The sequence below is a fragment of the Paraburkholderia steynii genome, assembly GCF_900100565.1.
GTDB classification, from domain to species: domain Bacteria; phylum Pseudomonadota; class Gammaproteobacteria; order Burkholderiales; family Burkholderiaceae; genus Paraburkholderia; species Paraburkholderia terrae.
In genome coordinates this window covers 1-115343 of record NZ_FNDI01000006.1, presented here as the reverse complement: position 1 = coordinate 115343, position 115343 = coordinate 1, and the positions used below count along the sequence as shown (strand labels likewise).

The following is a 115343-nucleotide window of genomic DNA, read 5'->3' as shown; positions in this document are numbered from 1 at the left end:
CGATCCGCCCGCGGCGGGCTGGGGCAGCATCGTCGGCAACACGCTCGAACGCGGCTTCGGCACGACGGCCTACGGCGATCACGCGGCGGCGCAGTGCGGGATGGAAGTGGTGCTCGCGAATGGCGATCTCGTGCGCACGGGCATGGGCGGGATCGAGATCGGCACGTCGTGGCAGGCGTTCAGGTATGGCTACGGGCCGTCGTTCGATCCGATGTTCATGCAGTCGAACTACGGCATCGTCACGAAGATGGGCGTCTGGCTGATGCCTGCGCCGAGCGCGTATCTGCTGGGCGAGATCCAGTTTCAGCGCGACGACGATCTGGATGCGGTCGTCGAGACGTTGCGGCCGTTGCGGCTAAACGGCACGATCGGCAACCAGGCGGTGATCGAAGGCGCGCTGCGGCGCGCGGCGGGCATCGGGCCGCGCTCGCAGTGGTATCAGGGCAAGGGCGTGATGCCGGAGAGCGCGATCGCGTCGATGACCGAGGCGCTGAAAATCGGCCGCTGGAATCTGCATTACGCGCTCTACGGCGAGCGCGAAGTGATCGACGCGCAAGAAGCGATCGTGCGGCGCGCGTTTGGCCGCATTCCGGGTGCGCGGATGCTGTCGAAGACCTATGACGGCAGCGCCGAGCCGGAAGGGGGCGGCGATCGCAACCTCGCCGGCATTCCGGGCATGACGGCGTTCCGCATGCTCGACTGGCGTGGCGGCAGCGGCGCGCATGTCGACTTTTCGCCCGTCTGTCCGGCGACGGGCCGCGACGCGATGCGCCAGTATTCGATGGCCAAAGCGCGCGCCAACGAATACGGCTTCGACTACTACGGCGGCTTCACATCGGGCGAGCGGCATCTGCATCACATCGCCGCGGCGATCTTCGATAAAAGCGATGCGCGGCAGAGCGAACAGGCCGCCGATCTGCTGCGCGCGTGGATGAGCGACGCGCACGGCGCGGGTTACGGCGAGTACCGCTCGCATCTCGTCTACATGGACTTCGCGGCGGCGCGCTACAACTTCAACGACGGCGCCATGCTGCGGCTGTCGGAGGCAATCAAGGACGCGCTCGATCCGGCGGGGATTCTGTCGCCGGGCAAGCAGGGCATCTGGCCAAAGGCGTTTCGCAACTGGCGCGGATATACGTGAACCATGAGCGTGAGGGCATGACATGCGGCGGCGCACATTCATCGCAACGGGCGCATGGCTGTCGGCGGCACCGGCTTTCAGCGTGCCGTGGCTGCATCTGGACGGGATGCGCGCCGACCTCGCGCTGATCGACACGGCGCTGCCCGAATCCACGGCGCTGAGCGATCACGCCGCGCGCATGCGTCTGCCCGTTTTCGACGTGAGCGCCACGCCGCACGCCGATATCGCCGCCCTCTGGTACGACACGCTCGCGCCGCGCGTAATGCGCTCGGGCGGACGGCTGACGCTCGTCGGTGTCACGCGCGCCGCTGATTTCTTCGTACTCGCGCGGCTCGCGCTGCCACCCGCCGCGCCGATCACGCACGCGCGCAGCGTGCCGCAGCGCGCGTCGGTCGCGTTCGCGCTGACGACCTGATCAGAACCGGTACTCGGGGTTTTTTGGATCGAACGCCATGTCGTCGAAGGTTTTCGGCGTGATCGTCAGGAACACGATGCGTTCGAAAATCTGTCCATCGTTGCCGTACGATTCGGCCATCCGGAAATACGGGTGCCGCAGATCGAGGCCGAGCACTTCCTTTTTCGCGTAGTACTCCGGCTGGCCCGTGGGCGTTTCGTACGTGAAGGCAATAACGCGCACGCCGTCGATGGTTCGCACGTCGATCTCCGCAGGCCGTGTGATGCCCACATTTGCGAATTTTTTGCCTTCGTCGAGAAACTGCTGCGCGATGAATTCGGTGCCGAGATCGCGCACCTGATGGTTCGATTGCGAGCGCGCCAGCGTGCCGTTGATCGATGTCCACAGCGGGATGATGTTGAAGATGCCGCCGAGATGGCCGTACATCTCGTCGGCGCGCTTCGACGCGTCGTAGATGATTTCCTGGCCCGCATGGGGGCCGTCGGGCAGCCACCGGCCGTAGATGCGCAGCGGCTCGCGCGTGAGCCGCACGAGCATGTGATCGGGCCGGCGCGGCCAGATGCCGCGAATGCGCTCCTGGCGCAGCATCGTGAACTCGTACGACGGGTAGCCGTTCGGTCCTTCCTCGATATAGCGCGGCAGCGTGAGTGGATCGAACGATTCGAACAGCGCGACGAGCTGCGCGTCGTCCATCTGTTCGAGCGCGCCGCTTTGCGCGGCGTTGCGCAGCCATTTGACCTGCTGCTCGAGCGGCAGCTTCGCGGCATTCGCGACGGCCTCACTGGCGCCCAGCGTGACCTGCGGGGCGACATGCGCGGCGAGCGCGGACGCATCGTTCTGCGCGGCGGCTGCCCCCGCGATCAACACGCAAACCATCTGCGCGACGATTAGCGATATCCAGCGCGAGCCAGCACGCCAGCGACGACTGAACCGGTAGCGCGAACGCTTTCCCACAAACTCCGGGTGACGCATCAATCGCTCCCAAAAGCGCGGAAGGCTTCGCCATTGCTACGCGGTCAGGCGCGCGAAACCGTCACGAGGTTGTCTGCTTTGCCAGCTCCTGATCGCGCAGCTCGCGCCGCAGGATCTTGCCGACATTCGTTTGCGGAAGCTCGTCGCGGAACTCGACGACCTTCGGCACCTTGTAGCCTGTGAGATTCTTGCGGCAATGCGCGATCACCTGTTCCTCGGTGAGCGAAGGGTTGCGTCGCACGACGAAGACTTTCACGCGCTCGCCCTGTGCGACGTCGGGAATACCGATCGCGGCCACTTCGCGCACGTCGGGGTGCATCGCGATCACGTCCTCGATCTCGTTCGGATACACATTAAAACCCGACACAAGAATCATGTCTTTCTTGCGGTCGATCAGCCGGATATAGCCGCGCGAATCCATCACGCCGATATCGCCTGTCGCGAGCCAGCCGTCGTCGTCGAGCACCTTCGCGGTTTCGTCGGGACGGTTCCAGTAGCCTTTCATCACCTGCGGACCTTGCACGCACAGCTCGCCCGGCTCGCCGATATTCGCCCAGCTGCCGTCGTCCTTGCGAAAGCGCACCTGAGTGGACGGCGCGGGCAGGCCGATCGAGCCGTCGAACTCGCGCATGTGCTTGAGATCCACCGGGTTCATCGACACGATCGGCGAACATTCCGTCAGCCCATAGCCCTCGATGATCGGCTTGCCCGTCACCTCGCGGAAACGGTCGGCCACGGCCTTTTGCATCGCCATGCCGCCCGCCATCGCGAGCTTGAGCTTCGAGAAGTCGCGCTGGCGGAAATCTTCGTTGTCGAGGAACGCGTTGTAGAGCGTGTTGACGGCCGTGATGCCCGTGAAGGTTTCGTTACGCAGGATCTTCATCACCATCTTGATGTCGCGCGGATTCGCGATCAGGATGTTGCGCCCGCCCAGTCCCATGAAAATCATCGCGTTCACGGTCAGCGAGTAGATGTGATAGAGCGGCAACGGCGTGAGCACCGTTTCGATATCGTCGGTCAGTTGGCCTTCCGCCCAGACTTTCGCCTGCAACAGATTCGCGACCATGTTCCGGTGGGTGAGCATCGCGCCTTTCGCGACGCCCGTCGTGCCGCCCGTGTATTGCAGGAACGCGAGGTCATTGGGGGAAATCTGCACGGGCGCCAGCGTGCGCTTGTAGCCCGTTGCGAGCGCATCCAGCAGCGGCACGGCTTGCGGCAGGTTGTACGCGGGCACGAGCTTCTTCACGTGGCGCAGCATGAAGTTGATCAGCTTGCCTTTCAGGTTCAGACCGTCCTTGAGCAGATCGCCGAGACCCGTGACGATCACGTTCTGCACACGCGTGCCCGGCAGCGAGTCTTCGACGGTCTTCGCGAAGTTCTCGAACACGATGATGGTCTGCGCGGCGCTGTCCTTCAGCTGATGCGACAGTTCGCGCACCGTATAGAGCGGATTCACGTTGACGACGATCGCGCCGGCCTTCAGCGCGCCGAACAGCGCGATCGGATACTGGAACGTGTTCGGCAGCATGATCGCAACGCGGTCGCCGGGCTTCACGCCGATGCTCTGCAGATACGCGGCAAACGCCGTCGCCTTGCGCGCGAGTTCGGCGTACGTGAGACTTTCGCCAACACTCACATAGGCGACGCGCTCGCGAAAGCGCGTCGTGCATTCGTCGAAGAACTCGACCAGCGACGCATACTGCGACACGTCGATCTCGCGCGGCACATCGGGCGCGTACGATGCATACCAGATGCCGTCCGTGTTCGGCGCGCGCTGCGCTTGTGTCTGTGCCTGCGTCTGGGTTTGCATCTGCGTCTGCGTCGATTGTGATGTGGTCGGCTCGGTCATAGCGGTGTCTCCCGGTGTACTAGCTTTGTCGTTGTATGTGTCGTGTGCATGAATCGTGCGGGTACGGATGGCGCGCGATTCTACCGTTCCAGAATCGCGACCACACCCTGGCCGCCCGCCGCGCAGATCGAAATCAGCCCGCGCGCGGTGCCCGCTGGCTTGTCGAGCTGCGCGAGCATCTTCGCGAGCCCCGCGACGATCCGTCCGCCCGTGGCGGCGAACGGATGTCCCGTCGCGAGCGATCCGCCGTGTACGTTCATTTTCGCGCGATCGATGGTTCCCAGCGCGCCTTCGAGTCCCAGTTGCGTGCGGCAGTACTCATCGTCCTGCCAGGCGGCGAGCGTGCAGAGCACCTGCGCCGCGAACGCCTCGTGAATTTCGTAGAAGTCGAAATCCTGCAACGTCAGGCCCGCGCGTTTCAGCATGCGCGGCACCGCGTACGCCGGCGCCATCAGCAAACCCTCCTTTTTGTCGAAAAAATCGACGGCCGCCGTCTCGTGCCAGGTGAGCCATGCGAGCACGGGAAGGCCGCGCGCCGCTGCCCATTCCTCGCTGGCGAGCAGCACGGCCGATGCGCCGTCCGTCAACGGCGTCGAGTTGCCCGCCGTCATCGTGCCCGCGTCGCGGTCGAACACGGGTTTCAGCGTGGCCAGCTTGTCCAGCGTCAGATCGCTGCGCAGGTTGTTGTCGCGCGCGAGACCGCGAAAGGGCGTCATCAGGTCGTTCAGAAAGCCGCGCGCATACGCTTCCGTCAGCTTGCGGTGGCTATCGTAGGCGAGCACATCTTGTGCCTCGCGCGAGATGCCCCAGCGCTTGGCCATCAGCTCGCAGTGCTCGCCCATCGACAGCCCCGTGCGCGGCTCGCTGTTACGCGGCAAAAGCGGCTTGGAGAACATGCCGGGGCGCAGCTTCGCGAGCGCGCCGACGCGCTGTCCCGCCGACCTGCCGCGGTTCGCTTCGAGCAGGATCTTGCGCATCCGTTCGTTGACGCCGATGGGCGCGTCCGACGTCGTATCGGCGCCGCCCGCAATGCCCGCGTCGATCTGGCCGAGCGCGATCTTGTTGGCCACCAGAATCGCCGCTTCGAGGCCCGTGCCGCACGCCTGCTGCACGTCGTAGGCGGGCGTTTCCTTCGCCAGCGTGGTCGACAGCACGGCTTCGCGCGTCAGGTTGTAGTCGCGCGAATGCTTGATGACGGCGCCCGCCGCGACTTCGCCGAGGCGCTCGCCATGCAGGTTGTAGCGGTCGATCAGACCTTGCAGCGTGAAGGTCAGCATGTCCTGGTTCGAGGCCGTCGCGTAGGCGGTGTTCGAGCGGGCGAACGGGATGCGGTTGCCGCCGAGGATCGCGACGCGGCGCGCGGTGGGAAGCGCTTGTAAGAATGGGTGTGACGAGTCAGGCATCAATGGGCTCCCGGGTCGTGTCCGCCTGTTGGACGGATCGGATCGTGCATGCAGCGCCCGGCACCTGCTTGAAACGAATCAGGCCGGGCATTGATTCCAACGTCGGATGCATGTCGTGCAGCGCGGTGCGCGCGGCACGGCGTCATTGCAGATTCCACTGGAAGCGGCCGCGCAGATGCGGTTTGCCGCCTTCGGGATCGCGTACTTCGAATTCGCGCGCAGTGGGCGAGGGCGATGCCGTCCACAGCGACGCTTCGCCCGGCAGCAGCATCGGCAGCTTGAATTCGCCTGCGAGTGTCGCGTCAGCGAGTCGCTTGGGCGGCTGGAGTGCCGCCGCCGTGCGTGCGAGCGTCCACATGCCGTGGGCGATCGCGCGCGGAAAGCCGAACGCTTTCGCCGAGAGCATCGACAGATGGATCGGATTGAAGTCGCCCGATGCCTTCGCGTAGTCGCGGCCCAGTTGCGACGGCAGTTGCCAGCGCGCCGCGCGCACGAGCGCGTCGCTCGCCGTCTCCAGCGGCGCGAGCGGATCGCCGCTCGCCGCGACGCCGCGCTTCAGATACACGCTGTCGCCGTCCCAGACCGCCTCGCCGCGGCGATAGACGCGCGTCTGCACCACGAACGCCTGGCCCTTGTCGTGGCGCAGGCGCGCGCCGAATTCGACTTCGACGCGCAAGGTGTCGTCGAACGAAAGCGGGCGGCGCATGTGTACGCTGTTCGCCAGATGGACGAGGCCGAGGGCGGACCACGGAAACGCGGGGTCCGTCAGCAACAGCAGATGCAGCGGAAACGCCAGCAGATGCGGGAACGTGAATGGAATGCCCTGCTCGGGGAAAAAGCCGCACACGCGCGCATAGCGCTCGATCGCGACGGAGTCGAGCGACACGGCGGGGCGCACGAGCCGAAGCGCGGGCAGATCGGTCGAACGGTTGCGCTGGAAGCCCTTGACGACGCCCGTCAGCGCCCGCGCATACAGCTTCGCGGGTTTGGGCAGCTCCGGCAGCACGACCGTTTTCAGGCGCGGCGCGCCGAACATCGAGCTGGAGTCGTAGAACGCCATGAGGGTCACGCTCCTATCAGGCTTTGCCCGCACACACGCACGACCTGGCCTGTCACGCCCGCCGAGCCGGGATGCGCAAGCCAGGTGATGGTCTGCGCGACGTCGGCGGGCTGGCCGCCCTGGCTCATCGAATTCATCCGCCGGCCGGCTTCGCGCAGCGCGAGTGGCATCTTTGCGGTCATCTGCGTTTCGATGAAGCCGGGCGCGACCGCGTTGATCGTGATGCGACGTGCGGCCAGATACGGCGCCATGCCCTGCACGCGGCCGATCACGCCCGCTTTCGATGCCGCGTAGTTGGTCTGTCCCATGTTTCCCGCGATGCCGCTGATCGACGATACACAGACAATGCGCCCGCCGTCGCGCAGCGTGCCCGCTTCGAGCAGCGCGTCGTCGATGCGCTCCTGCGCCGACAGATTGATGTCGATCACGCTGCGCCACGCCGCTTCCGTCATCTTCGCGATGGTTTTGTCTTTCGTGATGCCCGCGTTGTGTACGAACACGTCGACGCCGAGTTCGTCGAGCGCTGCGGCGATCTGCGCGGGCGTCTCAGGCGCGGCGATGTCCAGCGCGAGCGCCGTGCCGCCGAGCGGGCGCAGGGTGGCGTCGAGCGCGTCGGTGGCGCTGGGAATGTCGATGCCGATCACATGTGCGCCTTGCGCTGCGAGCACGTTCGCAATCGCCGCGCCGATGCCGCGCGCGGCACCCGTCACGACGGCGCGCTGGCCGGCGAGCGGCTGGGTCCAGTCGAAGTCGGGGCCGAAGTGCTGCGCGATTCCGCCGGGCGCCGCGCCGATCCGCACGACCTGGCCCGACACGTACGCTGAACGCGGCGACAGAAAGAAGCGCAACGTCGATTCGATGCCGCTTTCGGCGCCTTGTGACACATAGATCAGATTGGCCGCGATGCCGCGCCGCGCTTCCTTGCCGAGCGAGCGCGTCACGCCTTCGAGCGCGCGCTGTGCCGTCCACTGGCGCGGGCTGACGCACGCTTCGGGCGGGCGGCCGAGCACGACGATCCGGCCGCATTTGTCGAGCGAGCGCAGCGCGTCGTGAAAGAACGCGTAGAGCGACTCTAGTTGCGCGCTGCTTTCGATGCCGCTCGCATCGAACACGAGCGCCCGCACGCGCGCCTGCGAGCCGGTTGCGGGATCGGCGGGTTCGAAGCGGCCCGTCATCAGCCCGTGGCGGTTCGCGAGCGGCACCCACAGGCCCGCGCTGGCATGCGCGACGCTCGTCATGCCGATATGCGCGACGACATCGGCGAGCGCGTCGAGCAATTGCGGCGCCGGCCCCGCACCGACGGCGACGATGCCGTCGAATTCCGGCGCATCGGCGCGGTAGCGGCGCAGTACCTCGGGCTTCGGCAAACCGAGCGAACGCGCGACCCGCGCGCCCAGCGGCGAATTGACGAAGTTCAGGTAGGAATCGTTCACGTTATTGGCTCCTGGCTCCCGGACCGGCGGATGAACGACAGTGTGCATGGAGCGCGTGACTTGCCGCAAGTTGGGGGACGGATTTGCGAGGGCGGGGTGTCTGCATGGGCATGTTGCGGTGCGTTGCGCGGAGCCGATTCTGTCACGTGCCAGCCGCGCCGCTGTCGTGGCAGCCGCGCCGCAGCCGGAAGCTTCAGCCCTGGCCGGTCAGGTTTCGATCGCGCGCACGGGAAGACGCATCGCGGCGATCTTGCCGTAGGCGTCCGCGCTGGCCCGCAAGCCCCATTTTTCGAAGAACGGACGCAGGTCGTTGCCGGATACCATGCACATCGCCATCACGAACTGGTCTACCTTTTCCGCCTCGGATACGTCGTAAGGCAGAGGATGCTCGCGGTAATACCGGAACAGCCGGGTGAAGAGATCCCAGCCGTAGGCGTGCTTCAGCTGATCGAACATCACGAGCCGCACGAATGTCAGCTCCTCGTATTTGCCGCCCGGGTCCGATACGTAGTTGCGCGCCGCGCGGGCCAGATAATCGCGCGCCCGCTCGCGGGGCGTGATGCCGTCATATTCGGGCTCGTCCAGCCGGTTGGGCTCGCCCAGCTTCTCCTGCACATACAGCGAGAACAGGTTGACGGAGACTTCGGCCAGCGTTTCCCATGTCCAGGAGTCCTGCTGGTGCGTATGTCCGACCTCATGCCAGATAGCCCATTCACTGCGCAGACGCGCCGGGTCGGTCAGATCGGCCGTGTTGCCTGCGAACATGCCGATGAATTGATCGGTGGCGTACATGTACACGCCTGTTCTTTCCTTGGGCGAGGTGCGGAAGTCGACCACGAAGTGCTCGCGCAGCGGCGTGCGCGCGTCGGCCGGTTTTGTGTCGTCGAATCCTGCCAGCGCATCCTGCATCGCCAGCACCTGCCCGATGGCCGCCAGAGTGGCCGATGGGTCGGCGATGGGCGCGTGCCGGTACACGCCGCGTGGCAACGTGATCATGCTGTGCTGGCCGACGAGCTGAACGAACGGCGCGTCCGCGTAGTTGTCCAGTTGCGCCCGCCAGTCGGCCATGCTCGTGCGGCCTTGCACGAAGAGGGGCAAGGGCTTGCCATCCGCGACCGATACATCGACTTCAGTCGACATGGCGGGCTTGCCGCCCGGCGAGGTGATCCTGATGAATAGCGGACCGTTCTGCCTGGCGACGAAGCGGTTGTTACCGTTGCTCAGCGGCGCCGCCTGCTGACCCGTCGACTTTCCGTACATAGGGCGGAAGCCGACCATTGCGCTCGCACGATACGCATTTGGCATGCCGCTGATGTTCACGCGCACAGTCTCGCCCTTGCGCACGTAGCGACCCGTGGGTTGCTGATCCGACAGTTTCATGATGGTGTTCATGCGTTTCATCTCGGCTTCGGCCGAGGGTAGCGGCGTGAATGAATAGCGTCCCGACCGGTTGTCGAAATTGGCAGCGGACGCTGCCGAGGCGATAAAGACAAGGCCGACAAGTGTTGGAATCCTTAGCATCTGTATGTCCCTTATTCGAGTTGTTTTTGGAATGCTAATGGATTGGCGATGAAAGCAGGGTGTTTGCGGGTCGCCGCCCTGCAGTAACCATCAAAACGATGCGCGGCGAATCGAGCTGATGGGTCACGCGGCCAGTTCCATCGCCTTGTCGAGCGCTTCCTTGCGCCGTTGCAGATCGGCGAGCAGGCCGAAGTCCGCGGGAAAATCGTCGACCTTTACGACTTCTGCGCCATAACGCGCGTAGTCGTCGAGCACCTTGCGCTCGTCCTCGTCGATCAGCCCGCGCTGCTGCGCCGCTTCCGTCCATTCGGCGAGGTCGGCGAGGCTTTGCGGAATCGGCTCGATGCGGCCACGTTTGATCGCTTCGCGCAAGCGCTGCTCGAGATGTGCGACCTGCGGCGTCAGCGCAAAGGCCAGCTCGCCGTAGCCGATCGCGTCGACACTGGCGTGCGGCACGTACGAATCGGCGAGCAGCCGGTCGCGCGTGTCGCCCGGCGTCTGCATCAGCTCGGCGATCGCGCTGCCGAGCGCATCGGACGGCGCGCGATGCGGCAGGCCGAACGGAAACGCGAGCACCCGCACGAGCCCTGCGGCGAAGCGGTTCGGATAGTTTTGCAGCACGCCGTCCAGCGCAATTTGCGCGCGATACAGTGCATCTTCGACGCCCCATTGCACGAGCGCCAGATCGCTGCCTTGACGGCCTTCGTCTTCGAAGCGCTTGAGCGTCGCGGAGATCAGATAAAGCTGCGACAGCACGTCGCCCAGGCGCGCCGAGATACGCTCGCGCCGCTTCAGTTCGCCGCCGAGCACGAGCATCGACACGTCGGCGAGCAGTGCAAAGATGGTAGAAAGCCGCGTCGCCGCGCGGTAGTAGCGCGCGAGCGGCGCGTGCGCGCGCTGCGGCTTCGCGATCAGCGCGCCGCCCGTCACGCCATGCACGAAACTGCGCACCGCATTCGACAGCGTGAAACTCATATGCCCGAAGAACGCGTCGTCGAAATCGCGCAGCGCTTTTGCGCGATCGGGCTCGCGCGTCGCGGCCATTTCCTTGAGCACATACGGATGGCAGCGGATCGCGCCCTGACCGAAGATGATCAGGCAGCGCGTGAGGATATTCGCGCCTTCGACGGTGATGGAAATGGGCACCTGCTGGTACGCGCGCGCGAGAAAGTTCGACGGCCCCATGCAGATGCCTTTGCCCGCGACGACATCCATGCCGTCGTCGATTACCTCGCGGTTGCGTTCGGTGATGTGGTACTTCGAGATCGCCGAAATCACCGACGGCTTTTCGCCGAGATCGACGGCCTGAGCGGACAGGCGGCGCGCGGCGTCCATCACGTAGAGGTTGCCGCCCATGCGGCCGAGCGCTTCCTGCACGCCCTCGAACTTGCCGATCGCCGTGCGGAACTGCCGCCGCACGGCCGCATACGCGCCGACGCCGCGCACCGCGAGCTTCGACATCCCAACGTTCGACGACGGCAGCGAAATCGCGCGGCCAGCCGCGAGGCATTCCATCAGCATGCGCCAGCCATTGCCGACCTGCGCGCGTCCGCCGATCACCCAGTCGAGCGGGATGAACACGTCGTTGCCCCAGTTCGGGCCATTCTGGAACACGGCATTGAGCGGCCAGTGACGGCGGCCGATGTGTACGCCCGGATGGCGGGTCGGAATCAGCGCGCAGGTGATGCCCGGTTCGTCATCGCTGCCGAGCAGATGGTCGGGATCGAGCGCGCGAAACGCGAGGCCGAGCACCGTCGCGATCGGCCCGAGCGTGATGTAACGCTTGTTCCACGTGACGCGAAAGCCGAGCGTCTCGCGCCCCTCGAACGTGCTCTTGCAGACGATGCCGACATCGGGAATCGCGGCCGCGTCGGAGCCTGCGTACGGGCTCGTCAGCGCGAAGCAGGGGATCTCGTCTCCGCGCGCGAGACGCGGCAGATAGTGGTTCTTCTGCGCGTCGGTGCCGTAGTGCAGCAGCAGTTCGGCTGGGCCTAGCGAGTTGGGCACCATCACGGAGACGGCGGCCGCCGAGCAGCGCGTCGAAAGCTTCATGATGACCTGCGAATGCGCGTAGGCGCCGAAACCTTTGCCGCCGTACTGCTTCGGGATGATCATCCCGAGAAAGCCTTTGTCCTTCACGAACTGCCACGCTTGCGGCGACAGGTCCTGCCAGATGGCCGTGGTTTCCCAGTCGTTCGCGAGGTCGCAGAGTTGCTCGCACTCGTTGTCGAGGAAAGCCTGTTCCTCGACCGACAGCCTGGCAGGGCCGTAGCCGAGCAGCGTGTCCCAATTCGGGCGTCCGGAGAAGAGCGAGGCGTCCCACCAGACGGTGCCCGCTTCGATAGCGTCGCGCTCGGTCGGCGACATGTCGGGCAGGATCTTGCGGAACAGGTCGAGCACCCGCGCGCTGAGCCACGTGCGGCGCAGCGGTTTGAGCGTCAGCACCAGCGTGGGAAGGACGAACACGATCGAGAGCAGGATCGTCGCCGTCACACCGGCTGCGCCCGTCACGAAGGCGGCGGCGACCCACACGACGAGGAACGCGAGCCACCACGAGGCCCGCGCCTGCACATAGACGAGCGCCGCAGCGGCGACGATCAGCGCAACGATGAACCACGTCATGGCGATCCCTCCTTTTCGATTTTTAAGGGCGAGCGCAGCTTGCGATGTATTCGAGTTGTCTGGTGCGGGGCGAGCGCCCGCTCTTATCCATTGCAGCCAGTGTGCCCGCCGCCCCGAGCGGCGCGTCTAATGCGGTTCAGGACAGGCGTGGTGTCGTTTGATTTGAAGCGCAGGCACCTGTGATAGTGCCTGCGCGTTTGCCGCAGCGGGCGTCAGCTATGCGTCGCGTAGTATGTGCCGCAATTGCGCGTTTCGGACTGCCGGTCCGCTTGCGCCGGTTGCGCTGGTTGCGCGAATGACCCTAGGCCGGTGCGATGGACCGCGTCTGTCGATGGTTGCTGCTGCGGTGCTTGCGGCGTCGATTGGGTCTGCGGCTCCGAGGCCGTCTGCGATCCGTCCTGTGCCGCCTGCCGAACCGCATCGCACGCGATGTCGGCGCTGCCCGCATCGCCGAGCACGGAGGCGAACACGGCGAGCTGGCTCGCGTCGGGCAGCGGCGCTTTCAGCGCGGACACGATCAGCGACGCGAGCCGCGCGATCAGCTGCAGGTCGTTCATCGACTTGCCTTGCGAGAACTCGTTGAGCAGGCTGTCGGTATCGGCGCCTGCCAGCACGCCGGAGAGCGCGCCGATCGCGAAGTGCAGCCGCCAGCCGAGTTCCTCGCGCGGCAGATGCGGCAGCGCGCGCTGGAACGCCTCGAAAAAGCGCACGGCGACGGACGCGTAGTGAGCATTCAGGAAATCTCGGATGAACGGCGACGGATCGGTGTAGGCGCGGCCCAGCAGCCGCAGGAACGCCTTGCCGCCGATCCGCGTGTCGCGCGAGACGCGCAGCGCCGGAATGAACATCGCGCCCAGCACGTGCTCGCAGGTCAGACGCGCGCCGAGCATCGTGTCGAAACGGTCGAGCAGCTTGAGGCGCTCCTGATTCAGCAGATCGAGGCGGCGCGACAGCATCGCGTGCATCAGCGCTTCCTTGCTGCCGAAGTGGTAGTTGACGGCGGCCAGATTGACCTCCGCCTTCGACGTGATCTGCCGCAGCGACATCGCTTCATAACCGCATTCGATGAAGAGCGTCTCGGCGGCATCGAGGATGCGCGATTTCGTGTCGCCGGCCTGGCGGCTCGTTGTCCGTGTCGTCATTTATGTCTCCCTTTGTCGGCTCTCACCGGCCTAAACAATCGATTCAAATCGAAATTTGAAACGTGCGTTCTTTTTCAGGATAAGAATGCAGTCGGTGATCGGGCAAGAGGTGAGTGTCGATAAATCCCTCTAAAAGTGCCCGACCGCGCGTGCCCTCGAAGACGACGTGGACAAAAAAGGCCGCTCCGAAACGAATCGGAGCGGCCTCGTATCTGCTGCATTGGCCCGGGCGCCGCGGCGCCCTTATGTTGGGTGTGCGGTGCGTGTGCTCAATGCACCGTCGCCGCGACCTGTTCGGCAGATTGGGTCATATCTATGCCGCGCCGTTCGCGGCTGAACAGGATAAAGACGGCGATTACGACGGCGACGATGCCGATCACCGTCGCCATCACGGTCGCGTAGTCGTTGCCGTGCGCTTCGGCGATGCCCGCCTGGAGCGGCCCGTTCACCGACGCGATCAGGTTGCCCAGCTGGTACACGAGGCCAGGAAAGGTCGCGCGAATTTCATCCGGCGAGATTTCGTTCAGATGCACGGGAATCACGCCCCACGCGCCTTGCACCGAAATCTGCATCAGGAATGCGCCCGCCGCGAGCAGCACGGGCGTCGACGAGAACGCCCACAGCGGCAGCACGGGCAGCGCGATCAGCGCGGCGAAGCAGATCGCGCGTTTGCGGCCGATCTTCTCGGACAGCGCACCGAAAAACAGGCCGCCGCAGATCGCGCCGATATTCAGCACGATCGTGATCCATTGGACGGTATGGGCGTCGTGGTTGTGCTGCACGCGCAGGAAGGTCGGATACAGATCCTGTGAGCCGTGCGAGAAGAAGTTGAACGCCGTCATCAGGATGATTGCGTAGACGGACAGTTTCCAGTTCTGCTTGAGCGTGGCCACGAGGCCGGGGCGGGTCTTCTTTTCGAGCGTCTTGAACGCGGGCGACTCGGGCACGTGCGCGCGGATGTACAGCACGAGCAACGCGGGCAGCACGCCGACGAAGAACATGCCGCGCCAGCCGATGTACTGGTACAGCTGCCCGAACACGAGCCCCGCGAGCAGATAGCCGCTCGGATAGCCCGCCTGCAGCAGGCCGGAAACGAAGCCGCGTGCTTTGGGCGGCACGGTTTCCATCGTCAGCGCGCCGCCGACGCCCCATTCGCCGCCCATCGCGATGCCGAACAGGGCGCGCAGCACGAGCAGTGTAGTGAGATTCGGCGAGAGGCCGGACAACAACTCCAGCAGCGAAAAGCACGCGATGTTGACCATCAGCGTGGGGCGGCGACCGAACTTGTCGGCGAGGTAGCCGAAGATGAGCGCGCCGACGGGCCGCATCATCAGGGTCAACATGATGGCGAACGAAACCGATTTGATATCGGTGCCGAATTCGCTTGCGATATCTTTCAGAACGAAAACCATCAGAAAGAAATCGAATGCGTCCAGAGTCCAGCCTAAATATGCCGCGATCGTGACGTTTCTCTGTTCCCGAGTCCAGCTCATTTCAATTGTTCTCCTGTCGATCGGAGTTGGCGCTTTAGCGCTTACTCTGATTTCATGCAACCTGGTTGCGGTCTCCAATGGTTCGTGCCATTCAATAAGCGGTGAAAGGCCTGGGATGGCACGGCGTGCCCCGTAGCTGAAGGCTTCGACGAGTGTACGCCGACCATTAAGCGGTTGCATGAAACAAGCCTGCTTTGTCAGTGCTAATCCCTAGATAATCGTTTTCGGAATGCGCAATAATGTTTGGCGAATGTAATTAATGTATTGATTCCGATTGAATATGGTTTGTGATTCGTAATTTACGGGAATAACAATTGCTGCCTTCTTTCGCTTCGCAGAGGCTGGCTTTAAAGCCGCGCACGCTAGCCGATCTCGACGATTGCATCGCGATGGATCGTGATCCTGACGTCACGCGGCATGTCGAAGGTCCGTGGCATGAGCCGGATGCGCATCGACGGTTTGTTTTGGATCGCATCACCCGCGCGTATCCGGATGGACTCGGCTACTGGTCGATTCTCGAACGCGACGCGCCCGCGCGATTTGTCGGCTGGGTGCTGCTGATTCCAGAAGACGCGCATGGGCCGGAGGTCGAGATCGGCTGGCGGCTCGTGCGCGAAGCGTGGGGCAGGGGGATTGCCAGCGAGGCGGCGCGTATCGTTGTCGCGCATGCGTTTGGCACGGTTGGGCTGGAGTCGGTGGTTGCGGGTATCGCCGAGGGCAATGTCGCTTCGCAGCGCGTCGCGCAGAAGCTGGGGATGGAGCGCGAGGGAAATGTGGACGGATATGTCCGGTTCAGGCTGGCGCGCGCTGACTTGAGCAGTTGTTGTGCAAGCTGATGCGATGTCCGTGCAGTATGCAGTATGAACACGCGGGTCGTTCTGTTGCGGATCGAGCCCGCATGAGACTGACCAGAAACAAAAAACCCCGCAGGCTTATCGCTTTGCGGGGTGATTTGTTTAGCTTAAGAGAGTGGTGCCCAGGAGAGGACTCGAACCTCCACGGTGTTGCCACCGCTAGGACCTGAACCTAGTGCGTCTACCAATTCCGCCACCTGGGCACGTCTCAAGCTAGACCGCTATTTTAACGAGAAGATTCTGCGTGTCAATCGGTATTTTGAAAGCGCTTCATCTTTTCGTCAGGTTGTTCGCGCATCAAATGACTCGACGATCAACCGTTACTGCAACTTCCTGCGTTGCTTCCTCGCGACCGTAAAGCCGCCGCGAAGCGCAATGCACTCACAACAATGAAAAACCGCCCGAAGGCGGCTTTTCATTTGAATCTTGGTGCCCAAGAGAGGACTCGAACCTCCACGGTGTTGCCACCGCTAGGACCTGAACCTAGTGCGTCTACCAATTTCGCCACCTGGGCAAGGTGCGTTTGAAGCAGAGACCGAGATTATAGCGGGTCGAAGAAGCGTGTCAAGCATTTCGCGAAAACATTCGCACGACGGCCGCGACGCACGCTCACGAGCACCGTGTGCGTCGCGCAATCGCCCGCCGGGCGGCGCGTAGCGGGCGAGACGGGTGTTAGAATCGCCGCAGTAGCAGGCTGGCGCGGGGCATCCGTCTGTGGTCCGCGTGACGGGTCGGCGGGGTCTCAGTCGAGGCCTCGCTTAGGGCCGCATTTGCGGCCGCACGGTTGTCGACGGTCAGAGAGCAGTCGCAGTCAACGAAGTCACAAGAGCAGCAGTTGCAGTTCAAGTTCAGTTAGAGCAGCGTCACCATCCGCCGACGTCCACGCAACGAGAACAATCATCGACAAGCCCTTGAGCAAATATCCGTATCCGATTCCAAGCCGCGAAGAAATCCTCGGCGTGCTGCGCACGAGTGAAACGCCGCTTGCAGCGAACGACATCGCCGAAGCGCTGTCGATCAAGCGCCAGGAGCGCGAAGGGTTTTTCAAGCGCCTTGCCGCAATGGAGCGTGATGGCCAGATCAGACTCGATCAGCGCGGCCATTATCAGCTGACTCATCCGTCGAACTTCGTCGCGGGCCGCGTGCAGGGCCATCGCGACGGGTATGGCTTTCTGATTCGCGACGACGGCCAGGACGACCTGTTCCTGCCGACGGGCGAAATGCAGAAAGTCATGCACAACGATCGCGTGCTGGCGCGCATCGTCGGCTATGACCGGCGCGGGCGCCCCGAAGGCCATATCGTCGAGGTGACGGACCGCGCGAACAAGCGCGTGATCGGCCGGCTGTTGAACGAGAACGGCGCGCTGATCGTCGCGCCCGAAGAGAAGCGCATCGGCCACGACATCCTGATCACGCAGAACACGAAGAAGGCGAAGGTCGGGCAAGTGGTGGTCGTCGAGCTGACGGACTTTCCGAGCCGCCATTCGCAGCCGCTGGGGCGCGTGGTCGAGGTGCTCGGCGATATCGACGATCCCGGCATGGAAATCGAAATCGCGGTGCGCAAGTACGGCGTGCCGCACGAGTTCAGCCAGGCCGCCCTCGACGCTGCCGCGAAGCTGCCCGACGAAGTGCGGCCGGTCGACATGAAGCACCGCGTCGACCTGCGCGACGTGCCGCTCGTCACGATCGACGGCGAAGATGCGCGCGACTTCGACGACGCCGTTTACTGCGAGCCGGTGAAGGTCGGGCGCGGCGACGGTTTCCGGCTGATCGTCGCGATCGCCGACGTGTCGCATTACGTGCTGCCCGACGGCGGCCTCGATGTCGATGCGATCGAGCGCAGCACGTCGGTGTATTTCCCGCGCCGCGTGATTCCCATGCTGCCGGAGAAGCTGTCGAACGGTCTCTGTTCGCTCAATCCGAACGTGGACCGCTGCGTGCTCGTGTGCGACATGGTCATCACCGCGCGCGGCGAGATCAAGGCGTATCAGTTCTATCCGGGCGTCATGCATTCGGCCGCGCGTCTCACGTACACGGAAGTCGCGGCCGTGCTGACCAACACGAAGGGTCCGGAAGCAACGCGCCGTGCCGCTTTGCTGCCGCAACTGCAGAATCTGTATGGCGTCTACAAGTCGCTCTTCGCCGCGCGCCAGAAGCGCGGTGCGATCGACTTCGATACGACGGAGACGTACATCGTCTGCAACGCGCAAGGCAAGATCGAGCAGATCGTGCCGCGTCATCGCAACGAAGCGCACAAGCTGATCGAGGAATGCATGCTGGCCGCGAACGTGTGCGCGGCCGACTTCATGAAGCGCAACAAGCATCCGGGTCTATACCGCGTACACGCGGGACCGACGGCGGAGCGCCTCGAAAACCTGCGCACGTTCCTGCGCGGCATGGGCCTGACGCTCGGCGGCGGCGACACGCCGCATGCAAGCGACTACGCCGCGCTGATGGCGCACATCCGCGATCGTCCCGACGCGCAGATGCTGCAGACCATGTTGCTTCGCTCGATGCAGCAGGCCGTCTACAGCCCGGACAATATCGGCCACTTCGGTCTTGCGTATGAAGCGTATGCGCACTTCACGAGCCCGATTCGCCGCTATCCCGACCTGCTGACGCACCGCGCGATCTACGCGATCCTGCAGGGCCGCAAGTACGAGCCGCAGGCACCGCACGGCGTCGAGCTGAATACGGCGCTGTCGCCGCGTGCCCGCGCGTTGCAGGCGGAAGACGAGAAGCGCGGCAATCGCCCCGAGCGCGGCCGTCCGAACACGGCGATCTGGGAAGAACTCGGCCTGCATTGCTCGGCGAACGAGCGTCGCGCGGACGAAGCATCGCGCGACGTCGAGGCGTGGCTCAAGTGCTACTTCATGCGCGACAAGCTCGGCGAAGAGTATGGCGGCATGGTGAGCGGCGTGACGTCGTTCGGCATCTTCGTGCAACTCGACGCGCTGTTTATCGAAGGGCTCGTACACGTAACGGAGCTCGGCTCGGACTACTTCCAGTACGACGAGATCAAGAACGAGCTGCGCGGCGAGCGCACGGGCATCCGTTATCGTTTGTCGGATCGCGTGCGGGTGCAGGTGAGCCGCGTCGATCTCGACGCGCGCAAGATCGATTTCCGTCTGGTGCGCGACACGCCCGTGAAGTCGCAGTCGCATCGCGCGGCTTCTTTGGACAAGGCGAGCGATGTCGGCGGCCCGCGCGTGCGTTCCATCGACCGCGCGACGCAGGTCGACGGCGCGCGGCGCAAGAAGGCTGCGCCCGCGCAGACGGCTGCCGTGAAGGAAGCGCGCACGGCGCGCAAGGCGGCGGCGTCGAAGAAGCGCGCGGCGTCGAAGTCGACTGCGAAGCCGGTCCACAAGAAGCGTTGATTCTGTATTAACGCCGCGCGCGCTTCATGCGTGTACGGCGCTCATTCTCATCGGGCGCGCGCTGACTGGTTCGATTGGTTCAGTCAGGCGCGCTCATTCAAAGGTTGTTCTAGTCATGTCACGTCTCAAGGTTCTCTACGGTTTTCATGCGGTGACGGCACGCTTGCGTCACGATTCATCGACGGTCGAAGAAATCTATTACGACCAGAGCCGCCGCGATCGCCGGATGAACGAGTTTCTGGCCGTGGCGAAAGAGGCGGGAGTCCGCCTGATTGCCGCCGACGAGACGCGGCTGTGGGGGCTTGCGCATACGGAGCGGCACCAGGGCGTAGTGGCGCGTGCGGGCGATCTGCCTTTGGCGCAGAACCTTGCCGAACTGCTCGATGGTGTTCAGGGGCCGGCATTGTTGCTGGTGCTTGATGGGATTACGGATCCGCACAATCTCGGCGCGTGTTTGCGGGTTGCCGATGCGGCGGGCGCGCATGCTGTGATTGCGCCGCGTGACCGGGCGGTGGGTTTGAATGCCACGGCGGCGAAGGTGGCCAGCGGTGCGGCTGATACTGTGCCGTATATCACTGTGACTAATCTCGCTCGCGCGTTGCGGGAGTTGAAGGATGCAGGGGTTTGGGTCGTTGGCACGGCCGGGGAGGCGACGGCGTCGCTGTATGAGACGAAGCTCGATGGGCCTGTTGCGATTGTTGTGGGTGCCGAAGGGGAAGGGATGCGGAGGCTTACCCGCGATACGTGTGATGAGGTGATGAATATTCCTATGGCTGGGTCTGTTGAAAGCCTCAACGTTTCTGTTGCCTCAGGCGTTTGTCTTTTTGAAGCCGTGCGGCAGAGGGGTGTTAAGAAGTAGGTTTTTTTGTCTGCGACGGTGGGTGGTCCGCTTTGCTTTGCTTTGCTTTGCTTTGCGTTGCGCTGGCATCCGCGCTTTGTTAGCGTGCTTCAAGCGTCGCCCCTGTGCGGGGCGGCACCTACTTTTCTTTGCCGCCGCAAAGAAAAGTAGGCAAAAGAAAGCGGCTAACACCGCCAGTTCTTGTGTTTGCCTGAGGGCCCCCAACGGGTCTTACGCTTCACACGGCGGCGTCTCCGTTCAGCGTATGTTGCCAACGCTCCGAATGAGCGCCTCACCCGCTTCAAATACCCGTACACGTGCTAGCGGCAGCGAATGGTATGTGCCGCCCAGGTGGCAAACTGTGTGTAGGTTGTCGCGTCGTATAGCTTGGCGCTCTTACATGGAGGCACGCGCTATCGGTCCGAAGTGAGGCGCGCGAGGCACTACGGCCTACACACAGTTTGCCACCTGGGCGGCCCTGGAATATCTGGCAAGGCATGCTGAAACGCGGGGGCGTGAAGCGGGTGAGGCGCACTTCAAGAGCGCTGGCAACGAACTTGAATCGAGAAGATGCCGCGTGAAGTAAGGGACCGGTTGGGGTCCCTCAGGTAGGAAGAAAAGTTGGCGGTGTTAGCCGCTTTCTTTTGCCTACTTTTCTTTGCGGCGGCAAAGAAAAGTAGGTGCCGCCCCGCACAGGGGCAACGCATGCGAACCAGAGACGCAACGCGGATGCCAGCGCAAAGGCAAAAAGACCAAACGGTGCAACCCGCGCCGCGAAGGCAAAACCCGCAAAGAGCCAGGAACCGAACGAGCCCCAACAGCGATGAAACCCACCTCAATCCTCCTGGCACCGCTAGCGCTAGCAGCAACACTACTAACAGCCTGCACCCCGACCATCATCCACCACACCACCTACTACACAGACACATCTCACACAGCGCAATACCAGGACACCCGCATCCGCTTCCTCGTGATGCACTACACCGAGATCGACGAAAAACAGTCGCTAGACGTTCTAACGCATGAACAGGTCAGCGCCCACTACGTCATCCCCGATCATCCAAAAGAAAAAAACGGCGAACCGATCATCTGGCAACTGGTGCCCGAATCACAACGCGCCTGGCACGCAGGCCTCAGTTCCTGGCAAGGCACAACAGAACTGAACGCTGCCTCGATCGGCATCGAAAACGTGAACCTCGGCCCCATCGACACACCGCAGGGCCGCACCTGGCAACCCTATCCGCCGGAGCAGGTGAACGCGATGATCCGCCTCGCAAAAGACATCGTCACGCGATACAACATTCCGCCGACGCGCATCGTCGGCCATAGCGACATCGCGCCGCAGCGCAAGATCGACCCGGGCCCGCTCTTCCCGTGGAAGCAACTCTACGATGCAGGCGTCGGCGCCTGGCCCGACGATGCAACCATCGCAAAAGAACTCGCAGGCCGCGATCCGCATGCGCCCACCGACGTCCGCGCGCTCCAGCAAAAGCTCGCACGCTACGGCTATGAAGTCGCGACGGACGGCGTGCTCAACGACAGCACGCGCCGCGTGTTCGCCGCGTTCCAGATGCATTTCCGTCCCGCCGATTACTCGGGTAATCCCGATGCGCAAACCGATGCGATCGCTCAGGCGCTGCTCGACAAGTACACGCAGGCTGCCCCGCCAGAACCGGCACGGCCCGCGCCATGAACGGCAAGCGCACGCGCAACATGCGCAATAAATCCGGCCCCGCGCCTCGACTCCGGTAAACTTGCATTTTTCCGCTTGCCCTGGCATTTCTCATCATGACTCAAGACGAACTCAAGCAACTGGTCGGCCAAGCCGCCGCCGACTACGTGATCGCAAACGTGCCCGAAGGCGCCATCATCGGCGTCGGCACCGGCTCGACGGCGAACTGCTTCATCGACGCGCTCGCCGCCCACAAGTCGCGCTATCGCGGCGCGGTGTCCAGCTCGGTCGCAACGACGGCGCGCCTGCAATCGCACGGCATCCAGGTGTTCGATCTGAACGACATCGAATCGCTGCCCGTCTATGTCGACGGCGCCGATGAAATCGATCACGGCGGCGCAATGATCAAGGGCGGCGGCGGCGCGCTGACGCGCGAGAAAATCGTCGCGTCGGTGTCGGAGAAGTTCGTGTGCATCGCGGACGCGAGCAAGGTCGTCGACGTGCTCGGCCAGTTTCCGCTCCCCATCGAAGTCGTACCGATGGCGCGCACGGCAATCGGCCGCCGCGTGACGGCGATGGGCGGCGTGCCCGTCGTGCGCGTGACGAAGGACGGCTCGCCGTTCATCACCGACAACGGCAACGAGATCCTCGACGTCAAGGGCCTGCGCATCAGCGATCCGCGTACGGTCGAAACGCACATCAACGCGTGGCCGGGTGTCGTGACGGTGGGCCTGTTCGCAACGCGCGGCGCGGATCTCTGCCTGCTCGGCACGGCGAACGGCGTCGAGACGATCGACTACGCGAAACGCTGACGACTTCAGCCGCCGGTGCGCGTGAGCGCAGCGCTACCGCGCCGGCGGCCCTCGCGTCGTGCCATCGTACTGACGACGCGACGCGATATCAGGACGGCCCGCAAGGCTGCTCCGATGTTCTTCCTTCCAATGAAAGCGGTCCACGTCGGACAGTCGGACTGCATCCATTCCGTCAGACTTGCGTTGTCCTGAATCGCCAGCGGTATCCCGAGTATGCGGGTTGGCGAGCGACGACAACACGGCGCGAAAACGTCTCTCACCTCATTTCGCATCCGGGTATACGCGCGCCTTCTTCGACGTGCGTCGATTCTTCCGCAAGTAGTTAAGATTACGAATCGAAAGTACGGCAGATGCGCCGACCAAAGAGCGCGCGCGCGTTCGCGAGCGCTGCCCGAATGGATCGTAGTGAGCTTGAACCTAAGCATATGTGCGCTCGCGCACACTACGCGCACACGCTCCGCAGACAGAAGATCAATAGACGTGCTCGTGCCATCACGCGCGGATCGCTGTGACGTTTCGCATGCATACGACTCTCTACAAGCGCTACGGTTCGAGCACGACAGAGAGACGTTGCTGCGTGAACCGTCTGACAACACGACGAAGCCCAGACACACGACTAACGCTCGTCGCAGATCTCTTCGAATCGCAGAGTCGCAGAACATTTCTCGCTCTTGATAATCATCTCGCAGCGATTTCAACCCTTCAAACACGCGTTGCGTGCGCTCGCGCACGCAACGCGCAAAGTTGTTGCCGCATCTAATCGGGTTGCACCGAAGGCGCATCCGACGATCGCGAATCGTTGGTGGGATTGCGCACGGAATCGCTGCTGCCATCCCCGTACCTTATCGATGTGATTTGCGCATTACCTGCCCGCATCGATGGCAGACGGCGACATCACAGGGGACCGCGCAAAGTGGGCGGCCCGCAAAGCGAAAGCGGGAACGTGCAGCAGCAAACGGGCACAGCAGGGTGGCTGCCGGACACGATGGCTTTCGCGATGCGAGCGACGACTATGCGAACAGCGGCGGCTAAACATCGACCATTGAACACGCGACGCAGTGGGGTAGGGACATGTCCGAGCTGGTGCATCGTGCGATCGATATCGCGCTAATCGTGCTGGGCGCTTTTGGCGCACTGCACTTGAACCTGAACCTCAACGTGGCCGCAGTGGGTCCGGCACATCAGCTCGACCCAACGCTCGTCGCGTTCGTCGCGGCGCTAGCGTTATCGGTGTTTCCAGCGTGTGGAACCTATCCGCCGCGAGGGCGGCATCCCGTCGTGAGCGTCGCCGGCCGGACGGCATTTGCATGGCTCGCCGTGCAGCTCTGCGGGCTTGCCTTGCTCTACGCGATTCATCGCGACAACCTGATTTCCATGCCGTGGTTCATCTACTGGACACTGACCACGGGCATTTCGCTGCTCGCCTCGCATACGCTTTTCTTCGCGGAATTCAGCGTCGCCCGCCAGGCCACCGCATGGCTCAGGCGCGAGGACACGGACCTCGATCTGGTCGAAACCGAACCGCATACGGGCTCGGTCAGGCATGCCGTCAAGCGGGTCTTCGACGTCACGGTCGGCCTGACGATGATCCTGGCGCTGCTGCCCTTGCTCGCGCTGATTGCGCTGGTCGTGAAGTTGGACGGCGGTCCGTCGATCTACGGCCATACACGCGTGGGCCGCAATGGCGAAAAGTTTCGCTGCCTCAAGTTCCGCTCGATGGTGGTCAATTCGCAGCAGGTACTCGAAGAGTTGCTCGCGAGCGATCCCGTGGCGCGCGCCGAGTGGGACCGCGAGTTCAAGCTCAAGAATGATGTGCGGGTGACGCGCATCGGCCACTTCCTGCGCCGCACGAGCCTCGACGAACTGCCGCAGCTATGGAACGTCGTGCGCGGCGAGATGAGCCTGGTCGGCCCGCGTCCGATCGTTGCCCAGGAACTGGAGCGCTATGGCGCCAACAGCAAGTACTACCTGATGGCGACGCCCGGCATCACCGGTCTCTGGCAGGTGAGCGGGCGCTGCGAAACCGATTACGCCACGCGGGTGTCGCTCGACGTCACTTACGTGAAGAACTGGTCGTTGCACAGCGACATCGGCATTCTCTTCAAGACGATCCTTGTTGTGATCAAGGGGAACGGCGCTTACTGACTTTGCGGAGATTGAGGTCTGAACGTCGCTCGTGGCACGAGGCGACACGGGCATGGGCATGTACGAGAGGGCATCACCAGGCATCGTGGAATGAGTAGCACCCGGCCCGTATTCGCTGCGCACGGTACGCAGCGGGACAGCCAACACGCAACAGGGGGTTTGACCATGCAACTCAACCGAGTTTGCGAGAAATGGAAGACACAGGCGCGCACCGCGCGCCTGTGTTCGTGGTGGCGAACGGTTCGCTCGCGTGTGAGGCTCGACCTTGCACGCGCAATCCGTTTGGTCGCATCTGGATGGGCGGCGCCCGCAGCCGCGGCTGTGCTGCTGTCGGGATGCGCGCTGTCGCCGGGGATGACATTCAGGGGTATGCCTTCGGGCAACACCGTTGGGGCGGCGGGTGCCGCGCAGACCGCGGCAGGCCGCGCAGGTTCGCAGGATGCGACGGGCGGCGATCGCGCACCCACGGGTTCGCTCGTCGAAATCACCGATGACCTGGTCGCGAAGCAGCAAGAGGAACGGCCAACAGGCGTGTCGGCCAATGTGCGTAATCTGTTCGCAAAGGCGGAGCCCTATGTGATCGGGCCGGGTGACGTCCTCAGCATCGTCGTGTGGGATCACCCGGAACTCAGCATGCCGGCGGCAACGACGGGAGGCGGACCGAGCACGTCGGGCGCCCCTGCCGTCGCGCCGGGCTATACAGTGGATACGAATGGCTTCATCCAGTACGCCTATATCGGGCCCATCAAGGTTCAGGGGCTCTCGGAAATGGGCGTGCGGGACATGCTCACCGCCAGGCTGGCCCGCTACGTCAGGCAGCCGCAGATGACGGTGCGCGTCGAGACTTACCGTAGCAAGCGCGTCTATCTCGACGGCGAAGTGAAAACGCCGGGCGTGCAGGTGCTCAACGACGTGGCGATGACGCTTCCCGAAGCGATCAACCGGGCAGGCGGTTTTACCGACAAGTCGGATCGATCGAAAGTATCTTTGACGCGCGGCGACGAGACGGTGCTTGTCGATATGCCGGACATGATCCGCAACAACGTGAACCCGGACCGGATCATCCTGCGCGATGGCGACCTGGTCCGTGTTTACGCGGCGAACGACAGCAAGGTCTTTGTGATTGGTGAAGTCCAGCGTCCCGGCGGGCTCCCGTTCAACAACGGGCGCATGACGTTGAACCAGGCGCTGGGCGACGCGGGCGGCATCAGCCAGACTTCCGGCGACGCGTCGCAGGTATACGTCGTGCGTGGCCGCGAGGTGAGCAACCGCGTGGTCTACCACCTCGACGCGACCTCGGCATCCGCGATGGCAACGGCCGACTCGTTCGAACTCAAGCCGAACGATGTCGTGTTCGTCGACGCTTCCGCGCTCGTCAAGTGGAGCCGCGTCATTGGTCTGATCCTGCCGGCCACTCAGGCGGCGTCGGCGACCCGGGCACTCGGCTACTGATAGTTGTATATCCATGCACGTGCCCGGCGCGCTCGCGGGCACCGACGGAGAGATAGATTGAAACAGCGTGAATATCTGCTAGAGGGGTCGGTCGACGACGGCGTATTGCCGCCGGAGGGCGGGTACGTCGGCAAGCTTCTCGATACCCTTTATGAAGGCCGCAAGACCATCGTCATCATTGCGGCGCTCTTTACACTCGTGGGCCTCGTCTACGCGATGCTCGCGCGCCCCGTCTATCAGGCGGACATGCTCATCCACGTGGAGGATAGCGATGGCGCCGCGAAAAACGCACTAGCCGATGTGTCGTCGATGTTCGCGGTGAAGACGGCGGCCTCGGCGGAGATCGAAGTGCTGCGCTCGCGGATGGTCGTCTCGCGTGCGGTCGAAGCCACGCAGCTTTATATCAACGCGTCGCCGCGCTATTTCCCGGTGGTGGGCCGGTGGATCGCGACGCACCTGAACGTGTCGAGCTGGTCAGGCCGTGGCGGCTACGCGTGGGGCGACGAGGCGATCACCGTGGCGCACTTCGACGTACCCGACCGGCTGCACGGGGCGAAATTCATCGTCACGCTGAAAGGCAATGGCGCGTACACGCTCGTACACAATGGCATGGACCTGCCCGGCCGGGTCGGCGAGACGCTGCATGTCGAGGTGCCGGGCGGCGCGATCGACCTGCTGGTGAGCGCAATCGACGGACACCCCGGCGTCACCTTCGAGCTGTCACGCTCGTCCGCGCTTGCGGCGACCCTCGATCTGCAAAGCAGGCTGATGATCTCCGAGAAGGGCAAGGAGTCGTCGGTGATCGGCGCGGCACTGGAAGGCGGCGACCCGGTGAAGACGAGCGTGATCCTGAATGCGATCGGCAACGAGTACATGCGCCAGAAAGTGCAGCGCACGCAGGAGGAAGCCGAGAAGTCGATTGCGTTCCTCAACCAGCAATTGCCGGAGTTGAAGGCGACGCTCGAAAGGGCCGAAGAGGAATACAACCAGTTCCGTTCGGAGCACGGTGCGGTCGATCTGGGCGCGGAAGCCTCGGCCTTGCTGCAGAGCTCGGCGCAGGCGCAAAACCGCATTGCCGAGTTGCGGCAGCAGCGCGCCCAGCTCGACGCGCGCTACATGCCCGACAATCCCGCGCTGATTGCGATGAACGGGCAGCTGGAGGAGGCCGAGAAGGCGATGGCCGAACTGGCCGTGCAGACCAAGCGGCTGCCGCCCCTCGAGCAGAGCGTGCTGCGGCTGCAACGCGAAGTCCAGGTCGACACGAACATCTACACGAACCTGTTGAACACCAAGGAGCAGTTGCGTCTGGCCAAGGCGGGCAAAGTCTCGAATGCACGTCTGATCGACAGCGCTGCCGTGCCGGAGGGCCCGATCCGGCCCAAGCGCGCGCTGATCGTGGTGGCGGGTTCGCTCACGGGTCTGTTCGTCGGCGCGGGGCTCGTGCTGTTCAAGCGCAGGATGAATAGCGGTATCGCGATGGTCGACGAAATCGAGGCGGGCGCGGGTCTGCACGTCTATGCCTCCGTGCCGCGCAGCCGCGTGCAGCAAATGCTCACACGGCGTCTGCCGGAGGGCCTGCCAGGTACGTGCAGCGTGCTGGCGCGCACGGCGTCGTTCGATTCGGCTGTCGAGAGTCTGCGCAGCTTCCGGGGTGCGCTCGAGTTCGCGTTGCGCGATGCGCCCAACCACGTCGTCTTGCTCGCCGGCCCGACGCCGATGGTGGGCAAGTCGTTTGTGTCGGTGAATCTGGCGGCGCTGCTGGGTTCGTCGGGCCACCGTGTGCTGCTCATCGACACGGACCTGCGGCGCGGCACGCTGAACGCCCACGTAGGCGTGCGTGCGAGCCCGGGTATCACGGACATCATGCAGGGCGCACACTACGATGCCGTGGTGCATCGGAGCATCATGCCGGGTGTCGACTTCGTCGCGAACGGCGGCTATGTGACCAATGCGGCCGAGCTGCTTCGGCATCGCAACTTCGCGCGCTTTGTTGAATGGGCCGACAGCGAATACGACGTCGTTCTGATGGACGCGCCGCCTATTCTGCCAGTTGCCGATCCAGGCATCGTCGCCCATCTGGCGGGCATGGTGTTCCTGGTTGCGCGCCAGGGTGTGACGAGCGTATCGGAGCTGCGCGAATCGGTGCGCCGTTTTGAACAGATCGGTGTGCCGATCCGCGGTGTCGTCTTCAACGACATGACGTCGCGGCCCGGCAAGTACGGCAGCGAATATGCCGCCTATGGCTACGCGAGCTACAGCAATACGGGCGGCGACGCAGCGGGCGGAACCTGAACGCAGAAGCCCGGTGGTGTCATGGGCAACTCGCAACTCGCACTACGCTCGCTGGGTGCTGCACCGGGGGCAATCGGGTCGGCGCTCGCGCGCGAGGCCACACGGGCGATGGCGATCGATGACCGATCGAAGTACCGCTCGCGGAAGTTCATCTTGAGCATCTGCGATTGGGTATCGTAGGTGCTAAAGGAAAGTCACCCCAGCCATCTGTTTGCGTCATCGACCAGTGCCAGTCGAGATGGTGCAAACGCTGCTTCCCGATTCCGACGACGTGTCGCATCCCCGGGCGGTCCGGGAGGTGCCGGCGCCGCCGTTCACCAGAGGCGCAGCCCGCACACCGGGATACGCCGATCCTCTCGAACCTGGGCAGATCGCTCGCCGGCGTGGAGTTCAGCACGCCTCGCGCTCACGACGTCATGCCTGTAACTGGGGTAATCGACATTGCATTGCTTGCCGCGGGCGACGGTGCGCTCTCGTTCCTTGAAGGCCGCACAATCCTGTCTCAGCTGAGCCCGCTGGGGATTTCGCGCGAAACGCATGTCCGGGCAGGAGGATAACGGCGTGCGCTATCTTAGGTTTCTTCCCAACGTGCTCTGAAAAGATGAGATGCGATGTGTTCAACCCGCCAAATGGGTGAGCGGCAAACATCTTCCGACTGCGCACTGATCCTGCACTGATTGTGCGCGCTTCGCGGGTCAGCGTGTGTCCTGGTTGACAGGCACATTGCGCGCCGTCGGGTCATCGGCGGTCATGAGGGTGTGGTTGAAGCCTGCCAGGCTGGCTCCGCGCAACCGTATGGCCGGTACGCTCTGCAAGAGCCGGCGTGCGCTCCTGTGCAGCGGCCTGTCGACGAACCAGTAGAGTGCTCCGCCCACGGCTGTCGCCACGATGATGATCCCCGTCACCGCGACGGGCCCGGTGGCGTCAACGCCATCGATCGCCGACGTCAGTAGCTTGCGCGCGGCTTCGACGCAGTACGGATGGCTAAGGTAGATGGCGTAACTGGCGTCGCCGACGAATATCGCCCCTTTGGTGAGCGGGCCTGAGCCCATCGTCGATTCGAGACTCAGGCTGCAAGCGACCAGCAGGAAAGCCGGAACGCCGAAATACAGCAGGTGTGAGTCCGACAGGGCGTTCCAGCTCACGTATGCCATCCACGTGTAGGCCGCGACTGCTATGCCCCCGGCAAGCGCTGGCTTGATCCGCAGCCCGCGGTTCCACAGCCGGTAAACCACGAAGCCCAGCGGAAATTCGAAGATGCGCTGTAACGAATAGAATTCTGCAATCGCACCATGTGAACGGGATGCATTCGCCGCGACAAATATCACGAGGATCAGCGCCGACGCGAACAGCAGCCGGTAGCGGCGCATCAGCATCAGCGAAATGGCCGCGACCACGTAGAACATCATCTCGTAGTTCAGCGTCCAGCCGACAAACAACATCGGGAAGATAAAGCCACTCTCCTTGCGATAGGGAATGAAAAGCAGCGACTTCAGCAGGTTTCCGAAGGAAGCTGTGGTCGAGTTGAACAGGGAAGGCGCGATGAGCGTGCCGGCGAGCACCACAAGCGTGAGCACCCAGTAGAGCGGCACGATTCGGGCGATGCGGTCAGAGAGGAAGCGCTGTGCGGTGATGTGGGGGCTGTCCAGCACGAGCGCGATGACGAAACCGCTCAGCACGAAAAATATGTCGACACCGAATTCTCCGAGCGCGTGCCCCGTCGGCACCATGATGTGATAGAAGATGACGTTTGTGGCGGCAACGCCTCGCAACACGGTAAGAGACTGTAGCTTGTTCATGTGTGGGGCGCGATTTGCGCGTTTGCCAATGCCAGCCGGAGCGGATGCTCTGCGATTCCGCGATTATTCTGACATTGCAAGGGCGCACGTGAGTGGCAGTTTCGTGTGTGACCGTACGCAATCCGGTAATTTTTTGAAAGGTACCGAGCACTGCCAGCAAGAGATCTCAGACAGAAAACGCATTTGCACCCGCGAGCAGGTGCCGCTCGACGTGCTCAGGTTCCCGGTGTGTCCGCGAGTGTGACTTCGAGCAGAATCACGTGGTCGGGTACGTCAATAGGGAGTTGGCGCACGTCGCGCTGACTTGCGATCGGCGCCGCCGAAACGAGCGGATCGTACACGTCGACACGGCGTGCTGTCGCGCCGAAATCGACGTTGACGCGGGCTGGCGGCATGGTGACGGGCGTTCCCTTCGCCCGGTCCCAGATCTTCGTTTCGTTCCATAGCGCAAGCACGAAGCGACCGTCCTTTTTCTGCAGCAGCAGACTGTTTGCCGATGGAGGCATATCCGACAGGGTGTACGAAAGCGTGCTGCGCGCCGCATCTTTTGCACGGGGCGTCGTGCTGGCTTTGAGGATCGTCGTGAGATTGCGAACTGCGTGGGCCACGGGCTTCGGGCTGTTATCGAAGCGAAACATCCCGAAGTGCATTTCGCCGCTCTTGTTCTGCGGATCGGACTTTTCGTCGAGCAGTTCGTAGATATAGATCCGCTTCACGCCCGCCGCAGCCGAGTCCATATAACCGTTGAGAATGCCTTTGGCCTGGGTCGCCTCGTCGACACCGATCATGTACCAGCCCGACTGAGGCATCGAGAAGTAGCCGAATTCGGTGATGACGACCGGCAGAGTGTATTTCTTGATGCTATCGATGGCCGAAGGGATCCAGCTGCCGCCGTGCGGTGCGTTATAGCTGGGTTGATCGCCGTTTTGCGGATAAGCATGCTGGTTTGCGTAATCGGCGGAACCCGCGCGCGTTTCGACTGACTTGAGGTCGTAGCCAGTGAGGTCGTAGACGGGTACACCGGCAAGCGCCGGCGTGCTCCGCACGCGTGCGTAGATATCGCGCTGCGCGGCGAGGCCGGCAGGGGTGCCGTTGAGGCCGCGATACGGGACCGGAAAGTTGTCGATCTCGTTGAAGCCTTCGATCGCCGCAACGCTGCCGGGCACGGCGGTGTTCAACTGCGCGGCCAGATCGACCGACTCCGCGATGTTCGAGCGCACCAGGAAGTTGAACCTGACGCCGCGTTGCGCGAGAAACACATAGCTCTCGAATGGCGCGCTGGGGCCGGGCGTGTAGTCGCGAACGTGGCGCAGGCCGAGCCAGTTCATATCGTCGGCGACGTTACGCACATTGGCGTAGGCACCGTCCGTATAGTTGACGTGGGTGACGACACCGAGCGTATCGATGAAGGCGTCGACAGGCATGGCCCGCACGGGATCGGCCGCGTATGCGGCCGATGCCCACGCGAGCACGCAGAGGCTCGTAGCGAGACTTTCGACGGCGCGCGCGCCAAACCACCTGTGAGGCTTCGCCCGGCTTGCGTAGCGTGAACCGTGAGAGGCCGACTGGCAGGCAGGCAGGGCAGGGATGCTTGCTACGGGATGCTTCACGGCGTATTCCTCGCGTGCGACGGCTGCCGGCTCCGGGCGCTTTGCCCCATGCCGGCATCGTCGATGGGTTTGCCTCGGTCGGAGGCGAATGCAGCGGTCATTCTGATGCGTTGCGGCATTCGTGGTGTGTGCGACGGCGAACGGATACCTGTTTCGCGGAACATCAGATTTCACTTGCGATGCAAACGGCGCCGTCCGTAGACAACTATCAGGCGTTCAGCACCGGCATTGCGCGCGCGAATTGGCGTGCCATGAGCGACGGCGAACATTCGCCGCAGGGGACATCGGACACACTTCAAGCCATATAACTAGTAAGGCGTGGCTTGTCGAATCCGGTCGTGTGTCGCGGTGACTTCGCGCACGGATGACGTCCGGTCATGAGCGACACCTCGGACCCTGTCGATGACACACGTGCATACCCCCAACCTGTTGATCAATGGCCGCTTCCTTGGCCGACGTGCGACGGGTGTCGATCGTTTCGCATTCGAGACCATCCGCGCGCTCGATCAACTGATCGAACTGCGCGATCCGCTTGTCGCCGGATTGCAGGTCGAGATCATCGTGCCCGAAGCACTGACCGCCATGCCGAATCCCTTTCGGCACGTCGGGCTGCGAGCCAGTGGGAAAGGCGACGGTGTGCGTTGGGAGCAACTTGCGCTCCCGCAGGCTGCGCGCGGCCGCTTGCTGCTCAACCTGTGCAACTCGGGACCGCTGATGTACCGCCGTCAGGTGACGGTCCTGCACGACGCAGCGCCCACGCGCGTGCCCGACAGCTACAGCCGGTCGTTTGTCGCCTGGTATCGCCTGATGGCGCCGCGCCTTGGCCATGTATCGCGCCGTGTCATTACCGTTTCGGAATTCTCGCGGCGCGAACTGTGTGACGCTTACCGGATTCCAGTCGGCAAGATCGGCGTCGTGTCGGAGAGCGGCGAGCACATGTTGCGCGTGCAAGAGGACGAAGGGACCGTGGCACCCACGCTGAATGGGCGTCCGTTCGTGCTTGCCGTCGGCAGCCTCAACCGGCACAAGAATTTTCAGCTCGTGGCCGAGGCCGCGCGCCTTATCGACGATGCGCAGTTCGACATCGTGGTGGTCGGCGGCGGCGATCCGCGAGTGTACGGGGCAGGCAAGGACGCGTTGCCCGCCTTCGTGAAGCACCTCGGCTACGTGAGCGATGGTGAACTGGCCGCGCTTTACCGGCGTGCAGCGTGCTTTGTCTATCCATCGCGCTACGAGGGCTTCGGGCTGCCGCCCGTCGAAGCGCTGGCACTGGGCTGTCCCGTGATCGCTTCGAGACTGCCCGCCGTACAGGAAGCGTGCGGCGATGCCGTGCTCTACACGTCGCCTGACGATCCCGCAGAACTGGCGCGCCTGCTCGAACGGATCACCGCCGACCCCACATTGCGTGCAAGCCTGCGCGAGCGTGGCCGCGCACGGACGGAAGAACTGACCTGGCGCGCGACGGCTGCCAGGTTGATCGAGGAGATTTCGCCGTGGCTAATGTAACGCTTGCCCCAACCCCTGCTAACGACTTACGTCGCTTTGGCCGCGTAGCGCTCGTACATGACTGGCTCGCTGCGTATGCGGGTTCGGAGAAGGTGGTCGAGCAGATTCTTCAACTGTTCCCACACGCCGATCTGTACAGCGTCGTCGATTTTTTCCCTGAGGCGCAGCGTGATGTGCTGGGCGGAAAACGCGCGCATACCTCCTTCATTCAGCATCTGCCGCGTGCGCGCAAATCGTTTCGGCACTATCTTCCGCTGATGCCGCTGGCGATCGAGCAGTTCGATCTGTCCGGCTACGATCTCGTGATTTCGTCGAACCATGCGGTGGCCAAGGGCGTGCTGACGGGCCCGCATCAGGTCCACGTGAGCTATGTGCATTCGCCGATTCGCTACGCGTGGGATCTGCAGCATCAATATCTGGCCGAGGCGGGCATGCAGCGCGGCGTGAAGAGCTGGATCGTGCGTCTGCTGCTTCATTACATGCGTATCTGGGATCACCGCACCGCGCATGGCGTGGATGCTTTCATCGCCAATTCAGCCTTCGTGGGCCGGCGTATTCGCAAGGCCTACGGCAGCGACGCCACGGTGGTCTATCCGCCCGTCGATGTCGAGCGTTTCGAACTCAGCACGGAGCGCGAGGACTTTTATCTGATCGCTTCGCGCATGGTCCCGTATAAACGCATTCCGCTGATCGTCGAGGCCTTTGCGGCGATGCCTTCGCGGCGCCTCGTGGTGATCGGCGATGGGACGGATTTCGCGCGCGCCAAGGCATGCGCGACGCCCAACGTGACGCTGCTCGGCTATCAGCCGGATGCCGCACTGGTCGACTACATGCAGCGCGCGCGCGCATTCGTCTTTGCCGCGGAAGAAGACTTCGGTATTTCGGTAGTCGAAGCGCAGGCCTGCGGTACGCCCGTCATTGCGTTGGGCCGTGGCGGCGTGCGGGAAATCGTCATCGAATCACAGGATCCCGAACGGGCGACGGGGCTCTTTTTCAACGAACAGAGCGTGGCTTCCATCGTCGATGCGGTGGAGCGCTTCGAACAGTCGCCGCCGTTCCACGCGGAAGTGTGCCGCCGCAATGCACTGCGCTTTACGAAGGAACGGTTCAAGCGCGAGTTCCTGGGTGTGGTGGAGCGCGCCGTCGAAGCCAGCAGAGTACCCGCCGATCCGGCGCCGGAGATTCGCCGCTGGCGCTCTGCCTGAGCCGTGCAACACAGCAAGTCCGCTCGCGCATGCGTGCGGTGAATGGAGGGGGTGAAGCAGTGCTGTCAATATACGGAGTCTTGGTAATCGTCATCGGACTACTGGTGCTCTATTCGTCATTTCGCGGTGCTATTTACGCGATGGCGGCATTTTCGCTGTTCGCAATGACGCTTGCGCTGAATCTGGGCGGCGTCGGCATCATGCCGGCGCAGCTCTTTCTCATTTTCTTTGCCCTAAGGGCGTTCAATCTGGTCGGTGGAAAGGGGATCGGCGACACGCTCTCGATGGAAAAGCCGGGTTTCTGGCTACTCTGCACCTGCGTGTGGGGTGTCGCAGGCGCCGTGATCCTGCCGCGTCTGCTGCAGGGCTCGACGCTCGTGTTCCCGGTCGACCGCAGTATCCCGGGTGTTGCCATGCTGCAGCCGCTCGGCCCCGTTTCCGGCAATCTGTCGCAGGCGATCTATCTGATCGGCGATCTCGTGGTGTTCGCCTGCATGTATGCGTTTCTCAAATATCGCGGTGCATACCGGGTATTGGCGAACGGCATTTTCCTGCTCACCATTCTCGATGTGTCGGCGGGCGTGATCGATTTCGTCACTCATGCTGCCGGTCTGGATGTGATGTCGGTCATCAAGACGGCTCAGTACGCCGATCTGAGCGGGGAAGAGTTGGGCGGACTGGTGCGCATCACGGGCACGTTCGCCGAGACTTCTGCGTTTTCGAGTTTCACGCTGCCGCTGTTCGTTTTTTGCCTCAATCTCTGGCTGCTCGGTTATCGCGCGAAGCTGTCGGGGGCGCTCGCGTTAGCGACGGGGACACTGTTGCTGATGTCCACTTCCGGCACGGCGTATGTCGGGCTGGCCATATACATGTGTGTCCAGGTGTTCAGCCGGCCCGGCCGTGTTGCGCCCGGTGCCGTCGAGCGCCAGCAGCGCATGTGGATCATCGCGGCTTGCGCGGGCGTGCTTGGCACCCTCTACGTGATCCTGTTCATGCCGAGCGTGGCGAAAGCGCTGACCGATTTCGTCGACGCCACCGTCATGAGCAAGGCGGGTAGCTCGTCGGGCATCGAACGGATGAGCTGGAACACGCAAGGCGTGACGAACTTCCTGGAGACTTACGGGATAGGCGTGGGCCTGGGCAGCATTCGCGCATCGAGCTTCCTCGTGGTGGTGCTGGCAAACCTGGGCGCCGTCGGCGTGATCTGCTACGGGATGTTTATTGGCAAGGCGCTGCTGTCGCCTGTCTCGGCGCATTACCCGCTGACGGAACGCGCCGTCTGCCACGCGGCACGGCACGGCATGCTCGCGACCTTGATCGTCGCTTCGCTTGCGGCTGGGGTGTTCGAACTGGGCGCGCCCTTCTACCTGTTTGCGGCCGCAGCGAGCGCACTGTCGCAGCGTGCGCCGAGACGCGCGCCCAGGCGTCAGGAATGGGCCGCGCGGCGCATTCAGGGAAGCGTGTCGGGTGTTGTTTCTCGCATCCGTGAGCCGTAGCGCATGCACTACACGCTTCGGCTTTCAGGAAGCGCGCGTTTGCGTGGGGTAGGCAGCAGTGCTGCGTTTGCGGCATCGATAGGATGATCCTCGAGATGCTGGCGGGAATGGCTTGCTCCCATGGCACGGTCGGGACGATTGAGTCCGGTGCGAGACGGGCTGCCGCTTTCCGGTTTTCAGAAAAACATGCATTGGCCGACGAGGTGAATGTTGAATTCGACTGTCTGTTCGCAAGTAGCCGTGTCCGGGGAAATGAGCCTGCCATCGTCCGTCCGGCAAACAAAGGTCTGTCTGATCTTCGCCACGCGCGGGCGCGCCGAAGTGCTTGAACGTGTCGTCGCCTTCGTCGATGCGCAGACTGTGCAGCCCGATCTGATCATCATCTCCTGTGTATCGGACGAGGATGCCGGCAAGCTCGCAAGCCGACCCGGATTGCTCGTGATCAAGGGCCAGCCCGGTCTGACCGTACAGCGTAACCATGCCTTGAAGCACGTGCCGGATGACACCGACGTCGTGGTCCTGCTGGACGATGATTTCCTGATGCACAGCCGATGGATCGCGGAAGTGCTCAAGGCCCTGGATAGCGATCCCTCTATTTCCTGCGTCACGGGAGCGGTACTCGCCGATGGTATCCATGGGCCGGGTTATTCCGTCGAAGAAGGGCAAGCGATCCTGGCAAGGGCGACAAACGTGCCGGAAAGCTTGCGCGTCGTTTCGACGCGCTGCCCCTACGGCTGCAACATGGCCTTTCGAGCTAGCAGCATTGCCGGACTCCGCTTCGACGAGCGTCTTGTTCTCTATGGCTGGCAGGAAGATCGCGACTTTGGCGGCCAGATCTTGAGTCGCGGCGGTCGCCTGGTGCGCATCAATACTGCACTCGGCGTGCATCTGGGCGTCAAGCGGGGCAGGGTGTCCGGCCGCAAGCTCGGCTATTCGCAGGTCATCAATCCGCTTTATCTGGTGAGCAAGAAGACCATGCCTTTGCGCGATGCAATCGATCATGTTCTGCGCAATGTCGGTAGCAACGTGGTGCGAAGTTTTGCGCCGGAGCCGTGGATCGACCGGCGAGGGCGGCTGGGCGGCAATCTGATCGGTCTGTGGGATTTCGTGCGAGGCAGGCTGACGCCCGAGCGGGCAGCAAAACTTTGAGAACCGGTGCTGCATGTACAAGACGATAGCGTTCAACGGCAAGTTCTTTGGGGCAGCGCCAACGGGCGTGCACAGGGTTGCCGAGCAGCTCATTGCCGCGATGGATGCCCTGATTGCAGAGCAGTCCGCCAATGGCGCGGACTATGCGCTCGTAGTCAGAAATAGCGCGGGCGTTCCGTCTTACCGCAATATTCTGTGCGTCAAGGAGAATCCGATTGCTCGCCGGATGCACAGAATAGCGTGGGAGCAATGCTATCTCCCGCTGGCTCGCCGGAAAGACTTCATTCTCAATCTCTGCAATCTCGGGCCGTTGTGTCATCGCGATTCAGCGACACTGATACACGATGCCCAGGTGTACTCCGCGCCCGAGTCGTATTCGTTGTCTTTCCGGCTGTGGTACAAATTTCTGTTCTTCTTTATCGGCAGACGGCACAAGCTGATCCTCACCGTTTCGGAGTTCTCAAGGCAAGAACTCGTGTACTACGGCGTTGCCAGTGCTGACAAGATCGTGGTCGTCTACAACGGCTGCGATCATGTCCTGGAGGTGCGGCCGGATGACGGGCAGCTTATGACGTTGAACCTCACACGGAAGCGCTATGTTCTCGCGCTCGCCAATACGCAGAAGCACAAGAACATCGCCGTTCTTCTCAAGGCGTTCGCGAAGTCCGAATTGAAGAACGTGACGCTTGTGCTGTTCGGCGGAGCGACGAAAGCCGATTTCGAAAACCTTGGGCATGTCGTGCCGCCCAACGTGCGATTTTCTGGCCGCATTACCGATTCCGAACTCGTAGGCTTGATGGCCAACGCCGGCGCGCTTGCTTTCCCATCGCTGACGGAAGGGTTCGGTCTGCCGCCGCTGGAGGCGATGGCGCTTGGCTGTCCGGTTGTGGCTGCGCCGTTTGGCGCGCTTCCTGAGGTCTGCGGCAAGGCCGCGCTGTATGCGGACCCTTTCGATGCCGACGCGTGGAGCGAGAAGATTCGAACCGTGCTCGACGATGAAACGGTGCGTCAATCTCTGGTGTCGGCGGGGCGCCGGCAGGCTGGCACCTTCACATGGAAACGGGCGGCACGAAGCCTGTTCGAGGCCGTGAAAGCAGTGACTCCCGCATAGCTGGAGTAAGGCTGCCGTCTGCATGAAAATGCGATGTGTTGTTGCGATGAAGAGCCACGAGCTGGAACGTGTCGTCTGATTCGTCTGTCGGATAGTAAGGATTGCGCATATATGTCAATGCTTTAAAACGAACGGCCGGTTGCGTGTCACGCGAACCGCGTTCGTCTGGAATCCATGCGCTTGCGTGCGTTAGCCAGCACAGTGTGTGCCGGTCGAGCCGATACCATCGACGTTCAAGCTGAGCCGATCAGCCATCGGCGAGGCTCGCGGTCACACGGACGTACGAGGTAAATCAACGGTGAGCGCTACATCTCGCAAGCCCGCACAGGGTTACCGGCCGGACATCGACGGTTTGCGCGCGATCGCGGTCGTTTCCGTGGTCATTTTTCATGCGTTCCCAGCGACGCTGGCGGGCGGCTTCGCCGGCGTGGACATCTTCTTCGCGATCTCCGGCTACCTGATCTCGCAGCACATCATCGAGACGCTCGATCACGGACGCTTCAGCATCGTCGACTTCTACGCGCGACGTATCAAGCGCATCTATCCGGCTCTGATGATCGTGCTGGTCGCCACCCTCGCGGCGGGCTTCGTGTTGATGACGTCGGGCGAACTGGAACGGCTCGCGCGGGAAGCGCTCGCGAGCGTTGCATTCGTCGCAAACGTCTATTTCTACTTGACGCGCGACTACTTCACGCAGGACGCGTCGGCAAGCGCGTTGCTGCATTTGTGGTCTCTCGGCGTGGAGGAGCAGTACTACATCATCTGGCCGGTCGCGCTGTTTCTGCTGTGGCGTTACACGAGCCGCCGTATGGCGACCTTTGTCATTGTCGCGGCGATCCTGCTGTCGCTCGCGAGCAGCGTGTACCTGAGCAGCTCACATGCGATCGCGGCGTTTTATCTGCCCGTCGCGCGTTTCTGGGAATTGCTGTTCGGTTCGGTGCTCGCATGGGCCGAGTTTCACGCGCGCAAACGCAGTGCCTCGCAGTCGGGCAGCGAAGTGTCGACGCTGCGCGATCTCGTCGCTTTCGCTGGCCTTGCGCTGATCGTCGCGAGTTTCGTGCTGCTGGATCCGAAGAGCGTGTTTCCGGGCTGGCGCGCGGCACTGCCGGCGGGCGGCGCGACGCTCGTGATGGCCGCTGGACCGGGCGCGTGGCTCAACCGACGTGTGCTGTCGCTCAGGCCTTTCGTCTATCTCGGACTCGTCAGCTATCCGCTCTATCTCTGGCACTGGCCGGTGCTGGTCTTCGTGCGCCTTCTGAGCGGCGGCACACCGTCGATCACGATGCTGTTCGCCGCGCTCGTGGTCGCCGTCGCGCTATCGTCGATCACATTCAGCTTTATCGAAGCGCCTGCGCGCTTCAGCTTCTACGCACGCCAATACCCGGTGCGCGTTGCGAGCGTGCTATTCGCGATGATGATGGGTGTGGGCCTGTCCAGCTACGCGATCTCTCGCCACGATGGCTTGCCCGAGCGCTTCCCCGATGCGAGCTTCGGCGCGCAGCAGGAACGCTGGGTCTTCACTGACACCTGCAAGAAGGACTTTCCGGGTTCCGAATTCTGCGTGATGCCGGCGCCCAACGGACGCCCCCAGGTGGCGCTGCTCGGCGACAGTCACGCCAATCACTATTACGAAGGGCTCAAACCGGCCTTGAGCGCTCGCGGGACGGGGCTGTTTGCAGTCGGCAGCGGTAACTGTCCGCCGTTCTACGGTGTCGACATTTCGCTGGGTGGGCACGTCAAGCATTGCTCCGCGCTGTTCGACGGCGTGCTCGATTACATCGTGAAGTCGCACGACATCCAGTGGGTAGTCCTTTCGAGCTACGCCATTTCGTCGATTGCAGGCGGCCTCGATTACGACAACGGCGACTTTATCCGCCTCATGGCCGTGGACGGCAAGCGGGTGAACCCAACGACGAACCAGTGGAAGGGCGGGAACAATCTCGACGTCTATCTCGCTGGTCTCGAACTGACTTTGGACAGGCTTACGGCAGCCGGCAAGTACGTGGTCTTCGTGCTCGACACGCCGGAGCTGGATTTCGATCCGAACGCCTGCGTGCGCCGCCCAGTGCAAATTTCGCTGCGCTCGCCGTGCGCGGTCCCGCGTGCCAAGGTAGAGCAGCGGTTGACGGGCACGCAGACACGCATCGTCGCGTTGCTGGACAAGTATCCCGACGTGAAGGTGTTCAATCCGCTGCCGTTGCTGTGCGACGCGAAGAACTGCTACGCGCGTCGCAGCGGCGAGTTCCTGTATGCGGACCGGGACCATCTGTCGCCGGACGGTTCCCGATATCTCAGCCGGAGGATCATTCAGGACATTGAGTCACGGGGCGCGAACTGAGCGATCTTGCCGTTGCGCGGATCTGCACATGATTGATGTGTGGCTTTTCGAACGGTCTCCCAGACGGCATGCCCGGTACATTGTGCAATACGTGTACAAAATCGTGCTTTCTTCGCTATCCACAAGCCGCTGCGCGCCTTGCGATGGCGACTGAAAGCGAAAGCCGCTCAGGCGACACATTGCGAACCGAACGGATGAATGGCTATTTTCAGACGTCCACGCCGGCACGCTGGCTCGCGCATCGGTTTTGGGGGGCAATGCAATGAAGAAGTTGGATTCGATTCAGGTGCTTCGCGCAGTCGCGGCCTTGCTGGTGGTGTTCTGCCACGGAGCGGCCGAGGTGGGCCACCATGGCGCCGCCGCAGAGCAACTGTGGCCGCTCGTGAATACGAAGGGGTTGTTCGGCGTCGATATTTTCTTCGTCGTCAGCGGCTTCGTGATGATGTATATCGTGTCAGGGCAACGCTCCGGGAGCGCGAGCGCCAGCTGGTTCATCTGCGACCGCATCGTGCGCGTCGTGCCGCTCTACTGGATGGCGACGCTGCTCTCGGTTGGCATCGGTCTCGTGCTCCCCGCACTGAAGCACAAGAACGCGTATGGCGTGGAGTACGTGCTGCGCTCGCTGTTCTTCGTGCCGTCCGCAAACCCGATGACGGGTGCATCGGAACCGGTGCTTGGGCTGGGCTGGACGCTCAACTACGAGATGTTCTTCTATGTCGTGATTTCGCTGGTGCTGCTGCTTGGTATCCGGCGCGTTTATCTCGCGGTGGCGGCGATATTCGTGAGCTTCGTCGCGCTTGGCCTCTTGCTGAAACCCGAATACCTGATCCTCAAAAGCTGGACTCATACGATCATTCTCGAGTTCGTGTTCGGCGTGCTGTTTGCGCAGTTGCGCCTGTCGGGATTCCGGATCGGCGTACCTGCTCAGATCGCCCTGGTCGTGGCGGGTGTGGCAACCTGGCTGGCAATAGGACCGCCCGCGGACGGCGCATTCGATATGCGCGGCCTCGTGTGGGGACCGGCTGCCGCGGCGATATTCGCGGGCGTCGTCATGGGCCGCCGCGATGTCGCGTATCCGAAGCTGCTTCTTTTGATTGGCGATGCGTCGTATAGCCTGTATCTCACGCATCTGTTCATCATGCGCGGCACGTCGCTGGTGGTGGATCATCTGCCTGTCGGGGATGTGTTGCGTATCGTGCTGTTTTTCGTCATCTTCATACCTTGCGCGCTGGCGTTTGCGATTTTGTCCTATCGCAAGTTCGAAGTGCCAACGATGCGCCTTGGCCGGCGCCTGCTGCGGGCGCGGCTCAGCAAGCCGGGTCTTGCCGAAGGTGTGTCGACGGGGACGCAGGGTGCGGGAACCTGAGCAGGGCTGGCGCATGAGGTGATGCGTGAGCCAGGTCTCGTGCGCCGGGTTCGGGCCGCGATTTCGGCGGCTATCGGGAACTGTGGTTGGGTTCGTCGGCAGCCGTTGTCCGTATTACCGATCGTCATTGCATGGCTCGCTCAAACCGTGCGCGATCTCCACTCCGTTGAACACCACTCGTTATCACCGGGATCGACTATGGCGATCGCGGCTGCTCGTGTTCTCACAGCGCGCGAGTTTGCCCGGTTGATGTTCGTATCGTAGGAGTGGTGCAGACGTGGTCGGTCTTGCATGTTGCCGGCCGCAACATGGGGAGAGCAGGGCGACGAAGCTATTGATCGAAGGAAGCAGCTCACTGCCGCCACACAATCTGTTTCGCGGCATTCATTTGCGATATGTCCACGCCGAATTCACCAAACGTGTGCCCGGTGGGCGCAAGGATGTGAAACAAGACAACCGTTGTGACCGCAATCGCGCGCAGCACGGTGAGAGAGTGAAGCTTCTTCTTGTCTTTGGGGCGCAGTCTGATGTGTTAGACGATGCTGACGGACGCGGTACGCTCTGCATCATCGCGGCTATTCTGACGCCGCTGGGGGAGGGATTGCGCAGTCTGATCCGTGACCGTGCCAAACATGCTAATCATGGAACGAGTCGCTCGCGAGATCCTGTCGAAGTCCAGCATTTCCGGTCTGTGAGTCGTTGAGATGGCGATTGGCGGCGACGCCATTAGAGCAAAGGTACGGGGTATTGCGCGTTGCCATCCTCGTGATCATTGGCTTTGCGCCCAACGTCGCGTGTAGTTGCGCATCGACGCGACGATGTCGAGCACACGTCCCCATGCCTGTGGTTCGGTGCGCGCGCTCCACACGAGCGAGACGACGGTCATCCCGAGCCACACCGCGATGGATGGCCATGTGAGCGGTTCGAAAACGAGTGTGCCGACATACGCTGCCACGATGATCAGCGCAGGCAGGACCAGCTTGCGTGCCGGCCGCGCATCCAGGCGCGCGGCATGGAACAGAAGTACGCCGTCGAGCAGACACCGCGCGCTCCAGGCGAGCGCCGCGCCCAGCACGCCGAAGTAATTCAGCATCCACCACAGCAGCGCAAAGAACGGCAACATTTCGTAGGCCTGGAAACGCGCGACGATGCCTGGTTTCCCAGTCGCCTGCAGGTGGCAGGCCGCGATCGATGCGAGTGAGTTGATCCAGATGCCAACGAGTATGGCTTCCCCGACCGACGTGGCGCGCGATGCGAATTCCTGACCCACCCACAGTGTGAGAAAGGGATGCATGAGGAATATGCCGAATACCGTCATCGGCGTGAGTGCGGCGGCGAGGCCGCGTATTGCGCCGGAGGAGAGTGCCGCGGCGCCTGCGGCATCGAGCGACGACAGGCGCGGAAATAGCGTCCGGACGATGGCGTTTGGAAAGAGTCGTACGCGCGCTGCGAGATTGAAGGGCACCTGATAGTAGGTGACTGCCTGCGGCCCGAGCGCATGGCCGATCATGAGACGGTCGGCCGTCTCCAGCAGCGGCTGCGCCAGGCTCGTCACGCTGATCCACGCGCCGTAGGAAAACAGTTGGCCGACCAGGTCGCGGCGCGGGCCGCCGGCGAGGCGCAACGGAAAGACGCACCAGACCGCGATCGCGGTCACCGCCAGCGCCGCTACCCCGGCCACTAGCGTGCCGAACACCAGATAGCGCAGATTCGGCCCGAAGACGAGCGCCGCCCCGAGAGGCACGAGCTGATACATCAGCGTGACCGGGAGTGTTACCGCGTTGAGCGTGCCAAAGCGCTCGCGCCCCACGAGTGCGCCGTTGAACACGAAAATGAGATTCGAGAGCGGCACGAGACAGGCTACGTACGGCAATGCGGGCAACAACTCGACGCGCAGGGCCTCGCCCATGTCGAAGTACGCGAGCAGCACGTGCATGAGCGCATACAGTGCTATGCCGCCCACGAGACCCAGTGCTGCGTTGAGGAGCATCGCTGTCCACAGGACTGCTTCGCGCTCGCGGTGTGGCGCATCGTCGAGTTGCGCGATGCGGTTGGACGTCGCCGAAGACAGCCCCAGATCGAGAAAGCCGAAATAACCCTGCACCATCCAGACGATGGCGAGCACACCGTAGCGCCCCGCACCGATGTGGTGGAGATAAATCGGCGTCGTCACAAGCGCAACGAACATAGGCAGAATTCCGCCCACGAAGTTGAGCGTGGCGCTGCGTTTGAGACTGGGTTTTTCGGTCATGGGGCACTCCAGTGCGCGACTTGCACATTCTGGCCGAGGCAGGCGAGAGCGTTTGTGTGTCCGCGTACGGAGAGATGGGATTTAAAGGTTAAATCTATCGAGGCATGGTTTGCGTGCGGTATCCAGCAGTGCTGCGTCTGCTACACCGATACCATGCCCTTTTATGTGCTGCCTGGAATGGCTTGCGGCTAGCAAGCGCTGACCAGACAAGCCTTGGACATCGGTTCCTGCCGCGCTTGCGACGTTGTCTAACCCAGTTTGGATTTACAACAATGATACCGTCTGCCGATTCTCTACTGACCGTTGATCAAGCCGTCTACAAGACCGCGTTCAACAATACGCCGTTCGGTTTCAAGCACTGTCTGCATCAGCTGTCGATGTTCCAGCCGGAGGCATTAGCGGAGTTGGCGAAGAAGTATGGTGCGAACCCTGCGGATTATTATGTCTCCAATTCGGCTCCCACGCCGGGGACCCGATTCTTTGATGTCAAAGCAAAGACGTTGAAGCCGGATGAGGCGCTTGCTCAGCTTGCCACGGGGCCGACGCGCGTGCTTTTGAAGCGGCCCGAGAATTATGACGCCGGCTTTCGGGAACTGTTGGACAAGCTGTTCGAAAAAGTGGTCGAACTACGCGGCGGTCTCAATGGTGAAAAGGTCGAGCGGCTCGAATCTGGCATCTTCGTTAGCTCTGCCTCCTCGACCACGCCGTTCCATTTCGATCCAGAAATCAATCACTTCTTCCAGATCGAGGGCGACAAGCACTACCATGTCTATCGTCCCAGTGCCGTTCGGGAAGACGAGCTCGAGGATTTCTACGTGCAGGGCATAGTCGAGATCGGCCAGGTGGATCTGGCCACGCGAGACAAGAGCCTCGAACATGTCTTCGACCTGGTGCCCGGAAGTGGCTTTCACCAGCCGCAGGACGCGCCCCATTGGGTTCAAACCGGCGCGGAACGCAGCGTGTCGTATGCAGTCGTCTACGAGACCGACGCAACCCGGGCCCGTGGCCGTATCTTTGCCGCCAATCACTACTTGCGCAAACTCGGTGTAAATCCGCAGCCGCCCGGTACGGACCCCGGTACCGACAATGCGAAGTCATCGGTGATGAAAGTTGTTGTTCCCGTCCGCAGGCGTATCGTTCGCAATCTGAGTCGGGGTCGTTGATCTGTAAGCGCTAGATTGACCGCACGACCCAGGCAATGCTGGTCAAGTGCCGGTCCACCGCTGATCGTCGCCATACATGTCAGGCCTGATTGGATAAGCTGATTGGTCTATGTCCCGTTTGCGTATTGTGTTACTGGTCGCGTTTTGCGGCGCACTGACGGTAGCCGGCCTGATTGTTGTGAGACTGGCCGTGCCCGACCTGTTCCGCCCAACCGCCGTCGTTACTGCCGGGCCGGTGCAATCTGGCAGGATACGGGTTGCAGTGCTCGGGGATTCCGACAGCCAGTCCTACCATGATACGTTGATGTTGACGGATCCGCGCATGCGAGGAGGCTCCCGGCGCGCCACCACCTGGCAGTGGGCCGAGGTCCTGGCCCGGCTGCGGGGCAATGAGATCGACCTCGGCCAATGGGGGGCCTGGGGAACCAACAAGTATCGCGCCTATTTCGACGAAGCTGTCGGTCATCTCGCCCGGACGCCGCCTAAAGACGACTACCGTTATAACTTTGCCGTCAGTGGCGCTAACTGTAGCCAATTGATGAGACATCCGTCGCGTCAGGCGATCCGTCTCGTGGATTTGATGGACACAGAGCCACAAGCGTGGAGAGGCGGAATCGTGCTGATCCGGATCGGCATCAACGATGTCGGCGCGCGCGACGTCCTTGACGCGTTGTCCCGTGATCGGGCTGCAGCGCGTCCCACGGCGGTAATCAACGCCTGTATTGACGCGATCGGCCAGGCGGTCACGCTGATCCGGAGGCATCACCCGGATACCTATGTCGTACTGGTGGGGGTGCTGAGCAATGCGGATTCGTCGGATAAGTTCGACAATTGGCAATCGGCCAGGGAGATGGCCAATATCGACGCCGGCCTCGATCTCTTTGACAATGGCTTGCGCAAACTGGCCGCGGCGGATCGCCATGTCTACTTTCTCGACGATCGCGCCTTGTTCAGGAGCCTGTGGGGCGAGCGTGACGGCCAAGGTCGTCCGCTTTACAAGACATTGCATCTGTCGCCTGGCTGGGCCGTCACCAATACAACCGGCGACGATCCGCACAACGCTCTCGTTGCCGACGGTCACTGCGGCGTGGTCTGGAATACCCTTTGGGCACAGCACCTTGTCACTTCCCTGAATGCCGCATTCGGATTGCATCTCAAACCAATCACGGATGCCGAGGTCATCGGCTTTCTGCAACCCAGCTTCGCTGCAAGCGCGCGATCGGCCCTGGCAATGCCGGCATCCTTATCGAAGTAGCGTGGCATGAGCGACGCCGAACATTCGCCAGGGCGAAGATCGGCAACACTTTTATCGCGGGAAATCCCCCAGCTCTGCTGGGGGACTAACACGGTTTGACGTTTCCAGGAGTCGGCTTTTTCCCATGTTTTGTGCCGCTTCTCACCCGGGCCACCGTCGGTCGATATTGGAGCCTTTTACCGATGGCGAACAGACCCCTCTGAGGGGCCAGCCATCGAAAGCCACCGGCTCTGCCGGTGGATCGTTACTTTTGAGGACCGCGAACTGACGCACTCTCAAGTAAATCTTGGAGCGATCAGATCGTAAGTTATCCATCAGTGGGGGCATCGTTGCAAATCGCTATCGTCATTCCTTGCTACAACGCCTCTGCGTATATCGACACTACGTTGAAAACTGTAACGTCACAGACGCATGACGAGGTCGAAATCCTGATCGTCGACGACGGCTCATCGGACGATACCGTCTCGAAGGCTCGGGAACACCTCAAGGGTTGCCGCCATCGGTGGACGATTCTCACGCAGCCCAACAAGGGGGTTAGTGCTGCCCGAAACCTGGGATGGCAATCGACGACAGCAGATTGGATTCAGTTTCTGGATGCCGACGATTTCCTGGCTCCTACAAAACTGCAGCTTCAGTCGATCGCCTGCCGGACTGCTGATCCGAGTGTCGCCTATGTGATGTCGCGATGGGAAGAGGTCGTCGTCGAACCCGATGCTGCGCGAAGGGTCCGCCTCGCCGAGTGCTCAGCGTTTTCTTCACAGCCGGGCGAATTGGAAATTCTCGCCAAGGGACCTCTAATACATTTAGGTCAGAGCGTATTCAGAAGACGATGGATCGCGGATGTGGCCGGCTTCGACGAGAATATCAAGGTAGATGAGGACCAGGACTTTCTACTAAAGCTCGCGAGAAAAGGCGCAAAGGTTTTGACGGTCGAGAGCGCAGACCCGCTCTTCGCGTGGAGACAGCAACGACACCGCCGTCTTGGGCTCCGAGGAGCGCGCTACAACGCCATACACCTCACAGAACAATACATGGAGAACTTCTTCAGGATCACCGAAGGACATCGGCATTCTTTAGACGCGCTTTCGGCGGACGATCAGGAAATGCTCAAGCAACGCCTCTCGTCATACATGCGGCTGTTGTATCGATACGATGTCATGGCGTTCCGGACCCGCCTCGCACAACTCGACCAGATGTTCGGACGCTTCCTGCCCGTAAGTCCATCATATCTCAAGGCATTGTCGCGTTTCGTTGGTTTCGAACGAGCAGAGGATGTCGCCTCAATATATCGGCGTGGCAAAGCCGTGGCCGGAGTCGGCGTCGAATAGATCAACTCTAGTCGACCAGACGCGCAGAAATGCGTCGTGATCTAAGGACAGCGGGATTGTGTGGAACCAGTGGCCGATGCCGGGTCTTGTGGAGGCGCCTGGTTCTCCATGAAGGGCCGTATTTCCGCGAACGGAGCTGGCTCCGTCAACAAAGGCTGATCCTCGCCTAGCAAAAAGCGGGTGAAGAATGCAACGACGTAGCGATTGATCTCGGACCAGGTCTTCGCCCTGTTGATTGCAGATTTGCCGAATGCAGCCTTCCATGGGGGCTTCGCGAGCTTGTCTGCGAAATCATCATGTACCGTACCCTTTACCGTGAAGGTCCAGTTGTTCGGGAGCGTGGCCTGGCGAATCTGGTGCGCAACTGACTCGACCGTCAGCACCGAGTTGATCCGCGTGGGGAAGTCACTATGCATGAGTTCCTCGCAAGTCGGATAGGACCAACCACTAAAGAACACCATGTAAGGCACCTCGACATTGCCGCGTTCAGGGCGGCCATACAAGGAGCCGTCAAAATTCACGACGGCCCTGATGCGTCGATCGTCGCTACTCATCTGCGCTGCCGTCGCGCCTCCGAACGAGAATCCGACGGCGCCGACCTTCGCCATATCCACACGTTGTCCAAACACCGGAATATTCTGAAATGCGTCGATGATGGCAGAGCCCGATTTCGCCGCTAGTTCAGCCCGGAGGGCTGCGACGGGGCGATAAGCCTCGAAGCTTTCCATCGAATCGCCGGGGATCTCCGATGCCTGAGCTTGGCCCTCTCGTCCGGGAAGGCGAGGGGCATGCACGATGTCGTCCACCGTAGCGACGACGAAACCATGGCTCGCCAGGTTTGCGGGCGTAAATGTGCTCTGTTGGCGAACACTGAACCATGATGGAAAGTAAATGATGAGGGGATATTTAGCACGGGCCTCGGACAGCTTTCCATTTGGCGTGAACGGCGGGGAGGTAGGATGTCCGATTGCTGCGATCCACTGCAGAATCGAGCGCCCAATGCCATCGCCGGGCGCCTGCGCGGGGTACCAGATATCGACCGGAAGCGAAGGGCCATCGCTTCCCGTTTTTACATCAATACTGGCGAAGCCGACGGCATAGGGCCCCTCCAACCGAGGCCTGTCTGTGTCGAGGAATAGGGCGGCACGGATCATTTCCTTCGGGTCGGCAAGCCCTGCATACCAGCTGACGCCAATCACCGCCGCGACCACGAGCGCGACAAGACTTGAAGCGGCAAGAGCCCAAGAACAAGGCGCTCCAGAGATCATGCGGATGCCTCGTCGCTGTTAGGAACCCAGGGAAAGGGACGTGTCCGATTCGATTTCAGGGGAAGCTTCCTCCGCGATGGCCGTATTGATCCAGGCTTCGCCGATCGATTCTATCAACTGTTTGCCCTTGGCCGTTGCCGCTTCGGCGGTTCGGTCCGGAATGCTCCATCGTGACAGAAGCCTGTATCCAAGGGCGTCTCGTGCCCGATCCAGATCTGCAATTGTCGTCACATGGTAGGGAATGCGGGCGCGCCCTAAGGATTCAAGCGTGTAGAAGGCGCTGCCCTTGGAAATGGCAACCTTGTTCAACAATATGAGGCGGGGGCGAGACGGCAAGCGGGCGACAGCTTCTGCCAGCGTATAGTCGAGATATTGCAAGACGCCGGAACAAAGCAACACGTCGCACGGAGCTGTCTTTTCTGAATCCTCGAAATACTGCAGAGACGTTTCCCCGGATCTTTGGCGCCTTCTTCCCTCCTTGCACACAGCCGGGACGTCGACGACTTGCCATGATGTGTCTTTGGGGAGGTCCAGGAACTTTCGGAAGGCATGGTATTTGACACCCAGATGACCTCCGAGATCCGTGACGGTGGTAAGCCGCCCCCGGCGTTTGAGGTCCATCATGAAGAACATTACCGGCCAATCGAAGGAATGGACCGTCGAGAACGCCTCGACATTCATCACGGCCATGTCTTCGTTGTCCGCAGTTGCGCGTCGAGAGGGTCGAAGAAACCGTACCGCATCTTCCCGACAAGGGAATGCGCCCCAATAAGCACCAAATCCGAGCCGAAGCTTGTGATTGAGCCACCCCGATCGACGCATTTGCTTCAAACCGGGAATTCGCCAAACTATGCTCCTCATTTTTGCCTCCTTTAGGCAACACGGCCGAATTTTGGCGCCTGAATTCGCGGCCAAATTTTTCCCCCGGCCCCGACTTTAATAGGTTTAACTAACTACCGTTCCGGCTACTCCAAGGCCGTGCATTGGCCTCGATTTCGGCCAAGCGCTCACGCAATGATTGCCTATGGCCGCCGGGCCCGCACTGTGGAATAACTGGTCACGCATGCCGGGAACCTCAGTCACGACCAGGTTGCCCGTTACCTCCGAGCGCGATCACAAATCCGCTTGGCACGAGGAAAATGTCTACACCGAATTCGCCGAATGCGCTGCGTTTGAGACTGGGTTAGCGGTCATGGGGTGCTCCAATGCGCGACTTGCACATTGTGGCCGAGGCGGGTGAGAGCGTTTGTGTGTCGGCGCACGGAGAGGTGGGGTTTAAATTATTCAATCTAGCGATCTGGCGCCGCCAGTGGATAAGCGCCTTGGTACCGCGCGTGGCCGGGAAGAGCCCGTGTCAGGCGCTTGAAAGTGGATGTTCGTCAACGCACATCTGCCCGTGAGAGGGGATAGTAGGCTTCAAGCAATGTTCTCTGTCAGCATCAACTACTGCATGAAGTCGCTTGAGAAGTGTACTTGGGTTTATCAAGCCATTCGGAAATCGTTCGCACGCCGGTCAACAGGTTGACATGGCCGCCGAATGCGATTCAGCGGCTAGTCAGGCGCTGACCAGACAAGCAATGGACATCGGTTCCTGCCGCGCTTGCGACGCTGTCTAACCCAGTTTGGATTTACAACAATGATACCGTCTGCCGATTCTCTACTGACCGTTGATCAAGCCGTCTACAAGACCGCGTTCAACAATACGCCGTTCGGTTTCAAGCACTGTCTGCATCAGCTGTCGATGTTCCAGCCGGAGGCATTAGCGGAGTTGGCGAAGAAGTATGGTGCGAACCCTGCGGATTATTACGTCTCCAATTCGGCTCCCACGCCGGGGACCCGATTCTTTGATGTCAAAGCAAAGACGTTGAAGCCGGATGAGGCGCTTGCTCAGCTTGCCACGGGGCCGACGCGCGTGCTTCTGAAGCGGCCCGAGAATTATGACGCCGGCTTTCGGGAACTGTTGGACAAGCTGTTCGAAAAAGTGGTTGAACTACGCGGCGGTCTCAATGGTGAAAAGGTCGAGCGGCTCGAATCTGCCATCTTCGTTAGCTCTGCCTCCTCGACCACGCCGTTCCATTTCGATCCAGAAATCAATCACTTCTTCCAGATCGAGGGCGACAAGCACTACCATGTCTATCCTCCCAGTGCCGTTCGGGAAGACGAGCTCGAGGATTTCTACGTGCAGGGCATAGTCGAGATCGGCCAGGTGGATCTGGCGGCACGCGACAAGAGCCTCGAACATGTCTTCGACCTGGTGCCCGGTAGTGGCTTTCACCAGCCGCAGGACGCGCCCCATTGGGTTCAAACCGGCGCGGAACGCAGCGTGTCGTATGCGGTCGTCTACGAGACTGACGCAACCCGGGCCCGTGGCCGTATCTTTGCCGCCAATCACTACTTGCGCAAACTCGGTGTAAATCCGCAGCCGCCCGGTGCGGACCCCGGTACCGACAATGCGAAGTCATCGGTGATGAAGGTTGTTGTTCCCGTCCGCAGGCGCATCGTTCGCCATCTGGACGGGAGCCGCTGATCTGGCATCACAGTCGTCATTTCCTTATAAGGTTACAAGGAGCGATCGCATGGACATGTCCACGGATTTCCCGGTCCCTGAAGCGACATTGCCGGACAAGTGGATCGACGTAGATCCCTCAGTGTTTCGAGAACGTTTCGAGCGGAAGAGCTTCGATGTCTCCCACCACCTTGCATCTCATCCGCGCTTTCAACTCCCTCAATTGATGGAGTTGACGGAGCGAACCCTGAGAACGCGCCCATCTGATCTCTACTACGACATGGGTGACGTCGCGCCTGGTCAAAAATGGAAAGATACGAATCATGCATTCTCACCGCTGGATGCATTAGGGCAACTGGAAGATTCAAATGCCTGGTTCATCCTGAGAGACGCGCAAAAAGATCCGGCCTACACCGAGCTATACCGGCATGCGATCGCAGAGGTCAAGGATATGATTGGCGGCGGCATCGAATCCAAGATCAGAAATGAGGAGATCATCATTTTCATAACGTCGCCGAAGCGGGTGACGGCATACCACATCGATCGTGAATGCAATTTCATTCTTCAAATCCACGGGGAAAAGGATTTGTACGTCTTTGATCGGGAAGATCGGCAGATTCTTCCGGAGGAGGAAATCGAGCAGTTCTGGACGATCGACAACAACGCGCCAAACTATAGACCCGAACTGCAGGACCGATCGCGCTTGTACAGATTGGCCCCGGGAAATGGCGTTCACGTTCCTGTCAACTGCCCGCACTGGTTAAAGAACGACGACAATATCTCGGTGACTTTGAGCGTAAATTTCCAGTTTGTTGACTCTATTCGAGCGGATATCTATCGGGCCAACTATTACCTCAGGAGGCTTGGAATCAATCCCAATCCGCCTGGGCAGAGCGCGGTGCGTGATCGGGCCAAGGCAATGGCGTATTCGACGGCGAGTGCCGCCCGGCAAGCTATCAAGTCGGCTTTGAAAAGAGGCGGCTAGTCCCGCCATGTAAGACCTGCTGGTCGACGCCACGATCATCACGGCCTGCCAGAAGCAGGCTGTGAAATACAACTGTGGCGCTACGCCTTGCTATCCCCTTCGCGGCTGACGCCGCGATTTTTTTTTCTCTCTGGGTGCTGCATCGGTTCACGAATTCTTCGTGAACCGATGTGCAATCCTTATGAAGTGAGTTCTAAGCCTTGGCGCGACTCAGATATGCTGCGGGAGCGTCCTCTTCGCCAGCATTGGCTTCAGCGCTGTTCTCCCCGATCCGCGCCAGACGCTCACGCAGTTGCTTGCCGATGACAGCCGCGCCGGCCGAGCGGAAGATCTGATCGTGCATGCCCGGAACCTCGGTGACCACCAGGTTACCCGGTTTGCCTGTCACTACCGACCCCCATCCCAAGTCCCGCGCGAACAGGCGTCCATTGAGCACCTGGCCACTGCGGAAGATCTGCACGTCGCCGTCATAGGGGGCAGGGCAATACCGCGCCTGCTGCGCCAGCAGATATTCGATGTACCAGCGATTCTCCGAAACCATATGCTCCGATGCATTGCCCTGAATCAGGCCGAGCTTGAGAGCAAGCTTGGCAATGCCGAGCCAGCGAACGATCCGATACTGATTGAGGAAGGCGACCATCGAGGTCTCGCCCCGCATGGCCTTGCGGAAGTCGCGCGGAATGTTGTCCGCACGCACCTGCATCTTGCGCAACTGCCGGTCGTACCAGGGCATCGACTCGCGATAACCCGGGCACCACGAGTCGTTGAGAATGACGAGTTCCACCGTTTCGCCTTCGCGCCTGAGCTGATGGGCCGCCTCCAGCGACAGCGCACCGAGCACGCAATGCCCCATCAGGATGTACGGGCCGTTGGGCCGGGCCAGCCTGATCAGCCGCACGGCGTCCGCGGCGACGTCCTGAAAAGCACGCTGCGGGAACTCGCGCGGGGCGCCTTCCGGCACCATCGGAATATCGATGATGGGACGGTCGGTGCCGATCTGCCGGGCCAGTTCATAGAACACGGCCATGTTGTTGAGCGCAATGATGGGCGTTCCCGGCGCATTCTCGTTGAAGCGCACGATATTGCGCGCTTTCGCCTCCAGTTCGGCCTGACTCATGAAACCGCTGTTGCCGACGCCTGACACGAATGTCGCCGTTGCTTTCGCGGCAGCGGGCGCCACCGGCAGCTTCGCGTCGATCTCGACGGTTTCCAGCATCGCGCGCCACTTCGCCAGATGCCCGTCGATGGTCGCCACGTCGTAGAGATCCGTGTCGCCTTCACACGAGATGCGCCAGCCATCCGGGCGCCGCACCATGAAGAAGTTGAGGTCGTAGAGCGCGCCCGCGTTGAAGGAGGGCGAGGTCGTTGCAGCGAAAACGCCCCGGCGAACTTCATCGCCGCCGCCGACGAAGCTTTGCTGCAGGGCGAAATTGACCGAGCACAGCGGCGGGCGATCCCCATCGGATACCTCGCCCGCCATCTCCGTCATCTCTTCGAACGGCAGGTGCAGATGTTCGATGGCGTCGCTGAGCTTGGCGCCGCACTGCGCTGTCACGGCGGCCACGGTGCTGCCTTGAGGCATGTCGAGGCGCAGGATCACCGTGTTGATCAGCGGCCCGACCACGCCCTCGAGTTCCTGCTGATCCCGCACTGACATCTGGGTGCCCATGGCAACCTTCGTCTGCCCGGCCGACTTTTGCAGCGCCATCGCGAGGCCGGCAGCCGCAACGCTGAACAGCGTGACGCCTTGCGCCTTGGCAGCCGCAATCAGCCGGTCGCTGAGCGCGCCGGGCAAGAGGATCGAGCGGATGATGCCCTGGAAGCGTCGCGCCTGCGGCCGGGGACGATCGCCGGGAACATCGAAGCGGCTGAAATCCCGAAGCTCCTGGCGCCAGTGGGCGCGGGCGCGATCGAGCGCACCGCTGGCAAGGAACTCTTCCTTCCACAGCGCATAGTCGCCGTGGTGAAGATCGACATCGGGGTAAGCGGGTTCGAGGCCGGCATGGACGGCGGCAAGTCCTTCCACGAGCTCGCGCACGAGGATGGCGAACGACCAGCCATCCATCACGAGCGAATGGAATGTCAGCTGCAGTTCACCCTGCGTGGCCGACCGGGGCAACCACACGGCCCGGAAGAAGGAGGGCGACGACAATGCGAAAGGCGTGCGGGCCTGATGTCCGCCTACGCGCTCCGCTTCCGCAAGGCCATCCTTTTCCTCAAAGCCTGTGAGGTCGACCACTTCGAGCAGGAAGGGCGCGTGGCTCCAGACCTGCTGTCGCAGCCCCGCACCCGTCATCAGGAAGCCGGTACGCAATACCTCGTGCCGTGCTACCAGTTCGCGCAGCACCCGCTCGATACTCGCGGCATCGAGCGGTCCCGACAACTGCAGCCGGAACGCGATGTTGAGCGCGGAGGCCTTCGGCGACGCCTTTTGCTCATGCCAGAACCTGACCTGGCAGGCGGTCGCCGGGAACACGGCGTAGCTGGCTTCGACCTCGTCGGTCGGGGCGATCTTAAAGGCCAGTCCGTTCATTGCTCAGACTCCCTCCGCAACTCTGCGCTTGAAATTGAGGATCGACGGCCGGGCTACGGCAGGCGCCGCCATCGGCTCGTCCGCCGGCGGGCCGTCGAGGCTCGCCGCCAGTTCGGCGATCGTCAGATTCTTCATGAGCTGACGCGCATCGACACCCAGTCCGCGTTCGTTCATTCGCGCGACGATGCGGAACAGCTGGAGGCTGTCTGCGCCGAGGCTGAAGAACTGCTGATCGATGCCGACATGCTGGAGACCGAGCACGTCACCCCAGATCGCCGCGATGGTGGATTGCGTCTGCGTCATGGCCACGGGTTCAGCCGCCACAGGTTCGATCGCAATGGCTTCAGCCGCCGCGGGTTCGATCGGCATCGGGGCGGGCGGAACCACCTTGAGCGCCGCATGCGGATGGCGCACGGGTGCGGCCACCATGTCCGCGGTCGGCACGGGCAGGGCTTTGCGATCGAGCTTGCCGTTGCTGGTCTGCGGCAGGGCGTCGAGCGTCATCCACAGGGTCGGCACCATGTAGGCCGGCAATTGCCCGGCAACATGCGCGGCGACGGCTGCCTGGTCAGTCTTGTCAGAAGCAGTCTCGACGATGTAGCCCACCAGACGCGGACTGTCGCTGACGGTATGCAGCGCGACGGCCGCGGCGGCCACGCCGGGCGCCTTGCGCAACGCAGCCTCGATATCCTCGATCTCGATGCGGAAGCCGCGCAGTTTGATCTGCTGGTCGCGACGGCCGAGGTGTTGCAGCGAGCCATCGGCGAGGCGTTTCGCAAGATCACCCGTGCGGTACAGGCGGCACGGCGCAGCGCCTTCGATGGCAACCGACCTGAACGCTGCATCGGTGAGATCGGGGCGGTTGAAATAGCCCTTTGCAAGGCCATCACCGCCAATCCACAGTTCACCGCTCACGCCTTGCGGCGCGAGATGCAGGTCTTCGGTGAGCACATGCAGTTGCGTATTCGCGAGGGGTGCGCCGATCACCACAGCGCCATTCGCCACGACACGCGAGGCGGACGACCAGATCGTCGTTTCCGTCGGACCGTAGAGGTTCCACACTTCAGCCCCAGTCTCCAGTAGCGCGTCGGCGAGATCGCGCGGCAGCGGCTCACCGCCACACAGGATCTTGAAGCCCTGCGGGACCTTGAAGCCGGCTTCCAGCAGCATGCGCCAGAGCGACGGCGTCGCCTGGAGAACGGTGGCAGCCTGCTCGTTCAGCCGGCTCACCAACTCGTAGCCGGTGCGAACCTCTGCATGGCCTGCGATGAAGGTCTGTCCGCCGGCGATCAGCGGCAGGAACAGCTCGAGACCGGAGATGTCGAAGGAGAACGTCGTGACGGCCACGATGCGGTCTTTGGTCGTAAATCCCGGCGCTTCCGCCATCGACAGCAGGAAGTTGCTCAGCGCGCGATGTCCGATTTCCACGCCCTTGGGCTGGCCCGTCGAGCCCGACGTGAAGATCACGTAGGCCGAGTCGGCATCCGATACGTTGGGCAGCGTCACGGCTGTGTCGTCGCGTTGCGCAAGGAGCGTCTCCAGGTCCAGTACGCGGTGTGCGCCCGGTTCCAGCACGGCCTGGCTTGCGCCATCGGTGAGGATGGCAGCGATGTCGGCACCGTCGAGAATCTGGCGCAGGCGCGCAGGCGGCATCGTCATGTCGAGCGGCACGTAGGCGCAACCGGCCCGCCACACGCCGATCATCGCGGCCACCGTCATCACGCTCCGGTCCATCGCGATGGCGACGCGTCCGCGCGGCGCGATACCCGCCGCCACGAGACTGCGGGCGATCCGGCTGGCGCTTGCATCGAGCTCGCCGTAGCTCAGGCGCAGGACCTCATCCGAGACGGCCGGTGCATTGGGCGTCTGGCGAGCCTGCGCGGCGATCAGCGCCGGAGTCGTCTGCGACAGATCGTAGGCGCGCTGGGAGTCATTCAGTTCGTCGCGCAGGTGATGGATCTCGACATCGTTGAGTAGCGACAGTGCTGCGACCGTCGTTTCGGCATCGCGGGCAATCGCCGTCAGCACGTTCTCGTAGTAGCCGAGCCAGCGCTGGATCGTCGCTTCGTCATAGACGTCGGTGTTGAAGTCGCAATCCAGACGAAGACCCTTTGCCGATTCGATGACGTTCAGGAACAGATCGAAGTTGCTGTAGGCCTTCGCATTCGGCGTGAAGCGCGTGGTCACGCCCGCCATGTCGAGCTCACCGTCGACCTTCTCCAGATTGAACTGCAGATCGGTCAGCGGCAGCCGGTTGAGATCGCGCTTGACACCGAGGTCGCGCACCAGCGCGCCATAGGTGTAGTTTTGCCGGTCACCGGCGTCGTACAGATGATCGCGCACCGCCTTCATGTGCGTGGCGAAAGGCTGGTTGCGGTCGAACTTCACGCGCAGCGGCAGGAAGTTGACGCAGTGCCCGACCAGCAGCGCTTCGCCCGCTTGCGACTGGCCAGCCATCGGCGCGGCGATCACGACATCGTCATTGTTCGACAGGCGGCCAAACAGCACCTGGGCAGCGCCGAACAGCGTGGCGAACAGCGAGCAGCCTTGCTTCGACGAAGCGGTCTTCACCTGCTTGAGAAGATCGGCTCCCAGATGGCGTGTCGTCGAAGCGCCGCTGAAGCTCTTGAGTTCCGGGCGCGGACGGTCGCCGGGCAAATCGGGCTGCGGCGCGGGGTTGCGATGGAGATTCATCCAGAAGTCGCGCGTCTCCGCGTCAACACCGGCTTCATCCTGCGCCTTGGCGAAGGCGAGAAAACTTTGCACCTCGTCGAGTTCAGCTTGTGCGCCCGACACTTCAGCCGCGTAGAGGGCGGACAGATCGCGCAGGATGATGTTGATCGACCATCCGTCGCAGATGATGTGATGGGCGGTAAACACGAAGGCCGACTTCTGGCTTTCCAGTCGCACGAGCCCGGCACGAGCCAGCGGAGCGCGGGTCAGATCGAACACTTCACGGGCTTCCGCATCGATGATGGACGCGAGTTGTCCGGCCGGATCGGCGTGGCCGGACAGGTCGATCTTTTCCAGCGGAACAGTCGTCGCCGGGTCCGCGAACATCATGTCGCCGACGCGTGAGAAGTGAACACGCAGCGCATCGTGGCGGGCAACCGTGGCCGCGAAGGCGCGTTCGAAAGCGGCTTCGTTCAGGTTGCCGTTCAGTTCGAGCGTGAAGGACTCGTTGAACGCGAGCGAGGCTTCGTTACCCACCTGAGCCGACAGCCAGATTTCTTTCTGCGGTTCGGTGAGGGCCGCTTGCGTGAGTTGCAGCGGTTCGGCCTGCGGCACGGAAGCCGGCGCTTCCTGCGTGCTGCCGAGAATGCCGACGCGCTGGAGCGCCGCGATGCTTTCAACGAAGGCATCGCCGATCTTGCGGATGTCCTCGTCCGAATGGCTGGTCGTCAGGAAGCAGGGGAAGCCTTCCATGATGTGAACGCCGAGGTAGCGCATATACGGATAGAACAGGCTGCCCAGACGGTCTTCGCCTGCAAAGCTGACATAGAACCAGCTTGAGAAGGATTCGGCGCGCGCCGCGATGCCGACTTTCTCCAGATGACCGTTGATACGCTGCACGAGCCCGTCCATGCGCGCGGCGAGTGTTTCCTGCAGCGCCGGGCCGGCTTCCTTCAGGTGCAGAAGCACGGCTTTCATCGCTGCCAGCACCACGGGGTGACGCACGAACGTACCCGCGAAGAAGGTCGGCGGCACTTCGGGCACCGACGCGTCGCCGAATTGCCACTGGCCGCCGTCGAGCGCATCCATGAACTGGGCTGTGCCGGCGAGCACGCCGACGGGCAGACCGCCGCCGACCACCTTGCCGTAGGTCGCCATGTCGCCCTGGATGCCCCAGTAGCCTTGCATGCCGGCCTGATGGACGCGGAAGCCCGTCACGACTTCGTCGAAGATCAGCGCGGACTCATTGGCTGCCGTGATCTCACGCAGTTGCTGCACGAATTCCTTCGGCCGCAGATTGGGGTGACGCGACTGCACCGGCTCGAACAGCACACCGGCGATATCGTCGATGTTGGCCTTGATCCATTCGAGGCTTTCGGACCTGGCGTAGGGCAGCACGACCATGTTGCCCACCGAGTTCTGCGGGATGCCGGGGGCGAGCGGGAAAGCACGCGGGACACCGGCTTCGCTGCCCGGCTTGACGAGGACTTCGTCGAACTGACCGTGGTAGTCGCCGTCGAAGCAGACGATCTTGTCCTTGCCCGTCACGGTGCGCGCGAGGCGCATCGCTGCCATCACGGCTTCGGAACCGGTATTGCAGAACGTGACGCGCTGATGCCCGGTCATGTCGGCGAACATCTGCGCGACTTCACCCGCGAGCGGGGACTGCGGTCCGATCGCGAAGCCTTCCGCCATCTGCGCGTTGACGGCGTCCACCACGAAATCGGGCGTATGGCCGAACGCGGTCTGGCCGTAGCCATTGACTATGTCGATATATTCATTGCCGTCGACGTCCCAGATCTTCGAACCCTTGGAGCGCTGGGCGACGATGGGATAGACCAGCTCTTTCCATTCCTCGCGGAAGCCGCTGGCCGTACGCGGATCGGCAAGCACGGCACGGTAGGACTGCGTACGAGCTTTGGACGTGGGTGTTTTCGCCGAGTAACGGGTCGTCAGATCCGTGATGAACGCCGTCTGCGCATCGGTCATCTGTGCCGAGTTCGTGGCGCCCGGCTTGTATGCGGTGAAGCGCGTCGGGCGATTTTCTTCGAACTTGATCTCGGGGCCGGCGGATTGCTTGGGCGCTGCGGCTGCGACGACGGGCGCGGGCGCAATGACTTGCACCGGCGCTGCGGCGACCTGGATCACGGCGGCGGGCTGCTGGACGGCCAGCGGTGCGCCTTGCAGCACGTCGAGCTGACGCGCCATCAGGGACTGCATCGCAGCGATCTGGTCGCGGATCACCGACTGGACATCGCCCGAGGCCGGGGCCGTGGCCATCATGGGCGCGGCGAAGCCAGGCGCAGCCGCGACGGCGACGGGTGCCGCAACGGCAACAGGCGCGGCTTCGACGACGGGCGCTGCCTCAACGACGGCCGGCTGTTCCGGATCAGGCGGCATGGCGCCGTCGAGGAACTGGGCCAGCGCAGGCAGCGTCGGATAGTCGCTCATGATCTGCCGGAAGCTGATCGTGACGTCGTAGCGGCGGCGAAGCTGCCGGGAGACCTGTCCCATCAACAGCGAGTCGTAACCGAGGTCCCAGAAGGTCATGTTCGGGTCGGACGTATCCGGCGCCTCGCCGGAGATCTCGGCGAGAAGCGAGGCCAGTTCGGCGATGAGGCGCGGTTTGCGGTCGATTTGGACGGTTTTGGTCATGGCGGTCGGAGAGGTGGTGGTTATGGCGTCGGACGAGGCCGGAGCGGCAAGCGCGGCGGCTTCCGTCGTGGGGTTGCGTGAAGAGGCAGTTGCAGGCGCTTCGATCCAATGCCGTTCCGGTTCGAACGGATAGGTCGGTAGTGAAACGCGGCGGGCAGCTTCTGGCTGAACGGTTTTCCAGTTCGGCGTGACGCCGTTCAGCCACAGGCGTCCGGTCGCTTCGGCGAGCAAGGGAAGCTCGCGGTCGCGCATCGCGAAATCGGGCAGGGAGGCAATCGCGCCCAGATACCGGTCCTTGGGCAATCCTTGCATCGCGAAGGTCGTCAGCGTCCGGCCGGGGCCGATTTCGAGCAGAAGCGGCTTGCCTTCCGCCGTCACCATGGTCAGCGCGTCGCTGAAGCGCACGACGTCACGGCAATGCCCGGCCCAGTAACGTCCGTGTACGGGCTGATCCATCGACGCCCATTGGCCTGTCACCGAGGACACATACGGAATCTTCGGTCGTGCGAAAGAAAGGGTGTCCGCGAGCCTGGCCAGATCTTCAACGACGCCGGACATCATGCGCGAGTGGAACGCATGAGACGTGTGCAGCCGCCGATGCTCGATATCGCTTGCCTTCAGCGTGGCCTCGAACGCCTCGACGGCGGCGAAGGGGCCTGCCACCACGCTGAGCGTCGGTGCATTGATCGCGGCCAGGTCGACGTCGGCGGGCAGGATGGGCCTGAGATCGGCCTCCGACAGACGCACCACCAGCATCGCGCCCGGTTCGGCCGATTGCATGAGCGCGCCGCGCTTCGCGATGAGGTATAGCGCATCCTCGAAGGCAATCGCCTCGGCCACGCACGCTGCGACCAGTTCGCCGACGCTATGGCCGATCATCGCCGTCGGCTTGACGCCGCGCGATATCCACAGCTGCGCCAGTGCGTATTCGACGAGGAACAGCGCCGGCTGCGCGTAGATCGTCGAACGGATGGGGTGCGGGGTATCGTCGCCTTCCGGGGTATCGCTGAACATCAGCGTGCGGATATCCAGCCCGACGTGCGGAGCCAGCGCCTCGGCGCCCTTGTCGATCCATTCGCGATAGACCGGCTCGGTGCGATAGAGCGCTTCGCCCATGCCCGGATACTGCGAGCCCTGGCCGGGGAACATGAAGACGACGGGCGGCGTGGCTTGAGGAGCCTGTGCTTCGATGGCGCCTTTTTGCAGCTTCGCTTGCGCCTGATCGAGGCTGTCGGCGATCACCACGGCGCGATGCGTGAAGGCACGGCGACCCGTTTGCAGCGTTGCGGCCACGTCGGCGAGCGAGACGCCGGGATTGACCGCGAGATGGCTGGCGAGATTGGCCTTCGCGCGTTCGAGCGCTGCCGCGCTCTTTGCCGAAAGCGGCAGTATCTGCAGCCCGTCTTGCTGCTCAGAAGCGTCGACACGGCAAGGCGCTTCTTCCAGCACCACATGGACATTCGTGCCGCCGACGCCGAATGAACTCACACCGGCGCGGCGCGGCGTCGAGCCATCAGCCCAGGGACGCGCAGCCTCGTTGAAGAAGAACGGGCTGTTCGTCACGTCGATAGCCGGGTTCGGCGCATGGAAATGCGTGAGCGGCGGCAACGTGCGGTTGCGCAGCGCGAGCGCCGCCGCCATGAAACCTGTCACGCCGGCTGCCGCGTCGAGGTGTCCGACATTGGCCTTCGCCGAGCCGAGCGCGCAGAACTGGCCGCCCTCGACGCCGCCCAGGCGGAATGCCTGCACGAGGCCCGCGAATTCGATCGGATCGCCGAGCGGCGTCGCCGTGCCGTGGGCTTCGATATAGCCAACGGAGGCGGGATCGATGCCTGCCTCGGCGTGCGCGATGGCAATCGCGCGGGCCTGCGCATCGACGCTAGGCGCAGTGAAGCCGACCTTGTCGGAGCCGTCATTGTTCATGCCGACGCCACGGATCACCGCATAGATGGAATCCTCGTCAGCGATGGCGTCTTCGAGACGTTTCAGCAGAACCACGCCCGCGCCGCTGCCGAACACCGTGCCCTTCGCGTTGGCATCGAACGGGCGGCAGACGCCATCGGGCGCGCCCATCCCGCCTTCTTCATAGAAGTAGCCGCGCTTCTGCGGGAAGGTGACCGACACGCCGCCTGCCAGCGCCATGTCACAGCGTCCCGCCCGAAGGTTCTCTACGGCAAGGCCAATCGCCGTCAGCGACGTCGAGCATGCCGTCTGCACCGAGATGGCAGGCCCCCTGAGGCCGAGCTTGTAGGCCGTGCGGGTGGCGACGAAATCGCCGGCACCGACCAGCTTTTGATACTCGCCGATCTGGAACTGGCTCGTGAACTCATCGATCACGCCACGATCGGTCAGAACGTGCTTGAGGAAGTAGGTGTTCATCGACGTGCCGGCGAACACCCCGACGGCACCGGCGATCGTCGCCGGATCGTAGCCGGCATCTTCGAACGCCTCCCAGGCGATCTCGAGGAACAGGCGCTGTTGCGGGTCGGTCAGTGCTGCCTCGCGCGCCAGCACCCCAAAAAAGCCGGCATCGAAGCGATCGACGTCCTGAAGGATCGGCCGTGCCTTCACATACCGATCTTCGCGGCGAGAGCCATCGTCGAAACTGTCTTCCAGTTCCGCCACGTCGAAATGCGTGATGCAGTCGCGCCCCGCGAGGATGTTGGCCCAGAACTCGCGGACATTGCGCGCGCCAGGAAAGCGTCCGGACATGCCGACGACAGCGATAGCGCCGTCTTGCACGTCGCGGCGGCGCCGGATGGCCCCTTGCTGTGCCATGCCGAGGGCGTCGCGCAGATGCGCGGCCAGCGCCTCGACATTGGGATGGCGGAACAGATCCACCAGCGCGACCTTGGCCGACACGTCGCGCGCGATGATCGCGTGAGCCCGCATCAGATCGAGCGAGCGCAGTCCGAGATCAAAGAAGTTCGAGCGGCGATCGACGGGGTTGCCGAGCAGCCCCTCGAACACAGCCGCCAGCTTTCCGGCGATGTCGTCGTCGATCGGCTCGGGTTCGGCGGGCGCCGCGACAGGCGTATCGAGTCCCGCAAGCAGGGCCTTGCGGTCGATCTTGCCATTCGGCGTTAGCGGGAAGTCCGGCAGGACACGCAGCTCCGTCGGCACCATGTAGTCGGGCAATGCGGCCTTCAGATGCGCGCGCAACCCGTCGACGAAGGCGGCGGCAGCCGCTGCATCGGCGACATCGGCCTTCACGAAGCCGGCGATGGACTTGCCCCTGCGGCCCTCGAATGCCGCCACGGCCGCATCGGCTACGCCGGGCGCGACACGCAGCGCATGTTCGATTTCATCGAGTTCGATGCGTTTGCCCGCGATCTTGATCTGCCGGTCGTTGCGGCCCAGGAAATCAATCGCGCCGTCCGCGCGGCGGCGCACGAGGTCACCCGTGCGGTAGAGCTTGCCGCCGGGCGTGAAGACGTCGTCGATGAATTTTTCTGCCGTCAGCTCGGGGCGATTGAGGTAGCCGAGCGCTACGCCGTCACCGCCCGTGACGAGTTCGCCGACTTCGCCATCGCCGACAGGAACCAGCTTGTCGTCGACGATGTAGACCCGCGTGCCCGCAATCGCGTCGCCGATAGGAATCGCGTCGCCATGTGTTGATGCCTCGCTGTGGCGCGGAATGCGGTAGCAGCAGGTGAAAGTCGTGTTCTCGGTCGGCCCGTAGCCATTGATGATCTGCAGCTCGGGGTGGGCCTCCATGACCTTGCGGATATGCACGGGCGACAGCACGTCGCCGCCCGTCAGCACTTCCTTGAGCGGCAAAAAGGCTTCCAGCCGATAGTCGGCGAGCGCATTGAAGAGGCCAGCCGTGAACCACGCACTCGTGACGCCGAGCCGTGCCATTTCGGAGGCAATCGTGTCGAGCGAAGGCTGGACCTCGTTGATGATCGCGGCGCTGCCGCCGTTCAGCAGCGGACCCCAGATTTCCAGCGTGCTGGCATCGAAGGCGAGGGGCGCGAGATTGAGGAAGCGCGTTTCCGACGACAGGGCAGTGAAGGTCTGACCCTGCACCAGGCGCAGAATCGCGCGATGCGGGACGATCACGCCCTTGGGCTTGCCCGTCGAGCCGGACGTATACATGATGTACGCCGGGTCGTCAGGGTCCGTCGGATGCAGCGGAGCGGGATCGACAGCCGCCGACGATGCCACGATATCGGCCAGATCGATCAACACGCCATTCAGGTCGCCCACGCTGGCAAGCGCCGCGCCTTCCGCGACGATCAGTTTGGGCAGACAGTCAGCAACGATGAAATCGAGTTGCGCCTTGGGGTAAGCGGGATCCAGCGGCACATAGACGGCGCCCACACGCAGGATCGCCAGCATCAGGGCCAGCGTGTCCCGGCTGCGCGGAACCATGATCGCGCAACGATCGCCTTGCCCCAGTCCCATGCTGGCAAGGACGCTCGCGAGGCGGGCCGAACGCTCGCCGAGGGCGGCATACGACTCTTCACCCGTCTGGTCGATCACCGCAAGATGATCGCCAAACTCGCCACATACGGCATCGAAGCGCGCCGCTACGCCAGGTCCATGACCTGCGCCGCCCGGCAAGTCGCTCAAATATCCATCTCTATGTGACATCTGCCGGTCTCCAGAAGTTTGATGAAGGTATTGAACTGAGCCACGCGTGGCGCTTGGCGCTCATATCGGCGGGGCCGGTCACGGGAAGCGCAGGCAGCACGTGGCTATCCACGCCTGTCCCACGCCTCAAACCCGAAATTTGCGGTAAGTGAAAGTTAAACTTCTGCGGGATGCCTATCCGTACGCCGTCGCACACACGAGCGACGCAACAACACTTTGAGCAGAGGAGTTCGTGCGGAATGGCGCCAAGCCGCTCCCGATGCCGCAAACAGGTGCATCGCGGCGATGCTCCCGACCTACTTTGTGTGGCGGGAGCGGGTCTGCCAGTAAGCGTAATGTCGGCCGGACGAGGGTTGCTTCGACGCGATCGTCAACGGTTGGCAGTCGTGTTGCGCGTGGCGAAACCGCTTCGGGGCATGATGGCAAGAGAGGATTGGCGCTTGCCCGAAACAATGGCAGGCCCGTGTTTTGGCATGGTCGTGCGGGCCGACGTGCTTTGACGACACCGCCAGTCGATGGGATAGCCGTATCCTTCGTTTGTCTATTTGGTTGGTACTGCGATGTATATCGAGGGGCAAAGTCGGGGGCGTAGGAGTGCGAGATGCTATATGTAGAGCAATGTCCGCGCTGCACGCCCGCAGACGCCGGCCGTCAGTTCATTTTGACGATCGACCAGTCTGTGTGTCGTGCTGCCACCGCTCCCGCACAGGTCGGACTGGATGGCAGGGCACAAATGCGCCAATGCGCCGCTTCTTCCGCCTCGCCGCTGACGAAGCGGGGTGTCGTGTCGCCGCGAATGGAAAGATCGAACTCGAAATGAGTCGGTGGCAGGATGAAGCCAGTGCCGAGCGCCTTCAGGCAGGCCTCTTTGCGCGCCCAGCTTTCAAAAAAGACGTTCTGCCGTTCGGCGTCCGGTAAGGCGGTGAATTGCGCGCGCTCCCGCGTGGAGAATACTTCGAGCGGCAAACTTTCTTCGATCGGTCGGAACTGTTCTACGTCGATGCCGACCTCGAAACCGTTCGAGATGGCGAGAGCCGCCTCATTCTCGCTGTGACTGAGGTTGAAGCAGATACGCCACTCAGGAGGCTGGGTCGCGCAGAACGGTTTGCCATCCGAGCCATAGCGCAGGGCGATCTCCGACGGTGCTAACCCGAGGTAACGACTCAGGAGCCGCCTGAGTTCGCCTCGGCCTGCCACATAGCGACGGCGATGCCGTTCGAAGCGGAATTTGTTGGCGCGCTCGCGCTCTTCCTCCGATAGCGTTTCCCAGTGCCGATCAAATTCACCGGCACAGACATCGAGGTCCCACTCCCAGACATGCACTTCTTGCGGAGAGGGCGGCGTAAGGAGAGAAGAGGACATTGAAAGTCTGGACTCGACTGGCGGTGGGGCTGGTCGATTCTACAGGATCAACATCAGCGTGTTGACATGCGTCCCTTGCGATCAGCCGTGACACGATCTACGTGTTCGTTCATCCGCATTCACCGGCAACTCGCCATTGCGATCCAGGCGGGATTGTTGGGCAACCCACGGAATCGTGTCGGGAACCGTCCTACGATCCGTCCCTGAAGATACGATGGCGCTGCACGGCATGCGTGGTCCGAACAGGCGCAAGTACATTGCGATGGGGAAAATGCCCCGACTGAAAGCCCGTGGGACTTTCTGAAAATAGCAAGACTGCATGCTCGGCACTTCACGACACGAAGGACCCAATCCGTTATGGCCTGGTTTTTACTATGTACGCCAATCAGATCCGCGTCGAACTGAAAGCACGCCCATAGCATTGATTATGTGATTAGTAAGTTATTGGAAGGATCGGTGTAATAAATGGCTGTATCGATAATGTAATCAGTAAAGTGATGGCAAGGTCTGTGTAATTAGATGCGGCAGGTGAAATCGGATAATTTCGCTCTATGTAAAGGATTTTCAAAGATAAAATTCGGGGTGTAGCATGGGGCGCGATTTTGACGATGTCCATACTGTAAGTGTGATAATTCCACACTACAATAGCCTTGATTTGCTTTGGGTGGCGATAGAATCAATATCCCTTCAGACAGTTGTTCCGCGGGAAATTATTGTTATAGATGATGCGTCCGGGTTGCAATTCGAATTGCCGAGTCATTGCGGAAATCAGATCCCATTGCGGCTGATCCGCGAGACCGTGAATCGCGGGGCGGCGTGGTGCCGGAATCGGGGCATCGAAGAAGCGACCGGCGACCTGATTGCCTTTCTGGATGCTGACGACCGGTGGCTCCCGCACAAACTCGAACGATGCATCGCTGCCTTCGGCCCCAAGCCTCCCGTGAACGAAGTGAAAGTGTTGTTCAGCAACGTGATGCTAACCGACGGGATCCGATGCTTACCGGGCAACCGGACTCCCTATGACGGTCAATCGATGCTCGACTTCATTTTATTGGATGGCGGATATATTCAAACCTCATCCATCATGATGTGGCGTCATCACTATCCCTTAATTGGTTTTGACGGATCTTTGCGGCGCCATCAGGATTGGGATTTTGCCATTAGTGCTGAAATGACCGGCTGCTCGTTCATTTATTTGCACGACGCACTGGTGGAGTATTCTCTGAACGGGGGTGTGAATAAAATATCGAGGGCGGTCAGCTGTGAGCCGAGTCTGGCGTTTTTTGAGAAATATAACGGGTTTATGTCACGAGGGCATGTCTCTTCATTTATTTTTAATGTCCTGATTTACAAAAACCTGAGCATTGTATTAAGATTTCATATCGTCGGAAGTATTATGTTGAAAGATATTTTCATTCCGGGTAAGTGGTCGATGTTGTTGTTTGCGCGACTGGTTATCGGAAGCGGTGGTGTGAATCTGATCAAACAGCTGCGGCGGAAGCTTCAGATTCCGAGGCTGTGACGCGCGTCAAGCGACGCCATCACCCGAGCGCGGCCTCCGGATCGACGACTTCCTGAGATGGTATGGATTGCTAACGGAGTGGCGATGTGAAGTTGCCTCGGGCATACGGCGAATGAAAGGCGGGACGAGATTGAATCAAAATTGCAACTCGATGTTCTTCGCCGCACTTCATTGGCTCGTTCATCGGCGTAACGCGATTTCGCCTGGTAGATGCGGCAGGCGCGCAACCAGATGACGCGACAGGGACGTTGTCGTTCGGATCGAACGGGATCGCGTGGGCGAAGCCGCATGTCGCGATCGATACCCGTCGCATGGGCGTTGCCGACAACGATTGCACCGATGTGCCCGATCATGGCCGCTCGTCAGGCGTGCGCAACGCTGGTTCAGCACACGCTCATCTCACGCAACCTGGCTTCATTTGGGCGATGAGATCCGCTATCGCGTGCGATCGCCAGGCCAATGCTGACGCCGCACGCTATCTCTTCACGGAACTGTTCAAAGCTGTCGATTGCAAACCTATGTGCCGCAAACTGCAATCGAGGCCGTCGACACCATCGCCGCAGCTGCACACTTCAACTCACCGTTTCGGCTTCACGCAGACGCGGCAACAGACGGTCGAACTCGCGTTTCACGAGCCCGTAGCATTCGCATGCGCGCGCTTCGAGACCCTTGCGATCGAGCACGCGGATGTGGCCGCGGCTGTGATGGATCAGGCCGTCGTTGTGCAGCTTGCCGGCCGCTTCCGTGATGCCCTCGCGACGCACGCCGAGCATGTCGGCGATCAACTGTTGCGTGACGGACAGATCATCCGATGCCACGCGGTCAACTTCGATCAACAGCCACCGGCAAAGTTGCTTGTTCAACGAGTGATGCCGGTTGCAGGCAGCCGTCTGCGCGACCTGGGTGAGCAGTGCGTGCATGTAGAGCAGCATCAGGCGGCGCAGGAAATCCGAGCGTGCGAACTGCTGACGCAGCGCTTGCGCTGTCATCCGGTACGCGAAGCCCGAGCACTGCACCTGCACGCGGTTCGGCATCGTTTCACCGCCCGTCAGCACGGGCACGCCCGTCATGCCTTCGCGACCCACTGCAGCGATCTCGACGGAGCCGCCGTCTTCCATTGTCGACAGCATCGAGATGATGGCCGTGGTAGGGAAGTAGACGTGGTGGATACGTTGTCCCGAATCGCACAGCAGTTGTTCCGTGCGCAGATGAACGAGTTCAAGATGAGGGGCAATGGCCTGCCACTCATGGGATGGCAATGCGCCGAGCAAATGATTGCCGTGCAGATCGGATTGAAGCGTTAGCATGATCGGTCCTCGCATGAAGCCGTGCCCTGCACGACCCCTTGTTTTTTAACCCAGCGCTGCACGCTTCCCGATGTCTTGCCGCCTGGTTCGCGGCGAGATACGTACAGACCGGCCCCGTCTACCATCCGTCGATGCGGTTGTTTTGAATGTCTGCATCGACGTCGGCATTTTCACTGCGCCCATCATCTAGCGAGGACTGTGCCAATCGACTGGAAAATGAGCGCTGGTGCGGCGCAGCGTCGCGAGGAATATCGTCGAATCGGCTAAAACGTATCTTTTTGTTTCAAAACTGCACAATGGCATTTGTCGGTGGATTCGAGAATTCATCTTAACTTATAGGCGCTAACTCACTGATTTTGCATGGGTTGAAAATAACCAGGAGAATGCCTGCTGACCCCGATCAGGCATGAAACATGGGCGAAACGCCCACCAAAGAGTGATTCCGCGCTGAACGCGATTTGATTCAGATGTGTTCCATGAATTTAGTGTGCTGCCGCACCGAAAACTGATTTTTGGAGGAGAGCGGGATTTTTAAAGCGCGATTGTGTCGTACGAATACCAACGTCCGTAGCAGGAGTGTTGGCGCGCCCCGTCATTCTTCAGTCGGATGCGTGATAGCAAGCCCGCTGGGATGCGCAAACGTTTTGCGGTAGTACATTGCACCTTTCGCGTTGAGTGCCAGTACTTCGTCGTTGCGGTACTGCCCGGCGGCGTATGGGCAGAGCGTGTGGAGCGTTGCGCTCGGGCAAATGGAACCTTGTAAAGCGATGCGTTACTCGCGACGTCACTGTTGGGCGCGCGCCTCGCATGGGCGACGTTGACGGCATCCTCACGCAGCCGGGCTATTTCAACCTGCAGGGTCTGCGTCCGGTTTGTCTCATTGATGAGAATCGCCTCGGGACCGTTCAGTCGTTCGCCGGTCACGACGACCTGCACCGGCAGCAGCACGCCCGCTAGCGCATGCGTTCGACGTGAGCGCGGCTGCTACAACGTGTCGGGCGAGAACGCTCCGGCTGCAGCCGCCACCTGAATGAGCGGCGCGTTCATGCCGCCGCCTCGCGCCCCCTGCAATTCTGCGACGGCCGCCGCCAGCGACTCGATGCTCGAAAAGACGTCGCGCGTGAGCATGCGGTTCGGAATTTCGATGTCGAATTCGTCTTCGATCGATAGCATCAACTGGACAGTCCCGATTGCCGAGAGGCCTGCTGCATAGAGGTCTGCGTCGTCGGCGAGCATGTCGGGAGGCACGTCGAGCCGTGCCCATTCGGAAAGAATGCGTCGCAGTACCGTTTTCATGAGCGCAGCCCTCAATGAGTGTAGGCCAGCCGCTAGTGGCTTTAAGTCCGGCGTATGGGCTTGCGGCTGCCAGGGCCAGTCGATGATCCGGGATGGTCGATCGCGACGGGGGCGCCGGTTGAATCTATTTAACGGATTGCGACGCGTCGGCGTCCGTGCGTTGCCACACGGAAACGCGAGAGTGCATGCGCGAGGCACTACAGTAGATATGTTCCCGATATCGATAAGCAGAACGAGACGGCGCTGCACGGTATCAGGCACGCGGCTCGCATCCATGCCAAAGCGCGACGAAAGTGTGTGTACACGTACAGAGCAGGACGCAGAAGATCGGTTCCAATGGCGCTCAGATGTGTTGCATCGAAGCATTGACGCGTGATGGACGTCATGGTGATTCGGGTGAGTGCGATGCATCTTTGCACGGGATGACCAGGCGCTATGAGAGGAGGGCCTATCGGAAAGAAGGTGCGCAGTACGCTCGATAAGCGGGCCGGGCAGATCAAATGGGTGAATCGGTGAGAGACGACACGCCCTGGTAATTTGCATGCGGACTGCTAATTGATTCGATCGGTAACAAACGTAACGAATGTAACCGCAAGGGATTATCGGACCTATGCGTGCAGTACTTTCGATGCAATTTTTCCCCATTTTCGCAGGCTGGTTGCGATGTGCTTCGGACTTCGCTTCACGACGCGTTACACGAAAGAAACAATTGATCGGAGGGAATACCCTGTCGAGTAATTTCCCGACTGGCGTATCCAGATAAAGCAACGCAACGTATTGTTCACAAAATAAAAAATGACACGAGGGCACGTGATCAACATTCATCGCAGGCGAGAAACGCCGCATCGGGGAGAAGGATGATGGAACAAACCAATAAAGAACGTTCCTTGGTCAGCAAGGTCATGGATGGTCTTGTGACCGGGATCGTCGAAGAGAAGTACGGTGCGGTGTTACCGCCGCAAGACGTATTGTCGAAGGAATTCGACGTCAGCCGCACGGTGATGCGCGAGGCGCTGTCGATGCTGCTCGCCCGTCACATGCTCGACGTGCGGCCCAAGATCGGCACGCGTATCAGGCCGATGCACGACTGGCGCATGATCGACGAGGACGTCGTGAACTGGCGCTTTCGTGCGAAGCCCGATCCGACGTTCTTGCGCGACGTAATCGAGTTCCGCGTGCTGATCGAACCGCGCGCCGCTGCACAGGCGGCCACGCGCGGCAACGCCTCGGACATCGCCGCGATCCGCGATGCGTTCGAGGCTTTCCGCAACAGCCCGCCTGGCGAACCCGGGCATCAGACTGCGGATGAAGTACTGCATACGCGCATCGTGATTGCGAGCGGCAACCAGTTCTTCCAGCAGATGGCGGCGATCATTCGCGGTGCGCTATCCGCGTTGAAGCCGCTGGTCGATCTGCCGCACAGCGCGTGGGAGGAAACGGTGCGGTTGCACTCGCGGGTGGTCGAGGCGATCGAGCGGCACGACGCGAAGGAAGCGGAAACTGCGTCGATTGCGTTGATCGATTTCTCGATGAGCCGCCTGAGCGGTGCCATGCCGGACGCTGCGGCATAGCAACAGGACGAGGCAGGGCAACTGAGTTTCAACAGGTTTCACCCGGCAGCACCGGTAGCACCCCAGGCCGTGCGAAGGCGAGTCCGACGAAGTGATACGCGACATCGGCGACAATGTCGGCTGTCACTCACTGGATGGACACCCTTTTTGCGACCGATGAATAACGCAGCAACCCACCACCATTCCGGGCATCCCGCGACGTTACGCTGGGGCATCGTTGGCACAGGCCGCATCGCCCATCGTTTCGCGCAAAGCCTCGCGCATGTCCCCGACACGCGGCTGACAGCAGTCTGGTCCCGCCGCCGCGCTCCCGCTGAAACGTTTGCTCAGCAACATGGCGGACAGGCGCTCGACAGCTTCGACGCACTCCTTCAAAGCGGCATCGACGCGCTCTATATCGCGACGATGCAGGACAGCCACGCGCACTACGCGACGGCCGCGCTCGAAGCCGGTGTTCATGTGCTGTGCGAAAAACCCGCGACGGTCAACGCGGCGCAACTCGATCGCGTGATCGACAGCGCGCGTGCGTCGCAACGGCTCTTCATGGAAGCGATGAAGCCGCCGTTCTATCCGCTCTACAGGAAGCTGCGCGCCCATCTCGCTGACGATCCCATCGGTGCGATCGGCCTCGTGCGCGCCGGCTGCTCGGTGCCGGGCGTGCCCGACGATCATCCGTCGCTGTCGCTCGAGCAGGCGGGCGGCGCACTGCTCGATATCGGTATCTACGAGATGTTTCTGGCCGTCGACTGGCTCGGCGCGCCGCTCGACGTGCAGACGCTGGGACGGCTCGGGCGCACGGGCGTCGATACGTTCGCGAGCCTCAACAGCCGCCACGAAAACGGCATTGCGCAGATCTTTTGCGGACTGGACCTGTTCGGCAAGGGCGATGCGTTTATCGCGGGCACGCTGGGTCATGTCACGATTCATGAGAACTGGTGGAACCCGGCGCGTGCGACGGTGCGCTACGTGGACGGACGCGTGGTCGAGCTGGATGCGCCGTTCGAAGGCGGCGGCCTGAACTACGAGACCGCGCACTTCTGCGAGTTGGTTCACAGCGGCAAGCTCGAAAGTCCCATCATGACGCACGCGAAGTCGCGCCAGATGATCGAAATGGCCGATGCGGCGCGCGCGGCGCTGGGGCTCAGGTTTCCATGCGAGTGACGCTGCGCGACGGGCACGCGCAATGATAGGATCGTCGCGGCCGGTGCGGGTGTGGACGGTGGGTGTTCGGCCCTGTGTACGCCTGAAAACCAGGCCCGCTGGTTTCGTTTCCCTTCCGTAGACAAGCTGTTTCGAGGAGCGCGATGATGCGCATGCTGGCCAGACTGTGGCGCGAGTACAAGAGTCTCGTCGCGTTTATCGTTCTGATGGTGCTGTTTCGCAGCGCGATCGCCGACTGGAACGTCGTGCCGAGCGGCTCGATGCTGCCGACCATCCGCGAGGGTGACCGCATTCTCGTCGACAAGATGGCTTACGATCTGCGCGTGCCGCTCACGCACATTGCGATCGCCCATCTGCATGACCCGCAGCGCGGCGACATCGTGACGATCGATTCATCCGCCGCGCACGAGCTGATCGTGAAGCGCCTGATCGGCCTGCCCGGCGATATCGTCGCGATGCGCGACAACGTGCTGTACGTGAACGGCGTGCGCGCGAGCTACCAGCCGCTTGCGCTCGCGCCGCTGCCCGGCGACGCCGCTTCACCCGGCGACTATCTCACTGAGCGCTTCGCGGGCGTCGCGCATGTCGTGCGGCTCTCGGAAGTCGCGCCGAGCCCGCGCCGCTCGTTCGACCCGGTGACGGTGCCCGCGGGCGAATATCTGATGCTCGGCGACAATCGCGACGACAGCGCGGATTCACGCTATTTCGGCTTCTTTCCGCGTGAAGAGCTGATGGGCCGCACGCGCCGTGTTGCGTTTTCACTCGACCCGGATCACTTCTACAAGCCGCGCTTCGACCGGTTCGGCACGCCGCTCGATGCGGTGGCGGCGCGTTGAAGTTGCACCGCTAGCGGTGTTCGTTCGCGACGCGGTTTCGCTCAGGAACGGCGTTTCGCAAGCGCCTGCGCGCACTCGGCGACGAGGGCAGGGCCGCGATAGATGAAGCCCGTGTAGAGCTGCACGAGCGATGCGCCCGCATCGAGTTTCGCCTGCGCGTCCGCGCCCGAGAAAATCCCGCCCACGCCGATGATGGGCACCTCGCTGCCGACTTCCACGCGCAGCTTGCGGATCACCTCATTCGATGCATCGAACACCGGGCGCCCCGACAGGCCACCCGCTTCGTCGGCGTGCGGCAGTCCTTGCACGGCAGTGCGCGAGAGCGTCGTGTTGGTCGCGATCACGCCTTCGAACCGGTGACGCAGCAACGTATCGGCGATCGATTTGATCTGCTCGTCGTCGAGATCCGGCGCGATCTTCAGCGCGAGCGGCACGAGCTTGCCGTGCAGATCGGCCAGGCGCTGCTGCTTGTCCTTCAGCGCGGCGAGCAGCGCGTCGAGTTCGTCCGCGCCTTGCAACTGGCGCAGGTTCTTCGTGTTCGGCGACGAGATGTTGACGGTCACGTAGCTCGCGAACGGATAGACGCGCTCGAGGCAATACAGGTAGTCGTCGGCGGCGCGCTCGATCGGCGTGTCGGCGTTCTTGCCGATGTTCAGCCCGAGCGTGCCGCGATAGCGCGCGGCCTGCACGTTCTTCACGAACTGGTCGACGCCCGCGTTGTTGAAGCCCATCCGGTTGATCACGGCATTCGCCTGCGGCAAGCGGAACATGCGCGGGCGCGGATTGCCCGGCTGCGCGCGCGGCGTCACGGTGCCGACTTCGATGAAGCCGAAACCGAGTGCCGCGAGACCGTCGATACACGCGCCATCCTTGTCGAGACCTGCCGCGAGGCCGACCGGGTTCCTGAACGTCAGCCCCATCACGGTGCGCGGCGAATCGGGCACGTGCGGCGCGAGCGCGCCCGCAAGTCCGGTTCGTCCGGCCGCGCCGAGCATGCGCAGGGTGAGATGGTGGGCGTCTTCCGCGTCCATGCGGAAGAGTTGGGCGCGTACGAGCGGATAGAGGGAACTGAACACGGCGGGGCGCCTGGCGGCTGAAAATGAGAACCCGCTATTTTAACGGTTCGGCGCGGCGGCTATCGACGTTTCGGTTTTGAAGCGCGTCGGGACGCGCGGGCGGCCGCGAATCCGCTACGCCACGCGAGCAATCAGCCTCGTTCGCCGCGCATGCCACGCACGCCCGCTTTCGCGGCATCGACGGGGGAGAGATCCAGCGCGGTGGGGTCGAGCACCTTCCATGTGCCCTCGAAAAGCCCTTCGAGCGGCGTGAAATTGGCCTTGTAAGCCATCTTCGGGCTTTCGCGAATCCAGTAGCCGAGATACACGTGCGGGAGCTTGAGGCTGCGCGCCTGCTCGATCTGCCACAGGATGTTGTAGGTGCCAAAGCTCGTGTGCGGCAGGTCGGGATCGAAGAACGTGTACACCGACGACAGTCCGTCGCCGAGGATGTCGATCATGCTGACCATGCGCAGCGTGCCGGGCATGTCGGGGTGGCCCGCGTAACCGGGATTGGCGGGCTCGCGGAATTCGACGAGGCGCGAATTGATCCGGCTTTGCAACAGGAACTGCTCGTACTGGTCGCGGCTGTCGCGGTCCATGCCGCCGCCCGCGTGGCGCGCCGACTGATAGCGCATATAGAGCGCGTAGTGCTCTTCGTCGTAATGCAGCGGCGCGACGGTCGCGATCAGGTTGCCGTGACGTTTCCACACCCGCCGCTGCGTGCGGTTCGGCGTGAAGCGTTCGACGGGCACGCGCACGGGTACGCACGCGCGGCAGCCGTCACAGTACGGCCGGTACGTGAACACGCCCGAGCGGCGAAAGCCTGCGCGTACGAGTTCGGTATAGACGTCGGAGTTGATCAGATGGCTGGGCGTCGCAACTTGCGAGCGCGCGACGCGCCCTTCCAGATAACTGCAAGGGTAAGGCGCTGTTGCATAGAATTGCAGCGCCGAAAGCGGTGAAAGCGGCAGCTCATTCGGGTGAGTCACGTTAGCAGCTCTCGAAGCGTTTCCGGATTTGCCAATCCGGCTCGCTGCTCAACGGTAGTGTGCAGCGTGCCCGGCGGACGCGTCCATGGCGATTGTCATCGTTCACGCGGCGTCGGCCCTCGACGACGCTGCGCATCACGCCGCCGGCGCAAAAAGATCGCGCACGACGGTCTTGTCGAACGACCAGGGGATCGGCGCTGCGTCGACGTTCGCGCGCACATGCGCGACGAACGTCTTGCGCGCGATCTCGCGGCCGCCCAGCGACGCCAGATGCGACGTGTTCTGCTGGCAGTCTATCATTTCTATTTCGTGACGTCGCAAGTGGAAGACGAGCGCGGAGAGCGCAATTTTCGATGCATCGGTGACGTCCGCAAACATCGATTCGCCGAAGAACATTTTGCCGAACGACACGCCATACAACCCGCCGACGCGCTTTCCCTCGTGCCACGTTTCGATGCTGTGCGCTTCGCCCCGGCGGTGCAATGTCGTGTAAGCCTCGATCACGTCCGACGTGATCCAGGTGCCGCGCTGGCCGTGACGCGGCGCGAGCGCGCAGGCGCGCATCACGGCGGGGAAATCGGCGTCGACGCGGATTTCCCACGCGTCGTCACGCAGCACGCGCTTGAGTGTCTTTTTCAGCGAAGGGGAGATCTTGAACTCGCGTGGACGCAGGACCATGCGCGGGTCGGGTGTCCACCAGAGCACGGGCTGACCGTCCGAATACCACGGAAAAATACCGCGCCGGTACGCGTCGATGAGCCTCGACGGCAGCAGGTCCGCGCTTGCCGCGAGCAGGCCCGGCGCGCCGCTCGCTGTGGACAGCGCGCGTTCGACGGGCGGAAACGGATCGTCGGGGCCTAGCCAGGGAACCATGCGACAGCTGTCGTTGTGGTCAGCCGTCGCGCAGCGAGCGGAAGATGTCGCCCGTGTGCAGACCGTAGTTGCCCGACGCGCGGTCGGTGAAGAAGAAGCGTAAGGTTTGCGCGACGGTCGGGAACGCGATGTCGTTCCATGGAATTTCGTGCTCTTCGAAGAGGCGCACTTCGAGGCTCTCTTCGCCTGCTTCGACATCGAGATCGAGCAGCCGCGCGAGATAGAACAGATGCACCTGATGCACGTGCGGCACGTTCAGCAGCGTGTACAGGTTCTGCACTTCGACGCGCGCACCGGCTTCTTCCAGTGTTTCGCGCGAGGCGGCTTCCGAGGTGGTCTCGCCCATTTCCATGAAACCTGCGGGCAGGGTCCAGTAGCCGTAGCGCGGTTCGATCGCGCGCCGGCACAGCAGCACCTTGTCGTCCCAGACGGGAACGGTGCCGACCACGTTGCGCGGATTCTGATAGTGCACGGTGCCGCAGCTCGCGCAGACGAAGCGCTCACGGTTGTCGCCGGGCGGAATGCTCAGGCTCACTGCGTGGCCGCAGACGGAACAGAATTTCATAGGAAAGGGATGGGAAACGGTGATGGGAGTGTATCACCGGGGAGCGGCGTGACGATGACGGAGGCGGACGACGTGAGCGTCGCGCGCGCGTGATGATTTCGTGTTGAAGCGAACGGCGACCCGCAAAACAAAAAACCCGCCATGGGCGGGTTTGATGGTGCGACGGCTTGATCACACTTGGAACATATAACCAGTGAGTACTGGTTGCGGGGGTAGGATTTGAACCTACGACCTTCGGGTTATGAGCCCGACGAGCTGCCAGACTGCTCCACCCCGCGTCCGTCGAAGAAAAGATTATAGGGCAACCGCATGCTCAATGCAATCGGTTTTTAAGAATCGACATGAAAGTGTGGAAAGCGACGGTGATCTGGCTTGCCGCGACAAGTGCTTCGAAGGCGCATCGAATGCCCGTCGTTACTGTGAGAGCATGGCCACGTAGCGCGCGACACGTGCGCTAGAATCGCCGTTCTTCGGTGCCGCGCCCAGCTTCATATCACGTGCGGCACCGCATTCATCAATGCTCTCTCGACACGCCATGGACATCGCTCACGATTTGCAGTCGATCGCTGCGCAGGAACACTCGCTTGTCTTCCCTCACTTCGATGCCGACACCGCGTGGCAACTCGGCACGTATCTGCATGAGGTCGCGAAAGCACGCGGCCTTGCGATCGCCATCGATATCCGCACGTTCGGCCAGCCCATGTTCTTCTCGTTGCTGGAAGGCGCGACGCCGGACAACGTCAACTGGGCGCGCCGCAAGGGCAACACGGTCGCGCATTTCCGCCGCAGCTCGTATGCCATCGGGCTGAAGCTGCAACAGTCGAACGCGACGCTCGCCGACAAACACAGTCTTCCCGAAGCCGATTACGCATCGCATGGCGGCGCGTTTCCGCTGACCGTGAAGGGCGCGGGTGTAATCGGATCGGTGACGGTGTCGGGCCTGCCGCAACGTGGAGATCACGAACTCGTCGTCGAGGCGCTGTGCGCGCAACTCGGCCACGACTACAGCAAGCTCGCGCTTGCGAAGGCCTGACGCATGCGTGTGCCGCCCTATGCATTGCTCGGCATCGCCATCGTCGCCGAAGTGATCGCGACCTCGGCGCTGCGCGCGTCGGAAGGCTTCACGCGGCTCGTGCCCGCGCTCGTCGTGCTGCTCGGCTACGGCATTTCGTTTTACTGCCTGTCGCTGACGCTGAAGAGCCTGCCCGTCGGCATCGTGTATGCGATCTGGTCCGGCGTTGGGATCGTGCTGATCACGCTGGTCGCGATCGTGATGTATCGGCAGGTGCCGGATCTTGCGGCTGTCGCGGGCTTGAGCCTGATCGTCGCTGGTGTCGTCGTGCTCAACCTGTTTTCGAAGATGCAGGCGCACTGACGCCGCGCGGCGCTGACAGCTAGTGGATCACTTGCAGCGAATCACCATCGAACGGTTCTTCACGCTCGCCGACACCACGTTCGTGACGCTGCCGCCGGCCAGGCCACCATCGTCGTTGTCCTTCGAGACGATGTCGTAACCCGTCGCGCCGCACGCCTTGCCCGCCAGCACGTAACACGATGCCCAACTCGAACTCGCGTCCGCGCCGCTGCAGCTGACCGCGAAGCCGGTTTCGCCGTTGGGCAGGTTGATCAGCTTCGTTTCGTTCGACGACGCGCATGCGCCAAGGCTCGCAATCGCGATTGCGGCAAGCGGCAGCGCCGCGGCACGGATCGCGTGGGAGACAAGAGGATGGCGCGCGCGCCGTTCGATCGACTTCATTGTGTTTCCTTCCAGAAATAAGCTGTGACGCGAGCGCTGCGATCGGGAACCGCCAGCGTCGTCCACCCAAGATGGGCGACGAGCTACCGCTGGCGTGCCGCATAGCGGACATGACGCGGGCCATTGTGGCTCGACGAGACGTTGGAGACCTCAGGCTTGCGGCCGGAGGCTCAAGTGTCCCGTTTCGGACAGGTCGATGCGGATGCCCGCCTGCCCGACGAGGCGCCGGCTTTCGGCGCCTGCTTCCGTCGCCGCGTCCTCCCAGATGCTGATCGCCTTCGGAATGTCGATGCCGTGACTTTCCGCGTAGGCGAACCACGCGTTGGCCGCGTCCAGTTCAGCGATCTCGCGCTCTTGAAGCGAATATTTTCCCATATCGTCGGTTCTCGTCCGGAAATTGCAGGCGGCGCGCCCGTGCGCGCGCGTTGGGAGGGCCGCGCAGAACTTATCGCGCGGCGGGCAGACTTACCGTGTATCGCACGTGGCGTGCCGCGTGCTGTCGATTCCATTGCAGCAACATCGAACGAGAGGTGAACATGGCAGAGCGGGTGAGCGGCCCCTATCGGGGCTATTACATCAGCGCATCGGCGCGGCTCGTGCCGCCGCATGAGCAGGCGCGGCGCGCGGGCGAGCGGGAAGGGCTGTATGTCGGAGCGGTCAGTCTGTCGGAGCGCGGGCCGGATGATCCGCACCTGATCGAAACGCTGATCGAAATCGGCGACGAGCATCGCTTCGCGTCGGAAGACGAAGCGCTGGTCTTCGTCGAGAAGGCGGGCCGGGCGTATGTCGACCGGCTGCTGGGCGGTGAGTGATTCGTGGCCTTACGCGCGCCGGTCGAGCACACGCATAAGACGGGACGGGCGCGCCGCGCCGCTGACAAGCCCGGTAAAACACGGCATACCCGATGCTGGACCGCCGCATGCCGCTACGAGTACCATTAAGCCCGCTGATTGGGCCAGTCGTCCGCATGCCGGTTCTCGCGCACCTATGCGGCCACTCGCCTGGAACGCCGGATTTTCCCGATGAGGTCACCATGGAGATTCGTTTTCCCGCCGACGCGCCTGCTTACCGCGACTTCAATCTGACGCTGGTGTTTCCGGCGCTGGTCGACGGTGAGCGGGTGCCGTGCGCGATTTCCGTCGAAGCGCTCGAAGATCATTTCGGCGCCGACGCGAACGACACCGACGCCTGGCGCCGCGCATTCGACGCCGGCCGCGAGCGGATCGAAGCCGTCGCGCGCGAACATCTGCTGATCAGCAATGGCACGCCGGTTCTGCTCAAGAGCGGCCACTTTCCGCCAGGCAATCTCGCCAGTACCTGAAACGCACCTCACGAAGCGTTTGCGAGGCGGCGTACGTCACGCCGCCTGCGCGCCAGCGGCCTGTTGCACCGCACGCTGCGCAGCCGCCAGCGACTGCGCAATGCCCGCTTCATATGATGTCTTCCTGACGGGACCAATCAGCTTCGTCAGCGCCGAGTCGTCGAGCACGACGGGGTCCGTCAGCAGGTAATGCATTTCGACCATTTCGCGCAGCAGCGGGTTGAAGAGACCCATGACGCGCAGCATCGTCTTGTTCGCCACCATTAGCTTCGGTTCGCGCTGCGCGAGCGCGTAGGCGCGCTCGACGATTTCGCGCTGCGTGATGGTGCCCGCGCCCGCCAGATGCAGCACGCGGCCGAATGCTTCAGGCGTGCGCGAAAGGCGTTCGATAACGGGCCCCACGTCAGGCATGAACACGAACTCATGCGGCACGTCGATCGGGCCGATCATCTGCGCCCGTGTGCCTTTCGCCGCGCCTTCGAACACGCCATGCAGGAAGCTGCGCTCGACGCCCGGACCATAGAAGTCGGGCAGTCGCAGCACGAGCGTTTCGAGCCCGTCGTGGCCATGCGCGTCGATCACGAGATTTTCCTGCGCGAGCCGCATCTTGCCTTTGAACGTATGCGGCTCGCGCGGATGCGACTCGGTGACGGGTGTGCTGCGCGCGCGCCCGTACGGATACACGGTGCCGATCAGGATCAGGCGCTGCACTCCGGCCGCGCGCAGTCCGTCGAGCGTCTTTTGCATAAGCACGGGATGCTGTTCGAACTGGTGATACGGCACACCGACGAGATACACGGCGGTCTGCAAGCCGGCGGCCGCGGCGGCGATCGTGGCGGGATCGTCCGGATTCCACGTGGCGACTTGCGCGAGAGGATCGTGACCGAACGACGCCTGTAGCGCCTGCTGCCCGCGTCCGATCACCCGATAGCGCCGGCCCGCCGCGCTGAGCGCGTGGGCGATGCTGCGTCCGGCGGCGCCCGCCGCGCCGAACAGCCCGATCTGTGCTGCGTTTTCCATGACATCTCCCGTCGACGGCGCCCCGTTCTATCAGTTGAAACTGAGCGCAAGAAATTTACTGAACACTGTTCACTGAACGATGTTCAGTTTAAATTGACTTTTCAGTTTGTCAACCGGAAAATCGGCGTCATGGGAATCGCCGAAAGAAAGACTCGTCAGAAACAGGAACTGCGCACGCGCATCCTCGACGCCGCGCGGCGCATCGTCATGCGCGAGGGCTTTGGCGCGCTGTCGATGCGCAAGATCGCCGATGCAATCGAATACTCGCCGGCCACGCTGTATCTGCATTTCGAAAGCCGCGATGCGATTGCGCGCGCGCTGTGCGCGGAGGGCTACGCGCAACTGCTCGCCAGTTTCGAGCCGTTGACGGCCATCGCCGATGCCGCCGAACGGCTCAAGGCGTTCGGTCGCGCGTATGTCGCGTTCGGTGTCGCGCATCCGGAAACGTACCGGCTGATCTTCATGGAAGACCCGTCGTATACGGGCGCCGCGCTCGGCGGCGAGACGGGTGCGGATGAGGGCAGCGACCCCGACCATGCAGACGATAAAGCCTTCCGTCTGATGATCGAATCGATCGATGCACTCAAGGCAGACGGCCGTCTGCCGGGCGCGCCCGATAGCCAGGTGTGCGCCGAGGCGTTCTGGGCGACGATGCACGGCATCGTCGCATTGCATCTGACGTGCCCCGTGTTTCCGCGCGCGCCGCTCGATGCCGTGGTGGACGCAGCGCTCGTCGCGTGGTTCGGAGCGGGCGACGCGAAAACAGCGGCGAATAGCGACGAAGCGTCAGGCGAGGGCGCACCGACTGCTCAGACGCAGCACGCCGACAAGCTGTCAAAGCCGCGGCGTGCCGCGTCATCGAAACCGAAAGCCGCATAAGGCCACGCCGGCGCATCCACGCCTGCCGGTTTCACTGAAGAAGTCCGATACGCGTGCTACCGTTTGCGTCGCACGCCCATTCAACCGCTTCACGCCCACACCATGTCGATACCCGAATCGCCCCGCGGCTCCGATGAGCTGATCGCCTATGTCGCCAATCGCATTGGCTTCATCGAACTGAACCGGCCGAAGGCGCTCAACGCGCTGTCGCTGGACATGATGCGCGCGATGCATGTGGCACTCGACGAATGGCGCGAAGATCCCGACGTGCTGGCCGTCGTCGTGCGCAGCACGAGCGAGCGCGCGTTCTGCGCGGGCGGCGACATCCGTTACCTGTATGAATCATTCCGCCGTGGCGACGGCGATGCCGTGGACACGTTCTTCATCGACGAATACCGGCTCGATCACGCCATCTTCACGTACACGAAGCCGTACATCGCGTTCATGAACGGCATCGTGATGGGCGGTGGCATGGGCATTTCGCAGGGCGCGCATCGCACGGGCGGTTTGCGCGTCGTGACGTCGACCACCCGCATGGCGATGCCGGAATCGCGCATCGGCCTGTTTCCCGATGTCGGCGCGGGCTGGTTTCTCGCGCGCACGCCGGGCGCGATCGGCCGCTATCTTGCTGTGACGGGCGAGACGATCGGCCCGGCCGACGCGCTCTACGCAGGTCTCGCCGACGCCTGGCTGCCCGATCAGGCGATTCCCTCACTGATCGACCGCCTGAAGACGGCGTCATTCGAGCAGGGCGCCGACGTCGTCGCGGCCGTGCTGCGCGAAGCGCAATCGCACAAGATCGTGCCGACGCCCGACACATCGCCGCTCGCCGACGCGCGCACATCAATCGACCGGCACTTCGCGCTGCCGGACATCGTGCAGATCATCCAGTCGCTCGATCGCGAAGGCGATTGCAACTACGCCGACTGGGCCGAGCAGACGGGCGCCGTGCTGCGTGAGCGCTCGCCGCTGTCGATGGCCATTGCGCTGGAAGTGGTCACGCGCGCCGAAGGCACGATGGCTGAATGCCTGCGCCGCGATCTGGATCTGACGCGCTCGTCGTTCGAACGCGGCGACGCGCCGGAAGGCATCCGCGCGCGCATCATCGATAAAGACAACAAGCCGCAGTGGCGCTTTGCGCGTATCGAGGACGTGACGCGCGCGGATGTCGAGAAGATGTTCGACAGCCCGTGGTCCGCGAACGAGCATCCGCTGCGCGACCTGCAGGGCTGAAGCAGAACACGAAGCAACGAGCGGGCGGCCTTAGTCCTCGCTCGCCATGAAGGCGCGCATGAAAACGAGCGCGCCCCAGCCCCACATCGCATTCGACGCGAAGCCGAGCGCAAGGCGCGGCAGCATGTTGCCCGTCGGCCAGATGCCGCGCAGGGGATCGACGACGAACACGCCAGCCGCCGTCAGCACGATGCCGCCGAACACGAACGCCTGAACCCATGGCGCCGGCCGCTCAGGCGATACGCGCAACAGCCACGCCATCAGTACGCCCCACACCGAACTCCAGATTGCGTTGGCGATGAACTCCGGCAGCCCGACGGGCACGAACGGCGCGGTCGAGAACCCCGTCGGGTCGATGAGGCCGGCGGCGTGCAGGAGCGCGAGCGTCGACTCATGAAAGAACAGCGACGCCAGAAAGCCGGACACGAACGGCAGGATGATTTTTTGCATGCTTGACAGCGACAGTCGCGGGGCGTCATTGACTTTGCGCAACGCCCGCGCAGGTTGATCGGAACGAGCGCCATTATATGGGTTGCGCGGCGCGGATCAGGTGCGCTGGCGGACGGTTCGCGTGCGTGACGTATGCTGCAGCGTCAGGTAAAGCACGAAAGTGGAAAACCTAAGCTCAAAAAAATCGTTCAAAAGAAAGAGCGCGGTCCATAGACTGTTTTCCCATGCAGGCGGCGCAGCACGTACGTATGAAGCACGCATGAAGCGTGAGTGAGCAGTGCGACGCCGCCGCGACACGCATCGCGCACATTGGGTGCCGCGCGCTGCGTGCGCCGATCACATCGATTCACTTGAGAGAACCCGTCGCGATGTCCCATCCGATGCCCATTCGCGCTTGCCCGGCTGCGCCGTCCGCGGCGCGCGATCCCGGCCTGCCGGGCAGGCCGCCTCGCTGTCGCCGCTGACGCGGTCTTCTTCAATCACCCGTTTTCGATGCGCTGCGCGTGCGTGGCAGGGCGTGTCACGCCTTTCGCATGCGCCCGCACGCAACGCATCCCGTCATCCCTAAGACATCAGACGAACAAGGCAGGAACTGCAGATGAATGTGTTCTGGTTCATTCCGACTCACGGCGACAGCCGCTATCTCGGCACGTCGCAAGGCGCGCGTGCAGCCGACTATGACTACTTCCGGCAGATCGCCGTCGCAGCCGATACGCTCGGCTACGAGGGCGTGCTGCTGCCGACGGGCCGCTCGTGCGAAGACGCATGGGTCGTCGCGTCGAGCCTGATTCCCGCCACCAGGCGCCTGAAGTTTCTCGTCGCGATCCGTCCGGGGATCTCGTCGCCGGGATTGTCGGCGCGCATGGCGTCGACCTTCGACCGGCTGTCGGGCGGACGTCTGCTGATCAACGTCGTGACGGGCGGCGATGCCGCCGAACTCGAAGGCGACGGGCTGTTCGTCGATCACGACACGCGCTACGAAATCACCGACGAATTCCTGCGCATCTGGCGCGGCCTGCTGGCCAGCGCGCATCAGGGCGAGAGCTTCGATTTCATCGGCAAGCATCTGACTTCGAAGGGCGGCAAGGTGCTGTATCCGCCCGTGCAGGACCCGCATCCGCCACTGTGGTTCGGCGGCTCGTCGCCGGCGGCGCACGAGATGGCGGGCGAGCACATCGACACGTATCTGACATGGGGCGAGCCGCCTGAGGCGGTCGCGAAGAAGGTCGCCGACATCCGCGCGCGCGCCGCGCAGCACGGCCGCAAGATCAAGTTCGGCATTCGCCTGCATGTGATCGTGCGCGAGACGGAAGACGAAGCGTGGGCAGCCGCCGACAAGCTCATCAGCAAGCTCGACGACGACACGGTCGCACGCGCGCAGGCGTCGTTCTCGAAGATGGATTCGGAAGGCCAGCGGCGCATGGCTGCGCTGCACGGCGGTAAGCGCGGCTCGCGTCAGGATCTCGAGGTGTATCCGAATCTGTGGGCGGGCGTGGGGCTCGTGCGTGGCGGCGCGGGCACGGCGCTCGTCGGCAGCCCGGAGCAGGTCGCGGCGCGCATGCAGGAATACGCGGATCTCGGCATTGAGACGTTCATTCTGTCCGGCTATCCGCACCTCGAAGAGTCGTATCGCTTCGCAGAACTTGTGTTCCCGCTGCTGCCGGGGCGGCAGCAGGCGGCGGTGAGCAGCAGCCTTCCGCTGTCGGGGCCGTTCGGCGAGATCGTCGGCAACAACTATGCGCCGAAGGCGTCGCAAAGCTGATTCGTTGTCCGGAGGCGATGCGCAACGACGCGTCGCTTCATGAAAGGAGTGCTGGTTTATGTCGACTGTTTCTGGCAACCGTGCTGCGGGTTTCAATCTCGCGCGCCTGAATCTCGGGCTGCTCGCGCTCAGGCTCGCGCCGTGGATCGTGCCGCTCGTGATCCTGCTTGCGTGGGAATTCGCCGCGCGCAGCGGCGTGCTGTCGACGCGCGTGCTGCCCGAGCCGCTCGCCGTTGTGAAGGCCGCGTGGTCGCTGATCCAATCGGGCGAAATGTGGGCGGACGTGAAGGTCAGCACGTGGCGCGCGGTGTCGGGCTTCGCGATCGGCGGCGGCATTGGTTTCGTGCTCGGGCTGGCGACAGGTCTGTTCCGGCCCGTCGATATCGCGCTCGACACGACTGTGCAGATGATCCGCAATATCCCCGCGCTCGCGATGATTCCGCTCGTGATCCTCTGGTTCGGTATCGAGGAAGAGGCGAAGGTGTTTCTGGTGTCGCTGGGCGTGTTCTTCCCGATCTACGTGAACACGTACCACGGCATCCGTTCCGTCGACGCCAATCTGATCGAAATGGCGCGCAGCTACGGCGTGAAGGGTTTCGCGCTGTATCGCGACGTGATCCTGCCGGGCGCGCTGCCGTCGATTCTCGTGGGCGTGCGTTTCGCGTTCGGGCTGATGTGGGTCACGCTGATCGTCGCGGAAACGATCTCCGCGCAATCGGGTATCGGCTACATGACTATGAACGCACGCGAGTTTCTGCAAACGGATGTGGTGGTGGTCGGGATTCTGCTGTATGCGGCGCTCGGCAAGCTCGCCGACATGCTCGCGAAAGGGCTCGAACGCGTGTCGCTGCGCTGGCATCCCGCCTATCAACGAGGTACGAAAGCATGAGTGCAAGCACATTGTCCGTATTGATGGGCGGGATCACGGGCGCGGATCTCGAGGCCGAGCTTCGGCAACTGGGCACGCATGAGCTGCCGTCGACGCAAGCACCCGCGCTGCGCGAGATTGCTCGTGAAAAGCACGATATTTCGGTCGAATTGCGCGGCGTCGGCAAGCGCTACGGCGAGCGCGCGGTGCTCACGGACTTCGATCTGTCGATCGAGCGCGGCAGTTTCGTGTCGATCGTCGGACGCAGCGGGTGCGGCAAGTCGACGTTGCTGCGGCTGATCGCGGGTCTCGAAGCGCCGACCTCGGGCACGCTCGACAAACACGCCGACGGCTCGCAACCCTTCGACACACGGATCATGTTCCAGGACGCGCGCTTGCTGCCGTGGAAGACCGTGCTGCAGAACGTGATGCTAGGACTCGGCCGTTCATCGCGGGACAAAGCGCGCGCGGTGCTCGACGAAGTCGGCTTGCTCGAACGCGCGAACGACTGGCCCGCGCAGCTGTCGGGAGGCCAGCGGCAGCGCGTCGCGCTGGCGCGCGCGCTCGTGCATCGGCCGCAATTGCTGCTGCTCGACGAGCCGCTCGGCGCGTTAGACGCGTTGACGCGCATCGAAATGCACGCGCTGATCGAGCGCTTGTGGCGTGAGCACCGTTTCACCGCGCTGCTCGTCACGCACGACGTACAGGAAGCCGTCGCGCTCGCCGATCGCATTCTGCTGATCGAGGAGGGCAGGATCGCGCTTGATCAAGCCGTGCCGCTCGCGCGGCCGCGCGAGCGGGCGACGGCGGCATTCGCGCAACTCGAAGAGCGCGTGTTGCAGCGTGTGATGAAGACACGCGCAACCGACGAACCCGCACCTCAGGAAGCCCGCACCGTGCATGCACGCGATATCCGCTGGGCAGTTTGAACGCTGGCTGGATACTTTTTCATCGACCCACCGGAGCTATCCGATATGAGCATTTCCGCGATTAACGTACGCAACCAGTTCAAAGGCAAAGTGAAGGAAATCATCCGCGGACCCGTCGTGTCCGAAGTCGATGTCGATACGCCGTTCGGCGTCGTCACGTCGGTTATCACGACGCGCTCGATCGACGAACTCGAACTGAAGGTCGGCGCGGAAGTGGTCGCGCTCGTCAAGTCGACGGAGGTATCGATTGCGCGCCTGTAACGCGCTTTACGCTTGATTCGCGGCGGTCGCTGAACCGCCGCGCGTCGCAGGTTCACACGCTGCCCGCTATTTCGCGTTCGTCGCGCTGGCGGGCGGGTGAACTGACATGTCGTCATCGGGCGCCTTGCGTGGCTTCTTGACGGGCATGTTGTCAGGATTGGTCGCGCTCGCCGCGCCCGAGGCCGCCGCGGGCGGCGGTTTCACCATCGGCGTGCCGCCCGTTTGCGGCGCGGCGGTCTGGCCCCACACCAACTGCGCGACACCCGCCGATGCCGCCAGCACGGCGGCGCTTCCTATCGACGCCCATGCGTGACGTCTGAGTTTCATCATCGTCGCAATCATTGGGTTCTCCCTGCGGTTTTTCTCTCCTTTCGCTAGGCGCGTGCCAGCCCCTGCGGGACGCGCGTTTCTTCTGCGTCGGATAGCGGGGTGCGGGGGCGCACCGCGTCCCGTCCCGGCAATCCTGGCTGGAAGTGCTAGCATGAATTCAGCATCGACTGGCGCATTGCCATACGGGCGGCGCGCCGCCAACGAATGTGGAGGCTGCGATGACGAAGTCCTTGAGTGCGGGTGCAATCGATACCTTGCGGCAACTGAACGACATCGGAACCGGGCAGGCGGCGCCTGCCGTCGAGGCCGTCGTCGAGAAAGAGTTGCTGGGCGCTGGGCTGGTGGCGAAAACGGGGAAGGGCACGGGCGTCGAAATCACCTGCGACGGCAGGAAGTATCTGTCCGGCGATTGCGACTGATCCGGTGATTGAGCCCGCTGACTGACCCTGACGAGCAACCTGAGACGGAGGGACGCGCGATGGAGCCGAAAGGCATTGACATGGGCGACTACCAGGAGCGCTACAAGGAGTTCGAGATGGAGGTCTGCGTCGAGCAGGTGCTGACGGGCGTCAAGGCGCACTTCCGCATACTGAAGGACGATGCGGTGATGCTGGACTGGCGGCTTGTGCCAATCGACGGCTTCTGGCCGACGGAGCACGCGGCGGCCGAAGCGGGCTTCCGGGCAGCGCGCGAAGCCATCGATGTCGAACTGCTGGCCGCAGGCGGATAGTCGTTTTACACAGCGCAAAAAATAAAGCCGGATGCTCTGAGAAGAACATCCGGCTGAACTACACCTGCAACAACAGACTGCGTGGTACTGCCAGGGTACGGCAACTTCCAACTACTGGTACTTCCAGATACTGCTACTTCGCCATCAACGGTACTGCTTTACTACGGTCAAGCTTTGATTGCGGTACTGCTACATCTGGAACTGCAACTTCAAGATTACCTGCTGCCACTTCTACAACGACTTCAACTGCAAGTACTGCGTGCTACCAGTGCTGCTCGATACTGCTGGGTACTGCCTGCTACGAAAGCTGCTGTTTGCTTCTGGTCCTGTTTCGGCTTAGTGGCCGAAGAACACCGAACCCGGACCCGTCACGGGCTCATGCTTGCCAGCTTGCGACGAACCGTTTTGCACGCCGCCGTAGGCGTTTGCATTGGCTTGTTGCGCTTCAGCTGCCAGCGTTTCCGTGTTCTGGCCTTGTTGCGATGCCGGTGCGCCAACCGTCGGGTTGTAGTGCGGAGCCGGACCGTAGCCGCTTGCGAAAGCGGGAGCTGCCAGGGTAGCGGAAGCGGCGATCAGAACTGCGGCGATAAGCTTGGTCTTCATGGTGAACTCTCCGTAATGTTTTGATTCAGTAAGACGTTGCGGTCTTTGCTTTGCAGCGGTCTGTTCGCAACGTCGATGGAAGCCAGTGTATACCCCTACTATCGGTTTTTTGTGCCGATAATTTGAAATTACTATTCTGAGATTCGAAACAATGCTGGGAGGCACGCTGGGCGGGGTTTTGCCGCGTATGCGCCCCTATAAGCGGGGCGTTACGGCTTGAAAAACCTTATGTAAATCATGGGCTTCCGGGGTTGTTGCGGCGCAAAACGAGGGGTTCGGGGCGCGCTTGCGGTAAAATTGCGGGCTGAATTCACGCTGTTTTTCTTTCTGGTCTGCCGCCTCATGTCTTCGAAGCCTGTTTCCAGTCCCCGCCGAGTATCCGTGGCGCCCATGATGGACTGGACTGATCGCCACTGTCGCTCGTTTCACCGCACGCTGTCGCGGCACACCTGGTTGTATACGGAGATGGTGACGACGGGCGCGCTGATTCACGGCGACGTCGAACGCCACCTTGCGTTTACCGCCGACGAAGCGCCTGTCGCGCTGCAACTCGGCGGCAGCGAGCCGGATGATCTCGCGCGCTCGGCGAAACTCGGAGAGCAGTGGGGCTACGACGAGATCAATCTGAATTGCGGCTGCCCGTCGGAGCGTGTGCAGCGCGGCGCATTCGGTGCGTGTCTGATGAACGAGCCGCAACTTGTCGCCGATTGCGTGAAGGCGATGCGCGATGTGGTGTCGGTGCCCGTGACGGTGAAGCACCGGATCGGCGTCGATGACGTCGAAGACTATGCATTCGTGCGCGACTTCGTCGGCACGATTGCCGAGGCCGGTTGCGAGGTCTTCATCGTGCATGCGCGCAATGCGATCCTCAAAGGCCTCAGCCCGAAAGAGAACCGCGAGATTCCCCCGCTCAAGTACGACTACGCGTATCGATTGAAGCGCGACTTTCCGCAGCTCGAGATCATCATCAACGGCGGGATCAAAACCCTCGACGAAGTCGAAGCACACTTGCAGCACGTCGACGGTGTGATGCTGGGCCGTGAGGCGTATCACAACCCGTATGTGCTCGCCGATGTCGACGCGCGTTTCTACGGCTCGAAGGATGCCGCGCCGACCCGCGAAGAAGCGGAGGCGAAGCTGATCGAGTACTGCCGCGCCGAAATCGCCCGCGGCACGTATCCGGGCGCGATCGTGCGTCATGCGCTGGGGCTGTATCGCGGCGTGGCGGGTGCGCGTGGATGGCGGCGCGTGCTGTCGGACAGCAAGAAGCTCCAGGCGCGCGATCTCGCGATTTTCGACGAAGCGCGACAGCATTTGCGCGAACCCAGCGAAATCTTTGAATAAAGGGCTTTGCAAATACGGTTCGTGTTTGTATAATCTCGCTTCTTCGTTGCTGAGCACCGCTCTGCGGCAGGTGACGAAGATGTAGTGCAGTGGTGGCTGTAGCTCAGTTGGTAGAGTCCAGGATTGTGATTCCTGTCGTCGTGGGTTCGAGTCCCATCAGCCACCCCAGAGAATTCAAAAACGGCATTGCGAGAAATCGCAATGCCGTTTTTGTTTTGGCGTCCGAGAGGATGCAACGCGCTGTCGTTCAAAGAATCGAACGCGCGCGCATCAGGCCAACCGCAGATTCACCCCTTCCGCAACGGCTTCAGCAACTCCTTCAAGCCGTTGTGATCGATCTCATGCATCAACGCGAGCAGCCTGCCGATCTCACCAGGCGGAAATCCTTCGCGCGCAAACCAGTTCAGATAGTGTCCCGGCAGATCGGCGATCACACGGCCTTTGTATTTGCCGTAAGGCATCGTACGCGTCACGAGCAATTCAAACTGTTCGACATTCATTTCAAGTCCACCTGTTCAGCGCCGGGCATCTCAAACCCGTTTCCGCCGATGATGCCCGCTCACATGCGCGCCCGCATCACGTTCGAGCCCGAACACATCGACGATCGCCACTAGCCCGACAGCCGCCACCAGCAGGAAAGCAATGCTGAAATCGGCGGGCGTCACCGACTGCGCTTCGTGCCCATGCAACCATGCTGCAACCCGCAGCGCAATCGCGCCGAGCGCGACGCCCATGCCCATTGTCATTTGCGAGAGTGTGCTCGATAACGTCGATGCACCGCTCATCTGCGGCTTCGGCACATCGGCGAACGCGAGTGTATTCACCGCAGTGAACTGCAACGAGCGCGACAACCCGCTAGCAAACAACACGATGGCCATCGGCACGAGCGGCGTCGAAGCCGTCAGCAGGCTCATCGCCGCAATGCTGATCGCCGCGAGTGCGCCATTCACGAGCAATACGGGACGAAAGCCGAAGCGCCGCATCACGGGCGTCGTCACGAGCTTCATCGACAGATTGCCGGCGAACACGATGAGCGTCAGCAGCCCCGAATGGAACGCGTTCATGCCGAAGCCGAGCTGGAACATCAGCGGCAGCAGAAACGGCACAGCGCTGATCGACACGCGAAACAGCGAGCCGCCACCCATCGCGACAGCAAACGTCTTCACGCGAAACGCCGACAGATCGACCACAGGATGCGCGCTGCGGCGCAGATGAAAGAGGGCACCGATGCCCGCAGCGACGCCACCCGCGAGGAACGCGAGCGCTTCGCGCCACGGCGCACCCGAGCGGCCGAGCAGTTCCATCGCATACATGATGGCCGTGCCCGCGATGCCGCACAGCGCGAAGCCGATACCGTCGAACGGACGCTTCTGCGATTCGCCTTCCGCGCTGATGAAGCGCCACGCGAGCACGATGCCGAGAATGCCAAGCGGCACATTCAGATAGAAGATCCAGCGCCACGACGAGTACGTCGTGATGAAGCCGCCCAGCGGCGGTCCTAGCACGGGCGCGACGAGCCCGGGCCACGTGATGATCGAGATCGCGCGCATCAGGCCGTCCTTGGGCGTCGCGCGCAGCACGGCGAGGCGCCCGACGGGCACCATCATCGCGCCGCCGATACCCTGCACGATGCGCGCCGCCGTGAACTCGACGAGCCCGTTCGTCATCCCACATACAACCGACGACGCCGTGAACACCGCGAGCGCCGCCGTGAACACGTTGCGTACGCCGAAGCGGTCGGCGGCCCAGCCGCTGATCGGGATGAAGACGGCGAGCGTCAGCAGATACGACGTGATGCCGATGGAGAGATCGACGGCATGCACGTTGAACGACTGCGCCATCTGCGGCAGCGCGGTGGCGATGATCGTGCCGTCGAGGTTCTCCATGAAAAACGCCGCGGCCACGAGCGTCACGATCAGCGACTGCCGTCCGTGCGACGGGACGGATGACGTGGACGGCGCATCTGACATCGACATGATTCTCCGAACGTTGTAAGCGCATCGAAACCGGCCATCCGCCTGGTCATGTGCCGGCGCGGCCAGCCGCTATTCTAGCCACGCACGCGGTTTGCGCGGACATGGTAATTTCGCGTTTTACCGATTTATCACCCGCAAGAACACGAACAGGAACCAGGCGATGGAATACCGCAGACTCGGCGATACGGATGTGAAGGTCAGCCTGATCGGTCTCGGCACGATGACGTGGGGCGAGCAGAACACGGAGCGCGACGCGCATGAACAGATCGATTACGCGCTCGACCAGGGCGTCACGCTGATCGATGCCGCCGAGATGTACCCGGTGCCGCCGCGCCCGGAGACGCAGGGCTTGACGGAACGCTACATCGGCACATGGATGGCGCAGCATCGCAGTATGCGCGACAAGATCGTGCTCGCGACGAAGATCGCGGGTCCCGCGCGTCAGCCGCACAACCCGCGTCACATTCGCGGCGAGGGCAACCAGTACGACCGCAAGAATCTCACCGAGGCGCTGAACGACAGTCTCAAGCGTCTGCAAACGGACTACGTCGATCTGTACCAGTTGCACTGGCCCGATCGCAGCACGATGACGTTCGGCCGCCCGGCGTATCCGTGGATCGACGATGCGTACACGGTGCCCATCGAAGAGACGCTCAGCGTGCTCGCGGAGTTCGTGAAGGAAGGGAAGGTGCGTCATATCGGCGTGTCGAACGAAACGCCTTGGGGCGTCGCGCAATTTCTGCGCGCGTCGGAGAAGCTCGGCTTGCCGCGCATCGTGTCGATCCAGAATCCGTATAGCCTGCTGAACCGCACGTTCGAAGCGGGGCTGTCGGAGTTCTCACATCGCGAGCATGTCGGGCTGCTCGCGTATTCGCCGCTCGCGTTCGGCTGGCTGTCGGGCAAGTATGAAGGCGGCGCGCGTCCGGCGGGCGCGCGCATCACGCTGTTCGAGCGCTTCCAGCGCTACAGCAAGCCGCAAGCCGTGCAGGCAACGACGCATTACGTCGAGCTGGCGAAGCGCCACGGCCTGTCGCCCGCGCAGTTCGCGCTCGCGTTCGTCAACAGTCGGCCTTTCCTGACGAGCAATCTGATCGGCGCGACGTCGCTCGATCAGCTGAAAGAGAATATCGCGAGCGCCAATGTGAAGCTGTCGCCGGAAGCGCTTGCGGAAATCGACGCGCTGCACGAACTGCAGCCGAACCCCGCGCCCTGAGCGGCACGCCGCGCGCCGCGACGCCTATGTCGCGGCGCTCTGGCGGCAAGTGTACGAACGCACCTAACGCCACGTTCAATAGCACGCAGGCGCGGGTACAAGTCACCCGTCGCGCCGCTTTCGCCCCCACTTTTTACGATCCCGTTCGATCCGTGTAGAGTGGCCGTTGCCGCGTGCCGATGCGGCAGCCCAGCCGGCGCGCGAACCCGTGCGTGCCGCACGAACGGCAACGTAGTCAACAACACAACGACCGACCCTCACGACGATGAACGCCACGCGTCCCACCTCTTCGTCCGCCGCCCCGACCTGGCCGATTTTCGTGCTGCTCGCTATCGCGGGACTTTTCTACGTCAAATGGTTTCCGTATTACAACCGCGCGTTCACGGCGGCATCGACGCATTCGATCGGCGCGTCGATCCTGATGGGCAAGGCGTCGAGCCCGCCCGCGCCGTCGTGGAGCGCGGCGCTGGCCTACGCGCTCGCGTACGGCAAGGCGATCTGGCAGGCGATGGTGCTCGGCCTGCTGCTCGGCTCGGCGGTGCAGGCCCTGCTACCCGCGCACTGGGTCGCGCGGCTGCTCGGCAAGACGGGCTTCGGCAGTGTCGCGGCGGGCGGCCTGCTTGCGCTGCCGGGAATGATGTGTACGTGCTGCGCGGCGCCCGTCGTCGCCGGACTGCGGGCGCGGCAGGCTTCGCCGGGCGGCGCGATCGCGTTCTGGCTCGGCAACTCGGTCCTCAATCCCGCGACGCTCGTGTTCATGGGCTTCGTGCTCGGCTGGCACTGGGCCGGGCTGCGGCTCGTGCTCGGCATCGCGATGGTGTTCGGCCTCGGCTATCTGGCGAACCGGCTCGTGACACCCGCGGAAGCGCAAGCGGCCGACGCGCACCTCGTCGAACTGGTCGGCGAGCAGCGTGACGGCAATCCGTTCGCGCGCTGGCTGTCGATCTTCGCGCGGATGGCCGTGCGCCTCGTGCCGGAATACATCGTGCTGGTCCTGCTGCTCGGCGCGGCGCGCGCGTGGCTCTTTCCGCAAGTCGGGCCGGAGATCGGCAACGACATCGTATGGATCGTCGCGCTGGCCGTCGCGGGCATGCTGTTCGTGATCCCGACGGCGGGCGAGGTGCCCATCGTTCAGGCGATGCTGTCGCTCGGCATGGGCGTCGGCCCGGCGGGCGCGCTGCTGATGACGCTGCCGCCCATCAGCGTGCCGTCGCTCGTGATGCTCGCACGCTCGTTCCGGCCGCGCGTGCTGACTGTCGTCGCCGTTGGTGTGGTCGCGTTTGGCGTGCTGGCCGGGCTGCTGGCCGTGGCACTCGGCTTCTGAGCAAGCGCCCGTAACAAGCGACCGTAATAAAACGCGGCGTCGCAGCGGCGAATCTCGTCCTAAACTGGGGAGGCAAGCGCGCGATCGGCATGCAGCGCTGGGTGGCATGGGTGTGGCCTTGTTGCACTGCAAGACGCAGTCGGACGGATGCAAATGCTACGATGGCGGCCGTTCATGCCGCCAACGCGGCGCAAGGCAGGACGAATCATTCAGCTGCACAAAACGGCGTGCAAGCGCCAACCAGTTAAATTCAGGACATCGCATGGCCCAACAAAAGACCAATCCGAAACTCGAGCAGGCGCTGACCCGCGGGGATCTCGCTATCCGTCAGGCCAACTCGGCACGCGCCACAGCCGTGCTGCGCGCATTGGGCAAGATGATCATCGACGCATCGGCGACGATCGGCGTCGAAGCGCATACGTCGATTCCCGATGGCGACCGCATTTATGATCCCGTCGACGGCATGTGGCCGCAGGCGCTGCTCGTTTCGCTCGATGGCCCCGTCGAGGAAGCCGACCCGGAAGAGTTGCGCACGATCCGTTTGCGCTCCGACGATCCGGGCACGATGTTCCGCGTCGAGTGGCATCGCGCGGACGGCAAGATCGGCCGCCAGGAAGGCGGGCCGTTCGCGACGGTCGAGTTCATCTCCGACGTCGACGTGCCGTGGTCGGATGACGAAGAGTGATCTGATTGAATCAGCTTGAGGGCGCCGCCGCGCATGAACCTGCGCGCGGCGCCCTCAGCGCATCATGCGGCGGCGGAACAGCACCGCCGATATGCAGAACGGCACCACCACGTACGCGGCTAGCACGGCCACGTGGAGCGCTGCGTCGTTCATCGGGCGGTCGAGCAGCGCCGGACGGATCAGGTCGACGGTGTGGGCGAGCGGCAGCAGTTGCGCGGCGAACTGCGCGGCGGGTGGCAATTGGGACAGCGGAAAGAACACGCCCGAGAGCAGCAGCATCGGCGTGAGCACCAGCGTCTGATAGAACATGAAGAAATCGTACGAGGGCGCGAGCGCCGTCACGATCATCGCGGTGCTCGCAAACGCAAGCCCCGCCAGCACGATGACGGGCAGCGCGATGAGCATCGACGGAAAGCTCGCATAGCCGAGCGCGCCCGCCACGACCATGATGGCGGCGCCCGACAGCACAGCCTTGCTGCCCGCCCACACGACTTCGCCGAGGACGATGTCGCCGAGCGTGAGCGGCGTGTGCATGATCGCCTCCCAGGTGCGCTGTACGTGCATCCGCGAAAAGCCCGAATACATCGACTCGAAACTCGCCGACATCATCACGCTCGACGCCACCGTGCCCGCGGCGAGGAACGAGATGTACGAGACGCCGTCGACATGTCCGACCATCAGCCCGAGGCCGAAGCCGAGCCCGAACAGATAGATCATCGGATCGGCGAGATTGCCGAACATCGACGCGAGCGCGAGCTTGCGCCACACCAGATAGTTGCGCCGCCAGACGGCAATCCAGTTGACGGCGTTCGCGGGCAACGCGGCGAACCGCTCGCGTGACGCGGCGTGCTCGGGGGTGTCGTAGGTGCGTAAGTCCATGTGTTCGGTGCGCCTTGGATGTCGGTGGCGAATGGTTGTGTGCCCGTCAGTCTTGCATTTCGCGGCCCGTCAGACGCAGAAACACGTCTTCGAGATTCGCCGGCCGGTGCAGGTAGCGCAACCCCGCGCGCTGCTTCAGCCGCGCGTGAACGGGTTGCGGATCGTCGACATAACAGAAGAGCGTCTCGCCGCTGATCTCGGTGCGCACCGACAGCGGCGCCAGTTCGTCGCGCAGCGTTGCGGGATCGGGGCCATACACTTCGATCACGTCGCAGCCTATTTCCGAAGCGATCAATTCATTCGGCGCGCCTTCCGCGATCTTGCGTCCTTCCTCGATTACGCACAGCCGGTGACACAGACGCTCGGCTTCTTCCATGAAGTGCGTGGTCAGCAGAATCGTCTTGCCGCGCGCGAGCAGCGAGCGCAGCCGCTCCCAGATCAGATGGCGTGCCTGCGGATCGAGGCCTGTGGTCGGCTCGTCCATGATGAGCACGTCAGGGTCGTTGATGAGCGCGCGCGCGAGCGTGAGCCGCCGCTTCATCCCGCCCGACAGCTCGCCGACGCGCGCATCCGCCTTGCTTTCGAGGCGTGCGAATTCGAGCAGCGTCGGCACCATCGCGCGACACTGCGCGGCGGACAGGCCGAAGTAGCGGCCGAACACGAGCAGGTTTTCGCGGACCGTGAAATCAGGATCGAGATTGTCGAACTGCGGCACGACGCCGACGCGCGCCCGCGCGAAGCGCGAGCGCACTGGAATCGGTTCGCCGCACAGACGGATGCTGCCTGCATCGGGTGCCGCAATGCCGAGCAGCATGCGCAGCGTCGTGGTCTTGCCCGCGCCATTGGGACCGAGCAGCCCGAAACATTCGCCCTTGCGCACATGAAACGACAAGCCGTCGACGACAGTTTTCTCGCCGTAGCGCTTCTCGACCTGATGAAATTCGATTGCAGCTTCAGTCATACGAAGACGGATGCTCCCTGAATAGGTGCGTGGCCGGTGCAAAGCGCGAGACGGCTGCCTATTTTAGGGCATCGTGCGTGCCGCGTTTGGCGCATGGATGCGCGTCGCTGGCGGATCGTATGCACGATCTTGCACCGCGTCATGGCGCACTGCGCGGGCCACCGCACTTAGCGTTTTCCATCCCTTGCATGTGGAATTGCGGCGCACCATGATTCAGATGAGACCGCGATAGTCGCGGGCATGGGGGAAGCAAAATGGCGAGCTACAACAAGATTCTGCTGTGCTACGACGGCTCGCGTGAAGGCCGCAAGGCATTGCGTTGCGGCGCGAATCTGGCGCTCGATCTGGGCGCGGAGACGCATTTGCTGTCGGTCGTCGACATGCGTTCGAGCATTGCGCAAAGCGCAGGCCTGCTGACGGACGTCGCATGCGGCAGCTTCGAAAAGACCGCGCGTGAGATTCTCCAGGAAGGCGTCGACTGGCTCACGGAACGTGGCGTGAAGGCGACGGGGCATTTCGCGTTTGGTCATCCCATCGACGAAATTGCGTCGCTAGCGACCGAGTTGCACGTCGATCTGGTGGTGGTCGGGCATCGCTGCCGCACGGGACTGTCGCGCTGGTGGATGGGCGCGGGCAATACGCCGCTGCTGGACCGCGTGTCGTGCAGCATTCTGGTCGCGTGCTCGTCGGCGGCTGAAGAGGAGCAGGCGGCTGCGTGAGGCAGCCGCCATCTGGCGCACGTGTTGTGAAGAAGCGTCAGCCGTTCAGATCGACGGCTGACAGCTTCCACGTGAAAAGCCCCTGCCTACGAAAGATCGCCGCATAGCGCGTGTCGCCGACACCGTGCTGATAGCTCACAACGAACTCATTGACACCGCGATATCCCGCCGTGGTTTGCGGCGGCTGCGGCGGCGTGTTGCTATTGGCGTTAGCCTGGCTAGATGCGGGCGCAGGCGTTGGTGGCGAGTTGGGCGCCGGATTGTCCGCTCGAGCAGCGGGCGGAGGAGGCGGGCGCTCGCCCGGTTCGCCGCGCGGCGGAATGCCGTTGAGCAATGCGGCGACACCATCCGGCGTCGCATAGGCATCGACGAGCGGACCAATCAATGCAACGCCGATCATCGCGCCGATGGCGGCAAGCGGATTGCCGTTGTGCTGCACGTCGAGCCGGCGCGTCAGCAATCCCGTGACCTGTAGCTTGAGGCTGTCGCGCAGCGCCGGGTAATCGACGTATTCGTTGACCGTTTCCACATCGCGGGAATCGGCGGCGCGTTTGAGCCGGTCGAGCGCGATATACGGCGATGCGTACGCGTAACCCAGCGCAGCCACGACGACGATCACGATCAACGCGATCAGAAGTGGCCGGCCAACCCGGCCTTTCATCCTTACCAAACCTGCCATTGTGCGGAACGCTCCGTTTTCAATATCGATCAGGTGTGGACCCGATCGGCACCGAAACGATCCCACAAGTTTGCAAGCAAGCGTTTCACAGCTCCGATATCAGGCGCACGTGGCGCGCTCACGCTGCCTGCTGCGTCAGTTGATCGCCTTGCTCGGCAATCGCGCGATCGATCATGTTGCACACGGCGTCCACCGTGCCGACCATGATGAGTCGCGACGACCCGTGATAGACCCGCACGGGCGCGCGCCGCGCCGGTTCCGCGTTGAGACCCGAGTTCAGCGACACGCGCGCGAACGCCGGTTGCGCGGACGGCAGCGGTTGAGGTTCTTCATCGAACAGCGATGCCGTGCGACCCGTGACGTTCGACGCAAGCGCCGTCAGCGAACCACAAGGGACGAGCTCGCGCAGATGGCGCAGACGACCGAACTGGCGAAAGGGCAGCAAGCGGGCAAGGCGTTCCATGAGTCTCTCCAGACAGTGTTCAGCTAATTAGAATTCCGTCGGCCGGATCAGCCCGACCGCGATGCCTTCCAGCGCGAACTCCGCACTGCCGGCCTGAACAAAAATGTTTTCGTAATCGGGGTTCTCGGCAATCAGCTCGATGCCGTTGGGCCGGCGCTTCAGACGCTTCACGGTCACGTCGTCACCCAGACGCGCGATGATGATCTGGCCGTCTTTCGCTTCGCTCTTTTTCTGCACGGCGAGCAGGTCGCCGTCGAAGATGCCCGCGTCGCGCATGGACAGGCCGCGCACCTTCAGCAGGTAGTCGGGCTTGCTGGAGAACAGCGACGGGTCGCACGTGTAAGTCTGCGAGATATGTTCTTGCGCGAGGATCGGGCTACCGGCTGCCACGCGGCCGACGAGCGGCAGCGACAACTGCATGATGCTCGCGTGCGGCAGCGTGAACTGATGCGGGGAGTCGTCCTGGCCCGCGAGCAGGCGGATGCCGCGCGACGCGCCCGCCGCCAGTTCGATCACGCCTTTGCGCGCCAGCGCCCTCAGGTGTTCTTCCGCCGAGTTCGCCGAGCTGAAGCCCAGTTCGGCCGCGATCTCGGCCCGCGTGGGCGGGAAGCCCGTGCGCTCGATAGCGCGGCGGATCAATTCGAAAACCTGCTGCTGACGTGCGGTGAGTTTGGTCATGGCGCCACTGTATGGATAGACAGGTGACTGTATTTTTATACAGTATTCGGCGCATTTCAAGCTTTACTTTAAGTTCGTCGCGGCGGGTGTCGTGTGAACGTCGAAAGGCGACGCTGAAACGGCGCTACGGACGCGCTCGCGGACGCAAACCATTCCTTTACCACTATTGCGTATTAAAAAATGAAGAAACATTATTTTTAATGATGAAGCCGCCCGGATAGACTGGCCTCCATTGATGCAGCAGCAACGCCCACGCAGCGGCAGAGGCGCTTGCCGCTTGCGCAGCAGCGAATCGCGGCAATCAGCGGAAAACAGGCAATCACACTAACAAGACGGAGAAGGTCGATGGGTATTCGGATCACGGGGTTGGCAGGAGCAAAGGCAAAGCGCGGCAGCGCGAAGCGGTTGGTCGCAGCGCTCGCGCTGGGCGCGGCGTCGGCGGTCGGGATGATCGCGCAGGCGCATGCGGACACCACGCTGCTGAATGTTTCCTACGATCCGACCCGCGAGCTGTATCAGGACGTCAATCAGGCCTTCGGCAAGGAATGGAAGGCGAAGACGGGCGAGACGGTCACCTTCAAGCAGTCGCACGGCGGCTCGGGCGCGCAGGCGCGTTCGGTGCTCGACGGCCTGCAGGCCGATGTCGTGACGCTCGCGCTCGCTTATGACATCGACGCGCTCGCTAACAAGGGCCTCATCAACAAGGACTGGCAGAAACGTCTGCCCGACAACGCATCGCCGTACACGTCGACGATCGTGTTCCTCGTGCGCAAGGGCAACCCGAAGCACATCAAGGACTGGGACGATCTGGTGAAGCCGGGCGTGTCGATCGTGACGCCGAACCCGAAGACCTCGGGCGGCGCACGGTGGAACTATCTGGCGGCATGGGCGTACGCGTCGCATCTGCCGGGCGGCAGCGACCAGAAGGCCAAGGAATTCGTGTCGAAGCTGTATAAGAACGCGGGCGTGCTCGACTCCGGCGCGCGCGGCGCGACGACGAGCTTCGTGCAGCGTGGTATCGGCGACGTGCTGATCGCATGGGAAAACGAAGCGTTCCTGTCGGTGAAGGAATTCGGCACCGACAAGTTCGAGATCGTGGTGCCGTCGGCGAGCATTCTGGCCGAGCCGCCTGTCGCCGTGGTGGACAAGGTGGTCGACAAGCACGGCTCGCGCAAGCTCGCCGACGCGTATCTGAACTTTCTCTACAGCGAGGAAGGCCAGGAAATCGCCGCGAAGAACTTCTACCGTCCGCGTTCGAACAAGGTGCCGGCCACGCTCACCGAGAAGTTTCCGAAGCTGAAGCTGTACACGGTCGACGACTCGTTCGGCGGCTGGACGAACGCGCAGAAGACGCACTTTGCCGATGGCGGCGTGTTCGATTCGATTTACCAGCCGCAGTGAAACCACGAAGCGGCAATGTTTGAACAAAGGCGCGCCCTCGGGCGCGCTTTCGGCAATGGTGCGACGGCACGCGTTGCAACGCATAAAACCTGAAAGAGCTTTCGCATGACGACGTTGACCTTTCGCAAGCCGAGCGCGATACCCGGCTTCGGCCTGACGCTCGGCATCACGCTGGCGTATCTGAGCCTCGTGGTGTTGATACCCCTCGCGGCCACTTTTCTCAAGACGGCCACGCTCGACTGGAGCCAGTTCGTGCGCGCCGTTACGTCGCCGCGCGTGCTCGCGTCGTACCGGCTGACGTTCTTCTCGGCGCTCGGCGGCGCGCTGATCAACGCGGTGTTCGGCTTTCTGGTCGCGTGGGTGCTGGTGCGCTACAAGTTTCCGTTCAAGCGCATCATCGACGCCGTCGTCGATCTGCCGTTTGCGCTGCCCACATCGGTGGCGGGCATCTCGCTCGCGGCGATTTATTCGGGTAATGGCTGGGTCGGCCAGTTTCTCGAACCGCTCGGCATCAAGATCGCGTTCACACCGGCGGGCGTGCTGGTTGCGCTGACCTTCATCGGCTTGCCGTTCGTCGTGCGGACCGTGCAGCCCGTGCTCGAAGAGTTCGAGCGCGAGCAGGAAGAGGCGGCTGCGTGCCTGGGTGCGTCGCGCTGGCTGACGTTCCGGCGCGTCGTGTTTCCTTCTGTGTTTCCCGCGTTGCTGACGGGTTTTGCGTTGGCGTTCGCGCGCGCGTTGGGCGAATACGGCTCGGTGATCTTCATCGCGGGCAACGTGCCGATGAAGTCGGAGATCACGTCGCTGCTGATCATCACGAAGCTCGAGCAATACGATTACGCGGGCGCAACGGCGCTGGCTGTCGTGATGCTGGTGGTGTCGTTCCTGATGCTGCTGCTGATCAACACACTCCAGTGGTATCTGCAGCGGCGCACGACCCGCGGCCGCACGGCGCCTACCGTGCCGGTTGTGTCGTCGGCTGCACTGACGGGAGGTGCGCAATGAGCCAGGATTCCGTAGTGCTGTCCAGCTCGGGCGCGGGCAACGCCAACACTGTGCGCCGTCCCGATCCGGTAACGGAGCCGCGCGTCGTGCGCTGGATTCTGACGGGCATCGCGCTGCTGTTTCTCGCGCTGTTTCTCGCGCTGCCCCTCGTTGCCGTGTTCTATCAGGCGTTCAGCAAGGGCGTTGCGTACTACTTCGAGTCGCTCGCGGATCCCGATGCGGTGTCGGCGATCAAGCTGACGCTCTTGACGGCAGCGATCGCCGTGCCGCTCAACCTCGTATTCGGCCTCGCGGCATCGTGGTGTATCGCGAAGTTCGAGTTCCGCGGCAAGGCGCTGCTGACGACGCTGATCGATCTGCCGTTCTCGGTGTCGCCCGTGATCTCCGGCCTGATCTACGTGCTGATGTTCGGCGCGCAAGGCTGGTTCGGACCGTGGCTCGCCGATCACAACGTGCAGATCATCTTCGCGGTGCCGGGCATCGTGCTCGCGACAATCTTCGTCACGTTCCCGTTCGTCGCGCGCGAGCTGATTCCGCTGATGCAGGCGCAAGGCAACGACGAGGAAGAGGCTGCGCACGTGCTCGGCGCGTCGGGCTGGCAGATCTTCCGGCGCGTCACGCTGCCGAACGTGAAATGGGGTCTGCTGTATGGCGTGATCCTGTGTAACGCGCGCGCGATGGGCGAGTTCGGCGCGGTGTCGGTGGTGTCGGGCCACATTCGCGGCCAGACGGACACGATGCCGCTGCACGTCGAGATTCTCTACAACGAATATAACTTTTCGGCGGCCTTCGCCGTGGCGTCGCTGCTCGCGTTGCTTGCGCTCGTCACGCTCGGCCTGAAGCTGCTCGCCGAGCGTCACATGTCGGCAGAACTGGCGAGCGCGCGCGACGTGCCCGCGCATGCCGGTCCCGTGAGCAAGCCGGCCACGCCGTCGACGAATACCGCCGCACAATCGGTCCAGTAAGGAGAGTTGTCAAAGATGGGCATCACCGTACGCAATCTGCAAAAGCGCTTTGGCGATTTCACCGCGCTCGACAACGTCTCGCTCGATTTTCCGCCGGGCGAACTCGTCGCGCTGCTTGGACCTTCGGGCTGTGGCAAGACCACCTTGCTGCGCGTAATCGCGGGCCTCGAATACGCGGACGCGGGCCAGGTCGTGCTGCAAGGCCAGGATGTCGCGGAAGTGGGCGCGCGCGAGCGCAACGTCGGCTTCGTGTTCCAGCATTACGCGCTGTTCCGTCACATGACGGTGTTCGAGAACGTCGCGTTCGGGCTGCGCGTGAAGCCGCGCAAGGAGCGCCCGTCCGAAGCCGTGATCCGTGAGAAAGTGCATGAACTGCTGAAGCTCGTGCAACTCGACTGGCTCGCGCAGCGCTATCCGTCGGAACTGTCGGGCGGTCAGCGGCAACGTATCGCACTGGCGCGCGCGCTGGCCGTCGAGCCGAAAGTGCTGCTGCTCGACGAACCGTTCGGCGCGCTGGACGCGAAAGTGCGCAAGGAACTGCGCAGCTGGCTGCGCCGTCTGCACGACGACCTGCATATCTCGACGATCTTCGTCACGCATGACCAGGAAGAAGCGCTAGAAGTCGCGGACCGTATCGTCGTGCTGAACCACGGGCACGTCGAGCAGGTGGGCAGCCCGCAAGACGTCTACGATCATCCGCAGACCTCGTTCGTCTACGAGTTTCTCGGCGCGGCGAACCGGCTGCATGGCAGCGTCGACGGCAAGGGTTTCGTCGTCGATGGCGCTGCGCAGCCGATCGCAATCGAAGCGAACTTCCAGGGAGCGGCGTTCGCTTATGTGCGTCCGCACGATCTCGTGCTGTATCCGCAGGCTTCGGGGCATCGCGACGGCATCGTCGTCGGCGTGCGGCGCGTGGTGACGCTGGGTGGCTCGGTGCGTGTCGAGCTCGAAGGGCGCGCAGGTCACGTGCTCGAAGCGGAACTGGATCGCGAAGCATGGCGCGAGTTGCAGCTTGCTGTCGGCGACGGCGTGACGGCCGTGCCGCGCGCGTTGCGTGTATTCCCTGCACATTGAACGGCGCGCCGAGCGCATTTCAACCCAGGCATTGAACAACAAACCTACTCTGGCCGAACCGGAGACATCGATATGAATTTCCAGCAGTTGCGCTTCGTGCGCGAAGCCGTGCGGCAGAACATGAACCTGACGGAAGTCGCGAACGTGCTGTACACGTCGCAGTCGGGCGTCTCGAAGCAGATCAAGGATCTCGAAGATGAGCTTGGCGTCGATATTTTCATTCGACGCGGCAAGCGACTGACCGGGCTGACGGAGCCGGGCAAGGCGGTGCATCAGCTGATCGAACGCATGCTGCTCGACGCGGAGAATCTGCGCCGAGTCGCGCGCCAGTATGCGGATCAGGACAATGGTCACCTCGTCGTCGCGACGACGCACACGCAGGCGCGATACGCGCTGCCGAAGGTGGTGCGCCAGTTCACTTCGGTTTTTCCGAAGGTGCATCTCGCGCTTCGCCAGGGCAACCCGCAGCAGATAGCGCAGATGATCATCAACGGCGAGGCCGACATCGGCATTTCGACGGAAGCGCTCGACCGATATCCCGACATCGTTACGTTCCCGTGCTATTCATGGCATCACGTGGTCGTCGTGCCGAAGGGGCATCCGCTGGTGGGCCGCGAGAACATCACGCTGGAAGAGATCGCCGAATACCCGATCGTCACGTACGACCAGGATTTCACGGGCCGCTCGCACATCGACCAGGCATTCGCGAAGGTGGGCGCGCTGCCCGACGTCGTGCTGACGGCCATCGACGCCGACGTGATCAAGACCTACGTCGAACTTGGCATGGGCATCGGCATCGTCGCGGCGATGGCGTTCGATCCGAAGCGCGATACCGAACTCGTCGCGCTCGACACGCAGCATCTGTTCGAAGCGAGCACGACGCGCATCGGCTTGCGCAAGGGCGCGTTCCTGCGTGCCTATGCGTACCGGCTGATCGAGATGTTCGCGCCGCAACTGCATGAAGCGGATATCGCGAGTCAGTTGCGCGAAGCGGCCTGATAACGGGTGTTTTGCGCGCGAGCTTCATCTAGAGGCTCGCGTTTTCATCGATGGCGGCGGCGTGCGCATCGCTTACAATCGCCGCCATGAATACCTCTACTTCTGCAACGCGCGCGCTGCCGCGCATCGCCGTGCTTGCGACGGGCGGCACAATCGCGGGCGCCGCGCCTGACGCGACCAATACTTCGGGTTATCAGGCGGGCGTCGTCGGCGTCGGGCAATTGCTTGCCGCCGTGCCGTCGCTGGCTGCTGTTGCGAACGTGCAGGCCGAACAGGTCGCGAGCGTCGACAGCAAGGACATGGCGCTCGCGTTGTGGAGCACGCTCGCGCAGCGCATCAATACGCTGCTGGCCTCCGATGAAGTCGACGGCGTGGTCGTCACGCATGGCACCGATACGCTCGAAGAAACCGCCTATCTGCTGCATCTGAGCGTCAAGAGCGACAAGCCTGTCGTGCTGACGGCGGCGATGCGGCCGTCGTCGGCACTGTCGGCCGATGGCCCGCTGAATCTGCTCAACGCCGTGATCGTCGCGGGCAACGCCAAAGCCCGAGGGCAGGGCGTGCTGGTCGCGTTCAACAACCGCATTCACAGCGCACGCGACGTCGTAAAGACGAGCACGTATGCCGTCGATGCGTTTCAGTCACCCGAAATCGGCGCGCTCGGCTGGGTGCAGGACGGGCGCGTCGAGTTTCAGCGCAGCGTCGTGCGGCCGCATACGGGCGCGACACCGTTCGTGATCGATTCGAACAGCGCGGCATGGCCGTTGGTCGAAGTCGTGACGAGCTATGCGGGCGTGTCGCGCGTGGCCGTCGATGCGCTTGTTTCAGCGAGCGTGAAGGGTATCGTCGTCGCGGGTACGGGCAACGGCTCGATTCACTCGACAGTGCAGACGGCGCTCGTCGAGGCCGCGGCCAAGGGCGTCGCGATCGTGCGGTCGTCGCGTGTCGGCTCGGGTCACGTGATGCGCAATGGTGCAGCCGCCGACGATGCGCTCGGCTTTGTCACGGCAGGCGCGCTCAATCCGTACAAGGCGCGCGTGCTGCTGATGCTCGCGCTCGCGGCGGGCCTTACGACACCGGTTGCGTTGCAGCAAATCTTCGATACGTTCTGATTCCTTCCGCATCACAAGACGACGCGATCGTTCCTCGCGGATATAACGCGTCGCTCGCTCACATTCCCTCGTCTGGAAGCCTGCTTCGCGGATGCCGCGTGGCAGGCATTCGTTCAGACGTTTGACTGAACATCGTCTATAACAGTCAATAGCCCGGCGCACGGCAAGCTTTCAGATGGCATCGCAAACGGGTTCCGTTGCACTCGCAACGGCTTGCGGTGCCATCACACGCTGCATCCATTACGTTCATGTCTTTCCCGTACCGGTCGTTGCAGGTCCAACAAACCGCATCAAAATGACAGGAGACATACCGATGAACGCATCCCTGAAGCTCTTGCCGCTCGCCATCGGCGCAGCATTCGCGATCCTGCCTGCCGCTTACGCCGCGCAGGACAACGTGCAGACGCTGTCGAACTTCAAGACCACGGGCAACACGAAACCAGCCGAAACTGTGCCGCAGACGGGCGCGCGCGCCGACGCGCTGCGCGAGAACCTGAAGGCGATCAAGCTGCCGCCCGGCTTCAAGATCGAACTGTATGCGATCGTGCCCGAGGCCCGCGCGATGACGATCGAGCCGTCGACGGGCGTGGTGTTCGTCGGCACGCGCAAGGATCGTGTGTGGCAGGTGACGGACCGGACCAAGCGGCGCGTCGCCGACGACGTCGTGCAGTTCGCGAGTTCCGTTACGTTCAAGGTGCCCAATGGCGTGTGCTTCTCGCCGGATGGCGTGCTGTACATCGTCGAGCAGAACCGCGTGCTGGCGTTCCCCGCCGCGCAGTTCTTCGGCGAGGGCGGGCCGGACGTGGCCGCCGCTGTGGTCGTACCGCAGGGCAAGCTGATTCCGCCGCAGTTTGAAAGCTTCAACCATGGCGCGCGTTATTGCCGCGTCGGACCTGACAAGAAGCTGTACATCGCGCTCGGCCAGCCGTGGAACGTACCGCCCAAGGACAAGCTCGCCGAGCTCGACAAGAACGGACTCGCGGGCATCATCCGCCTGGACCAGAACGGCAAGAATCGCGAAGTGTATGCACATGGGGTGCGTAACTCGGTGGGCCTCGATTTCAATCCGAAGGACAAGTCGCTGTGGTTCACCGACAACCAGGTGGACGGCATGGGCGATGACATCCCGCCTGGCGAACTGAATCACGCGACGAAGGCGGGCGCGAACTTCGGGTTCCCATGGTATGGCGGCGGGCATGTGCGCACGGAGGAATACAAGGACCAGACGCCGCCTGCGGGCGTGGTGTTCCCGATGGTCGAGTACGCTGCGCACGCGGCGGATCTTGGCATGACGTTCTATACCGGCAAGATGTTTCCGGAGAAGTATCAGGGCGGCATTTTTGATGCGGAGCATGGGTCGTGGAATCGGACGAAGCCGATTGGTGCGCGCATTATGTACACGCCTGTCAAGGATGATGGCTCGGTCGGGGAAACCGAGGTTTTCGCGGAAGGTTGGTTGACGCCGAACGGTGAGTACATGGGACGTCCTGTCGATGTGCAGCAGTTGCAGGATGGGTCGTTGCTCGTGTCGGATGATTACGCTGGCGCGATTTATCGGATTTCGTACGCGAAATGAAGGGCTTTTTTGGGGTACCTCTAGTGGTTGCGTTCGTTGTTGCAGGGTTCGCCTGCGCGGCGAATGCAGCCGATGTCGCCAAGGGGCGTGCCAAGGCCGTGCAGTGCCAGGCGTGTCATGGGATGGATGGCATCGCCAAGATTCCTGAGGCGCCAAATCTGGCTGGGCAGAATGAGGACTATCTGATTAAGGCGCTGAAGGACTTCAAGTCGGGAGCGCGGCAGAATGACATGATGTCGTTGGTCGCGAAGCCTCTTTCCGATGATGATATTGCCAATCTGGCGGCTTTTTATCATAGCCTTCGGTGAGGTTTTTGTTTGTCTTCGACGTGCTGGTGTGGTGTGCCTGTTTTTGCGCTGGCATCCGGGTTACGGTGTTTGCTGCGCGAGCTCCGGCGCGGTGTGTTTGCCTTTGCGCCGGCATCCGCGTTATGCCTTCGTGCCTCAAGCGTCGCCCCTGTGCGGGGCGGCACCTACTTTTCTTTGCCGCCGCAAAGAAAAGTAGGCAAAAGAAAGCGGCTAACACCGCCAGTTCTTGTGTTTGCCTGAGGGACCCCAACCGGTCTTACGCTTCACACGGCAACACCCTTGTTCACGTGCGTTGCTAACGCTTCGAATGAACGTCTCACCCGCTTCGAATACCCGTACTCGGGCAAGCGGCAGCGAATGGTATGTGCCGCCCAGGTGGCAAACTGTGTGTAGGTTGTCGCTTCGTATAAGGTAGCGCTCTTACAGGATGGAGCGTGCGCTATCGGTCCGAAGTGTGGCGTGTGTGGCACTACTGCCTACACACAGTTTGCCACCTGGGCGGCGGAGGAATATCTGGCACGGCGTGCTGTAACGCGGGGGTGTGAAGTGGGTGATGCGCTGGATTAGAGCGTTGGCAACGAACATGAATCGAGAAGTTGCCGTGTGAAGTGAGGGACCGGTTGGGGTCCCTCAGGCAGGAAGAAATGTTGGCGGTGTTAGCCGCTTTCTTTTGCCTACTTTTCTTTGCGGCGGCAAAGAAAAGTAGGTGCCGCCCCGCACAGGGGCAACGCTTGAAGCACGCTAACAAAGCGCGGATGCCAGCGAAAAGGCAAATGCACAGGTGCAACGCGTGAATGACAAACACCGCAACGCATATGCCAGCGCAAAAACAGGCACACCACACCAACGCGTCGCAGACAAAAAAACCAAACCACAGCAGGACACCCGACGATGACGTCTGACCGACCAAGGCTTCCCCGTCATCGCCGGGTGCCGCTGCGGACCCCACTTGCCGCTCTCAGCCCAGAGCGACATGATTTGCCCAATCCGATGCGTGCCGCGCGCCGGACCAGGCGCCCCACTTGTGCGCCACCGTGATTCGCACACGGCAGCCGTCATTGCATTAAAGCGCTACAGGCTCGCTCAAGCCGCTTTCTGATCGGCAGAAGGCGCCTGCGCGACTTCAAAATTCGCCATGATTTCGAGCGCGCGAACCATCGCCGAGTGATCCCATGCCTTGCCGCCGTTCGCCGCGCACACGCTGAACAGTTGCTGGGCACTGGCCGTATGCGGCAATGCGATGCCAAGCTTGCGCGCGCCATCGAGCGCGAGGTTCAGGTCCTTTTGGTGCAGCTCGATCCGGAAGCCCGGATTGAACGTGCGCTTCGTCATGCGCTCGCCATGCACTTCGAGAATCCGCGACGACGCGAAGCCACCCATCAACGCCTTGCGCACGCGCTCCGGATCGGCGCCCGAACGCGCCGCGAACAACAGCGCTTCCGCGACCGCTTCGATGTTCAGCGCGACGATGATCTGGTTCGCCACCTTGCAGGTCTGTCCCGCGCCGTTGTCGCCGATCAGCGAGATGTTCTTGCCCATCAGGTCGAACAGCGGCTTGGCCAGATCGAATGACTTTTGCGGACCACCGACCATGATCGTCAGCGTCGCATCGCGTGCGCCGATTTCGCCGCCGGAGACGGGCGCGTCGAGGTAGTCGCAACCCAGTTCGTTGATCTTCTTCGCGAACGCCTGCGTGTCGAGCGGCGAGATCGAGCTCATGTCGATCACGAGCTTGCCCTTCGTCAGGCCCTTCGCCACGCCGTCATCGGCGAACAGCACGTTCGCGACGTCGGGTGTGTCGGGCACCATGATCACGACGATGTCGGCCGCCTGCGCAACAGCCGTCGAATCAGCGACCGACGTGGTCGTTTTGGCGAGATCTTCCGGCACCGGGTACGCGCCATTGACGAACAGCGTATGGCCGCCCTTGATGAGATTGCGCGCCATGTGCGCGCCCATGATGCCGAGGCCGATGAAACCGATCTTTGCCATTGAATGAGTCTCCAGTAAATAAGGTTCGAAATGTGCTCGTGTGTCGTTGCAATCAGGCGCCGATATCAGGCGGAGGCATGAGCGCGCTTCACGCCCGCGACGCTCTCCAGCCAGCCGAGGCCTTCCGCCGTCGTCGTACGCGGCTTGTACTCGCAGCCGACGTAGCCCTGATAGCCGAGCGAATCGAGCAGATCGAACAGGAACGGATAATTGATTTCGCCCGTGCCCGGTTCGTTGCGGCCCGGGTTGTCGGCGAGCTGGATGTGGGCGATCTGCGCGAAGTTCTTCTTGATCGTCGCGGCGAGTTCGCCTTCCATCCGTTGCATGTGATAGATGTCGTATTGCAGGAACAGGTTGTCGGAGCCGACGGCCTGAATCACGTCGAGTCCTTCCGACGAACGGTTCAACGCGAAGCCCGGAATGTCGTACGAGTTGCACGGCTCGACGAGCAGCCGGATGCCTTCGTTCTTCAACGCTGCAGCGGCGAAACGCAGGTTATCGACGATCGTCGCGCGCGCCTTGTCGGCATCGACGCCCTTCGGAATGCCGACGAGGCAGTTCAGTTGCGGCACCTTCAGCGCCTTCGCGTACTCGATCGCGCGGCCCACGCCTTCCTGAAACTCGCCGACGCGATCCGGCAGCGAAGCGATCCCGCGTTCGCCCGCTTCCCAGTTGCCGGCGGGCAGGTTGTGCAGCACGAGCTTCAGCTTGTTCTGCGCGAGCCGCTCGGACAACTCGGCGATCTGATACGGGTACGGGAACAGAAATTCGACGGCGTCAAAGCCCGCGTCGGCGGCCGCTGCAAAGCGGTCGAGGAACGGGAGTTCGTTGAACAGCATCGTGAGATTCGCGGCAAATTTCGGCATGTTGCTTTTTCTCTCTGGTCGGTCAAATTGAACAGCACGGCGCGGGCGGATGCGTTTCACTGGAAACGCGTCCGCCCGGATGAGGCGGGTACGGCAATCAGTCGAGCAGGCTGACCGCGCTCGGCGCATCGGCGCGCGTCACGGCGAGATCCTCGAACTCGTTGATCGCGTCGATCTCGGCGCCCATCGAAATGTTCGTCACACGCTCGAGAATCACTTCGACGATTACGGGCACGTTGTACTCGGAGAGCATCGACTGCGCTTTTTCGAGCGCCGGCTTGATCTCTTCCGGCTTGAACACGCGGATCGCCTTGCAGCCGAGACCTTCTGCAACCGCGACGTGATCGACGCCGTAGCCTTCGAGTTCCGGCGCGTTGATGTTGTCGAACGCGAGCTGCACGCAGAAGTCCATGTCGAACGCGCGCTGCGCCTGGCGGATCAGGCCCAGATACGAGTTGTTCACGACCACATGCACGTACGGCAGCTTGAATTGCGCGCCCACGGCCAGTTCTTCGATCATGAACTGGAAGTCGTAGTCGCCCGACAGCGCGACGATGGGGCGCTGCGGATCAGCGGCACGCACGCCCAGCGCTGCCGGAATCGTCCAGCCGAGCGGGCCCGCCTGGCCGCAGTTGATCCAGTTGCGCGCCTTGAACACGTGCAGGAACTGCGCGGCGGCGATCTGCGACAGGCCGATCGTGCTCACGTAGCACGTATCGCGGCCGAACACCTTGTTCATCTCTTCGTACACGCGCTGCGGCTTGATCGGCACGTTCTCGAAGTGCGTCTTGCGTTGCAGCGTGCGCTTGCGTTCCTGGCATTCCTCGACCCATGCGCCGCGGTCCTTCAGCTTGCCCGCAGCCTTCCATTCCTTCGCAACTTCGACGAACAGTTCGAGCGCGAGCTTCGCGTCGGACACGATGCCGAGATCCGGGCCGAACACGCGGCCGATCTGCGTCGGTTCGATATCGACGTGTACGAACTTGCGGCCCTTCGTGTACACCTCGACGCTGCCCGTGTGACGGTTCGCCCAACGGTTGCCGATGCCGAGCACGAAGTCGGAGGCGAGCATCGTCGCGTTGCCGTAGCGGTGCGACGTTTGAAGGCCGACCATGCCCGCCATCAACGGGTGATCGTCGGGAATCGCGCCCCAGGACATCAGCGTCGGGATCACGGGCACGCCGATCGTTTCGGCGAACTGCACGAGCAGATCTTCAGCGGCAGCGTTCAACACGCCGCCGCCGGAGACGATCAGCGGCTTCGCGGAATCGTTGAGCAGCGTGAGCGCGGCTTCGATCTGCTTGCGCGTCGCGGCGGGCTTGTAGATGGGCAGCGGCTCGTAAGTCTCGATGTCGAACTCGATCTCGGCGAGCTGCACGTCGATGGGCAGGTCGACCAGCACGGGACCAGGGCGGCCCGAGCGCATCAGATGGAACGCCTGCTGGAACACGCGCGGCACGAGAGCCGGTTCGCGCACCGTGACGGCCCACTTCGTGACGGGCTTGGCGATCGATTCGATATCGACGGCCTGGAAGTCTTCCTTGTACAGACGCGCGCGCGGCGCCTGGCCGGTGATCGCGAGAATGGGGATCGAATCGGCCGAGGCGGAATAGAGGCCCGTGATCATGTCGGTGCCCGCGGGGCCCGACGTGCCGATACACACGCCGATATTGCCCGGCGCTGCTCGCGTATAGCCTTCCGCCATGTGCGATGCGCCTTCGACGTGGCGCGCCAGCACGTGACTGATGTTGCCTGCCTTGCGCATGGCCGAGTAGAACGGATTGATGGCGGCGCCCGGAACGCCGAATGCCGTGTCGATGCCTTCTTTTTCGAGCACGAGCACCGCTGCGTCGACGGCTCTCATCTTGGCCATGAATGTCTCCTGGAAGTCTGTAAAGCGGATTGGTGTTAGGCACACTTTAAGACTGCATCTAAGGTTTGATAAGATCATTCAAGGTCGCTTATTCCAAAACAAAAAGTATGGAATGCGGGTGGGACGCCCAGTGGGGCGCGTTGCGGCGAGAAGCCCGTGCCACAGCACCTGGAGACGAAAAATGGATCGCTTTAAACAGATTGAAACGTTCGTGCGCGTCGCGGACGCGGGCAGCCTGGCGTCGGCGGCGCTGGAAGAGGGTGTGTCGCCCGTGATTCTCGGACGCCGGATCGACGCGCTCGAAAAGCGCCTGGGCGTCAAGCTGATGTACCGTTCGACGCGCCGGCTGGTGGTCAGCGAAGAGGGCGCGGCGTTTCTCGAACGCTGCCGCGGCCTGCTCAGCGAATGGGATCAGGCGGAAAACGAGTTGATGGCGGGGCGGCGCTCGGTCAACGGGCATCTGATCGTGTCGGCGCCCGCCGCGTTCGGGCGTAAGCATGTTGCGCCGCTCGCGCCCGAATTTCTGAAGGACAAGCCCGAATTACAGGTTTCGTTCAATCTGACCGACCGCGTCGTCGATCTGGTGCGCGAGGGCTACGATCTGTCGATTCGCATCGGTGGCGCGGTCGATCCGAACTTTGTGGCCGTCAAGCTGGCGACGAACCGGCGCGTCGTGTGCGGGACGCCTGAGTACTTCCGCAAGCATGGCAAGCCGAAGGCGCTCGAGGATCTGCCGGCTCACAATTGCCTCGCGTTCAATCTGCAAGGCGGGCAGAACCGCGGCTGGTACTTCCGGCGAAATGGCAAGCTGACGACGGTGCGTGTCGGTGGCACGCTCGATTGCAACGACGGCGAGTTGCTGCACCGCTGGGTGTCCGAAGGGCTCGGGCTCGGCTGGCGCTCGACGTGGGAAATCGATCAGCAACTCGCAAGGGGCGAGCTTGAGACCGTGCTCGATGAATATGCGCTGCCTGATTACGACATTCTTGCTGTTTATCCGCAGCAGCGGTATGTGCCTGCCAAAGTGCGGTATTTCATTGATTATCTGAAAGAGGTTTATGCGCGGCCTGATTACTGGGTTAATGCGGGGTGATTTGGGTTTTTTTGCCTTGCGGCGGGAGGGTTTTGGTGTTTTTTGCGGTTGGGCGTTTGTGGCGCCGCGGGCGTTGCCATTCGGTGTTCTTGCCTTTGCGCTGGCATCCGCGCTATGCCTTCGTGCTTCACGCGTTGCCCCTGTGCGGGGCGGCACCTACTTTTCTTTGCCGCCGCAAAGAAAAGTAGGCAAA

General features: G+C 62.5%; 94 protein-coding genes and 4 tRNA genes (1 of these 98 running past the window's edge). 56 read left to right on the top strand and 42 right to left on the bottom strand.

The genetic code is table 11. From position 1 onward, the window contains the following. Both BLT65_RS13175 and BLT65_RS13170 read left to right on the top strand, forming a co-directional pair. Positions 1–1141, top strand: partial view of an FAD-binding oxidoreductase gene (locus BLT65_RS13175; RefSeq protein ID WP_091778307.1) — the 3' portion only. 440 nt of this gene lie to the left of the window's left edge; only the last 1141 of its 1581 coding nucleotides appear in the window; its start codon lies off the left edge, out of view; its stop codon occupies positions 1139–1141. Positions 1142–1163: 22 nt separating this feature from the next. Continuing rightward, positions 1164–1556: a hypothetical protein gene (locus BLT65_RS13170; protein WP_091778305.1), complete on the top strand. Its 393-nt coding sequence runs from the start codon at positions 1164–1166 to the stop codon at positions 1554–1556. Here BLT65_RS13170 and BLT65_RS13165 read toward each other — a convergent pair whose 3' ends face one another. The 9 genes from BLT65_RS13165 to BLT65_RS13125 all read right to left on the bottom strand — a co-directional run bounded on the left by BLT65_RS13165 (position 1557) and on the right by BLT65_RS13125 (position 15051). Next, on the bottom strand, positions 1557–2528 hold the full coding sequence (locus tag BLT65_RS13165; protein ID WP_091778303.1) for a DUF1571 domain-containing protein: 972 nt from the start codon (positions 2526–2528) through the stop codon (positions 1557–1559). It lies immediately after the preceding gene. 61 nt (positions 2529–2589) lie between these two features. Continuing rightward, on the bottom strand, positions 2590–4377 hold the full coding sequence (locus BLT65_RS13160) for an AMP-binding protein (RefSeq protein ID WP_091778301.1): 1788 nt from the start codon (positions 4375–4377) through the stop codon (positions 2590–2592). A gap of 80 nt (positions 4378–4457) precedes the next feature. Then, positions 4458–5780: an acetyl-CoA C-acetyltransferase gene (locus BLT65_RS13155; protein WP_091778299.1), complete on the bottom strand. Its 1323-nt coding sequence runs from the start codon at positions 5778–5780 to the stop codon at positions 4458–4460. A 142-nt stretch (positions 5781–5922) separates the two neighbouring features. After that, positions 5923–6840, bottom strand: coding sequence for a MaoC/PaaZ C-terminal domain-containing protein (locus BLT65_RS13150; RefSeq protein ID WP_091778297.1), 918 nt, complete (start codon positions 6838–6840; stop codon positions 5923–5925). Between the two features lie 5 nt (positions 6841–6845). Beyond that, a complete protein-coding gene (locus tag BLT65_RS13145; RefSeq protein WP_091778295.1) occupies positions 6846–8273 on the bottom strand; it encodes a 3-oxoacyl-ACP reductase in 1428 nt (475 codons plus the stop codon). 207 nt (positions 8274–8480) lie between these two features. Next, positions 8481–9665 carry a M60 family metallopeptidase gene (locus BLT65_RS13140; RefSeq protein ID WP_244186494.1) on the bottom strand — a complete coding sequence of 395 codons (1185 nt, stop codon included), beginning with the start codon at positions 9663–9665 and terminating at the stop codon, positions 8481–8483. 252 nt (positions 9666–9917) lie between these two features. Beyond that, the gene (locus tag BLT65_RS13135; RefSeq protein ID WP_091778291.1) at positions 9918–12416 is read right to left on the bottom strand and encodes an acyl-CoA dehydrogenase; all 2499 of its coding nucleotides are present in this window, start codon (positions 12414–12416) and stop codon (positions 9918–9920) included. 212 nt (positions 12417–12628) lie between these two features. Continuing rightward, positions 12629–13558: a TetR/AcrR family transcriptional regulator gene (locus BLT65_RS13130; RefSeq protein ID WP_091778289.1), complete on the bottom strand. Its 930-nt coding sequence runs from the start codon at positions 13556–13558 to the stop codon at positions 12629–12631. A gap of 269 nt (positions 13559–13827) precedes the next feature. Next, positions 13828–15051, bottom strand: a complete 1224-nt coding sequence (locus BLT65_RS13125; RefSeq protein ID WP_091778287.1) for an MFS transporter — start codon at positions 15049–15051, stop codon at positions 13828–13830. 314 nt (positions 15052–15365) lie between these two features. Between BLT65_RS13125 and BLT65_RS13120 the strand changes: the two genes are divergently transcribed. Then, complete coding sequence (locus BLT65_RS13120) at positions 15366–15887, top strand: GNAT family N-acetyltransferase (RefSeq protein WP_091778285.1); 522 nt, start codon at positions 15366–15368, stop codon at positions 15885–15887. 134 nt (positions 15888–16021) lie between these two features. On the opposite strand, the gene BLT65_RS13115 is transcribed toward BLT65_RS13120, so the two are convergent. Then, a tRNA-Leu gene (locus BLT65_RS13115) sits at positions 16022–16108 on the bottom strand. A gap of 224 nt (positions 16109–16332) precedes the next feature. Then, positions 16333–16419, bottom strand: a tRNA-Leu gene (locus tag BLT65_RS13110). A gap of 397 nt (positions 16420–16816) precedes the next feature. Here BLT65_RS13110 and rnr point away from each other — a divergent pair. From rnr to BLT65_RS13075, 7 genes are all read left to right on the top strand, one after another. Next, on the top strand, positions 16817–19282 hold the full coding sequence (rnr, locus tag BLT65_RS13105; RefSeq protein WP_091778283.1) for a ribonuclease R: 2466 nt from the start codon (positions 16817–16819) through the stop codon (positions 19280–19282). Positions 19283–19397: 115 nt separating this feature from the next. Then, positions 19398–20141: a 23S rRNA (guanosine(2251)-2'-O)-methyltransferase RlmB gene (gene rlmB, locus BLT65_RS13100; RefSeq protein WP_007587372.1), complete on the top strand. Its 744-nt coding sequence runs from the start codon at positions 19398–19400 to the stop codon at positions 20139–20141. An 802-nt stretch (positions 20142–20943) separates the two neighbouring features. Continuing rightward, positions 20944–21813 carry an N-acetylmuramoyl-L-alanine amidase gene (locus tag BLT65_RS13095; protein ID WP_091778281.1) on the top strand — a complete coding sequence of 290 codons (870 nt, stop codon included), beginning with the start codon at positions 20944–20946 and terminating at the stop codon, positions 21811–21813. Between the two features lie 95 nt (positions 21814–21908). Continuing rightward, positions 21909–22604 (top strand): ribose-5-phosphate isomerase RpiA, encoded by a 696-nt coding sequence (rpiA, locus tag BLT65_RS13090; RefSeq protein WP_042310048.1) that lies wholly within the window; start codon positions 21909–21911, stop codon positions 22602–22604. Positions 22605–23675: 1071 nt separating this feature from the next. Beyond that, entirely contained in the window at positions 23676–24749 is a 1074-nt protein-coding gene (locus tag BLT65_RS13085; RefSeq protein ID WP_091778279.1) for a sugar transferase, read from the top strand. A gap of 165 nt (positions 24750–24914) precedes the next feature. Next, complete coding sequence (locus BLT65_RS13080) at positions 24915–26201, top strand: polysaccharide biosynthesis/export family protein (RefSeq protein ID WP_091778277.1); 1287 nt, start codon at positions 24915–24917, stop codon at positions 26199–26201. Between the two features lie 57 nt (positions 26202–26258). Beyond that, positions 26259–28493: a GNVR domain-containing protein gene (locus BLT65_RS13075; protein ID WP_091778275.1), complete on the top strand. Its 2235-nt coding sequence runs from the start codon at positions 26259–26261 to the stop codon at positions 28491–28493. Between the two features lie 695 nt (positions 28494–29188). Here the strand turns inward: BLT65_RS13075 and BLT65_RS13070 are convergent. Together BLT65_RS13070 and BLT65_RS13065 are read right to left on the bottom strand one after the other, a co-directional pair. Continuing rightward, the gene (locus tag BLT65_RS13070; RefSeq protein WP_091778273.1) at positions 29189–30292 is read right to left on the bottom strand and encodes an acyltransferase family protein; all 1104 of its coding nucleotides are present in this window, start codon (positions 30290–30292) and stop codon (positions 29189–29191) included. Between the two features lie 215 nt (positions 30293–30507). Beyond that, a complete protein-coding gene (locus BLT65_RS13065) occupies positions 30508–31902 on the bottom strand; it encodes a glycoside hydrolase 5 family protein (RefSeq protein WP_091778271.1) in 1395 nt (464 codons plus the stop codon). 402 nt (positions 31903–32304) lie between these two features. On the opposite strand from BLT65_RS13065, the gene BLT65_RS13060 reads away from it, so the two are divergent. The 8 genes from BLT65_RS13060 to BLT65_RS46440 all read left to right on the top strand — a co-directional run bounded on the left by BLT65_RS13060 (position 32305) and on the right by BLT65_RS46440 (position 42776). Then, positions 32305–33408 carry a glycosyltransferase family 4 protein gene (locus tag BLT65_RS13060; RefSeq protein ID WP_091778269.1) on the top strand — a complete coding sequence of 368 codons (1104 nt, stop codon included), beginning with the start codon at positions 32305–32307 and terminating at the stop codon, positions 33406–33408. Beyond that, positions 33396–34613 carry a glycosyltransferase family 4 protein gene (locus tag BLT65_RS13055; RefSeq protein WP_091778267.1) on the top strand — a complete coding sequence of 406 codons (1218 nt, stop codon included), beginning with the start codon at positions 33396–33398 and terminating at the stop codon, positions 34611–34613. Before BLT65_RS13060 ends, BLT65_RS13055 begins: the two co-directional genes overlap by 13 nt. Before the next feature lie 80 nt (positions 34614–34693). Further along, positions 34694–36109 carry a hypothetical protein gene (locus BLT65_RS13050; protein ID WP_244186493.1) on the top strand — a complete coding sequence of 472 codons (1416 nt, stop codon included), beginning with the start codon at positions 34694–34696 and terminating at the stop codon, positions 36107–36109. Positions 36110–36316: 207 nt separating this feature from the next. Further along, positions 36317–37258, top strand: a complete 942-nt coding sequence (locus BLT65_RS13045; RefSeq protein WP_244186492.1) for a glycosyltransferase family 2 protein — start codon at positions 36317–36319, stop codon at positions 37256–37258. A 13-nt stretch (positions 37259–37271) separates the two neighbouring features. Further along, positions 37272–38369 (top strand): glycosyltransferase family 4 protein, encoded by a 1098-nt coding sequence (locus BLT65_RS13040; RefSeq protein ID WP_091778261.1) that lies wholly within the window; start codon positions 37272–37274, stop codon positions 38367–38369. A 298-nt stretch (positions 38370–38667) separates the two neighbouring features. Further along, the gene (locus tag BLT65_RS13035) at positions 38668–40707 is read left to right on the top strand and encodes an acyltransferase family protein (RefSeq protein WP_167306487.1); all 2040 of its coding nucleotides are present in this window, start codon (positions 38668–38670) and stop codon (positions 40705–40707) included. A 262-nt stretch (positions 40708–40969) separates the two neighbouring features. Beyond that, positions 40970–42073 (top strand): acyltransferase family protein, encoded by a 1104-nt coding sequence (locus BLT65_RS13030; protein ID WP_091778257.1) that lies wholly within the window; start codon positions 40970–40972, stop codon positions 42071–42073. 334 nt (positions 42074–42407) lie between these two features. Next, positions 42408–42776, top strand: coding sequence for a hypothetical protein (locus BLT65_RS46440; protein WP_143036514.1), 369 nt, complete (start codon positions 42408–42410; stop codon positions 42774–42776). Positions 42777–42842: 66 nt separating this feature from the next. Here BLT65_RS46440 and BLT65_RS13020 read toward each other — a convergent pair whose 3' ends face one another. Next, positions 42843–44324 carry a flippase gene (locus tag BLT65_RS13020; RefSeq protein ID WP_091778254.1) on the bottom strand — a complete coding sequence of 494 codons (1482 nt, stop codon included), beginning with the start codon at positions 44322–44324 and terminating at the stop codon, positions 42843–42845. A gap of 272 nt (positions 44325–44596) precedes the next feature. On the opposite strand from BLT65_RS13020, the gene BLT65_RS13015 reads away from it, so the two are divergent. The 3 genes from BLT65_RS13015 (at position 44597) to BLT65_RS13005 (ending at position 48070) form a co-directional block, all read left to right on the top strand. Next, positions 44597–45487, top strand: a complete 891-nt coding sequence (locus tag BLT65_RS13015; protein ID WP_091778252.1) for a hypothetical protein — start codon at positions 44597–44599, stop codon at positions 45485–45487. 109 nt (positions 45488–45596) lie between these two features. Continuing rightward, positions 45597–46742: an SGNH/GDSL hydrolase family protein gene (locus BLT65_RS13010; RefSeq protein ID WP_091778250.1), complete on the top strand. Its 1146-nt coding sequence runs from the start codon at positions 45597–45599 to the stop codon at positions 46740–46742. A 317-nt stretch (positions 46743–47059) separates the two neighbouring features. Beyond that, positions 47060–48070 carry a glycosyltransferase family 2 protein gene (locus tag BLT65_RS13005; RefSeq protein WP_279634449.1) on the top strand — a complete coding sequence of 337 codons (1011 nt, stop codon included), beginning with the start codon at positions 47060–47062 and terminating at the stop codon, positions 48068–48070. Between the two features lie 41 nt (positions 48071–48111). On the opposite strand, the gene BLT65_RS13000 is transcribed toward BLT65_RS13005, so the two are convergent. Beyond that, positions 48112–49338, bottom strand: coding sequence for an alpha/beta hydrolase family protein (locus tag BLT65_RS13000; RefSeq protein ID WP_091778247.1), 1227 nt, complete (start codon positions 49336–49338; stop codon positions 48112–48114). A gap of 18 nt (positions 49339–49356) precedes the next feature. Continuing rightward, positions 49357–50028 carry a methyltransferase, TIGR04325 family gene (locus BLT65_RS12995; RefSeq protein WP_167306485.1) on the bottom strand — a complete coding sequence of 224 codons (672 nt, stop codon included), beginning with the start codon at positions 50026–50028 and terminating at the stop codon, positions 49357–49359. A 946-nt stretch (positions 50029–50974) separates the two neighbouring features. On the opposite strand from BLT65_RS12995, the gene BLT65_RS12990 reads away from it, so the two are divergent. Continuing rightward, the gene (locus BLT65_RS12990; protein WP_091778243.1) at positions 50975–51865 is read left to right on the top strand and encodes a cupin-like domain-containing protein; all 891 of its coding nucleotides are present in this window, start codon (positions 50975–50977) and stop codon (positions 51863–51865) included. Positions 51866–51914: 49 nt separating this feature from the next. Then, positions 51915–52829 carry a transcriptional regulator gene (locus BLT65_RS12985; RefSeq protein ID WP_091778241.1) on the top strand — a complete coding sequence of 305 codons (915 nt, stop codon included), beginning with the start codon at positions 51915–51917 and terminating at the stop codon, positions 52827–52829. A 193-nt stretch (positions 52830–53022) separates the two neighbouring features. Here the strand turns inward: BLT65_RS12985 and BLT65_RS12980 are convergent, their stop codons facing one another. The 3 genes from BLT65_RS12980 to BLT65_RS12970 form a co-directional block, all read right to left on the bottom strand. Next, entirely contained in the window at positions 53023–55362 is a 2340-nt protein-coding gene (locus BLT65_RS12980; RefSeq protein WP_091778239.1) for a condensation domain-containing protein, read from the bottom strand. Between the two features lie 3 nt (positions 55363–55365). Continuing rightward, positions 55366–65286 (bottom strand): hybrid non-ribosomal peptide synthetase/type I polyketide synthase, encoded by a 9921-nt coding sequence (locus BLT65_RS12975; protein WP_091778237.1) that lies wholly within the window; start codon positions 65284–65286, stop codon positions 55366–55368. Positions 65287–65937: 651 nt separating this feature from the next. Then, on the bottom strand, positions 65938–66648 hold the full coding sequence (locus BLT65_RS12970; RefSeq protein WP_091778235.1) for a 4'-phosphopantetheinyl transferase family protein: 711 nt from the start codon (positions 66646–66648) through the stop codon (positions 65938–65940). A gap of 589 nt (positions 66649–67237) precedes the next feature. On the opposite strand from BLT65_RS12970, the gene BLT65_RS12965 reads away from it, so the two are divergent. Continuing rightward, positions 67238–68170, top strand: a complete 933-nt coding sequence (locus BLT65_RS12965; RefSeq protein WP_091778233.1) for a glycosyltransferase family 2 protein — start codon at positions 67238–67240, stop codon at positions 68168–68170. A 572-nt stretch (positions 68171–68742) separates the two neighbouring features. Here the strand turns inward: BLT65_RS12965 and BLT65_RS12960 are convergent. Then, positions 68743–69477: a Crp/Fnr family transcriptional regulator gene (locus tag BLT65_RS12960; protein ID WP_007588058.1), complete on the bottom strand. Its 735-nt coding sequence runs from the start codon at positions 69475–69477 to the stop codon at positions 68743–68745. An 807-nt stretch (positions 69478–70284) separates the two neighbouring features. Here BLT65_RS12960 and BLT65_RS47195 point away from each other — a divergent pair. Then, a complete protein-coding gene (locus BLT65_RS47195; protein ID WP_167306484.1) occupies positions 70285–70434 on the top strand; it encodes a hypothetical protein in 150 nt (49 codons plus the stop codon). 27 nt (positions 70435–70461) lie between these two features. On the opposite strand, the gene BLT65_RS12955 is transcribed toward BLT65_RS47195, so the two are convergent. After that, on the bottom strand, positions 70462–70773 hold the full coding sequence (locus tag BLT65_RS12955; protein WP_091778231.1) for an acyl carrier protein: 312 nt from the start codon (positions 70771–70773) through the stop codon (positions 70462–70464). 860 nt (positions 70774–71633) lie between these two features. Between BLT65_RS12955 and BLT65_RS12950 the strand changes: the two genes are divergently transcribed. From BLT65_RS12950 to lepB, 3 genes are all read left to right on the top strand, one after another. Then, the gene (locus BLT65_RS12950) at positions 71634–72344 is read left to right on the top strand and encodes a FadR/GntR family transcriptional regulator (protein ID WP_007588056.1); all 711 of its coding nucleotides are present in this window, start codon (positions 71634–71636) and stop codon (positions 72342–72344) included. Between the two features lie 156 nt (positions 72345–72500). Beyond that, on the top strand, positions 72501–73505 hold the full coding sequence (locus tag BLT65_RS12945) for a Gfo/Idh/MocA family protein (RefSeq protein ID WP_091778229.1): 1005 nt from the start codon (positions 72501–72503) through the stop codon (positions 73503–73505). Positions 73506–73651: 146 nt separating this feature from the next. Further along, positions 73652–74341: a signal peptidase I gene (gene lepB / locus BLT65_RS12940; RefSeq protein WP_091778599.1), complete on the top strand. Its 690-nt coding sequence runs from the start codon at positions 73652–73654 to the stop codon at positions 74339–74341. A gap of 41 nt (positions 74342–74382) precedes the next feature. Here lepB and BLT65_RS12935 read toward each other — a convergent pair whose 3' ends face one another. The 5 genes from BLT65_RS12935 to BLT65_RS12915 all read right to left on the bottom strand — a co-directional run bounded on the left by BLT65_RS12935 (position 74383) and on the right by BLT65_RS12915 (position 78104). Then, a complete protein-coding gene (locus BLT65_RS12935; RefSeq protein ID WP_042310092.1) occupies positions 74383–75417 on the bottom strand; it encodes a quinone-dependent dihydroorotate dehydrogenase in 1035 nt (344 codons plus the stop codon). 131 nt (positions 75418–75548) lie between these two features. Beyond that, on the bottom strand, positions 75549–76388 hold the full coding sequence (locus BLT65_RS12930; protein WP_091778227.1) for an arginyltransferase: 840 nt from the start codon (positions 76386–76388) through the stop codon (positions 75549–75551). Between the two features lie 135 nt (positions 76389–76523). Further along, a complete protein-coding gene (gene aat / locus BLT65_RS12925) occupies positions 76524–77261 on the bottom strand; it encodes a leucyl/phenylalanyl-tRNA--protein transferase (protein WP_091778225.1) in 738 nt (245 codons plus the stop codon). A gap of 19 nt (positions 77262–77280) precedes the next feature. Beyond that, entirely contained in the window at positions 77281–77826 is a 546-nt protein-coding gene (locus tag BLT65_RS12920; RefSeq protein WP_007737311.1) for an NUDIX hydrolase, read from the bottom strand. Between the two features lie 201 nt (positions 77827–78027). Beyond that, positions 78028–78104: transfer RNA gene (locus tag BLT65_RS12915), tRNA-Met, on the bottom strand. Between the two features lie 257 nt (positions 78105–78361). Between BLT65_RS12915 and BLT65_RS12910 the strand changes: the two genes are divergently transcribed. Then, positions 78362–78859 carry a heme-degrading domain-containing protein gene (locus tag BLT65_RS12910; protein ID WP_091778223.1) on the top strand — a complete coding sequence of 166 codons (498 nt, stop codon included), beginning with the start codon at positions 78362–78364 and terminating at the stop codon, positions 78857–78859. Positions 78860–78862: 3 nt separating this feature from the next. Further along, positions 78863–79201, top strand: a complete 339-nt coding sequence (locus BLT65_RS12905; RefSeq protein ID WP_007588046.1) for a DMT family transporter — start codon at positions 78863–78865, stop codon at positions 79199–79201. Positions 79202–79228: 27 nt separating this feature from the next. Here the strand turns inward: BLT65_RS12905 and BLT65_RS12900 are convergent, their stop codons facing one another. Continuing rightward, positions 79229–79582 (bottom strand): hypothetical protein, encoded by a 354-nt coding sequence (locus tag BLT65_RS12900; RefSeq protein ID WP_091778221.1) that lies wholly within the window; start codon positions 79580–79582, stop codon positions 79229–79231. A 150-nt stretch (positions 79583–79732) separates the two neighbouring features. Continuing rightward, complete coding sequence (locus BLT65_RS12895) at positions 79733–79957, bottom strand: hypothetical protein (protein WP_091778218.1); 225 nt, start codon at positions 79955–79957, stop codon at positions 79733–79735. A gap of 161 nt (positions 79958–80118) precedes the next feature. Between BLT65_RS12895 and BLT65_RS12890 the strand changes: the two genes are divergently transcribed. Together BLT65_RS12890 and BLT65_RS12885 are read left to right on the top strand one after the other, a co-directional pair. After that, positions 80119–80394, top strand: a complete 276-nt coding sequence (locus BLT65_RS12890; RefSeq protein WP_091778216.1) for a hypothetical protein — start codon at positions 80119–80121, stop codon at positions 80392–80394. 221 nt (positions 80395–80615) lie between these two features. Continuing rightward, complete coding sequence (locus BLT65_RS12885) at positions 80616–80903, top strand: DUF1488 family protein (protein WP_007588040.1); 288 nt, start codon at positions 80616–80618, stop codon at positions 80901–80903. A gap of 36 nt (positions 80904–80939) precedes the next feature. Here BLT65_RS12885 and BLT65_RS12880 read toward each other — a convergent pair whose 3' ends face one another. Beyond that, on the bottom strand, positions 80940–81923 hold the full coding sequence (locus BLT65_RS12880) for an NAD-dependent epimerase/dehydratase family protein (RefSeq protein WP_091778214.1): 984 nt from the start codon (positions 81921–81923) through the stop codon (positions 80940–80942). 129 nt (positions 81924–82052) lie between these two features. Between BLT65_RS12880 and BLT65_RS12875 the strand changes: the two genes are divergently transcribed. Next, positions 82053–82802, top strand: a complete 750-nt coding sequence (locus BLT65_RS12875) for a TetR/AcrR family transcriptional regulator (RefSeq protein WP_091778212.1) — start codon at positions 82053–82055, stop codon at positions 82800–82802. A gap of 102 nt (positions 82803–82904) precedes the next feature. Beyond that, positions 82905–84035: an enoyl-CoA hydratase/isomerase family protein gene (locus BLT65_RS12870; protein WP_091778210.1), complete on the top strand. Its 1131-nt coding sequence runs from the start codon at positions 82905–82907 to the stop codon at positions 84033–84035. A 30-nt stretch (positions 84036–84065) separates the two neighbouring features. Here BLT65_RS12870 and BLT65_RS12865 read toward each other — a convergent pair whose 3' ends face one another. Continuing rightward, complete coding sequence (locus tag BLT65_RS12865) at positions 84066–84485, bottom strand: hypothetical protein (RefSeq protein ID WP_007588029.1); 420 nt, start codon at positions 84483–84485, stop codon at positions 84066–84068. Between the two features lie 598 nt (positions 84486–85083). On the opposite strand from BLT65_RS12865, the gene ssuD reads away from it, so the two are divergent. From ssuD to BLT65_RS12845, 4 genes are read left to right on the top strand one after another with little or no spacing between them, the layout of a single operon-like run. After that, positions 85084–86247 carry an FMNH2-dependent alkanesulfonate monooxygenase gene (ssuD, locus tag BLT65_RS12860; RefSeq protein WP_091778207.1) on the top strand — a complete coding sequence of 388 codons (1164 nt, stop codon included), beginning with the start codon at positions 85084–85086 and terminating at the stop codon, positions 86245–86247. Positions 86248–86305: 58 nt separating this feature from the next. After that, the gene (ssuC, locus tag BLT65_RS12855) at positions 86306–87136 is read left to right on the top strand and encodes an aliphatic sulfonate ABC transporter permease SsuC (protein WP_091778205.1); all 831 of its coding nucleotides are present in this window, start codon (positions 86306–86308) and stop codon (positions 87134–87136) included. Beyond that, the gene (locus BLT65_RS12850; RefSeq protein ID WP_091778203.1) at positions 87133–88044 is read left to right on the top strand and encodes an ATP-binding cassette domain-containing protein; all 912 of its coding nucleotides are present in this window, start codon (positions 87133–87135) and stop codon (positions 88042–88044) included. Before ssuC ends, BLT65_RS12850 begins: the two co-directional genes overlap by 4 nt. 45 nt (positions 88045–88089) lie before the next feature. Next, entirely contained in the window at positions 88090–88305 is a 216-nt protein-coding gene (locus tag BLT65_RS12845; protein WP_007588023.1) for a TOBE domain-containing protein, read from the top strand. Positions 88306–88371: 66 nt separating this feature from the next. On the opposite strand, the gene BLT65_RS12840 is transcribed toward BLT65_RS12845, so the two are convergent. Beyond that, on the bottom strand, positions 88372–88635 hold the full coding sequence (locus tag BLT65_RS12840; protein WP_244186490.1) for a hypothetical protein: 264 nt from the start codon (positions 88633–88635) through the stop codon (positions 88372–88374). A gap of 218 nt (positions 88636–88853) precedes the next feature. Between BLT65_RS12840 and BLT65_RS12835 the strand changes: the two genes are divergently transcribed. Both BLT65_RS12835 and BLT65_RS12830 read left to right on the top strand, forming a co-directional pair. Beyond that, the gene (locus tag BLT65_RS12835) at positions 88854–89054 is read left to right on the top strand and encodes a hypothetical protein (RefSeq protein ID WP_091778199.1); all 201 of its coding nucleotides are present in this window, start codon (positions 88854–88856) and stop codon (positions 89052–89054) included. Between the two features lie 59 nt (positions 89055–89113). Continuing rightward, entirely contained in the window at positions 89114–89365 is a 252-nt protein-coding gene (locus BLT65_RS12830; RefSeq protein WP_007588019.1) for a hypothetical protein, read from the top strand. Between the two features lie 336 nt (positions 89366–89701). On the opposite strand, the gene BLT65_RS12825 is transcribed toward BLT65_RS12830, so the two are convergent. Continuing rightward, the gene (locus BLT65_RS12825) at positions 89702–89968 is read right to left on the bottom strand and encodes a hypothetical protein (RefSeq protein ID WP_036004896.1); all 267 of its coding nucleotides are present in this window, start codon (positions 89966–89968) and stop codon (positions 89702–89704) included. A 342-nt stretch (positions 89969–90310) separates the two neighbouring features. On the opposite strand from BLT65_RS12825, the gene dusA reads away from it, so the two are divergent. Both dusA and BLT65_RS12815 read left to right on the top strand, forming a co-directional pair. Then, on the top strand, positions 90311–91312 hold the full coding sequence (gene dusA, locus BLT65_RS12820; protein ID WP_091778596.1) for a tRNA dihydrouridine(20/20a) synthase DusA: 1002 nt from the start codon (positions 90311–90313) through the stop codon (positions 91310–91312). A 92-nt stretch (positions 91313–91404) separates the two neighbouring features. Next, positions 91405–91480 (top strand) — tRNA-His (locus tag BLT65_RS12815). Between the two features lie 119 nt (positions 91481–91599). Here the strand turns inward: BLT65_RS12815 and BLT65_RS12810 are convergent. Together BLT65_RS12810 and BLT65_RS12805 are read right to left on the bottom strand one after the other, a co-directional pair. Then, on the bottom strand, positions 91600–91812 hold the full coding sequence (locus tag BLT65_RS12810) for a DUF3820 family protein (protein ID WP_007588014.1): 213 nt from the start codon (positions 91810–91812) through the stop codon (positions 91600–91602). 30 nt (positions 91813–91842) lie between these two features. Beyond that, complete coding sequence (locus tag BLT65_RS12805) at positions 91843–93288, bottom strand: MFS transporter (protein ID WP_091778197.1); 1446 nt, start codon at positions 93286–93288, stop codon at positions 91843–91845. A gap of 160 nt (positions 93289–93448) precedes the next feature. On the opposite strand from BLT65_RS12805, the gene BLT65_RS12800 reads away from it, so the two are divergent. The 3 genes from BLT65_RS12800 (at position 93449) to BLT65_RS12790 (ending at position 96510) form a co-directional block, all read left to right on the top strand. Next, on the top strand, positions 93449–94501 hold the full coding sequence (locus BLT65_RS12800) for an NADP(H)-dependent aldo-keto reductase (protein ID WP_091778195.1): 1053 nt from the start codon (positions 93449–93451) through the stop codon (positions 94499–94501). Between the two features lie 265 nt (positions 94502–94766). Then, on the top strand, positions 94767–95825 hold the full coding sequence (locus BLT65_RS12795; RefSeq protein WP_091778193.1) for a permease: 1059 nt from the start codon (positions 94767–94769) through the stop codon (positions 95823–95825). Positions 95826–96087: 262 nt separating this feature from the next. Next, positions 96088–96510, top strand: a complete 423-nt coding sequence (locus tag BLT65_RS12790; RefSeq protein WP_007588002.1) for a hypothetical protein — start codon at positions 96088–96090, stop codon at positions 96508–96510. Between the two features lie 54 nt (positions 96511–96564). Here the strand turns inward: BLT65_RS12790 and BLT65_RS12785 are convergent, their stop codons facing one another. Together BLT65_RS12785 and nodI are read right to left on the bottom strand one after the other, a co-directional pair. Further along, positions 96565–97389, bottom strand: coding sequence for an ABC transporter permease (locus BLT65_RS12785; RefSeq protein ID WP_042310133.1), 825 nt, complete (start codon positions 97387–97389; stop codon positions 96565–96567). Positions 97390–97435: 46 nt separating this feature from the next. After that, a complete protein-coding gene (nodI, locus tag BLT65_RS12780) occupies positions 97436–98350 on the bottom strand; it encodes a nodulation factor ABC transporter ATP-binding protein NodI (protein ID WP_091778191.1) in 915 nt (304 codons plus the stop codon). 254 nt (positions 98351–98604) lie between these two features. Here nodI and BLT65_RS12775 point away from each other — a divergent pair, with 254 nt between their 5' ends. Then, positions 98605–99069, top strand: coding sequence for a universal stress protein (locus BLT65_RS12775; protein ID WP_042310137.1), 465 nt, complete (start codon positions 98605–98607; stop codon positions 99067–99069). Positions 99070–99106: 37 nt separating this feature from the next. Here BLT65_RS12775 and BLT65_RS12770 read toward each other — a convergent pair whose 3' ends face one another. The 3 genes from BLT65_RS12770 to lexA all read right to left on the bottom strand — a co-directional run bounded on the left by BLT65_RS12770 (position 99107) and on the right by lexA (position 100889). Continuing rightward, on the bottom strand, positions 99107–99748 hold the full coding sequence (locus BLT65_RS12770; protein ID WP_091778189.1) for a DUF2939 domain-containing protein: 642 nt from the start codon (positions 99746–99748) through the stop codon (positions 99107–99109). A gap of 118 nt (positions 99749–99866) precedes the next feature. Continuing rightward, a complete protein-coding gene (locus BLT65_RS47190) occupies positions 99867–100211 on the bottom strand; it encodes a hypothetical protein (RefSeq protein WP_091778187.1) in 345 nt (114 codons plus the stop codon). A gap of 27 nt (positions 100212–100238) precedes the next feature. Next, entirely contained in the window at positions 100239–100889 is a 651-nt protein-coding gene (gene lexA, locus BLT65_RS12760; RefSeq protein WP_007587989.1) for a transcriptional repressor LexA, read from the bottom strand. Positions 100890–101234: 345 nt separating this feature from the next. Here lexA and BLT65_RS12755 point away from each other — a divergent pair, with 345 nt between their 5' ends. The 8 genes from BLT65_RS12755 to BLT65_RS12720 all read left to right on the top strand — a co-directional run bounded on the left by BLT65_RS12755 (position 101235) and on the right by BLT65_RS12720 (position 109326). Continuing rightward, the gene (locus tag BLT65_RS12755; RefSeq protein ID WP_091778185.1) at positions 101235–102290 is read left to right on the top strand and encodes a sulfate ABC transporter substrate-binding protein; all 1056 of its coding nucleotides are present in this window, start codon (positions 101235–101237) and stop codon (positions 102288–102290) included. A gap of 105 nt (positions 102291–102395) precedes the next feature. Continuing rightward, a complete protein-coding gene (gene cysT / locus BLT65_RS12750; protein WP_007587987.1) occupies positions 102396–103292 on the top strand; it encodes a sulfate ABC transporter permease subunit CysT in 897 nt (298 codons plus the stop codon). After that, positions 103289–104257 carry a sulfate ABC transporter permease subunit CysW gene (gene cysW / locus BLT65_RS12745; protein WP_042310146.1) on the top strand — a complete coding sequence of 323 codons (969 nt, stop codon included), beginning with the start codon at positions 103289–103291 and terminating at the stop codon, positions 104255–104257. Before cysT ends, cysW begins: the two co-directional genes overlap by 4 nt. A 15-nt stretch (positions 104258–104272) precedes the next feature. Continuing rightward, on the top strand, positions 104273–105331 hold the full coding sequence (locus BLT65_RS12740; protein ID WP_091778183.1) for a sulfate/molybdate ABC transporter ATP-binding protein: 1059 nt from the start codon (positions 104273–104275) through the stop codon (positions 105329–105331). A gap of 72 nt (positions 105332–105403) precedes the next feature. After that, positions 105404–106330 (top strand): CysB family HTH-type transcriptional regulator, encoded by a 927-nt coding sequence (locus BLT65_RS12735; RefSeq protein ID WP_042310150.1) that lies wholly within the window; start codon positions 105404–105406, stop codon positions 106328–106330. A gap of 50 nt (positions 106331–106380) precedes the next feature. After that, positions 106381–107442, top strand: a complete 1062-nt coding sequence (locus BLT65_RS12730) for an asparaginase (protein WP_091778181.1) — start codon at positions 106381–106383, stop codon at positions 107440–107442. A 313-nt stretch (positions 107443–107755) separates the two neighbouring features. Then, a complete protein-coding gene (locus BLT65_RS12725) occupies positions 107756–109018 on the top strand; it encodes a PQQ-dependent sugar dehydrogenase (RefSeq protein ID WP_091778179.1) in 1263 nt (420 codons plus the stop codon). Then, positions 109015–109326 carry a c-type cytochrome gene (locus tag BLT65_RS12720; RefSeq protein ID WP_042310158.1) on the top strand — a complete coding sequence of 104 codons (312 nt, stop codon included), beginning with the start codon at positions 109015–109017 and terminating at the stop codon, positions 109324–109326. The genes BLT65_RS12725 and BLT65_RS12720 overlap by 4 nt, the downstream gene beginning before the upstream one ends. Positions 109327–110409: 1083 nt before the next feature. On the opposite strand, the gene BLT65_RS12715 is transcribed toward BLT65_RS12720, so the two are convergent. The 3 genes from BLT65_RS12715 to gcl form a co-directional block, all read right to left on the bottom strand. Next, positions 110410–111318 carry a 2-hydroxy-3-oxopropionate reductase gene (locus tag BLT65_RS12715; RefSeq protein WP_091778177.1) on the bottom strand — a complete coding sequence of 303 codons (909 nt, stop codon included), beginning with the start codon at positions 111316–111318 and terminating at the stop codon, positions 110410–110412. A 65-nt stretch (positions 111319–111383) separates the two neighbouring features. Continuing rightward, positions 111384–112184 carry a hydroxypyruvate isomerase gene (hyi, locus tag BLT65_RS12710; protein WP_091778175.1) on the bottom strand — a complete coding sequence of 267 codons (801 nt, stop codon included), beginning with the start codon at positions 112182–112184 and terminating at the stop codon, positions 111384–111386. A 97-nt stretch (positions 112185–112281) separates the two neighbouring features. After that, complete coding sequence (gene gcl, locus BLT65_RS12705; RefSeq protein ID WP_042310181.1) at positions 112282–114057, bottom strand: glyoxylate carboligase; 1776 nt, start codon at positions 114055–114057, stop codon at positions 112282–112284. A gap of 181 nt (positions 114058–114238) precedes the next feature. Here gcl and BLT65_RS12700 point away from each other — a divergent pair, with 181 nt between their 5' ends. Together BLT65_RS12700 and BLT65_RS47625 are read left to right on the top strand one after the other, a co-directional pair. Then, positions 114239–115150: a LysR family transcriptional regulator gene (locus BLT65_RS12700; protein ID WP_007745410.1), complete on the top strand. Its 912-nt coding sequence runs from the start codon at positions 114239–114241 to the stop codon at positions 115148–115150. Then, positions 115116–115343, top strand: a 228-nt coding sequence (locus tag BLT65_RS47625) for a hypothetical protein (protein ID WP_208545767.1), incomplete at its 3' end; no start/stop codon positions are given. The genes BLT65_RS12700 and BLT65_RS47625, both read left to right, overlap by 35 nt.

What these genes read in the sequence shown, in the direction of transcription:
- BLT65_RS13170 (WP_091778305.1), top strand. Translation starts at nt 1,164, where the DNA reads ATGCGGCGGCGCACATTCATCGCAACGGGCGCATGGCTGTCGGCGGCA.
- BLT65_RS13165 (WP_091778303.1), bottom strand. Translation starts at nt 2,528, where the DNA reads ATGCGTCACCCGGAGTTTGTGGGAAAGCGTTCGCGCTACCGGTTCAGT.
- BLT65_RS13160 (WP_091778301.1), bottom strand. Translation starts at nt 4,377, where the DNA reads ATGACCGAGCCGACCACATCACAATCGACGCAGACGCAGATGCAAACC.
- BLT65_RS13155 (WP_091778299.1), bottom strand. Translation starts at nt 5,780, where the DNA reads ATGCCTGACTCGTCACACCCATTCTTACAAGCGCTTCCCACCGCGCGC.
- BLT65_RS13150 (WP_091778297.1), bottom strand. Translation starts at nt 6,840, where the DNA reads ATGGCGTTCTACGACTCCAGCTCGATGTTCGGCGCGCCGCGCCTGAAA.
- BLT65_RS13140 (WP_244186494.1), bottom strand. Translation starts at nt 9,665, where the DNA reads ATGAACACCATCATGAAACTGTCGGATCAGCAACCCACGGGTCGCTAC.
- BLT65_RS13135 (WP_091778291.1), bottom strand. Translation starts at nt 12,416, where the DNA reads ATGACGTGGTTCATCGTTGCGCTGATCGTCGCCGCTGCGGCGCTCGTC.
- BLT65_RS13130 (WP_091778289.1), bottom strand. Translation starts at nt 13,558, where the DNA reads ATGACGACACGGACAACGAGCCGCCAGGCCGGCGACACGAAATCGCGC.
- BLT65_RS13125 (WP_091778287.1), bottom strand. Translation starts at nt 15,051, where the DNA reads ATGAGCTGGACTCGGGAACAGAGAAACGTCACGATCGCGGCATATTTA.
- rlmB (WP_007587372.1), top strand. Translation starts at nt 19,398, where the DNA reads ATGTCACGTCTCAAGGTTCTCTACGGTTTTCATGCGGTGACGGCACGC.
- BLT65_RS13095 (WP_091778281.1), top strand. Translation starts at nt 20,944, where the DNA reads ATGAAACCCACCTCAATCCTCCTGGCACCGCTAGCGCTAGCAGCAACA.
- rpiA (WP_042310048.1), top strand. Translation starts at nt 21,909, where the DNA reads ATGACTCAAGACGAACTCAAGCAACTGGTCGGCCAAGCCGCCGCCGAC.
- BLT65_RS13085 (WP_091778279.1), top strand. Translation starts at nt 23,676, where the DNA reads ATGTCCGAGCTGGTGCATCGTGCGATCGATATCGCGCTAATCGTGCTG.
- BLT65_RS13080 (WP_091778277.1), top strand. Translation starts at nt 24,915, where the DNA reads ATGCAACTCAACCGAGTTTGCGAGAAATGGAAGACACAGGCGCGCACC.
- BLT65_RS13070 (WP_091778273.1), bottom strand. Translation starts at nt 30,292, where the DNA reads ATGAACAAGCTACAGTCTCTTACCGTGTTGCGAGGCGTTGCCGCCACA.
- BLT65_RS13060 (WP_091778269.1), top strand. Translation starts at nt 32,305, where the DNA reads ATGACACACGTGCATACCCCCAACCTGTTGATCAATGGCCGCTTCCTT.
- BLT65_RS13045 (WP_244186492.1), top strand. Translation starts at nt 36,317, where the DNA reads ATGTTGAATTCGACTGTCTGTTCGCAAGTAGCCGTGTCCGGGGAAATG.
- BLT65_RS13040 (WP_091778261.1), top strand. Translation starts at nt 37,272, where the DNA reads ATGTACAAGACGATAGCGTTCAACGGCAAGTTCTTTGGGGCAGCGCCA.
- BLT65_RS13030 (WP_091778257.1), top strand. Translation starts at nt 40,970, where the DNA reads ATGAAGAAGTTGGATTCGATTCAGGTGCTTCGCGCAGTCGCGGCCTTG.
- BLT65_RS13020 (WP_091778254.1), bottom strand. Translation starts at nt 44,324, where the DNA reads ATGACCGAAAAACCCAGTCTCAAACGCAGCGCCACGCTCAACTTCGTG.
- BLT65_RS13015 (WP_091778252.1), top strand. Translation starts at nt 44,597, where the DNA reads ATGATACCGTCTGCCGATTCTCTACTGACCGTTGATCAAGCCGTCTAC.
- BLT65_RS13010 (WP_091778250.1), top strand. Translation starts at nt 45,597, where the DNA reads ATGTCCCGTTTGCGTATTGTGTTACTGGTCGCGTTTTGCGGCGCACTG.
- BLT65_RS13000 (WP_091778247.1), bottom strand. Translation starts at nt 49,338, where the DNA reads ATGATCTCTGGAGCGCCTTGTTCTTGGGCTCTTGCCGCTTCAAGTCTT.
- BLT65_RS12995 (WP_167306485.1), bottom strand. Translation starts at nt 50,028, where the DNA reads ATGGCCGTGATGAATGTCGAGGCGTTCTCGACGGTCCATTCCTTCGAT.
- BLT65_RS12990 (WP_091778243.1), top strand. Translation starts at nt 50,975, where the DNA reads ATGATACCGTCTGCCGATTCTCTACTGACCGTTGATCAAGCCGTCTAC.
- BLT65_RS12985 (WP_091778241.1), top strand. Translation starts at nt 51,915, where the DNA reads ATGGACATGTCCACGGATTTCCCGGTCCCTGAAGCGACATTGCCGGAC.
- BLT65_RS12980 (WP_091778239.1), bottom strand. Translation starts at nt 55,362, where the DNA reads ATGAACGGACTGGCCTTTAAGATCGCCCCGACCGACGAGGTCGAAGCC.
- BLT65_RS12975 (WP_091778237.1), bottom strand. Translation starts at nt 65,286, where the DNA reads ATGTCACATAGAGATGGATATTTGAGCGACTTGCCGGGCGGCGCAGGT.
- BLT65_RS12970 (WP_091778235.1), bottom strand. Translation starts at nt 66,648, where the DNA reads ATGTCCTCTTCTCTCCTTACGCCGCCCTCTCCGCAAGAAGTGCATGTC.
- BLT65_RS12965 (WP_091778233.1), top strand. Translation starts at nt 67,238, where the DNA reads ATGGGGCGCGATTTTGACGATGTCCATACTGTAAGTGTGATAATTCCA.
- BLT65_RS12960 (WP_007588058.1), bottom strand. Translation starts at nt 69,477, where the DNA reads ATGCTAACGCTTCAATCCGATCTGCACGGCAATCATTTGCTCGGCGCA.
- BLT65_RS47195 (WP_167306484.1), top strand. Translation starts at nt 70,285, where the DNA reads ATGGGCGACGTTGACGGCATCCTCACGCAGCCGGGCTATTTCAACCTG.
- BLT65_RS12955 (WP_091778231.1), bottom strand. Translation starts at nt 70,773, where the DNA reads ATGAAAACGGTACTGCGACGCATTCTTTCCGAATGGGCACGGCTCGAC.
- BLT65_RS12950 (WP_007588056.1), top strand. Translation starts at nt 71,634, where the DNA reads ATGGAACAAACCAATAAAGAACGTTCCTTGGTCAGCAAGGTCATGGAT.
- BLT65_RS12945 (WP_091778229.1), top strand. Translation starts at nt 72,501, where the DNA reads ATGAATAACGCAGCAACCCACCACCATTCCGGGCATCCCGCGACGTTA.
- lepB (WP_091778599.1), top strand. Translation starts at nt 73,652, where the DNA reads ATGCGCATGCTGGCCAGACTGTGGCGCGAGTACAAGAGTCTCGTCGCG.
- aat (WP_091778225.1), bottom strand. Translation starts at nt 77,261, where the DNA reads ATGGTTCCCTGGCTAGGCCCCGACGATCCGTTTCCGCCCGTCGAACGC.
- BLT65_RS12920 (WP_007737311.1), bottom strand. Translation starts at nt 77,826, where the DNA reads ATGAAATTCTGTTCCGTCTGCGGCCACGCAGTGAGCCTGAGCATTCCG.
- BLT65_RS12910 (WP_091778223.1), top strand. Translation starts at nt 78,362, where the DNA reads ATGGACATCGCTCACGATTTGCAGTCGATCGCTGCGCAGGAACACTCG.
- BLT65_RS12905 (WP_007588046.1), top strand. Translation starts at nt 78,863, where the DNA reads ATGCGTGTGCCGCCCTATGCATTGCTCGGCATCGCCATCGTCGCCGAA.
- BLT65_RS12900 (WP_091778221.1), bottom strand. Translation starts at nt 79,582, where the DNA reads ATGAAGTCGATCGAACGGCGCGCGCGCCATCCTCTTGTCTCCCACGCG.
- BLT65_RS12895 (WP_091778218.1), bottom strand. Translation starts at nt 79,957, where the DNA reads ATGGGAAAATATTCGCTTCAAGAGCGCGAGATCGCTGAACTGGACGCG.
- BLT65_RS12890 (WP_091778216.1), top strand. Translation starts at nt 80,119, where the DNA reads ATGGCAGAGCGGGTGAGCGGCCCCTATCGGGGCTATTACATCAGCGCA.
- BLT65_RS12885 (WP_007588040.1), top strand. Translation starts at nt 80,616, where the DNA reads ATGGAGATTCGTTTTCCCGCCGACGCGCCTGCTTACCGCGACTTCAAT.
- BLT65_RS12880 (WP_091778214.1), bottom strand. Translation starts at nt 81,923, where the DNA reads ATGGAAAACGCAGCACAGATCGGGCTGTTCGGCGCGGCGGGCGCCGCC.
- BLT65_RS12875 (WP_091778212.1), top strand. Translation starts at nt 82,053, where the DNA reads ATGGGAATCGCCGAAAGAAAGACTCGTCAGAAACAGGAACTGCGCACG.
- BLT65_RS12870 (WP_091778210.1), top strand. Translation starts at nt 82,905, where the DNA reads ATGTCGATACCCGAATCGCCCCGCGGCTCCGATGAGCTGATCGCCTAT.
- BLT65_RS12865 (WP_007588029.1), bottom strand. Translation starts at nt 84,485, where the DNA reads ATGCAAAAAATCATCCTGCCGTTCGTGTCCGGCTTTCTGGCGTCGCTG.
- ssuD (WP_091778207.1), top strand. Translation starts at nt 85,084, where the DNA reads ATGAATGTGTTCTGGTTCATTCCGACTCACGGCGACAGCCGCTATCTC.
- ssuC (WP_091778205.1), top strand. Translation starts at nt 86,306, where the DNA reads ATGTCGACTGTTTCTGGCAACCGTGCTGCGGGTTTCAATCTCGCGCGC.
- BLT65_RS12850 (WP_091778203.1), top strand. Translation starts at nt 87,133, where the DNA reads ATGAGTGCAAGCACATTGTCCGTATTGATGGGCGGGATCACGGGCGCG.
- BLT65_RS12845 (WP_007588023.1), top strand. Translation starts at nt 88,090, where the DNA reads ATGAGCATTTCCGCGATTAACGTACGCAACCAGTTCAAAGGCAAAGTG.
- BLT65_RS12840 (WP_244186490.1), bottom strand. Translation starts at nt 88,635, where the DNA reads ATGATGAAACTCAGACGTCACGCATGGGCGTCGATAGGAAGCGCCGCC.
- BLT65_RS12835 (WP_091778199.1), top strand. Translation starts at nt 88,854, where the DNA reads ATGACGAAGTCCTTGAGTGCGGGTGCAATCGATACCTTGCGGCAACTG.
- BLT65_RS12830 (WP_007588019.1), top strand. Translation starts at nt 89,114, where the DNA reads ATGGAGCCGAAAGGCATTGACATGGGCGACTACCAGGAGCGCTACAAG.
- BLT65_RS12825 (WP_036004896.1), bottom strand. Translation starts at nt 89,968, where the DNA reads ATGAAGACCAAGCTTATCGCCGCAGTTCTGATCGCCGCTTCCGCTACC.
- dusA (WP_091778596.1), top strand. Translation starts at nt 90,311, where the DNA reads ATGTCTTCGAAGCCTGTTTCCAGTCCCCGCCGAGTATCCGTGGCGCCC.
- BLT65_RS12810 (WP_007588014.1), bottom strand. Translation starts at nt 91,812, where the DNA reads ATGAATGTCGAACAGTTTGAATTGCTCGTGACGCGTACGATGCCTTAC.
- BLT65_RS12805 (WP_091778197.1), bottom strand. Translation starts at nt 93,288, where the DNA reads ATGTCGATGTCAGATGCGCCGTCCACGTCATCCGTCCCGTCGCACGGA.
- BLT65_RS12800 (WP_091778195.1), top strand. Translation starts at nt 93,449, where the DNA reads ATGGAATACCGCAGACTCGGCGATACGGATGTGAAGGTCAGCCTGATC.
- BLT65_RS12795 (WP_091778193.1), top strand. Translation starts at nt 94,767, where the DNA reads ATGAACGCCACGCGTCCCACCTCTTCGTCCGCCGCCCCGACCTGGCCG.
- BLT65_RS12790 (WP_007588002.1), top strand. Translation starts at nt 96,088, where the DNA reads ATGGCCCAACAAAAGACCAATCCGAAACTCGAGCAGGCGCTGACCCGC.
- BLT65_RS12785 (WP_042310133.1), bottom strand. Translation starts at nt 97,389, where the DNA reads ATGGACTTACGCACCTACGACACCCCCGAGCACGCCGCGTCACGCGAG.
- nodI (WP_091778191.1), bottom strand. Translation starts at nt 98,350, where the DNA reads ATGACTGAAGCTGCAATCGAATTTCATCAGGTCGAGAAGCGCTACGGC.
- BLT65_RS12775 (WP_042310137.1), top strand. Translation starts at nt 98,605, where the DNA reads ATGGCGAGCTACAACAAGATTCTGCTGTGCTACGACGGCTCGCGTGAA.
- BLT65_RS12770 (WP_091778189.1), bottom strand. Translation starts at nt 99,748, where the DNA reads ATGGCAGGTTTGGTAAGGATGAAAGGCCGGGTTGGCCGGCCACTTCTG.
- BLT65_RS47190 (WP_091778187.1), bottom strand. Translation starts at nt 100,211, where the DNA reads ATGGAACGCCTTGCCCGCTTGCTGCCCTTTCGCCAGTTCGGTCGTCTG.
- lexA (WP_007587989.1), bottom strand. Translation starts at nt 100,889, where the DNA reads ATGACCAAACTCACCGCACGTCAGCAGCAGGTTTTCGAATTGATCCGC.
- BLT65_RS12755 (WP_091778185.1), top strand. Translation starts at nt 101,235, where the DNA reads ATGGGTATTCGGATCACGGGGTTGGCAGGAGCAAAGGCAAAGCGCGGC.
- cysT (WP_007587987.1), top strand. Translation starts at nt 102,396, where the DNA reads ATGACGACGTTGACCTTTCGCAAGCCGAGCGCGATACCCGGCTTCGGC.
- cysW (WP_042310146.1), top strand. Translation starts at nt 103,289, where the DNA reads ATGAGCCAGGATTCCGTAGTGCTGTCCAGCTCGGGCGCGGGCAACGCC.
- BLT65_RS12740 (WP_091778183.1), top strand. Translation starts at nt 104,273, where the DNA reads ATGGGCATCACCGTACGCAATCTGCAAAAGCGCTTTGGCGATTTCACC.
- BLT65_RS12735 (WP_042310150.1), top strand. Translation starts at nt 105,404, where the DNA reads ATGAATTTCCAGCAGTTGCGCTTCGTGCGCGAAGCCGTGCGGCAGAAC.
- BLT65_RS12730 (WP_091778181.1), top strand. Translation starts at nt 106,381, where the DNA reads ATGGCGGCGGCGTGCGCATCGCTTACAATCGCCGCCATGAATACCTCT.
- BLT65_RS12725 (WP_091778179.1), top strand. Translation starts at nt 107,756, where the DNA reads ATGAACGCATCCCTGAAGCTCTTGCCGCTCGCCATCGGCGCAGCATTC.
- BLT65_RS12720 (WP_042310158.1), top strand. Translation starts at nt 109,015, where the DNA reads ATGAAGGGCTTTTTTGGGGTACCTCTAGTGGTTGCGTTCGTTGTTGCA.
- BLT65_RS12715 (WP_091778177.1), bottom strand. Translation starts at nt 111,318, where the DNA reads ATGGCAAAGATCGGTTTCATCGGCCTCGGCATCATGGGCGCGCACATG.
- hyi (WP_091778175.1), bottom strand. Translation starts at nt 112,184, where the DNA reads ATGCCGAAATTTGCCGCGAATCTCACGATGCTGTTCAACGAACTCCCG.
- gcl (WP_042310181.1), bottom strand. Translation starts at nt 114,057, where the DNA reads ATGGCCAAGATGAGAGCCGTCGACGCAGCGGTGCTCGTGCTCGAAAAA.
- BLT65_RS12700 (WP_007745410.1), top strand. Translation starts at nt 114,239, where the DNA reads ATGGATCGCTTTAAACAGATTGAAACGTTCGTGCGCGTCGCGGACGCG.